Source organism: Roseovarius sp. M141, assembly GCF_024355225.1.
Classification (GTDB): Bacteria; Pseudomonadota; Alphaproteobacteria; order Rhodobacterales; family Rhodobacteraceae; genus Roseovarius.
This window is the reverse complement of record NZ_VCNH01000008.1, coordinates 511,292-625,910: the sequence shown is the minus strand read 5'-3', so window position 1 is coordinate 625,910 and position 114,619 is coordinate 511,292. Positions and strand designations below refer to the sequence as shown.

At 61.2% G+C, this 114,619-nt stretch carries 104 protein-coding genes, 4 tRNA genes, 2 rRNA genes and 4 pseudogenes (2 of these 114 cut by a window edge); 63 read left to right on the top strand and 51 right to left on the bottom strand.

All coding sequences use genetic code 11. The features are described 5' to 3' along the window. The 4 genes in view from mnmG to FGD77_RS07155 are tightly spaced (at most 15 nt apart) and all read left to right on the top strand, a layout consistent with a single transcriptional unit that may run on beyond the window. Window positions 1-1,700 carry the 3' portion of a tRNA uridine-5-carboxymethylaminomethyl(34) synthesis enzyme MnmG gene (gene mnmG / locus FGD77_RS07170; RefSeq protein ID WP_255007915.1) on the top strand. It extends 169 nt beyond the left edge of the window, so the window shows 1,700 of its 1,869 coding nt (coding positions 170-1,869); its start codon lies off the left edge, out of view; its stop codon occupies window positions 1,698-1,700. Then, window positions 1,697-2,305, top strand: coding sequence for a 16S rRNA (guanine(527)-N(7))-methyltransferase RsmG (gene rsmG / locus FGD77_RS07165; protein ID WP_255007912.1), 609 nt, complete (start codon window positions 1,697-1,699; stop codon window positions 2,303-2,305). The genes mnmG and rsmG overlap by 4 nt, the downstream gene beginning before the upstream one ends. Then, window positions 2,298-3,107: an AAA family ATPase gene (locus FGD77_RS07160; RefSeq protein ID WP_255007901.1), complete on the top strand. Its 810-nt coding sequence runs from the start codon at window positions 2,298-2,300 to the stop codon at window positions 3,105-3,107. Before rsmG ends, FGD77_RS07160 begins: the two co-directional genes overlap by 8 nt. Window positions 3,108-3,122: 15 nt before the next feature. Beyond that, the gene (locus tag FGD77_RS07155; protein ID WP_255007899.1) at window positions 3,123-4,025 is read left to right on the top strand and encodes a ParB/RepB/Spo0J family partition protein; all 903 of its coding nucleotides are present in this window, start codon (window positions 3,123-3,125) and stop codon (window positions 4,023-4,025) included. A 3-nt stretch (window positions 4,026-4,028) separates the two neighbouring features. Here the strand turns inward: FGD77_RS07155 and hemW are convergent, their stop codons facing one another. From hemW to rph, 3 genes are read right to left on the bottom strand one after another with little or no spacing between them, the layout of a single operon-like run. Further along, entirely contained in the window at window positions 4,029-5,183 is a 1,155-nt protein-coding gene (hemW, locus tag FGD77_RS07150; protein ID WP_255014130.1) for a radical SAM family heme chaperone HemW, read from the bottom strand. Continuing rightward, complete coding sequence (locus FGD77_RS07145; protein WP_255007897.1) at window positions 5,179-5,787, bottom strand: non-canonical purine NTP pyrophosphatase; 609 nt, start codon at window positions 5,785-5,787, stop codon at window positions 5,179-5,181. Before FGD77_RS07145 ends, hemW begins: the two co-directional genes overlap by 5 nt. Further along, entirely contained in the window at window positions 5,780-6,496 is a 717-nt protein-coding gene (gene rph / locus FGD77_RS07140; protein WP_255007894.1) for a ribonuclease PH, read from the bottom strand. The genes FGD77_RS07145 and rph overlap by 8 nt, the downstream gene beginning before the upstream one ends. 116 nt (window positions 6,497-6,612) lie before the next feature. On the opposite strand from rph, the gene hrcA reads away from it, so the two are divergent. Together hrcA and FGD77_RS07130 are read left to right on the top strand one after the other, a co-directional pair. After that, window positions 6,613-7,677, top strand: coding sequence for a heat-inducible transcriptional repressor HrcA (gene hrcA / locus FGD77_RS07135; protein ID WP_255007892.1), 1,065 nt, complete (start codon window positions 6,613-6,615; stop codon window positions 7,675-7,677). An 11-nt stretch (window positions 7,678-7,688) separates the two neighbouring features. Continuing rightward, window positions 7,689-8,249 carry a nucleotide exchange factor GrpE gene (locus FGD77_RS07130; protein ID WP_255007890.1) on the top strand — a complete coding sequence of 187 codons (561 nt, stop codon included), beginning with the start codon at window positions 7,689-7,691 and terminating at the stop codon, window positions 8,247-8,249. 60 nt (window positions 8,250-8,309) lie between these two features. Here the strand turns inward: FGD77_RS07130 and mutS are convergent, their stop codons facing one another. Continuing rightward, window positions 8,310-10,934, bottom strand: a complete 2,625-nt coding sequence (gene mutS, locus FGD77_RS07125) for a DNA mismatch repair protein MutS (RefSeq protein WP_255014128.1) — start codon at window positions 10,932-10,934, stop codon at window positions 8,310-8,312. 158 nt (window positions 10,935-11,092) lie between these two features. Here mutS and FGD77_RS07120 point away from each other — a divergent pair, with 158 nt between their 5' ends. Beyond that, window positions 11,093-13,348: an NADP-dependent malic enzyme gene (locus tag FGD77_RS07120; protein WP_255007888.1), complete on the top strand. Its 2,256-nt coding sequence runs from the start codon at window positions 11,093-11,095 to the stop codon at window positions 13,346-13,348. Between the two features lie 62 nt (window positions 13,349-13,410). On the opposite strand, the gene FGD77_RS07115 is transcribed toward FGD77_RS07120, so the two are convergent. The 3 genes from FGD77_RS07115 to FGD77_RS07105 all read right to left on the bottom strand — a co-directional run bounded on the left by FGD77_RS07115 (window position 13,411) and on the right by FGD77_RS07105 (window position 16,274). Then, window positions 13,411-14,283 (bottom strand): DMT family transporter, encoded by an 873-nt coding sequence (locus FGD77_RS07115; RefSeq protein WP_255007885.1) that lies wholly within the window; start codon window positions 14,281-14,283, stop codon window positions 13,411-13,413. Window positions 14,284-14,386: 103 nt separating this feature from the next. Then, entirely contained in the window at window positions 14,387-14,674 is a 288-nt protein-coding gene (locus tag FGD77_RS07110; RefSeq protein WP_255007882.1) for an HU family DNA-binding protein, read from the bottom strand. A gap of 121 nt (window positions 14,675-14,795) precedes the next feature. Then, complete coding sequence (locus tag FGD77_RS07105; protein ID WP_255007879.1) at window positions 14,796-16,274, bottom strand: AMP nucleosidase; 1,479 nt, start codon at window positions 16,272-16,274, stop codon at window positions 14,796-14,798. Window positions 16,275-16,385: 111 nt separating this feature from the next. Between FGD77_RS07105 and FGD77_RS07100 the strand changes: the two genes are divergently transcribed. From FGD77_RS07100 to FGD77_RS07035, 14 genes are all read left to right on the top strand, one after another. After that, window positions 16,386-17,240, top strand: coding sequence for an SDR family oxidoreductase (locus tag FGD77_RS07100; RefSeq protein WP_255007877.1), 855 nt, complete (start codon window positions 16,386-16,388; stop codon window positions 17,238-17,240). Between the two features lie 77 nt (window positions 17,241-17,317). Beyond that, on the top strand, window positions 17,318-18,610 hold the full coding sequence (pncB, locus tag FGD77_RS07095) for a nicotinate phosphoribosyltransferase (protein WP_255007875.1): 1,293 nt from the start codon (window positions 17,318-17,320) through the stop codon (window positions 18,608-18,610). A gap of 141 nt (window positions 18,611-18,751) precedes the next feature. Further along, window positions 18,752-19,402 (top strand): histidine phosphatase family protein, encoded by a 651-nt coding sequence (locus FGD77_RS07090; protein ID WP_255007873.1) that lies wholly within the window; start codon window positions 18,752-18,754, stop codon window positions 19,400-19,402. Between the two features lie 16 nt (window positions 19,403-19,418). Then, the gene (locus FGD77_RS07085) at window positions 19,419-20,036 is read left to right on the top strand and encodes a glutathione S-transferase family protein (RefSeq protein WP_255007871.1); all 618 of its coding nucleotides are present in this window, start codon (window positions 19,419-19,421) and stop codon (window positions 20,034-20,036) included. Between the two features lie 11 nt (window positions 20,037-20,047). Then, window positions 20,048-21,097, top strand: coding sequence for a saccharopine dehydrogenase (locus FGD77_RS07080; protein ID WP_255007868.1), 1,050 nt, complete (start codon window positions 20,048-20,050; stop codon window positions 21,095-21,097). Between the two features lie 57 nt (window positions 21,098-21,154). Next, window positions 21,155-21,874, top strand: coding sequence for a monofunctional biosynthetic peptidoglycan transglycosylase (gene mtgA / locus FGD77_RS07075; RefSeq protein WP_255007866.1), 720 nt, complete (start codon window positions 21,155-21,157; stop codon window positions 21,872-21,874). 57 nt (window positions 21,875-21,931) lie between these two features. Further along, a complete protein-coding gene (locus FGD77_RS07070; protein WP_255007863.1) occupies window positions 21,932-22,597 on the top strand; it encodes a glutathione S-transferase family protein in 666 nt (221 codons plus the stop codon). A gap of 37 nt (window positions 22,598-22,634) precedes the next feature. After that, entirely contained in the window at window positions 22,635-23,708 is a 1,074-nt protein-coding gene (gene queG / locus FGD77_RS07065; protein WP_255007861.1) for a tRNA epoxyqueuosine(34) reductase QueG, read from the top strand. 29 nt (window positions 23,709-23,737) lie between these two features. After that, window positions 23,738-25,741 carry a hydantoinase/oxoprolinase family protein gene (locus FGD77_RS07060; protein WP_255007859.1) on the top strand — a complete coding sequence of 668 codons (2,004 nt, stop codon included), beginning with the start codon at window positions 23,738-23,740 and terminating at the stop codon, window positions 25,739-25,741. Window positions 25,742-25,821: 80 nt separating this feature from the next. Then, on the top strand, window positions 25,822-27,015 hold the full coding sequence (locus FGD77_RS07055) for a glycine C-acetyltransferase (protein ID WP_255007856.1): 1,194 nt from the start codon (window positions 25,822-25,824) through the stop codon (window positions 27,013-27,015). A gap of 11 nt (window positions 27,016-27,026) precedes the next feature. Continuing rightward, window positions 27,027-28,052: an L-threonine 3-dehydrogenase gene (gene tdh / locus FGD77_RS07050; RefSeq protein WP_255014126.1), complete on the top strand. Its 1,026-nt coding sequence runs from the start codon at window positions 27,027-27,029 to the stop codon at window positions 28,050-28,052. A 160-nt stretch (window positions 28,053-28,212) separates the two neighbouring features. Continuing rightward, entirely contained in the window at window positions 28,213-28,662 is a 450-nt protein-coding gene (gene msrB, locus FGD77_RS07045) for a peptide-methionine (R)-S-oxide reductase MsrB (RefSeq protein ID WP_255007847.1), read from the top strand. Continuing rightward, a complete protein-coding gene (msrA, locus tag FGD77_RS07040) occupies window positions 28,659-29,156 on the top strand; it encodes a peptide-methionine (S)-S-oxide reductase MsrA (protein WP_255007843.1) in 498 nt (165 codons plus the stop codon). The genes msrB and msrA overlap by 4 nt, the downstream gene beginning before the upstream one ends. Before the next feature lie 68 nt (window positions 29,157-29,224). After that, window positions 29,225-30,148, top strand: coding sequence for a DMT family transporter (locus tag FGD77_RS07035; RefSeq protein WP_255007839.1), 924 nt, complete (start codon window positions 29,225-29,227; stop codon window positions 30,146-30,148). A gap of 9 nt (window positions 30,149-30,157) precedes the next feature. Here the strand turns inward: FGD77_RS07035 and FGD77_RS07030 are convergent, their stop codons facing one another. The 5 genes from FGD77_RS07030 to FGD77_RS07010 all read right to left on the bottom strand — a co-directional run bounded on the left by FGD77_RS07030 (window position 30,158) and on the right by FGD77_RS07010 (window position 35,455). Further along, window positions 30,158-31,483 (bottom strand): FAD-dependent oxidoreductase, encoded by a 1,326-nt coding sequence (locus tag FGD77_RS07030; protein ID WP_255007836.1) that lies wholly within the window; start codon window positions 31,481-31,483, stop codon window positions 30,158-30,160. Further along, window positions 31,480-32,292 (bottom strand): ABC transporter permease, encoded by an 813-nt coding sequence (locus FGD77_RS07025; protein WP_255007834.1) that lies wholly within the window; start codon window positions 32,290-32,292, stop codon window positions 31,480-31,482. Before FGD77_RS07025 ends, FGD77_RS07030 begins: the two co-directional genes overlap by 4 nt. Next, entirely contained in the window at window positions 32,289-33,179 is an 891-nt protein-coding gene (locus tag FGD77_RS07020) for an ABC transporter permease subunit (protein WP_255007832.1), read from the bottom strand. Before FGD77_RS07020 ends, FGD77_RS07025 begins: the two co-directional genes overlap by 4 nt. Before the next feature lie 4 nt (window positions 33,180-33,183). Next, the gene (locus FGD77_RS07015) at window positions 33,184-34,305 is read right to left on the bottom strand and encodes an ABC transporter ATP-binding protein (RefSeq protein WP_255007829.1); all 1,122 of its coding nucleotides are present in this window, start codon (window positions 34,303-34,305) and stop codon (window positions 33,184-33,186) included. A gap of 64 nt (window positions 34,306-34,369) precedes the next feature. After that, a complete protein-coding gene (locus FGD77_RS07010; protein WP_255007827.1) occupies window positions 34,370-35,455 on the bottom strand; it encodes a polyamine ABC transporter substrate-binding protein in 1,086 nt (361 codons plus the stop codon). A 145-nt stretch (window positions 35,456-35,600) separates the two neighbouring features. On the opposite strand from FGD77_RS07010, the gene FGD77_RS07005 reads away from it, so the two are divergent. From FGD77_RS07005 to FGD77_RS06990, 4 genes are all read left to right on the top strand, one after another. Continuing rightward, window positions 35,601-36,287, top strand: a complete 687-nt coding sequence (locus FGD77_RS07005) for a GntR family transcriptional regulator (RefSeq protein WP_255007824.1) — start codon at window positions 35,601-35,603, stop codon at window positions 36,285-36,287. Window positions 36,288-36,396: 109 nt separating this feature from the next. After that, a complete protein-coding gene (locus tag FGD77_RS07000) occupies window positions 36,397-37,791 on the top strand; it encodes an aspartate aminotransferase family protein (RefSeq protein WP_255007821.1) in 1,395 nt (464 codons plus the stop codon). Window positions 37,792-37,905: 114 nt separating this feature from the next. After that, window positions 37,906-38,583: a TrkA family potassium uptake protein gene (locus FGD77_RS06995; protein ID WP_255007819.1), complete on the top strand. Its 678-nt coding sequence runs from the start codon at window positions 37,906-37,908 to the stop codon at window positions 38,581-38,583. Then, the gene (locus tag FGD77_RS06990; protein ID WP_255007817.1) at window positions 38,583-39,929 is read left to right on the top strand and encodes a TrkH family potassium uptake protein; all 1,347 of its coding nucleotides are present in this window, start codon (window positions 38,583-38,585) and stop codon (window positions 39,927-39,929) included. Before FGD77_RS06995 ends, FGD77_RS06990 begins: the two co-directional genes overlap by 1 nt. A gap of 3 nt (window positions 39,930-39,932) precedes the next feature. On the opposite strand, the gene FGD77_RS06985 is transcribed toward FGD77_RS06990, so the two are convergent. After that, a complete protein-coding gene (locus tag FGD77_RS06985; RefSeq protein ID WP_255007807.1) occupies window positions 39,933-41,117 on the bottom strand; it encodes a M24 family metallopeptidase in 1,185 nt (394 codons plus the stop codon). A gap of 136 nt (window positions 41,118-41,253) precedes the next feature. On the opposite strand from FGD77_RS06985, the gene FGD77_RS06980 reads away from it, so the two are divergent. The 7 genes and pseudogenes from FGD77_RS06980 to FGD77_RS06950 form a co-directional block, all read left to right on the top strand. Then, entirely contained in the window at window positions 41,254-41,730 is a 477-nt protein-coding gene (locus FGD77_RS06980; protein WP_255014124.1) for an Lrp/AsnC family transcriptional regulator, read from the top strand. Window positions 41,731-41,849: 119 nt separating this feature from the next. Then, window positions 41,850-43,220 carry an aspartate aminotransferase family protein gene (locus FGD77_RS06975; protein WP_255007796.1) on the top strand — a complete coding sequence of 457 codons (1,371 nt, stop codon included), beginning with the start codon at window positions 41,850-41,852 and terminating at the stop codon, window positions 43,218-43,220. Between the two features lie 333 nt (window positions 43,221-43,553). Further along, a complete protein-coding gene (locus tag FGD77_RS06970) occupies window positions 43,554-44,654 on the top strand; it encodes an ABC transporter ATP-binding protein (protein ID WP_255007793.1) in 1,101 nt (366 codons plus the stop codon). A 107-nt stretch (window positions 44,655-44,761) separates the two neighbouring features. Beyond that, entirely contained in the window at window positions 44,762-45,874 is a 1,113-nt protein-coding gene (locus FGD77_RS06965) for an extracellular solute-binding protein (RefSeq protein WP_255007790.1), read from the top strand. Between the two features lie 96 nt (window positions 45,875-45,970). Beyond that, window positions 45,971-46,258: a DUF1330 domain-containing protein gene (locus tag FGD77_RS06960; RefSeq protein WP_255007787.1), complete on the top strand. Its 288-nt coding sequence runs from the start codon at window positions 45,971-45,973 to the stop codon at window positions 46,256-46,258. A 4-nt stretch (window positions 46,259-46,262) separates the two neighbouring features. Continuing rightward, window positions 46,263-47,933: an ABC transporter permease gene (locus tag FGD77_RS06955; protein ID WP_255007785.1), complete on the top strand. Its 1,671-nt coding sequence runs from the start codon at window positions 46,263-46,265 to the stop codon at window positions 47,931-47,933. A 12-nt stretch (window positions 47,934-47,945) separates the two neighbouring features. After that, window positions 47,946-48,824, top strand: a pseudogene (locus FGD77_RS06950) (ABC transporter permease); the annotation flags it as partial. Between the two features lie 76 nt (window positions 48,825-48,900). Here FGD77_RS06950 and FGD77_RS06945 read toward each other — a convergent pair. Further along, the gene (locus tag FGD77_RS06945) at window positions 48,901-49,767 is read right to left on the bottom strand and encodes a branched-chain amino acid aminotransferase (protein ID WP_255007781.1); all 867 of its coding nucleotides are present in this window, start codon (window positions 49,765-49,767) and stop codon (window positions 48,901-48,903) included. 155 nt (window positions 49,768-49,922) lie between these two features. Here FGD77_RS06945 and FGD77_RS06940 point away from each other — a divergent pair, with 155 nt between their 5' ends. From FGD77_RS06940 to FGD77_RS06915, 6 genes are all read left to right on the top strand, one after another. Further along, window positions 49,923-50,417 (top strand): MarR family winged helix-turn-helix transcriptional regulator, encoded by a 495-nt coding sequence (locus FGD77_RS06940; RefSeq protein ID WP_255007780.1) that lies wholly within the window; start codon window positions 49,923-49,925, stop codon window positions 50,415-50,417. After that, complete coding sequence (locus FGD77_RS06935; RefSeq protein ID WP_255007779.1) at window positions 50,417-51,118, top strand: response regulator; 702 nt, start codon at window positions 50,417-50,419, stop codon at window positions 51,116-51,118. The genes FGD77_RS06940 and FGD77_RS06935 overlap by 1 nt, the downstream gene beginning before the upstream one ends. A gap of 321 nt (window positions 51,119-51,439) precedes the next feature. Then, on the top strand, window positions 51,440-52,843 hold the full coding sequence (leuC, locus tag FGD77_RS06930; protein WP_255007778.1) for a 3-isopropylmalate dehydratase large subunit: 1,404 nt from the start codon (window positions 51,440-51,442) through the stop codon (window positions 52,841-52,843). After that, entirely contained in the window at window positions 52,843-53,448 is a 606-nt protein-coding gene (leuD, locus tag FGD77_RS06925) for a 3-isopropylmalate dehydratase small subunit (RefSeq protein WP_255007777.1), read from the top strand. Before leuC ends, leuD begins: the two co-directional genes overlap by 1 nt. 305 nt (window positions 53,449-53,753) lie before the next feature. Then, a complete protein-coding gene (locus FGD77_RS06920; RefSeq protein WP_255007776.1) occupies window positions 53,754-54,590 on the top strand; it encodes a hypothetical protein in 837 nt (278 codons plus the stop codon). Between the two features lie 29 nt (window positions 54,591-54,619). After that, on the top strand, window positions 54,620-55,639 hold the full coding sequence (locus tag FGD77_RS06915; RefSeq protein WP_255007773.1) for an endonuclease/exonuclease/phosphatase family protein: 1,020 nt from the start codon (window positions 54,620-54,622) through the stop codon (window positions 55,637-55,639). A gap of 4 nt (window positions 55,640-55,643) precedes the next feature. Here the strand turns inward: FGD77_RS06915 and hemF are convergent, their stop codons facing one another. The 5 genes from hemF to zapE all read right to left on the bottom strand — a co-directional run bounded on the left by hemF (window position 55,644) and on the right by zapE (window position 59,898). Beyond that, entirely contained in the window at window positions 55,644-56,534 is an 891-nt protein-coding gene (hemF, locus tag FGD77_RS06910; protein ID WP_255007772.1) for an oxygen-dependent coproporphyrinogen oxidase, read from the bottom strand. Between the two features lie 28 nt (window positions 56,535-56,562). Next, entirely contained in the window at window positions 56,563-57,363 is an 801-nt protein-coding gene (locus FGD77_RS06905) for an SDR family NAD(P)-dependent oxidoreductase (protein ID WP_255007771.1), read from the bottom strand. Between the two features lie 33 nt (window positions 57,364-57,396). Further along, window positions 57,397-58,386 carry a methyltransferase gene (locus tag FGD77_RS06900; protein WP_255007770.1) on the bottom strand — a complete coding sequence of 330 codons (990 nt, stop codon included), beginning with the start codon at window positions 58,384-58,386 and terminating at the stop codon, window positions 57,397-57,399. Between the two features lie 7 nt (window positions 58,387-58,393). After that, complete coding sequence (gene clpS / locus FGD77_RS06895; protein WP_255007769.1) at window positions 58,394-58,732, bottom strand: ATP-dependent Clp protease adapter ClpS; 339 nt, start codon at window positions 58,730-58,732, stop codon at window positions 58,394-58,396. Between the two features lie 107 nt (window positions 58,733-58,839). Continuing rightward, on the bottom strand, window positions 58,840-59,898 hold the full coding sequence (gene zapE / locus FGD77_RS06890) for a cell division protein ZapE (protein WP_255007768.1): 1,059 nt from the start codon (window positions 59,896-59,898) through the stop codon (window positions 58,840-58,842). Window positions 59,899-60,000: 102 nt separating this feature from the next. On the opposite strand from zapE, the gene FGD77_RS06885 reads away from it, so the two are divergent. From FGD77_RS06885 to FGD77_RS06875, 3 genes are read left to right on the top strand one after another with little or no spacing between them, the layout of a single operon-like run. Continuing rightward, the gene (locus FGD77_RS06885) at window positions 60,001-60,603 is read left to right on the top strand and encodes a LysE family translocator (RefSeq protein ID WP_255007759.1); all 603 of its coding nucleotides are present in this window, start codon (window positions 60,001-60,003) and stop codon (window positions 60,601-60,603) included. 12 nt (window positions 60,604-60,615) lie between these two features. Continuing rightward, window positions 60,616-61,245, top strand: a complete 630-nt coding sequence (locus FGD77_RS06880) for a hypothetical protein (RefSeq protein ID WP_255007757.1) — start codon at window positions 60,616-60,618, stop codon at window positions 61,243-61,245. Between the two features lie 56 nt (window positions 61,246-61,301). Next, on the top strand, window positions 61,302-62,264 hold the full coding sequence (locus tag FGD77_RS06875) for an acetyl-CoA carboxylase carboxyltransferase subunit alpha (protein WP_255007755.1): 963 nt from the start codon (window positions 61,302-61,304) through the stop codon (window positions 62,262-62,264). Window positions 62,265-62,295: 31 nt separating this feature from the next. Here FGD77_RS06875 and FGD77_RS06870 read toward each other — a convergent pair whose 3' ends face one another. Both FGD77_RS06870 and FGD77_RS06865 read right to left on the bottom strand, forming a co-directional pair. Continuing rightward, window positions 62,296-62,943, bottom strand: coding sequence for a GntR family transcriptional regulator (locus tag FGD77_RS06870; RefSeq protein WP_303626356.1), 648 nt, complete (start codon window positions 62,941-62,943; stop codon window positions 62,296-62,298). A 31-nt stretch (window positions 62,944-62,974) separates the two neighbouring features. Beyond that, entirely contained in the window at window positions 62,975-63,655 is a 681-nt protein-coding gene (locus FGD77_RS06865) for a M48 family metallopeptidase (protein WP_255007753.1), read from the bottom strand. A gap of 104 nt (window positions 63,656-63,759) precedes the next feature. On the opposite strand from FGD77_RS06865, the gene FGD77_RS06860 reads away from it, so the two are divergent. Next, window positions 63,760-64,086, top strand: a complete 327-nt coding sequence (locus FGD77_RS06860) for a TIGR02300 family protein (protein WP_255007751.1) — start codon at window positions 63,760-63,762, stop codon at window positions 64,084-64,086. 84 nt (window positions 64,087-64,170) lie between these two features. Then, window positions 64,171-64,246 (top strand) — tRNA-Ala (locus tag FGD77_RS06855). Window positions 64,247-64,805: 559 nt separating this feature from the next. Here FGD77_RS06855 and FGD77_RS06850 read toward each other — a convergent pair. From FGD77_RS06850 to FGD77_RS06840, 3 genes and pseudogenes are all read right to left on the bottom strand, one after another. Next, window positions 64,806-65,783, bottom strand: a pseudogene (locus FGD77_RS06850) (recombinase family protein); the annotation flags it as partial. Between the two features lie 28 nt (window positions 65,784-65,811). Continuing rightward, window positions 65,812-66,462: a hypothetical protein gene (locus FGD77_RS06845; RefSeq protein WP_255007748.1), complete on the bottom strand. Its 651-nt coding sequence runs from the start codon at window positions 66,460-66,462 to the stop codon at window positions 65,812-65,814. A gap of 47 nt (window positions 66,463-66,509) precedes the next feature. Continuing rightward, window positions 66,510-67,184 carry a hypothetical protein gene (locus FGD77_RS06840; RefSeq protein ID WP_255007746.1) on the bottom strand — a complete coding sequence of 225 codons (675 nt, stop codon included), beginning with the start codon at window positions 67,182-67,184 and terminating at the stop codon, window positions 66,510-66,512. Between the two features lie 216 nt (window positions 67,185-67,400). On the opposite strand from FGD77_RS06840, the gene FGD77_RS06835 reads away from it, so the two are divergent. Further along, window positions 67,401-67,790, top strand: coding sequence for a hypothetical protein (locus FGD77_RS06835; RefSeq protein ID WP_255007744.1), 390 nt, complete (start codon window positions 67,401-67,403; stop codon window positions 67,788-67,790). A 74-nt stretch (window positions 67,791-67,864) separates the two neighbouring features. Here the strand turns inward: FGD77_RS06835 and FGD77_RS06830 are convergent, their stop codons facing one another. From FGD77_RS06830 to FGD77_RS06820, 3 genes are all read right to left on the bottom strand, one after another. Further along, entirely contained in the window at window positions 67,865-68,230 is a 366-nt protein-coding gene (locus FGD77_RS06830) for a hypothetical protein (RefSeq protein WP_255007742.1), read from the bottom strand. After that, window positions 68,227-68,577, bottom strand: coding sequence for a hypothetical protein (locus tag FGD77_RS06825; RefSeq protein ID WP_255007741.1), 351 nt, complete (start codon window positions 68,575-68,577; stop codon window positions 68,227-68,229). The genes FGD77_RS06830 and FGD77_RS06825 overlap by 4 nt, the downstream gene beginning before the upstream one ends. 1,025 nt (window positions 68,578-69,602) lie before the next feature. After that, window positions 69,603-73,223, bottom strand: a complete 3,621-nt coding sequence (locus FGD77_RS06820) for a hypothetical protein (RefSeq protein ID WP_255007738.1) — start codon at window positions 73,221-73,223, stop codon at window positions 69,603-69,605. Between the two features lie 35 nt (window positions 73,224-73,258). On the opposite strand from FGD77_RS06820, the gene FGD77_RS06815 reads away from it, so the two are divergent. Next, window positions 73,259-73,603, top strand: coding sequence for a hypothetical protein (locus tag FGD77_RS06815; protein ID WP_255007735.1), 345 nt, complete (start codon window positions 73,259-73,261; stop codon window positions 73,601-73,603). A 45-nt stretch (window positions 73,604-73,648) separates the two neighbouring features. Here the strand turns inward: FGD77_RS06815 and FGD77_RS06810 are convergent, their stop codons facing one another. From FGD77_RS06810 to FGD77_RS22185, 13 genes and pseudogenes are all read right to left on the bottom strand, one after another. Beyond that, window positions 73,649-74,455 (bottom strand): M15 family metallopeptidase, encoded by an 807-nt coding sequence (locus tag FGD77_RS06810; RefSeq protein ID WP_255007732.1) that lies wholly within the window; start codon window positions 74,453-74,455, stop codon window positions 73,649-73,651. Window positions 74,456-74,918: 463 nt separating this feature from the next. Further along, window positions 74,919-76,016 carry an IS630 family transposase gene (locus FGD77_RS06805; RefSeq protein WP_255007730.1) on the bottom strand — a complete coding sequence of 366 codons (1,098 nt, stop codon included), beginning with the start codon at window positions 76,014-76,016 and terminating at the stop codon, window positions 74,919-74,921. Between the two features lie 56 nt (window positions 76,017-76,072). Continuing rightward, window positions 76,073-76,426, bottom strand: a complete 354-nt coding sequence (locus tag FGD77_RS22420; protein WP_369682709.1) for a LysE family translocator — start codon at window positions 76,424-76,426, stop codon at window positions 76,073-76,075. 1 nt (window position 76,427) lies between these two features. After that, window positions 76,428-76,700, bottom strand: a pseudogene (locus FGD77_RS22415) (LysE family translocator); the annotation flags it as partial. After that, window positions 76,693-76,839: a hypothetical protein gene (locus FGD77_RS22410; RefSeq protein ID WP_369682708.1), complete on the bottom strand. Its 147-nt coding sequence runs from the start codon at window positions 76,837-76,839 to the stop codon at window positions 76,693-76,695. The gene FGD77_RS22410 and the pseudogene FGD77_RS22415, both read right to left, overlap by 8 nt. Window positions 76,840-76,926: 87 nt before the next feature. Then, window positions 76,927-77,097 (bottom strand): annotated as a pseudogene (locus tag FGD77_RS22405) (NADPH-dependent FMN reductase); the annotation flags it as partial. 22 nt (window positions 77,098-77,119) lie between these two features. Beyond that, window positions 77,120-77,659, bottom strand: coding sequence for a hypothetical protein (locus FGD77_RS06795; protein WP_255007728.1), 540 nt, complete (start codon window positions 77,657-77,659; stop codon window positions 77,120-77,122). A 271-nt stretch (window positions 77,660-77,930) separates the two neighbouring features. Then, a protein-coding gene (locus tag FGD77_RS06790; RefSeq protein ID WP_255007718.1) for an IS3 family transposase occupies window positions 77,931-79,018 on the bottom strand; the annotation gives its coding sequence in 2 pieces (ribosomal slippage) (window positions 77,931-78,787 and window positions 78,787-79,018; 1,089 coding nt in all). 236 nt (window positions 79,019-79,254) lie between these two features. Beyond that, a complete protein-coding gene (locus FGD77_RS06785) occupies window positions 79,255-79,584 on the bottom strand; it encodes a carboxymuconolactone decarboxylase family protein (RefSeq protein ID WP_255007712.1) in 330 nt (109 codons plus the stop codon). Further along, window positions 79,584-79,964, bottom strand: a complete 381-nt coding sequence (locus FGD77_RS06780) for a pseudoazurin (protein ID WP_369682707.1) — start codon at window positions 79,962-79,964, stop codon at window positions 79,584-79,586. Before FGD77_RS06780 ends, FGD77_RS06785 begins: the two co-directional genes overlap by 1 nt. A 261-nt stretch (window positions 79,965-80,225) precedes the next feature. Continuing rightward, window positions 80,226-80,756: a DUF2478 domain-containing protein gene (locus FGD77_RS06775; RefSeq protein ID WP_255007702.1), complete on the bottom strand. Its 531-nt coding sequence runs from the start codon at window positions 80,754-80,756 to the stop codon at window positions 80,226-80,228. Further along, a complete protein-coding gene (gene glp / locus FGD77_RS06770) occupies window positions 80,753-82,024 on the bottom strand; it encodes a gephyrin-like molybdotransferase Glp (RefSeq protein WP_255007699.1) in 1,272 nt (423 codons plus the stop codon). The genes FGD77_RS06775 and glp overlap by 4 nt, the downstream gene beginning before the upstream one ends. A gap of 78 nt (window positions 82,025-82,102) precedes the next feature. Next, the gene (locus FGD77_RS22185) at window positions 82,103-84,781 is read right to left on the bottom strand and encodes a molybdopterin-dependent oxidoreductase (protein WP_303626355.1); all 2,679 of its coding nucleotides are present in this window, start codon (window positions 84,779-84,781) and stop codon (window positions 82,103-82,105) included. A gap of 112 nt (window positions 84,782-84,893) precedes the next feature. Here FGD77_RS22185 and FGD77_RS06750 point away from each other — a divergent pair, with 112 nt between their 5' ends. Then, window positions 84,894-85,598, top strand: coding sequence for a response regulator (locus FGD77_RS06750; protein WP_255007697.1), 705 nt, complete (start codon window positions 84,894-84,896; stop codon window positions 85,596-85,598). Here the strand turns inward: FGD77_RS06750 and FGD77_RS06745 are convergent. Further along, window positions 85,568-88,351: an ATP-binding protein gene (locus tag FGD77_RS06745; RefSeq protein WP_255007695.1), complete on the bottom strand. Its 2,784-nt coding sequence runs from the start codon at window positions 88,349-88,351 to the stop codon at window positions 85,568-85,570. The genes FGD77_RS06750 and FGD77_RS06745 overlap by 31 nt on opposite strands. Window positions 88,352-88,388: 37 nt before the next feature. Between FGD77_RS06745 and torT the strand changes: the two genes are divergently transcribed. Then, window positions 88,389-89,333: a TMAO reductase system periplasmic protein TorT gene (gene torT / locus FGD77_RS06740; RefSeq protein WP_255007692.1), complete on the top strand. Its 945-nt coding sequence runs from the start codon at window positions 88,389-88,391 to the stop codon at window positions 89,331-89,333. A 365-nt stretch (window positions 89,334-89,698) separates the two neighbouring features. Here torT and FGD77_RS06735 read toward each other — a convergent pair whose 3' ends face one another. After that, window positions 89,699-89,878 carry a DUF1428 family protein gene (locus FGD77_RS06735; RefSeq protein ID WP_303626418.1) on the bottom strand — a complete coding sequence of 60 codons (180 nt, stop codon included), beginning with the start codon at window positions 89,876-89,878 and terminating at the stop codon, window positions 89,699-89,701. Between the two features lie 175 nt (window positions 89,879-90,053). Here FGD77_RS06735 and FGD77_RS06730 point away from each other — a divergent pair, with 175 nt between their 5' ends. Genes FGD77_RS06730 through FGD77_RS06715 form a run of 4 tightly spaced genes read left to right on the top strand, consistent with a single transcriptional unit; the run spans window position 90,054 to window position 92,030 of the window. Then, on the top strand, window positions 90,054-90,737 hold the full coding sequence (locus FGD77_RS06730; RefSeq protein ID WP_255007689.1) for a TetR/AcrR family transcriptional regulator: 684 nt from the start codon (window positions 90,054-90,056) through the stop codon (window positions 90,735-90,737). Next, complete coding sequence (locus FGD77_RS06725) at window positions 90,721-91,203, top strand: VOC family protein (protein ID WP_255007686.1); 483 nt, start codon at window positions 90,721-90,723, stop codon at window positions 91,201-91,203. Before FGD77_RS06730 ends, FGD77_RS06725 begins: the two co-directional genes overlap by 17 nt. Continuing rightward, window positions 91,196-91,732, top strand: coding sequence for a GFA family protein (locus FGD77_RS06720; protein WP_255007683.1), 537 nt, complete (start codon window positions 91,196-91,198; stop codon window positions 91,730-91,732). Before FGD77_RS06725 ends, FGD77_RS06720 begins: the two co-directional genes overlap by 8 nt. After that, entirely contained in the window at window positions 91,725-92,030 is a 306-nt protein-coding gene (locus FGD77_RS06715) for a hypothetical protein (RefSeq protein WP_255007680.1), read from the top strand. The genes FGD77_RS06720 and FGD77_RS06715 overlap by 8 nt, the downstream gene beginning before the upstream one ends. A 290-nt stretch (window positions 92,031-92,320) precedes the next feature. On the opposite strand, the gene FGD77_RS06710 is transcribed toward FGD77_RS06715, so the two are convergent. Next, complete coding sequence (locus FGD77_RS06710) at window positions 92,321-93,172, bottom strand: EamA family transporter (protein ID WP_255007678.1); 852 nt, start codon at window positions 93,170-93,172, stop codon at window positions 92,321-92,323. A 159-nt stretch (window positions 93,173-93,331) separates the two neighbouring features. Beyond that, window positions 93,332-94,870, bottom strand: a complete 1,539-nt coding sequence (locus tag FGD77_RS06705; protein ID WP_255007676.1) for a trimethylamine methyltransferase family protein — start codon at window positions 94,868-94,870, stop codon at window positions 93,332-93,334. Window positions 94,871-95,291: 421 nt separating this feature from the next. Here FGD77_RS06705 and cysS point away from each other — a divergent pair, with 421 nt between their 5' ends. The 5 genes from cysS (at window position 95,292) to FGD77_RS06680 (ending at window position 101,778) form a co-directional block, all read left to right on the top strand. Next, window positions 95,292-96,806 (top strand): cysteine--tRNA ligase, encoded by a 1,515-nt coding sequence (gene cysS, locus FGD77_RS06700; RefSeq protein ID WP_255007674.1) that lies wholly within the window; start codon window positions 95,292-95,294, stop codon window positions 96,804-96,806. A 250-nt stretch (window positions 96,807-97,056) separates the two neighbouring features. Next, entirely contained in the window at window positions 97,057-98,667 is a 1,611-nt protein-coding gene (gene cimA, locus FGD77_RS06695; protein WP_255007672.1) for a citramalate synthase, read from the top strand. Continuing rightward, window positions 98,660-99,439 carry a squalene/phytoene synthase family protein gene (locus FGD77_RS06690; protein WP_255007670.1) on the top strand — a complete coding sequence of 260 codons (780 nt, stop codon included), beginning with the start codon at window positions 98,660-98,662 and terminating at the stop codon, window positions 99,437-99,439. Before cimA ends, FGD77_RS06690 begins: the two co-directional genes overlap by 8 nt. Window positions 99,440-99,653: 214 nt before the next feature. Further along, window positions 99,654-100,505, top strand: a complete 852-nt coding sequence (cobA, locus tag FGD77_RS06685; RefSeq protein WP_255007668.1) for a uroporphyrinogen-III C-methyltransferase — start codon at window positions 99,654-99,656, stop codon at window positions 100,503-100,505. Window positions 100,506-100,554: 49 nt separating this feature from the next. Further along, window positions 100,555-101,778: an MFS transporter gene (locus tag FGD77_RS06680; RefSeq protein ID WP_255007666.1), complete on the top strand. Its 1,224-nt coding sequence runs from the start codon at window positions 100,555-100,557 to the stop codon at window positions 101,776-101,778. Between the two features lie 34 nt (window positions 101,779-101,812). Here FGD77_RS06680 and FGD77_RS06675 read toward each other — a convergent pair whose 3' ends face one another. The 3 genes from FGD77_RS06675 to FGD77_RS06665 are packed head-to-tail and all read right to left on the bottom strand — an operon-like array spanning window position 101,813 to window position 103,811. Next, window positions 101,813-102,481 (bottom strand): alpha/beta hydrolase, encoded by a 669-nt coding sequence (locus FGD77_RS06675; RefSeq protein ID WP_255007664.1) that lies wholly within the window; start codon window positions 102,479-102,481, stop codon window positions 101,813-101,815. Then, window positions 102,478-103,104 carry a DNA-3-methyladenine glycosylase gene (locus tag FGD77_RS06670; protein ID WP_255007661.1) on the bottom strand — a complete coding sequence of 209 codons (627 nt, stop codon included), beginning with the start codon at window positions 103,102-103,104 and terminating at the stop codon, window positions 102,478-102,480. Before FGD77_RS06670 ends, FGD77_RS06675 begins: the two co-directional genes overlap by 4 nt. After that, the gene (locus tag FGD77_RS06665) at window positions 103,101-103,811 is read right to left on the bottom strand and encodes a precorrin-6A/cobalt-precorrin-6A reductase (protein WP_255007659.1); all 711 of its coding nucleotides are present in this window, start codon (window positions 103,809-103,811) and stop codon (window positions 103,101-103,103) included. The genes FGD77_RS06670 and FGD77_RS06665 overlap by 4 nt, the downstream gene beginning before the upstream one ends. Window positions 103,812-103,982: 171 nt before the next feature. Between FGD77_RS06665 and FGD77_RS06660 the strand changes: the two genes are divergently transcribed. Beyond that, the gene (locus tag FGD77_RS06660) at window positions 103,983-104,249 is read left to right on the top strand and encodes a zf-TFIIB domain-containing protein (RefSeq protein WP_255007648.1); all 267 of its coding nucleotides are present in this window, start codon (window positions 103,983-103,985) and stop codon (window positions 104,247-104,249) included. Window positions 104,250-104,324: 75 nt separating this feature from the next. Here the strand turns inward: FGD77_RS06660 and FGD77_RS06655 are convergent, their stop codons facing one another. Together FGD77_RS06655 and uvrB are read right to left on the bottom strand one after the other, a co-directional pair. Beyond that, the gene (locus FGD77_RS06655) at window positions 104,325-104,510 is read right to left on the bottom strand and encodes a PLD nuclease N-terminal domain-containing protein (RefSeq protein WP_255007646.1); all 186 of its coding nucleotides are present in this window, start codon (window positions 104,508-104,510) and stop codon (window positions 104,325-104,327) included. 81 nt (window positions 104,511-104,591) lie between these two features. Beyond that, on the bottom strand, window positions 104,592-106,790 hold the full coding sequence (gene uvrB, locus FGD77_RS06650; protein WP_255007643.1) for an excinuclease ABC subunit UvrB: 2,199 nt from the start codon (window positions 106,788-106,790) through the stop codon (window positions 104,592-104,594). A gap of 155 nt (window positions 106,791-106,945) precedes the next feature. Between uvrB and FGD77_RS06645 the strand changes: the two genes are divergently transcribed. Beyond that, on the top strand, window positions 106,946-107,821 hold the full coding sequence (locus tag FGD77_RS06645) for a hypothetical protein (protein ID WP_255007641.1): 876 nt from the start codon (window positions 106,946-106,948) through the stop codon (window positions 107,819-107,821). 45 nt (window positions 107,822-107,866) lie between these two features. After that, window positions 107,867-107,942 (top strand) — tRNA-Thr (locus FGD77_RS06640). 105 nt (window positions 107,943-108,047) lie between these two features. On the opposite strand, the gene FGD77_RS06635 is transcribed toward FGD77_RS06640, so the two are convergent. Then, complete coding sequence (locus FGD77_RS06635) at window positions 108,048-108,293, bottom strand: hypothetical protein (protein ID WP_255007639.1); 246 nt, start codon at window positions 108,291-108,293, stop codon at window positions 108,048-108,050. A 209-nt stretch (window positions 108,294-108,502) separates the two neighbouring features. Next, window positions 108,503-108,778 (bottom strand): hypothetical protein, encoded by a 276-nt coding sequence (locus tag FGD77_RS06630; protein ID WP_255007637.1) that lies wholly within the window; start codon window positions 108,776-108,778, stop codon window positions 108,503-108,505. A gap of 923 nt (window positions 108,779-109,701) precedes the next feature. Between FGD77_RS06630 and FGD77_RS06625 the strand changes: the two genes are divergently transcribed. The 4 genes from FGD77_RS06625 to FGD77_RS06610 form a co-directional block, all read left to right on the top strand. After that, window positions 109,702-111,166 (top strand): 16S ribosomal RNA (locus FGD77_RS06625). A 163-nt stretch (window positions 111,167-111,329) separates the two neighbouring features. Next, window positions 111,330-111,406 (top strand) — tRNA-Ile (locus FGD77_RS06620). Between the two features lie 151 nt (window positions 111,407-111,557). Next, window positions 111,558-111,633: transfer RNA gene (locus tag FGD77_RS06615), tRNA-Ala, on the top strand. A gap of 524 nt (window positions 111,634-112,157) precedes the next feature. Then, a 23S ribosomal RNA gene (locus FGD77_RS06610) occupies window positions 112,158-114,619 on the top strand; it runs 986 nt beyond the window's last position. The 16S and 23S rRNA genes sit together here with 2 tRNA genes alongside, the layout of an rRNA operon.

Below are 114,619 nucleotides of genomic sequence, written 5' to 3'. Positions count from 1 at the left end.
ATCTTGTCCGCGAGATTGATGCGCTGGACGGTGTTATGGGACGTGTCGCTGATGCGGCCGGGATTCAGTTCCGGCTCCTCAACCGGCGAAAGGGCCCGGCGGTTCAAGGGCCGCGAGCGCAAGCCGACCGGAATATCTACCGGCGCAAAATGCGTGCTGAGATGACAGATCAGAAAAATCTGTCGATCATCGAGGCGGAAGCCACTGATTTCTTGATGGAAAATAGCAAGGTTTCGGGCGTTATTCTAAAAGATGGATCGCAAGTTTCATCAGGATCTGTTGTCCTGACGACAGGAACCTTCCTGCGAGGCGTTATCCATATCGGGGATGTCTCGCGACCGGGCGGGCGCATGGGAGAAGAGCCGTCGGTCAAGCTCGCAGAGCGTATTGATAGCTTCGGCCTTGCCATGGGTCGTCTGAAAACCGGCACGCCACCGCGGCTGGATGGGCGTACGATCGACTGGGGCGTTCTAGAGAAGCAGCCGGGGGATGATAGTCCTACGCTTTTTTCCTTTATGTCCAGCGCTGTACAGGCAGAGCAAATTTCATGCGGCATTACCCGAACCAACGAGGGCACCCACGAAATCATACGCGATAACCTTGGTAAATCGGCAATGTATGGTGGTCACATTGACGGCGTGGGACCGCGGTATTGCCCATCAATTGAGGATAAAGTTGTCCGTTTTGCGGATAAAACATCCCACCAGATTTTTCTGGAACCGGAAAGCCTGACAGATCACGCGATTTACCCGAATGGCATTTCCACATCACTGCCTGCGGATGTGCAACTGTCATATGTCAGGTCGATTACAGGGTTGGAAAAGGCCGAGATTCTTCAGCCTGGCTACGCGATTGAGTATGACTATATCGATCCGCGGGCCTTGGATGCGACGCTTGCGGTACGGAGCGTGCGTGGACTTTACCTTGCGGGCCAAATCAACGGGACTACTGGCTATGAAGAGGCTGCGGCTCAGGGTCTGGTCGCGGGACTAAATGCCGCTTTGAGCGCGCGCGGGGAGGATCCAGAGATATTTGGCCGGTCGCAAAGCTATATTGGCGTGATGATCGACGATTTGATTACGCGCGGAGTATCAGAGCCATATCGCATGTTTACGTCACGCGCTGAATTTCGTCTATCGCTTCGCGCTGACAATGCTGACCAGCGGCTCACGGGCCGTGGGGTTGAGATCGGCTGTGTTTCTAACGGCCGTCGCTCTTTGTTCGATAAAAAGATGGAACAGTTGTCGACTGCACGGCGGCGCATAGAAAGCCTGTCTTTTACGCCACGCGATCTGGAATCTCTTGGCCTTACGGTGAACCAGGATGGCTCTCGTCGTACCGGGTTTCAGGTTCTGGCGTTTCCGGAGGCGAACTTTGGGCATCTTCGAAGGCTGGAGTCCTCGCTGTCCGACATAGATCAAGATACTGCGGATCAGTTGGAGAGAGACGCGCTCTATTCGAATTATATCGCGCGTCAGGAGCGAGATGTTGCCGTGTTGGAGCGGGACGCAGCCCATGTGATTCCGAAGGACTTCGATTACAATTGCTTAGGCGGCCTGTCGAACGAGCTCAAATCTAAGCTGGAGCAAGTGCGACCGGCAAATCTGGCGCATGCTTCGCGTATTGATGGGATGACACCGGCCGCGCTTACGCTTCTGCTGACGCGTATTCGGCGGGCTTCTGGAGCGCGTAAGGGATGATCGATCTCCTGCAAGATGTTTCACGTGAAACAATTGATCGCCTTCGGTCCTTTGAGGATATAGTTGTGAAGTGGACGCCGAAGATCAATCTGGTCTCACGACAGGATCGGAGCGTCGTCTGGGATCGGCACATACTGGACTCAATGCAGATGTATAGCCTGGCCCCCAAGGGATTTTCCAGATGGGTGGACTTTGGATCTGGCGGTGGATTCCCTGGTGTGGTCGTGGCGATCCTGTCTGAAGCTTCAAAAACACCCAGTACTGTGACGATGATCGAAAGTGACTCAAGAAAAGCAGCGTTTTTAAGGGCCGCTTTAAGGGAGACGGGCGCGCGTGCGACGGTCATCAATGACCGAATAGAACAGGTTAGACCTCAGAACGCAGATGTGGTTTCGGCTCGCGCGCTGGCCGATCTGGCCAGCCTACTCCAGCTTGCAAAGCCGCATATGAATGCCGATGCGACGTGTATATTCGCCAAAGGCGCCAAATGGCGCACTGAATTGTCCGAAGCAGAAACAAAGTGGAAGTTCAATCATGCAGTTGCTACAAGCAATCTTGACCCGGACGCCGCAATTTTAAGTATAAGGGAACTGTCCCGTGCCTGATCCAACACGTCCAAATGGGCCACGCATTATCGCAGTGGCAAACCAAAAAGGGGGGGTGGGTAAAACGACCACCACGATCAATCTCGGGGCGGCCCTTGCCGAAAAGGGGCTGCGCGTCATGATCGTTGATCTTGACCCCCAGGGGAACGCTTCGACGGGGCTGGGGATCGAAGTCGAAGACCGTGAATTCACGACATATGATCTGCTGCTCGATGACATAGATCTGGGTCAGGTTATTCAGCCGACCCGGTCGGAAAACTTGTTGGTTATTCCAGCGACAGTTGATCTGAGTTCTGCCGATATCGAGTTGATATCGAACGAAAAACGCAGCTTTCTTCTGCATGACGCGCTGCGCCAGACGGCGATGGACCGATATGATCTGGACTATGTGCTGATTGACTGCCCGCCATCGCTGAATTTGCTGACCGTCAATGCGATGGTGGCTGCGCATTCCGTTCTGGTCCCGCTTCAAAGCGAGTTTTTTGCTTTGGAGGGGCTGTCGCAACTCATGCTGACCATCCGCGAGGTTCGGCAATCGGCCAACCCGACGCTGGGTATCGAAGGCGTGGTGCTTACCATGTTCGATTCGCGCAATAACCTGTCGGGGCAGGTTGAAAAGGACGCGCGCGACAATCTGGGTGATTTGGTTTTCAGGACGCTCATTCCACGGAACGTCCGTCTAAGCGAAGCGCCGTCCTATGCGATGTCGGTGCTGGATTATGACCCTCATTCCAGGGGGGCCGAAGCGTACAGAGCGCTGGCGAAGGAATTGATGAAAAACCGCGCGCCGGTGGCTGCGTAATCGAAGGAGCGTAACATGGTGGACAAGGTTCAACGGCAGCGCGGACTGGGGCGTGGTCTGTCCGCGTTGATGGCGGATGTGAATGATCGCACCACTGGGGGCGAATCTGCGCCGCGCCAACCGGATATGATGGTTCCGATCGAACGTGTCGTGGCGAATCCCGATCAGCCACGTCGACGTTTTGATCCTGATCTGCTGAATGATCTTGCCGCATCAATCAAGGAAAAGGGAATAATTCAACCCCTGATTGTGCGTCGCAAAGGCGAGGGCTACGAGATTGTTGCCGGTGAACGTCGCTGGCGCGCTGCGCAAAAGGCGAATCTGCACCAGATCCCGGTTGTGATCCGGGACTTTGACGACACCGAAGTCCTTGAAATCGCGATCATCGAGAATATTCAGCGCGCAGACCTCAATCCTGTCGAGGAGGCCGCCGGATATGTTCAGTTGATGAATAAGTTCGGCCATACGCAGGAAAAACTGGCCGAAGCCCTGGGTAAAAGCCGGAGCCACATTGCCAACACAATGCGCTTGATGCAGTTGCCGGAGGCGGTGCAAGTCTATGTGACGGAGGGCAAGCTGTCGGCGGGCCACGCCCGGACGCTGATCACATCCGCTGATCCGCTTGCGTTGGCCAAGAAGGTCATCGCGGGCGACCTTTCGGTGCGGGATACCGAAAAGCTGGTCCGCAAGGCCGCAGACGCTGCGAGGCCAAATGATGGCTTGACCAGCAAGCCCGCGTATCGCCCGTCAACCAAGTCCGCTGACACCAAAGCATTGGAAGATGATCTGGCAGCTAACCTAGGGATGAAAGTGTCCATTGATCATAAAGATGGGGCCGAAAGCGGTGTCATTACGATCAGTTACAAGACGCTGGACGAGCTCGACGAGCTTTGCCGCATCATGTCGACCGGCAGGTAATGCTCAGTCCGGCAACAGCTCGGTAATGACGGAATTCAATAGCATCCGCCCTTGCGCGGTCGCGGCAAGCGTCGTGCCGTCGAATTGGACCATGCCAAGATCTGTCAGCCGGGCTATCACAGACGGGTCAAGCGGGGCCTTGGCCAGATTTTCGTAACGCAGGACGTCTATCCCGGTGGACAGGCGCAGGCCCATCATCAGGTATTCGCCAGCCCGGTCCCGATGGGGGACAGCGGCCCAGGGTTTTTCCGATTTCGCATCATGGCTGCTACCCAGCCATCTGGCAGGATTGGAGAAGGCCTCGGTCGCCCAACGTGTGCCATCCAATGTAAGCCTGCCATGCGCGCCTGGCCCGATCCCGATGTAGTCGCCCTGCCGCCAGTAGATCAGATTGTGCCGCGATTCAGCGCCTGGTGCGGCATGATTTGACACCTCATAGGCGGGCATGCCCGCCGCGCCGCACAGGTCCCGGGTGACTTCATACATATCGACGGCCAGATCGTCGGTTGGCAATCCGCGCAACCCACCCGCGTCCTGGCGCGCGCCAAAGGCTGTGCCCGGCTCGATCGTCAACTGGTAAAGGGATAGGTGGTCGACCGCCATCGACAGCGCCTCGGACAGTTCGGCGCGCCAATCGGCCAGCGTCTGATCCTGCCGGGCATAGATCAAGTCAAAGCTGACCCGATCAAAATGGGACCGGGCAATGTCGAAGGCCGCGCGCGCTTCGGCAACGGAATGGATGCGCCCCAAACGCCTGAGATCCGTGTCATTCAGCGCCTGAATGCCCATGGAAATGCGGTTTACGCCCGCAGCGGCATAACCGGCGAAACGCGTTGCCTCGACCGAGCCGGGGTTCGCCTCTAGCGTTATTTCCAGATCGTTCGCCAGCGTCCAATGATGGCGTATGCGATCCAGGATCGCCTGAACCGTCTCGGCGGGCATTAGGCTGGGCGTGCCGCCGCCGAAGAACACCGAATTCAGGACCCGGCCCGTAGTCAATGCGGCATAGCGGTCAATCTGGCGCAGGTAGGCGGTGCGCCAGGCGTCGTGGTCAATGACGTTCGATACGTGGCTGTTGAAGTCGCAATAGGGGCATTTGGCCGCACAGAATGGCCAGTGCAGATAGAGGCCAAAACCCCCATATCGCCAATCTTCAATCAAAGCAGCCCTTCACCAGTCTGGCAAAGGCATCGGCGCGATGGCTGATGCGGTTTTTCAGATCCGGGTCCATTTCCGCAAACGTGATGTCGTAGCCGGTGGGCTGGAATATCGGGTCATAACCGTGGCCATTTTCTCCGCGCATTGGCCAGATGAACCGCCCTTCGACGGTGCCGGGAAACACCTCGTTATGACCGTCGGGCCAGGCCAGCACCAAGGTGCAGCAGAACCGCGCGGACCATGGCTGGGCCGCGCCGTTGGCGCGCAGCTTGTCATGTGCCTTGGTCATTGCCATGGCAAAGTCACGACCCTCGGGCGTTTCGGCCCAATCTGCTGTATAGACACCGGGGGCGCCGCCAAGCGCGTCGATTTCGATCCCAGAGTCATCCGATAGGGAGGGCAGGCCGCTCGCCGCGGCGGCGGCATGCGCCTTGATCCGCGCGTTCCCGGCAAAGCTGGTTTCAGTCTCGTCCGGTTCGGCCAGATCGCGCTCGGCGGCGCCGATCACCTTGATGCCGTAGGGCTGTAGCAAACTGGCGATCTCCGCCAGCTTGCCTGCGTTATGCGTTGCCACCAGCAGCGTATCGCCGGTGAATTTACGCATTGACCGCTGCCAGTTGGGCTGCGGCCAGTTGCGCCACGCCTATTTCAGCAAGGTCCATCAACTGGTTCATCTGATCGCGGTTGAATGTGGCGCCTTCGGCGGACATCTGCACTTCGATCAATTTGCCTGACTGGGTCATGATGAAATTTCCGTCGACGCCTGCCTCGCTATCTTCGGGGTAATCCAGATCCAGCACGGCCTGCCCGGCATAGAGCCCGCAGGACACCGCCGCGACCGGATCAACCAGCGGGTCGGACACGACGGCGCCGGTCTTGATCAGCTTCTGCACGGCCAGCTTCAGCGCGACCCAGCCGCCGGTGATGGCAGCGCAGCGGGTGCCGCCGTCGGCCTGAATGACATCGCAATCGACGGTGATCTGGCGTTCGCCCAGTGCCACGCGGTCAACGCCCGCGCGCAGGCTGCGCCCGATCAGGCGCTGGATTTCGACGGTGCGGCCGCCTTGCTTGCCGGCGGTTGCCTCGCGGCGCATGCGCGATGTTGTCGACCGGGGCAACATGCCGTATTCTGCGGTGACCCAGCCCAGCCCAGACCCCTTGATGAAGGGCGGTACGCGGTCCTCAATCGTGGCGGTGCACAATACATGGGTGTCGCCGATGCGGATCATGCAGGATCCTTCGGCATGTTTTGTCACGCCGGTTTCGATTGAAACGGCACGCATTTCGCTTAGTTCTCGTCCGGACGGGCGCATGGTGATACCTCTTGGCTGTTTACCGCGCCAATACAGGGGCGCGGGCTGGTATGGCAACCCCGATTGACGTGGGGCGAAAGGCGGCCTTAACTGCCGTGCAACGCAAGGAACCCGAGATGAGCGACGGCAGAAAACTGCTGGAAGAGATGAACGACCGCTCCCGCGAGGTGTTTCGCCGGGTGGTAGAGGGGTATCTGTCGACCGGATCGCCCGTCGGATCGCGCAACCTGACCCGCGACATGAGCGAGAAGATCAGCGCCGCGACCGTGCGCAATGTCATGCAGGACCTCGAATACATGGGCCTGCTGGACAGCCCGCATGTCAGTGCCGGCCGTATCCCCACGCAAAGCGGGCTGCGTATGTTTGTCGACGGTCTGTTGGAGGTTGGCGATCTGCAAACCGCCGACCGCGAGCTGATGGACAGCTCCATGTCGTCCAATGCACAGGACGTCGCGGGCGTGCTGGACCGGATCGGCCAGACGCTGTCGGGTGTCACGCAGGGCGCGTCGCTGGTTCTGGCGCCGAAACACGAGGCGCCGATCAAGCATATCGAATTTGTCGGGCTGGGCCATGACCGCGCGCTGGTGGTTCTGGTCTTTGCCGATGGGCATGTGGAAAACCGGATTTTCGCGCCCCCGCCCGGACAAACCCCCAGTTCCATGCGCGAGGCTGCGAATTTCCTGAATGCGCTGGTCGAGGGCAAGACGCTGAGCGAGGTGCAGACCGTCATCGCCCGCCACATTCAGGACCGCCGTCAGGAAATCGATCAACTGGCCCATGCGATGGTCGAAAGCGGCCTTGCCGTCTGGGCCGGAGAGGGTGAGGGGCCGGAGCGCCTGATCGTGCGGGGCCGGTCCCATCTGTTGAACGCAGGTGGAGATGAGGGCGAGCTGGAGCGGATACGAACGCTGTTCGATGATCTGGAGCGCAAGCGCGACATTGCCAATTTTCTGGAACTGGCGGACGAGGGCGAGGGTGTGCGCATCTTTATCGGGTCTGAGAACAAACTTTTCTCACTTTCGGGTTCCTCTTTGGTTGTCTCTCCATATATGAACGCTGACCGGAAGATCGTCGGTGCCGTGGGGGTCATTGGACCCACACGGCTGAATTATGGGCGGATCGTTCCGATCGTGAATTATACGGCGCAGCTGGTGGGCAAGCTGATCGCCGACAGAAGTTGAAGGACTATGACATGGCAGAGCGCAACGAGAACGATTTTCTGGATGACATCGCAGAGGCCGAGGCCGAAGCGTATGACGACGCCGGAGCCGAAATCTCCGACGAGGCGATCGAGCTGGATTCGCTCCGGGCCGAGCGGGACAAGTTTCACGACAAGTTCCTGCGCGCGTTGGCGGACGCTGAAAACGTGCGCAAGCGTGCGGACAGGGATCGCCGCGAGGCTGAAAATTACGGTGGGTCCAAACTGGCCCGCGATCTGCTGCCGGTCTATGACAACATGAAACGCGCCGTCGATTCGATTGGCGAGGATCAGCGCGAAGCGTCCGCGGCCCTGATCGAAGGGATCGAGCTAACGATGCGCGAGCTGATCGCGATCTTCGCCCGGCACGGCGTGCGCATCGTGTCGCCGCAGGTCGGGGACCGGTTTGATCCGCAGCATCACGAGGCGATGTTCGAGGCGCCGTTGCCGGGGACCAAGGCCGGCGACATCATCCAGGTCTCGGCCGAGGGATTCATGCTGCACGACCGCATACTGCGCCCGGCGCAGGTGGGCGTGTCGTCGATGCAGGGCTGAACGCTGCACTGAAACCGTGAAACAAAGACGCCCCGAATGGCCGTTCGGGGCGTCTTTGCGTTAGTTCGATCCAGCCTGATCCAGCATCGCTTTTAGATCGTAAATGATCTGAAGCGCGTCGCGCGGACTCAGATCATCGGGCAAGATGCCTCTTACGGCGGCTTCGACCTTTGACGGCGCGGTTTTGACAGGCGGCGGCACCGGGCGGCTGGAGAACAGTGGCAAATCGTCGATCAGGGCCTGCCGCGCGCTGCCGCCTTCGCGTTCGCCCCGCTCCAGGGCGTCCAGGACGACGCGTGCGCGCTCGATCACCGTGTGCGGCAACCCGGCCAGTTTCGCCACCTGCACACCATAGGACCGGTCGGCGGCGCCGCGCCGGACCTCGTGCAGGAAAATGACGTCGCCCTCGTGTTCCTTGACGGTGACGGTGGCGTTATCGACGCGGGCGAGTTTCTCCGTCAGGTTGGTCAGTTCATGGTAGTGGGTGGCAAACAGGGCGCGGCAGCTATTGACCTCGTGCAGATGTTCCAGCGTGGCCCAGGCGATGGACAGCCCGTCATAGGTTGCCGTGCCGCGCCCGATCTCATCCAGGATCACCAGCGCCTTGTCGTCAGCCTGATTGAGGATCGCGGCGGTTTCGACCATCTCGACCATAAAGGTCGACCGGCCCCGCGCCAGATCATCCGAGGCCCCGACGCGGCTGAACAACTGGCTGATCATGCCGACATGGGCTGATTTGGCAGGCACGAAGCTGCCGGTTTGCGCCAAAAGGACGATCAGCGCATTCTGCCGCAGGAACGTGGATTTACCCGCCATGTTCGGGCCGGTCAGCAGCCAGATGTCGCTGGCCGCGCCCAGTGTGCAATCATTGGCCACGAACGGCCCGCTGCCTTGCGTGCGCAGGGCGTGTTCCACGACCGGGTGGCGGCCCTGCACGATTTTCAGCGCCCGGCTGTCATCGACGTCGGGGCGGCACCAGCCACATTCGACGGCCAGATCGGCCAGCGCGGCGCTCAGATCGAGCTCGGCCAGCGCGCGGGCCGCCTGAGTCAGCTTTGCAGCATCGGCCAGAATGGCAGTTCTCAGCGTATCAAACAGCCGTTTTTCGATCTCAAGTGCGCGACCGCCGGCGTTCAGGATACGCGTTTCCATTTCGGATAGCGCAACGGTGGTAAACCGCACCTGATTTGCCGTGGTCTGCCGATGTTTAAACGTCTCGCTCAGCGGCGCAGACAGCATTTTTTCCGCATGGGTCGCCGTGACATCGACAAAATATCCTAAGACATTGTTATGTTTTATCTTTAGCGACGAAATTCCGGTCTGCTGCGCGTATTCCGCCTGCATTTTCGCGATGACGCCGCGCCCTTCGTCGCGCAGCTGGCGGGCCTCATCCAGGTCGGAATCATATCCCGCAGCAATAAACCCGCCGTCGCGCGCCAGATGCGGCGGCTCGGCGATCAGCGCCTGATCCAGCAGATCGGCCAGCGTATCATGGCCGGTCAGATCATCGGCCAGCTGCGCAAGTTCAGGCTGTATATCGTCACGGCGCATCAAGATGGCGATGGCTTCTGCGCCCTCCAGCGCGTTGCGCACGGCGGCCAGATCACGCGGCCCGCCGCGATCCAGCCCCAGACGCGACAGCGCGCGGTCAAGGTCGGGCACCTTGCGCAGATGATCGCGCAGAGATTGTCTAAAGCCAGACCGCTCCACGGCAAAGGATACCCTATCCAGCCGGACCTGAATGACGTCCAGCCGCCGTGACGGCGCGGACAAGCGGCGTTCAAGCAGACGCGCGCCGCCCGCGGTAACCGTGCGGTCCATGACTGACAGCAAGGTGCCCGCCCGGCCGCCCGACAGCGCGTGCGTCAGTTCCAGATTGCGCCTTGTGGCGGAATCGATCTGCATGACACCGGCCAGGTTTTCGCGCTGCGGCGGCTGGAGCAGGGGCAGCTTGCCCTTCTGCGTGATCTCCAGATATTCAACCACGGCGCCCAAGGCGGCGATTTCGGCCCGTTCGAACGGGCCGAACGCATCCAGAGAAGTGACGCCAAACAGCGCACATAGCCGCGCTGCCGCGCCGGTGCTGTCGAACGCCGAGCGGCCCAAGGGTGTGACTGCAGCGCCCGATTCAGTCACTAAACCGGCCAAATCAGTCTCTGATCCGTCAGCAATCAACACTTCGCTCGGGCTGAGGCGGGCCAGTTCCGGGCCGATGCGCGCCGCCTCCAGCGACATCACATGCAGGGCGCCGGTCGAAATATCGCTCCAGGCCAGCGCATGCGCGCCGCGCACCTCCGCGATGGCGGCCAGGTAATTGTGACGGCGCGCCTCCAGCAGCGATTCCTCGGTCAGGGTGCCGGGTGTGACCAGCCGAACGACGCCGCGTTTGACCACGGATTTTCCGCCGCGTTTCTTTGCCTCGGCCGGGTTTTCCAGCTGCTCGCAGACCGCGACGCGAAACCCCTTGCGGATCAGCGTCAGCAGATACCCCTCGGCCGCGTGGAAGGGCACACCGCACATGGCGATATCCTTGCCCGCATGTTTGCCGCGTTTTGTCAGCGCGATATCCAGCGCCTCGGCGGCGAGGGCGGCATCGTCAAAGAAAAGCTCGTAGAAATCGCCCATGCGATAGAACAGCAGGGCGTCCTGATGCTCGGCCTTGATGTCCAGATACTGCGCCATCATCGGCGTGACTGTGTCGGTGGTCACTGCATGCTCCCTATTATCGGCGCGAACCTACAAACCAACGCCGCGCTGCGAAAGCCCCGAATGTCTGACCTGTTGAGGCGGACGCATTAGACGGTTATGCAAGGATCAAACCCATTTTCAGGACGCACGCGCACATGGCAAACCCAAAGTTCACCCCAGAAGAGGCGCTGGCCTTTCACCTAGAGCCGACACCGGGGAAGTTCGAGATTACCGCGACCGTCCCGATGACGACGCAGCGCGATCTGAGCCTGGCCTATTCGCCGGGGGTGGCCGTTCCATGCCTTGCCATTCAGGATACCCCGGAAGCGGCTTATGACTATACGAACAAGGGCAATCTGGTCGCCGTGATTTCCAACGGCACTGCCGTTTTGGGGCTGGGCAATCTGGGCGCGCTGGCGTCCAAGCCGGTGATGGAAGGCAAGGCGGTGCTGTTCAAACGCTTTGCCGACGTGAATTCCATCGATATCGAGCTGGATACAGAAGACGCGGACGAATTCTGCAACGCGGTGCGCCTGATGGGGCCGACATTCGGCGGCATCAACCTCGAGGATATCAAGGCGCCGGAATGCTTTATCATCGAGCAGCGCCTGAAGGAAGAGATGGACATCCCCGTCTTTCACGACGACCAGCACGGCACGGCGGTGATCTGCGCGGCAGGTCTGATCAACGCGCTGCATCTATCTGGCAAGAAGATCGAGGATGTCCGCATCGTGCTGAACGGGGCCGGGGCGGCGGGGATTGCCTGCCTTGAGCTGTTGAAAACAATGGGCGCGCGGCACGAGAATACCATGATGTGCGACACCAAGGGGGTGATCTATCAGGGCCGCTCGGACGGGATGAACCAGTGGAAATCCGCGCATGCGGTCGAAACGGACCGACGCTCGCTGGCGGACGCGATGGAGGGCGCCGACGTGTTTCTGGGCGTGTCGGCCAAGGGAGCGGTGACACAGGACATGGTCGCCAGCATGGCGCCCGATCCGGTGATCTTTGCCATGGCCAACCCCGACCCGGAAATCACCCCGGAGGAGGCGCATGCCGTGCGCGAGGATGCCATCGTTGCCACCGGGCGCAGCGATTACCCCAATCAGGTGAACAACGTGCTTGGCTTTCCCTACCTGTTTCGCGGCGCGCTGGACGTCCATGCCCGCGCCATCAACGACGAGATGAAGATCGCCTGCGCGCAGGCATTGGCCGCGCTGGCCCGCCAGGACGTGCCGGACGAGGTGAACATGGCCTATGGCCGCAAGCTGGCCTTTGGGCGCGACTACATCATCCCCGCGCCGTTCGATCCGCGCCTGATTTACATGATTCCGCCCGCGGTGGCCAAGGCGTGCATGGACACTGGCGCCGCGCGGCGGCCTATCGTCGATATGGACTCCTACGAGGCCTCGCTCAAGGCGCGAATGGACCCGACGGCCAGCATCATGCGCTCGATCAACGCGCGGGCGCGCCAGGCGCAGGCACGGATGATCTTTGCCGAGGGCGACGATCTGCGCGTGTTGCGCGCTGCCGTGCAGTATCAGCGCGCAGGCATGGGCAAGGCGCTGGTCGTGGGCCGCGCGGATGAGGTCAAGTCCAATCTGGCGGGGGCGGGCATGGCCGATGCGGTGGACGAATTGGAAATCGTGAACGCCGCCAACACCGAACATCTGGAGACATACCGCAACTTTCTGTATGATCGCCTGAAGCGCAAAGGGTTTGATCGCCACGATATCAACCGGCTGGCCAGCCGCGACCGGCATGTGTTCGCATCGCTGATGCTGGCGCATGGGCATGGTGACGGCCTGATCACCGGGGCGACGCGCAAATCGACCTACATCCTGGATCTGATTAACCACGTCTTCGATGCGGATGCCGAACACGGCGTCGCGGGTGTCACCGCCCTGATGTACAAGGGACGCATCGTGCTGATCGCTGACACATTGGTGCAGGAATGGCCGGACGAGAATGATCTGGCCGATATCGCCGAACGCGCCGCGACGGTTGCCCGCAATCTGGGGCTGGAGCCGCGTGTGGCTTTTGTCAGCTTTTCCACCTTTGGCTACCCAAAATCCGAGCGCGCCGAAAAAATGCACCGCGCGCCGACTGTTCTGGAGGCACGCGGCGTCGATTTCGAGTTCGAAGGCGAGATGACCGTAGATGTTGCGCTGAATCCGGTCGCGCAGGAGGCCTATCCGTTCCAGCGCCTGACCGGTCCGGCGAACATTCTGATCGTACCGGCGCGGCACTCGGCCTCGATCTCGGTCAAGTTGATGCAGGAAATGGCGGGCGCCACCGTGATCGGCCCGATCCTGTCGGGGCTGGATAAGTCGGTGCAGATCTGTTCGTCGTCATCGACAGCGACCGACATCGTCAACATGGCTGTGCTGGCGGCGTGCAAGGTCGGATAACCGGGCGCCCGGTGCCGGTAGTACGATTGGGTATTATCACCAAGAAAAGCCCCGGGGGGGCGCTACGCCGCCTTCGGGCGACGTGACAGTTGCACTGTCAGGATGCCCGCCATTATGACCGCGACGCCGATCAGGTCGGTCGGGTGCAGTTTCTCGCCCAGGATGATGGCGGCGGTGGCGACGCCGAGAAAGGGATTCAGAAAGTGGAACGTGGCCGCGCGTGTCGCGCTGATCCTCTGGACCAGTCGGAACCAAAGGAGCGTGGCGGCAAGGCCGGGGATGAAGGTGGTCCATACGAAAGCGGCGACGAGCGTCCAGCTCCAGTCGATCACCAGTGTTTCGGTGCCGACCGCCACGACGCTGAGCACGCCGCCGCCGATCAGCATCTGAAGGCCGACGATCATCATGAAGTTACCGCCCGACGTTGCGCCCCGCACGCTGAGGGTGGCGATGGTCAGCGCGATGACGCCAATGATGCACAAGGTCAGGCCGAACGGATCGATACCGCCCGAAAAGCGGCTGCCCATGATCAGTGCCACCCCGGCGATTCCTGCCAGCAGTCCTGCTGCGGCCAGTGGCGACAGCCGTTCGCCAAAGAAGACCCACGAGGCCAGTGCAACCAGAAGTGGCATTGTCGAGGCGATAATGACGGCAAGCGATGCCTCGATCGTCTGCATCGCGACGAAATAGAGCCCGAGATATAGCGCGTTCTGGCAGATCCCCAGAATGATGCAGGCCCGCCATTGCGGCGCTGTCAGCCGCCATGTCTGGCCCAATGCCCGCGCAATCAGAACCCCCAGCAGACCCGAGATGAGAAAACGTATCGCCAGCGCGCTGACCGGCGGCGCCGAGGCCACGATGATGCGTGCGGATGTAAATGCGCTGGACCACATGAGCGAGAAGGTGACGCCCATTATTATGCTGCGTATGTCCATGACCGTCCCGTTTCTGTGGGCCCCGTTCCTGTGGGCCATGTGCAAAATGCGAAAGGGCCGCCTGTTAGGGCGACCCTTTCGGAAACTCGTTCCAGATGCAAGATCAGCCGTTAACGCTGTCCTTGAGCGCCTTGGCGATGGTCATCTTGACCACCTTGTCGGCGTCCTTCTTGATCTGCTCGCCTGTGGCGGGATTGCGTACCATACGCTCGGGACGCTCGCGGCAGTAGATCTTGCCGACGCCGGGAAGGGTGACGGCGCCGCCGCCGGACACTTCGCGCGTGATGACGTCGATGATCGCATCGAGCGCCGTTCCGGCTGATTTCTTATCGCTGCCCATTTCTTCTGCCAGAGCGGCGACGAGCTGGGTCTTGGTCATCGGTTTTGCCATCAGAGTGGTCTCCTTCTACTGCCCGCGTATGGGCCTCGGCCCAAGGTGTAACGCTATTTTGAAAGGCAATACAACGCAAACCGCGAACTTACCGGGTGTTTTTTGCGCAAAAATACGCCTGTCACAGGAAAGCGGTTTCATCGAAGGCGCGCAGCTTTCTGCTGTGGATCCGGTCCAGCGGCATTTGCGACAGTGTTTCCATGGCGCGAATGCCGATCATCAGATGGCGCGCGACCTGATCGTTGTAGAACGCCGAGGCCATGCCGGGCAGCTTCAGCTCGCCGTGCAGGGGTTTGTCGGACACGCAGAGCAAGGTGCCGTAAGGCACGCGGAACCGAAACCCGTTGGCGGCAATTGTTGCGCTTTCCATATCCAGCGCGATCGCGCGGCTTTGACTGAGGCGGTGCACCGGGCCGGATTGATCGCGCAACTCCCAGTTGCGGTTGTCGACGCTGGCGACGGTGCCGGTGCGCATGATGCGCTTCATCTCGAACCCGTCCATCTGTGCGATTTCCTCGACCGATTGCTCCAGCGCGATCTGGATTTCGGCCAGCGCCGGGATTGGCACCCATGTGGGCAGGTCTGCGTCCAGCACGCCATCCTCGCGCAGATAGGCATGGGCCAGCACGTAATCGCCCAGCCGTTGCGAATTGCGCAGCCCGGCGCAGTGCCCGACCATGATCCACGCGTGCGAGCGCAGCACGGCGATATGATCGGTCGCCGTCTTGGCGTTGGAGGGGCCGACGCCGATATTGACCAGGGTGATGCCGGACCCATCGGGCTTCTTCAGGTGATAGGTGGGCATCTGCGGTAGTCTCAGCGGTGTGTCCATCGGCTGATCCGCTGCCGTGATTTCGGCGTCGAAGGTCCCGACAAAGCTGGTGTAGCCGCTGCCGGGATCGGCCAGCGCGCGGCGGGCATATACCTCGAACTCGGTCACGTAGAACTGGTAATTGGTAAACAGAACATGGTTCTGGAAATGCTCAGGAGAGGTGGCCGTGTAATGCGCCAGCCGGGACAGCGAATAGTCGACCCGCTGCGCCGTGAACGGCGCCAATGGCGCCACAGTGCCCGGCGTGCGTTTGTACAGACCGTTGATGATATCATCGTTCGTGGTGTCCAGATCGGGTACGTCAAAAACATCGCGCAGGATAAAGCCAACCGCACCTTCGTGCGGGACGGTCATGTGTGCATCCTCGGCCACGGCAAAATGGATGGGTATCGGCGTGTCCGAGGCACTGATCTGGACCGGCACGCCATGGTTCTCGACCAGCAGGCCGATCTGATCGATCAGATAATTGCGAAACAGGCTGGGCCGCGTCACGGTGGTGGCGTGGGTGCCCGGCCCGGCCACATGCCCGAAGGCAAGTCGGCTGTCGATCTGCACGAAGCTGGACGTGGTCAGCCGGATTTCGGGATAAAACGCCCGTATGCGCTGCGTAGGGACTGGCCCTGCAATGGCTGCGGCGAATTTCTGGCGCAGGAAATCAACCGACATATCGTAAAGCGTGCACAGGTGATCGACGGCCGCCGCCGCGTCGGTAAATTCGCGCGTGCGCGGTATTTCTGGCGTCAGGGCCGTATCGTCATTGCCGGTCATCATCTGTCCTATTCAGGTTCAAGCATCACGGTTGCACGGGGGCCACCGGGGTTCAAGCGGTGCGGGCAACGCCCCCTTGCCAAGGCGATAGACCTGCCACATATCAGGAGTATGACACGGACGCTTCTTTCATTTGGCCACGGTTACTCGGCCCGCGCGCTGTCGGCGTTGCTGCACGCCGAAGGCGGCTGGCGTGTGATCGGCACGACGCGCAACGCAGGCAAGGCGCAGACGCTGAGGGAAGAGGGCGCAGAGCCGCTGATCTGGCCCGGCGCCGACATGCGCCCGGCTCTGGAGGCGGCGACGCATCTGCTGATTTCTGCCGGTCCGAGTGAGGGCGGTGATCCGGTGCTGGCCGCGCTGGGCGCGGACATCGCACGCATTGCGCCGCGCCTGAAATGGTGCGGCTACCTGTCGACCACCGGTGTTTACGGTGATCATCAGGGCGGCTGGGTGGACGAGACAACGCCGCTGCGCCCCAGCACCCGCCGCGGCCATCTGCGCAAGCAGGCCGAGGCGGCATGGCAGGCGATCCCCGGTTTGCCCCTGCATATCTTTCGCCTTGCCGGTATCTATGGCCCCGGTCGCGGCCCCTTTGCCAAGGTGCGCGCAGGCACCGCGCGGCGCATCATCAAGCCGGGTCAGGTGTTCAGCCGCACGCATGTTCAGGATATCGCGCAGGTGCTGGTCGCATCGATCCGGCAGCCCGATCCGGGCGCTGTTTACAATGTCTGTGATGATGATCCGGCGCCGCCGCAGGATGTGATCGGATTTGCCGCCGAACTGCTGGGTCTGCCGCTGCCCGAGGCGATCCCGTTCGACGAGGCCCAGATGACACCGATGGCGCGCAGCTTCTACGCGGAATCCAAGCGTGTGGCCAATGACAGGATCAAGCGCGACCTAGGCGTGACCTTGCGCTATCCCAGTTATCGCGATGGGCTGCGCGCCATGGCTGAAACCAGCTAGGCGGTTGTGCGCTCGTCAAGGCTTTCAATCTTCGTCCGGCCCTGATTTAACATTTCGGAACAAATCCGGAGCCTGACATGGTCGACATTGCCGCCCGCGTGCATAATCACAAGTGGAAGATCGACCCGATCGTGCGCTCTTTGATCGACACGGATTTTTACAAGTTGTTGATGTGTCAGTCTGTCTTTCGCAACCGCCCAGATACGCAGGTGACGTTCAGCCTGATCAACCGGGCCAAGCATATTCCGCTGGCCGATCTGGTGGACGAGGGCGAACTGCGCGAGCAATTGGATCACATCCGGTCCCTGTCGCTGTCGCGCGGCGAAAGCACGTGGATGCGCGGCAATATGTTTTACGGCAAGCGGCAGATGTTCAACCCGGCCTTCATGGACTGGTTCGACAAGCTGCGCCTGCCGCCCTACCACCTTGAGCGCGTCGGCGATCAGTACGAGCTGACGTTTCAAGGCAGCTGGCCCGAGGTGATGCTGTGGGAAATTCCCGCATTGGCCGTGCTGATGGAACTGCGCAGCCGCGCGGTCCTGAACAGGATGGAGAAGTTCGAGCTTCAGGTTCTCTATGCCCGCGCCATGACCAAGCTGTGGGAAAAGGTGGAAACGCTGCGCCAGGTGCCGGATCTGCGTATCGCCGATTTCGGGACTCGGCGGCGGCACAGCTTCCTGTGGCAGGATTGGTGCGTGCGCGCCATGCACGAGGGGCTGGGCGAAAAATTCGTCGGCACGTCGAACTGCCTGATCGCCAAGAACCGCGACCTCGAGGCGATCGGCACCAACGCGCATGAACTGCCGATGGTGTACGCCGCCCTTGCGCAGACGGACGCGGAGCTGGCCCGCGCGCCCTATGATGTGCTGAGCGACTGGCATGAAGAGCACGAAGGCAATCTGCGCATCATCCTGCCCGATACCTATGGCACCGAGGGGTTCCTGAAAAACGCTCCAGAATGGCTGACGCGCTGGACCGGCATCCGGGTCGATTCAGGCGACCCGGCGGCGGGGGCCGAAATGGCCATCGCATGGTGGAAGGCGCGTGGTGAAGACCCGTCGAAAAAACTGATCATCTTTTCCGACGGTCTGGACGAGGCAAAGATCATCGAGCTTCAGACGCAGTTTTCCGGTCGCGTCCGGGTGTCCTTTGGCTGGGGAACGCATCTGACGAACGATTTTCGCGGCCTCGTGCCGGGGGACGCACTGGCGCCGTTTTCGATGGTTTGCAAACCGGTCAGTGCCAATGACAGGCCCACCGTCAAATTGTCGGACAACCCGAAAAAGGCGATGGGCCCAGCCGATGAAATCGCCCGGTATAAACGGGTGTTCGAGGTGGGCGCGCAACAGGAATTTGACGTTCTGGTGTGATCCTTCGCCAATGGTGTCCGGTTTTCCAGCGGCGCCCGCGTCAGTGGCATCGTGCGCCGGTCTCTTTGTGCGCCTTCGCGCCTTTCACCTGTGGCCCCGCGCCGCTACTGTGCCCCTCTGGCGACATGAGGGGGCACGCGCGTGACCGAAATCATTCTGGTGCGACACGGACAGGCGAACAGCGGCGCCACGGACGAGGCCAGCTATGACCGGCTGTCCGATCTGGGCCACCGGCAAGCGGCATGGCTGGGCACGTGGCTGACCGATACAGAGCCGCATTTCGACCGCGTCATCACCGGCACCCTGACCCGCCAGCGCCAGACCGCCAGCGCAATGGGATACCCGAGCACGCAGCAGGATGTGCGCCTGAACGAGCTGACATATTTCAACCTCGCCCACGCGATGCAGGCGCAGCACGGCATCCCGGCCCCCGATACCGCGCAGGAATTCGCGCGCTATCTGCCTGATGTCATCACCCACTGGGCCGAGGACCGGCTGGTGGACGTGCCCGAAACCTTCGGCAGTTTTCGCGCGCGGATCGTCGCGCTGATGGGCGAGGCATGCGATGCCCATGGCCGGACCCTGATGGTGACGTCGGGCGGCGTGATCGGCATGGTCATGCAGCATGTTCTGGGGCTGGAAACGCGCGCGATGGCCAACATGATGCTGCGCATCCAGAACAGCTCGGTCCATCGGCTGCGCTATGTTCACGGCGCATTGATGCTGGACACATTCAACGCCACGCCGCACCTTGACGCGGCGGACCGGGCACATGCCCGGACATTCATCTGATCGGCAGGAGGTCCCAATGAAACTGCACTACGCGCCCGGCACCATATCCATCGCAGTCGCCATCGCCCTGCACGAGGGGGGGCTGAAGTTTGACGCCATCCCCGTCGATTTCAAGTTCAAGGCCCAGACGCAGCCCGCCTATCGCCAGATAAACCCCAAAGGGCGCGTGCCCGCACTGGAAACAGATGACGGCATCCTGACCGAAACAGGCGCGATCCTGGACTACATTGCCGCCATTGCCCCGGATGCGCGCCTGATGCCCGAGGGGCCGTTTCAGGCCGCACAGCTGCGCGGCGTGATGTATTATCTCGCCAGTACAATGCACGTGAACCACGCCCACCGGCTGCGCGGATCGCGCTGGGCCGATACTGCCACCGCCCAAGAGGACATGCGCGCCAAGGTGCCCGAAACGATGGCCGAATCCTGTATCTACATAGAACAGCACTGCCTTGCCGGGCCGTTCGTGACGGGCGATCGGATCACCGTGGCGGACGCTTATCTGTTCGTGGTCTGCTCATGGCTTGAGGGGGACGGGATTGACGTCGTGGCCTATCCGCGCATCGCCGCCTTCCGCGACGCGATGGAGGCCCGGCCGTCGGTTCAGGCCGTGCGCGCCGCCGGTATGCTGCGCTGATGGGGGGTGTCATGACACATATTTGGGTTCGCGCTGAACAGCGCCTGAACGAGGAACGGACGCCCCTGACACCGTCCGGCGCCGCCGCTCTGATGGCCGCTGGCATGCAGGTCACGGTCGAGCAAAGCGATCAGCGCGCCATTCCCATCCAGGATTATCGCGACGCCGGTTGCACCATCGCGCCGATGCATACCTGGCCCCATGCCCCGACGGATGCTATCATTCTCGGGCTCAAGGAACTGCTAGACGATGGCACGCCGCTACCGCACCGGCACATCATGTTCGGCCACGCGTTCAAGGGCCAGCACTCAGGCAAGGCGCTGCTGCGCCGGTTTGCTGCCGGTGGCGGCGCTCTATACGATCTGGAATATCTGCTGGACGAGGATGGGCGCCGCGTCGCCGCCTTTGGCTATTGGGCGGGATATGCCGGGGCGGCCGTCACGCTCAAGGCGTGGACAGCGCAGCAGGGCGGCGCTCTCTGCCCGGCCGTGGGTACATATGGCGGCAAGGATGCGCTGCTGTCCGATCTGGCCCGCGATCTGGAAGGCCTGCGCGCGCCCACGGCCATCATCATCGGCGCGCTTGGCCGTGTCGGAGCGGGCGCCGCGGATCTGTGCACCGACATGGGCCTGACCCCGACACTGTGGGATATCGAGCAGACGGCAAGTGGCGGACCTTTCCCCGAAATCCTCGCGCATGACATGTTCCTGAACTGTATCTTCGCGCGCCCCGGAACGCCGGTATTCGTGCCGCGCGCGGCGCTTGCCGCCGACCGCGCCCTGACGGTGATCGGCGACGTCGCCTGCGATCCCGACAGCGATTACAACCCGGTGCCGCTCTACGATGCCGCCACCACTTGGGCCGCGCCGGTGACCCGTGTGCATGACGCGCCAGCGATGGACGTCATGGCGATCGACAATCTGCCATCGCTGCTGCCGGTCGAATCCTCCCATGACTTTGCCGCGCAGCTGCTGCCATCCCTTTTGCAACTGGACCAGCTGAACACCGGCGTTTGGGGACGGGCGCGCAAGACCTTCGACGCCGCGATGTCCGAAATCTGAGCAGGCCGCCTCTGACGCTTTCATCGTTCTATAAATATTCATTTTCACTGGTTCGCCATGCCCCGCAAGACCGCCAAACAGTCCCGCCGTTCCAATCCAGTCAGCCGCCTCATTCCAATTGCGCGGCGCTGGGCGCTGTGGGCCGTCGTAACCGCGGCGACGTGTATCGCGCTGGCATCGCTGGCGCATCGGTTCGTGCCGCCCGGTCCGACCTACTACATGAAGCAGGAGGTCCGCCGACTGGGTGCCATTCGCTATCAGTGGACCCCGATGGACCAGATTGCCCCCGTCATGGCCCGCTCGGCCGTGGCTGCCGAGGATGCCAATTTCTGCGAGCACTGGGGCTTTGACATGAAGGCGATCCGGCAGGTTCTGGAAAAGGGCGCAGGGCGCGGCGCGTCCACGATCAGCCAGCAGACGGTCAAGAACGTCTACCTGTGGCAAGGTCGGTCATGGCTGCGCAAGGCGCTGGAGGCGGTGATGACCCCGGTTTCCGAGATGATATGGACCAAGCGCCGCATCGTCGAGATCTACCTGAATGTCGCTGAATTCGACGAGGGTGTGTTTGGCGTCGATGCGGCTGCGCGTCACTATTTCGGCGTCGCGCCGGCGGGTCTGTCGCCGCTTCAGGCGGCCCGGCTCGCCGCTGTCCTGCCCGACCCCAAGGACCGCTCGGCCAGCAAACCGTCGGCCTGGCTGCGTAAGCGGACCGCGTCGATCATGGACGGTGCGGCCACGATCCGCCGCGACGGGCGCGCCGCGTGTTTCGAGGATTGAAAACCACAGGCCGAACGGGCATTGAAGGACATCACCCCAACAAAGGTCTGCCGCGCCATGGCCAAGCTCTATCACGTTCCCCTGTCACCCTTCTGCCGCAAGGTGCGACTCAGCCTGGCTGAGAAGAAGATAGAATGCGAGCTGATCGAAGAACGCTATTGGGAGGCCCATCCCGATTTTCAACGCCGCAATCCGGCCCACAAGGTGCCGATTCTGCGCATTGACGGCCGGACCATGCCGGAAAGCGCTGCGATCTGCGAATATATCGAGGAAAAGCACCCCGAGCCGCCGCTGATGCCGCGCAGCGCCGAGGGCCGGTATGAGGTGCGTCGTCTGGTTGCGTGGTTCGACGACAAGTTTCATCACGAGGTGACGTCCAAGCTGCTCTATGAACGCGTCAACAAGAAGATAATGGGCGCTGGATTCCCCGATAGCGGCAATGTCAAATCGGGTGCGAAGGCGATCAAGTATCACCTCGATTATATGGCATGGTTGCTGGAACACCGTCGCTGGCTGGCTGGCGACGTCATGACGCTCGCTGATTTTGCCGCCGCCGCGCATCTCAGTTCGCTTGATTATATCTCGGATGTCGACTGGAACCGCAGCGATGTGGTCAAGGATTGGTACGCCAAGATCAAATCGCGCCCGGCGTTCCGCAGTATTCTGGCCGATCAGGTTTCCGGCTTCCCGCCACCCAAGCATTATTCAGACCTCGATTTTTGATGCTCATGTCGATTGGGTATTTTCACCAAGAAAAAACATGGACGCGCTAAAGCAGAAACTGGTCGCCCAGGCGCAGGCCGAAGGGTTTGATCTGGCGCGGATCTGCCGCCCGTGGGACGTGCCGCAGGTGCCGGACCGGTTGGAGACGTTCCTGCGAGAGGGTCGGCATGGCCAGATGGGGTGGCTGGCCGAGCGCAGCCATTGGCGCAGCGATCCCTCGGCGCTGTGGCCCGAGGCGCGATCCGTCATCATGCTGGGCGAAAGTTATACGCCGGAACATGATCCGCTGGCCGTGCTGAAGCGCCCGCGCGAGGGCGCCATCAGTGTCTATGCGCAGAACAAGGACTATCACGATCTGGTCAAGAAGCGTCTGAAGCGGTTGGCCCGGTGGCTGATCGCCGAGACGTCGGGCGCGACCGAAGTGAAGGTGTTCGTTGACACCGCGCCCGTCCCGGAAAAGCCTCTGGGCGCGGCTGCGGGTCTGGGATGGCAAGGCAAGCATACCAATCTGGTCAGCCGCGATCTGGGCAGCTGGTTCTTCATCGGGTCGATCTTTACCACCTTGGAGATCGACGTTGATGCAGGTGAAGTTGACCATTGCGGCAGCTGTCGTGCCTGTCTGGACATTTGCCCGACCGGCGCGTTTCCGGCGCCCTATCAGCTGGACGCGCGCCGCTGCATTTCCTACCTGACGATCGAGCATCACGGACCCGTTGCGCCGGAATTGCGCGCTCTTTTGGGCAACCGGATCTATGGCTGTGACGATTGTCTGGCCGTCTGTCCGTGGAACAAGTTCGCGCAGGAGGCGCGCGAGGTCCGGTATCACGCGCGCGCCGATCTGCTGGGCCCGCCTCTGGCAGAGTTGGCTGAGCTGGACGATACCAGCTTTCGCGCGAAATTCTCGGGCAGCCCGATCAAGCGGATCGGTATCGCGCGATTTTTGCGGAACGTTCTTTATGCCATCGGCAACTCGGGCGATGCCGGGTTGATCCCGGCGGCAGAGCGGCATTGCGATGCGGGTGATCCCACCGTTGCCGACGCAGCGCGCTGGGCCGTGCAGCGCCTGAAGAACGTCGAAAACAGGATGGATCGTTTTCAGGATCCGGCATAGTCGGAATAGGCGTCGAGTAGGGGAATGGCATGGCGATCTTGTTGGGTGTGGATACGGGCGGGACGTATACGGATGCTGTCCTGATAAGGGACGAGACCGAGGTCATTGCGAGCGCCAAGGCGCTGACCACACGCCATGATCTGGCCATCGGAATCGGTGAGGCGGTCGAAAATGTACTGGCGTCCAGCGGCGTCACGCCGGACCGGATTGCACTGGCATCTTTGTCGACCACCCTTGCCACCAACGCGCTGGTCGAGGGGCAGGGTGGCCGGGTCGGGCTGATCTATGTCGGTTTTCGCGAACAGGATCTGGAGGGGCACGGGCTTCGGGCTGCGCTGGGCGGTGATCCGGCCCTGATCCTGTCTGGCGGGCACAATCATGCCGGGCAGGCCGCCCGTCCGCTGGATAGCGAGGCGCTGAAGGCATGGCTGGCAGAGGATCGCGGTATTTCGGCCTATGCGGTGGCGGCGCAATTCGCCACGCGCAACCCCGAGCATGAGCTGGAGGTTGCCCGCATGGTCGCCGAGGTGACGGGGCGGCCGGTGTCCTGCTCTCACCACCTGTCGGCAAAGTTGAATGGGCCGAAGCGGGCGCTGACGGCGCTGTTGAACGCCCGTCTCATCGGAATGATTGCGCGTCTGATCCAGAAGGCCGAAGGCAAGTTGCAGGATCTGGGAATTGCCGCGCCTCTCATGGTGGTGCGCGGGGACGGTGCGCTGATTAGCGCCAAGCAGGCGCAGGAGCGACCGATCGAGACGATTCTCAGCGGACCTGCCGCGTCGATTGTGGGGGCGCGGTGGTTGACCGGCGCGGATACGGCTCTGGTGTCGGACATTGGCGGTACGACGACGGATGTTGCCGTGCTGCGCGGTGGCAAACCGATGATAGATCCGGCCGGCGCGCAGGTCGGTCCGTGGCGCACCATGGTCGAGGCGGTGGGCATGCGCACCACCGGTCTGGGCGGTGACAGTGAGGTGCATGTTCAGGGCGACGGTCTGGCAGGTCGTATCGCCTTGGGTCCGCGCCGGGTGCTGCCGGTCAGCCTGATCGCGCATGAGGCACCGGAAATCGTGCATCGCGCGTTGGATGCGCAACTGCGAAATACCGTGCCGGGCGAGTATGACGCCGTCTTTGTCAGGGCCGTGCCCGGCATCGAGGCAGGCGGTCTGGCCGGTCGGGAAGCAGCCCTGTTGCAGCGGATCGCCCAGAGCGACGTGCAGCCGGTCGGAAAGGTTCTGGAAACGCGCATGGAAGGTCAGGCCTTGCGTCGGCTGGTCGGGCGCGGACTGGTTCAGGTTTCTGGCGTGACGCCGTCGGATGCCAGTCATGTGCTGGGGGCTGTGACGACATGGGACGCCAGCGCCGCCGAGAAGGCGCTGTGCCTGCTGGCGCGGCGACGGACAGGATCGGGTAACACGCTGGCAGATGGTGCTGCGCACATGGCGCAAATGATCGTGGACCAACTGACGGATCAGACTGTTCTGGCCATATTGGAGACCGGTTTTGCCGAGGAGACCGCCCAGTTCGGTCTGCCCGCGGATCATCTGGCGCGGCATGTGCTGACACAGCGGGGGCTGGATGGGCACAAGGGGTTGATGCGGCTTGATATCGGGCTGAACGTGCCTGTCGTCGGTCTGGGCGCGTCGGCGGGCTGCTATTATCCGGCTGTCGGCGCCAGGCTGGGCTGCGAGATGATTCTGCCCGAACATGCCGGTGTGGCAAATGCCATCGGCGCGGTGGTGGGTCGGGTGACGATCCGGCGCAGTGGCACGGTGACGTCGCCCTCTGAAGGCCTGTACCGCGTCCATCTGGAGACCGGGCCGGTGGATTACCCCGAGGCCGTCAGTGCGCTGGAGGCTCTGCAATTCGCGCTGGAACAGGCGGCGCGTGCCGATGCCGTCGCCGCCGGGGCCGAGGATATCCATATCACGGCGACGCGCGATCTGCGCACGGCGCAGGCCGAGGCGCGTCAGGTATTTCTGGAAGGCGAGATTACAGTAGAGGCGTCTGGTAGGCCGCGCATTGCGATGTAACGCCCCCATGTAATCCGGCAGAAAGTACGCTATCCTACAGTATGAGACCCGCAGGTCGGGCAGGACAGAAAGGATTCGACATGAGTGCCTCACAGAATTTCGACACGGATATGGCCGACCGGCTGGATGGCTTGAAGGAGGATGGTCTGTACAAGGTCGAGCGCGTGATAACATCACCGCAGGCCGGGCGCGTATCGCTGAAGGGTGGCGCCGAGGTGATCAACCTGTGCGCCAACAACTATCTGGGGCTGGCGGACAATGCCGAGATTATCGGCGCCGCGCATGATGCGCTGGATCGCTACGGGTTCGGCATGGCATCTGTCCGTTTCATCTGCGGTACGCAGGAACAGCACAAGACGCTGGAAGCGCGCATTGCCAGTTTTCTTGGGACAGAGGACAGCATTCTCTATCCCAGCTGTTTCGATGCCAATACCGGTTTGTTCGAGACGATTTTAGGCCCCGAAGACGCGATTATCAGCGATGCGCTGAACCATGCCAGCATCATTGACGGGGTGCGCCTGTGCAAGGCGCAGCGCTATCGCTATGCCAACAGCGACATGGCGGATCTGGAGCGATGCCTTAAGGAATCGCAGGGCGCGCGTCACCGGCTGATTGCCACGGACGGCGTGTTTTCGATGGATGGCTATTACGCCAAACTGGATGAGATCTGCGATCTGGCGGACAAATATGACGCGCTGGTGATGGTCGATGATTGCCATGCCACCGGGTTTGTCGGCGCCACCGGGCGCGGCAGTATCGAGCATTGCGGCGTGATGGGCCGGGTCGACATCCTGACCGGCACGCTGGGCAAGGCGCTGGGCGGCGCATCGGGTGGCTATACCGCTGCATCGGCCAAGGTGGTGGATTGGCTGCGTCAACGCTCGCGGCCCTATCTGTTTTCCAACACGCTTGCGCCGGTGATCGCCGCGGCATCGCTGAAAATGTTCGATCTGATCGAGGATGGCGATGATCTGCGCGCGCAGCTTTGGGAAAACGCCACGTATTTCCGCACCCGGATGACCGATCTGGGGTTCGAGCTGCTGCCGGGCGAGCATGCGATCGTCCCGGTGATGCTGCGCGATCCGAAGCTGGCGCAGCAGATGGCGGCCAAGCTGGGCGAAAATGGGGTTTATGTGACGGCCTTCAGTTTTCCTGTCGTGCCGAAGGATCAGGACCGCATCCGCACACAGATGAGTGCGGGACTTACCCGCGAAATGCTGGATGAGGCGATCAGTGCTTTTGAAAAGGTCGGTCGCGAATTGGGAGTGATCTGATGGAAAACCGCATGAAGGCGCTGGTCAAGGCGCGCCCCGAGCCGGGCCTGTGGATGGAATACGTTCCGGTCCCCGAGCCGGGGCCGAATGATGTGCTGATCAAGGTTCGCAAATCCGCGATTTGCGGCACGGATGTGCATATCTGGAAATGGGATGAATTCAGCGCCAAGACGGTGCCGGTGCCGATGGTTGTCGGCCATGAATTCGTCGGCGAGATTGCCGATACCGGCGCGGCGGCGAGTAAATACAAGATCGGTCAGCGCGTGTCGGGCGAGGGGCATATCGTCTGCGGCACCTGCCGCAACTGCCGCGCCGGGCGCGGGCAGCTGTGTCGCAATACCAAGGGTGTCGGCGTGCACCGGCCCGGCAGCTTTGCCGAATATGTCTGCATCCCGGAAATGAACGTCGTGCCGATCCCCGAGAACGTTCCGGATGAAATCGCGGCGATTTTCGACCCGTTCGGCAATGCGGTGCATACCGCGCTGAGCTTTGACATGGTGGGCGAGGATGTGCTGGTCACGGGTGCCGGCCCCATCGGCATCATGGGTGCGCTGGTCGCGCAAAAGGTCGGCGCGCGCAAGGTGGCGATTACCGACATCAACCCCTACCGCCTGAATCTGGCGCGCGAGATGGGTGTTCAGCATGTCGTCGATGTTTCAAAGGAGCAGCTGAGTGACGTGATGGACCGGATCGGTATGACCGAGGGGTTCGATGTCGGGCTGGAAATGTCGGGTGCGCCGGCGGCGATGCAGCAGATGATTTCGCGGATGAACAATGGCGGCAAGATCGCGCTGCTGGGCATCGCGCCGACCGAATTTGCCGTCGACTGGAACGCCATCATCTTCAAGATGCTGCACGTCAAAGGCATCTACGGGCGCGAGATGTTCGAAACCTGGTACAAGATGATCGCGCTGGTGCAGAGCGGGCTGGACGTGTCGGGCCTGATCACGCACCGCATCGGGATCGACGATTTCGAGGCGGGCTTTGCCGCGATGATATCGGGTGATTCGGGCAAGGTGGTGATGGATTGGGTCTAAAGCGGCGTATGCGCCCGGCCCGGCGGCAGGGGTTTGGGTATTTAGCCCAGGAAAAAGCCGGGCCGGATCAAGCTGGGGTGAGCGGTGTGAAATAACGGTTGGATTTTGGCGCCGGGCGCCCATTTAACTCTGCAAGACGCTTTGACACAAGGAGCCTGCCATGACCCGCTACACCAAAGACCCCGACGCCATCGCGCGACTGACCCCCGAAGAATACCGCGTGACGCAGCAAAGCGGGACCGAGCGGCCCGGCACCGGTAAATACCTGGAAAACAAGGCGCCGGGGATCTATGTCGACATCGTTTCGGGGGAGCCGCTGTTCGCGTCGTCGGACAAATTCGAGAGTGGCTGTGGCTGGCCCAGCTTTACCAAGCCGATCGAGACGGCGCATGTGGCCGAGCTGCACGACGAGACGCTGGGCATGAGCCGGGTCGAAGTGCGCAGCGCGCATGGTGACAGTCACTTGGGCCACGTGTTTCCCGACGGGCCGCGCGACAGGGGTGGCCTGCGCTATTGCATCAACTCGGCATCGCTGCGCTTTGTGCCAAAGGCCGAGATGGAGGCCGAGGGCTATGGCGATTATCTGGATCAGGTGGAGGATTTAGGATGAGCGAAGAGCGCGGCGTTCTGGCGGGTGGCTGTTTCTGGGGAATGCAGGATCTGATTCGCAAGCGTGACGGGGTGCTGTCGACGCGCGTCGGGTACACCGGCGGGGATATACCCGACGCGACCTACCGCAACCACGGCACCCATGCCGAAGGGATCGAGATCACGTTTGATCCGGCCCGGATCACCTATCGCGAAATTCTGGAGCTGTTTTTCCAGATCCACGACCCCACCACGCTGAACCGGCAGGGCAATGACATGGGGGTAAGCTATCGGTCGGCCATCTATTACGTCGACGAGGCGCAGCGCGACGAGGCCTTGCGCACCATTCAGGATGTCGAAGCCAGCGGCAAATGGCCCGGCAAGGTGGTGACCGAGGTCGAGCCGGTAGGCGATTTCTGGGAGGCCGAGCCGGAGCATCAGGATTATCTGGAGCGCGTGCCCAACGGGTATACCTGCCATTTTCCACGCCCTGATTGGGTTTTGCCGCGAAGCTAGCCGGGTATCTGACCGGCCTTGACCTCGGTCAGGGCCGGGCGCAAGCATGGCGCAAAGGAGCCACGCCCATGCAGCCGGTCAAGGCGATTTCGCTGAAATTATGCGCGGTCGTTCTGTTCATTTTCATGTCTGCGCTGATCAAGGCGGCCTCGGATGAGGTGCCGCCGGGCGAGGCTGTATTTTTCCGGTCCTTCTTTGCGATCCCGATCACGGTTCTGTGGCTGATGATGCTGGGTCAACTGTCTACGGGTCTGCGCGTCAAATCCGTCTGGGGACATGTGCGGCGCGGCGTGGCCGGATCGCTCGCCGTGGGCCTGACTTTTGCCGGGCTCGGTCTGTTGCCGCTGCCCGAGGTTACGGCGCTCAGCTATACGTCATCGCTGCTTATCGTCATTTTTGCCGCATTTTTTCTGGGCGAGAGTGTCGGCCTTTTTCGCATCAGTGCGGTTTGCATCGGGCTGGCCGGCGTTCTGGTGATCCTCGCGCCCAAGCTGAGCGTGTTCAGCGGGGCGCCGGTCCACGGGACCGAAGTGATCGGCGCCGTCGTCGTGCTGACCGGTGCAACCTGCGCCGCCTTTGCGCAGATCACCATCCGCAAGCTGGTGCAGACCGAACATCCTGCTGCCATCGCCTTTTACTTCTCGGTGACCGCAACGGTTCTGTCATTGTTTACGGCGCCGTTTGGTTGGGTCTGGCCGGATGGATGGCTGGCGTTTCAGCTGGTGATGGCGGGTGTTCTGGGTGGCACGGCGCAGATATTTCTGACGGTGTCCTACCGTTACGGCGATGCCAGCGTCGTGGCGCCGTTTGACTATGCATCGATGCTGTTTGCACTGGGCATCGGGTATTTCGTCTTTGCCGAAGTGCCGACGGTTCCGATGCTGATCGGAGCGGCGATGATTTCCGCGGCCGGCATCGCGATTGTTCTGCGCGAGCATCATCTGGGGTTGAAGCGGGGCCGCGCGCGGGCAGTGCGTACGCCGGAAGGGTGACGAGCCGCTTCAGGCCCCCGTCGCCCACATGGCGGCATAAATCGGCGCAAACCATGCCCGCCGGAACCGGCCCAAAGGCCAGCGTTTCGGCGGGGTTTGCATGATCTTGGGGTAGGGATTGCGCGGCGCGCGGTCCTGTACCAGATCGGCCAGAAGGGCGCCCGCATAGGTGCCCATCGCCACGCCGTTGCCGTGGTATGACATCGCGGTGAACGCGCCTTGCATGGTATCGATCGGCCCGGCAAAGGGTGTCAGATCGCGCGCGATGCTGAGCAGGCCGTGCCAGCTGTGTGGCGTTTCGACATGGCGCCACGCGGGAAACATCGCCTCGAAATGCTGGCGGATATTGCGATGCATGCGGGTGTCGGCCCATGGCGCGCTGAACAGCCCGCCGCGCATGCCGAACAGCATCCGGTTGTTTGGCATCAACCGGAAATAATGCAGAAAAAACCGGTCATCATAGCAAGCCTGCATTGTGGTCCAGCCTTGCGCCGACAGCTCGGCCTCGGTCATCTCGCGCGTCACCAGCACGTTGGATTGCGTGGGCAGATAGCGCGCCTTCATCCAGTTCGGCACATCGTCCGAGCTATAGCCGTTCGTCGCCACGATCAGGCGCCGGGCCTGTATCCGCGCCTCTGGCGTGGTCAGGGTAAAGCTGCCACTCTGTTCGATCCGTCCCACCGGGCTGTGTGCCCGGATGCGGACCCCGGCAGCAATGGCAGCGGTGGCAAGGCCCTGAATATATTTCATTGGATTCAGGCCAAAGCCGATGGGCGTGGTCAGCGCGCCGTGAAAGGGACCGTTCATGCCGTTTTGCGCCAGCGCGGCCTTTGGGATCAGGGTAGGGGTGACGCCATAGTCGCGCTCCACCTCGGCGGCGTGTGTCTTCAGACCCTGATACGCGGCCTCGGTGTGGGCCATCACCGTTTCGCCGTTTGAATGACGGTCAACCTGCATGGCGTGACGGCTGATCAGCCCCTCGGTCAGATCGACGGCGTGGCGTTCAGCCCTGCGGAATTCGCGGCGCGCATTCTCGCCAAACTGGCGCGCCAGCGCTTTGTCAGACGCGGCCGATCCGCCAAGGCAGCAAAATCCGCCATTGCGCCCCGATGCGCCCCAGCCGACGTCCCTAGCCTCCAGCACGATCACATCGGCGCCACTTTCGGCCAGATGCAGCGCCGCCGACAGCCCGGTAAAGCCTGCGCCGATGATCGCCACGTCCGCCGACAGCGTGCCGTGCGCGGGCGAGTTTACCGCAGACTCCACCGTCGTCGGCCAGTAGCATTTTACGCGCGGCGCCTCGCCATAGGCGTGGGCCGGGTAGATCCGCCTCACGTATCCGCCGCGCGCTCGTCTGCCTGCCGCCTCAGGCTGCTGCGCTTGCTGATCAGGGAGGCGGTGATGACGCCGATCGTGACCACCGCGATCATCAGCGTCGAAAGCGCGTTGATCTCGGGGCTGAGGCCAAGGCGGATCGACGACCAGATCTTGATCGGGAGCGTGGTCGAGGACGGGCCGGCGGTAAAGCTCGCGATCACCAGATCATCAAGGCTGAGCGTGAAGGCCAGAAGCCAGCCCGAAATGACAGCGGGCGCGATGATCGGCAGGGTGACAAGGAAAAACGCCTGCATTTGCGAGCAGCCGAGGTCCAGCGCCGCCTCCTCCAGTGACTGATCGAAACTGACCAGCCGCGACGACACCACGACCGATACGAAGCACATCGAAAACGTGGTATGCGCCAGCACGATGGTCAGAACGCCCCGGTCGATGTTCAGGCCGATGAACAGCAGCAGCAGCGACAGGCCGGTGATGACTTCGGGCATGACGAGCGGGGCATAGATCATGCCGGAAAACAGCGTGCGCCCCGAAAACCGGCCCGACCGGACCAGCACCAGCGCCGCCATCGTGCCCAGTACCGTGGCGATGGACGAGGACATGACCGCGACCTTGATCGTGACCCATGCTGCGTCCAGGAACGACTGGTTGCCCAGCAATTCACCATACCATTTGGTGGAGAATCCGGCCCAGACCGTAACCAGCTTGCTTTCGTTGAAGCTGTAGATGATCAGGATCACCATCGGCAGGTAGAGGAACGCGAACCCCAGCGTGAGGGATGTGGCGTTGAACCATGTGACGCGTCTCATCCTTCGGCCTCCCTTTGTTTCTGTTCGTTTCGCTGGAACAGGATGATGGGAATGATCAGCAGCAGCAGCAGGATCACCGCCACGGCGCTGGCCACCGGCCAATCACGGTTGTTAAAGAATTCCTCCCAGAGAACCTTGCCGATCATCAGGGTTTGCGATCCGCCCAGAAGCGACGGAATGACAAATTCGCCGATGGTGGGGATGAACACCAGAAAGCAACCCGCGATGATGCCGTTCTTCGACAGCGGGAATGTTACCAGCCAGAAGGCGGTGATGCGGCTGCATCCCAGATCCTCGGCGGCCTCCAGCAGCGATCCGTCCATCCGCTCCAGCGCGGAATAGATCGGCAGGATCATGAAGGGCAGGTAGGTGTAGACGATGCCGATATAGACCGCGACGTTGGTGTTCAGGATCGTCAGCGGCGACGAGATGACGCCAAGGCTGAGCAATAGCTGGTTCAGGTAACCCTCGTTTGACAGGATACCGATCCACGAATAGACCCGGATCAGAAAGCTGGTCCAGAACGGCAGGATCACCAGCATCATCAGCGTCGGGCGCCAGTGATCGGGTGCGGCGGCCATGCCGTAGGCGATGGGATAGGCGACCAGCAGGGTCAGGAATGTCGCGACAATCGCGATCTGGAGCGACGAAAGATAGGCCTTCCAATACAGATCATCCGTCGCGAGAAACTGGAAATTCTCGAAGTCGAGATTGGCAAAGAAGTCCCTGATTCCCGCCCATCCCCCGGACAGGTCCAGCGTGGGCGTGTAGGGCGGAATGGCCATCGCAATATCACTGAGGCTGATTTTCAGCACGATCAGGAAGGGCACCAGAAACAGGGCCAGCAGCCACAGATAGGGAACAGCGATCAGGATAACGCGGCGCATCGGATCAGCCCTCCAACAGCACGGCGGCAGTGTCGGTCCAGCTCAGCCAGACGGTATCCTCCCAGGTGAAGCTGCGGCGCGACAGGCGGCGGGTGTTGGCGGTCTGCGCCTTGACGATCTGCCCTGTCGCCAGCTTGACGTGGTAGGTCGACAGGTTCCCAAGATAGGCGATGTCCAGGATGGTGCCCTGTAGCGCGTTGCGCGTGTCGGGTTTTTCCGCCGTGATCGCCACCTTTTCGGGGCGGATCGCCAGGTGGCACGATTGCCCGGTCTGAAATGCCTTGCTCGACTCGGCATGCAATGTCGGCTGCCCTTCGGCAAAGGCGATGTCATAGCCATTGCCGCTGGCGGTGGCGCGCCCTTGGATGATGGTGACGTCGCCGATGAAATCGGCCACGTAGACCGAGCTTGGCCGCTCGTAGATGTTGGCGGGCGTGTCGGCCTGCATGATCTTGCCGTCATCCATCACGGCGACGCGGGTGGCGACGGTCATCGCCTCTTCCTGATCGTGGGTGACGATGACGAATGTCGTGCCGGTCTTTTCCTGAATATCCACCAGCTCGAACTGGGTGTCCTGCCGCAGCTTGGCGTCCAGCGCGCCCAAGGGCTCGTCCAGCAGCAGCAGCTTGGGCGCCTTGGCGAGGGACCGGGCAAGCGCGACGCGCTGGCGCTGTCCGCCGGATATCTGATGCGGCTTGCGCTTGGCGAATTTTTCCAGTCGGGTCAGTTTCAGCATTTGCGCGACGCGGTCGGCAATCTCGTCCTTGGGCTTCTTGTCGCGCTTGAGGCCAAAGGCGATGTTGTCCCAGATCGTCAGATGCGGAAACAGCGCGTAGGACTGGAACATCATGTTAACCGCCCGCTTGTTCGGTGGGATCGGCGCCATGTCCTGACCCGCCAGAAGGATCGTGCCCTCTGTCGGTTTTTCAAACCCGGCAAGCATGCGCATCATCGTCGTCTTGCCGCAGCCCGAGGGGCCGAGCAGGGCAAAGAATTCGCGCTCGTAAATGTCGAATGTCTGATTGTCGATGGCGGTAAAATCGCCGAAACGTTTTGTGACGTTCTTGAACTGAATCAGCGGTTTGGCCTGTGGGTCGTTCCACGGCTCGAAAGCGGTCTGGCTCATCTTGACTCCGGTCTGGAGGGGCAAAATGGCCCGCACAATATATAGCGCGGGCCGTTGATCGCGATCAGGTGCCTGACTTGATCTTGGTCCACAGGCGCGTGACGACGCGCTGAACCTTTGGTTCGAACGGGGTGACGGTAAACAGGTTATTCAGCGTTTCTTCGCTTGGATAGACAGCGGGATCACCGATCACGTCCTCGACCAGAAACTCCTGAGACGCCTTGTTACCGTTGGCGTAGTAGACATAATTCGACGCGGCGGCGGCGTTCTGCGGGTCCATGATGAAGTTCAGGAACTTGTGCGCGCCGTCGGGATTAGGCGCATCCACAGGGATGACCATCTGATCGAACCACATCTGCGCGCCCTCTTTGGGGGCGTTATACACGATTTCGACGCCATTATCGGCCTCGGCCGCGCGGTCACGCGCCTGCAGGATATCGCCGGACCATCCGACGGCAACGCAGATGTCGCCGTTCGCCAGGGCGTTGATGAACTCGCTGGAGTGGAATTTGCGGATATAAGGCCGGATGGGCATAAAGACGTCCTCGACCTTGGCGATCACGTCGGGGTCGTGGCTGTCAGGATCTTCGCCCAGAAATTTCAGCGCCATCGGGATCATTTCGGCCGGGGCATCCAGAAAATGCACACCGCATTCGGCCAGCTTTTCCATATTCTCGGGCTTGAGCACCAGATCCAGCGAATCAATGGGCGCATCCTCGCCCAGCACTTCGCGAACCTTGCCGACGTTTACGCCGATGCCGGTGGTGCCCCACATGTAGTTGATCGAATATTCGTTGCCGGCATCATATTGCTCGGTCCGCTCTTCGATCAGGGGCCACATGTTTTCGATGTTGGGCAGCTTGGATTTGTCCAGTTTCTGGAACGCGCCCGCGCTGATCTGCCGCTGCATGAACGTGCCTGTGGGCACAACCACATCATACCCCGATCCGCTGGACAGCATTTTCGTCTCAAGCACTTCGTTGCTGTCGAACACGTCATAGATCAGATCGATACCGGTTTCCTCCTGGAATTTATCCAGCAACGATTCGTCGATATAGTCAGACCAGTTGTAGACGCGCACCTCCTCGGACATGGCGGCCGTTGCTGTCATCGCCAGGGCGGTTGTCGCAGTCAAAATGGTTTTTTTCATTTTCTTCTCCCGTTGGTCGATGGTTATACCACCGCTGGTGCGGATTTGATCAAGTTTTTTCGCGTATGGCAATATGGTAATGTTTTCACGGGACCGCTAAACTCGCAATCTTGGATATCGCCAACCTCAGGGAGCGTCGCGCGCCATGCCTCATATTGCCCGGAACGTCGGCACGATCGATGCGGTGATGCCTGCCCATGCGCAGGTGTATCTGCGCCTGCGCGATATGGTGCTGTATGGTGATCTGATGCCGGGGCAGCCGGTGACCATTCAGGGCCTGACCGAACGCCTGAGCGCCGGCATGACACCGGTTCGCGAGGCGATCCGCCGCCTGATCTCGCAGGGGGCGCTGGAGCTTCAGGGGAATCGCCGGGTCAGCGTGCCGCTGTTGACGGCGGCGGATATAGACGAAATTATCGTTGCCCGTGAGTGGCTTGACCCTTATTTGACGCAACAGGCGATGGGCAATGTGACCCCGGCAGACATTGCGGCGCTGACCCGGTTGGACCGGTCGCTGGACGGGGCGATTCGGCAGGGCGATCTGCGGGCCTATCTGCATCTGAACCACCAGTTCCACGTTTCGATCTACAAACTGGCGCAGTCGCCCATCCTGACCGACCTGGCCGAAGGGCTGTGGCTGCGGTTCGGACCGTCGATGCGGGTTCTGTGCGGGCGGCTGGGCACCCAGAACCTGCCCGACAATCACAAGCAGACGCTGACTGCCATGCAGGCGGGCGATGCCGCCGCCGCCGCCGCCGCGATTGCCGCAGATGTGCGGCAGGGAATGGACCAGCTGCGCGCGTCGCTGGCCGATCAGGTGGCTCGCGGCTGATTCGATTGACATTGGTCAATTTGATCATATTCTGCTGCGCAGGCGGGATGCCGTGCCGCTGCCACCCGGACATTCACCCGATGACATTCAGCTTAGGAAAGGCCCGTCCATGAATATGATCGCCAACCATCCGCCCACCTCCGAGCTTCAGGCGCTGGATGCTGCCCATCACATGCACCCCTTCACGCATAACAACGAGCTGGAGCAGAAGGGCGCGCGCATCATCACCCGCGCCAAGGGCGTCACGCTGACCGATAGCGACGGCAATGATTACCTCGACGCGATGGCGGGCCTTTGGTGCGTCAATGTCGGCTATGGCCGCGAGGAAATGGCCGAGGCCGCAGCGCGCCAGATGCGCGAGCTGCCCTATTACAACACCTTCTTTCAGACGACGCACGTCCCGGCCATCGCCCTGTCGGCCAAGCTGGCCGAGCTGGCGCCGGGCGATCTGAACCACGTCTTTTTCGCCGGGTCGGGGTCCGAGGCGAACGACACCAACATCCGCATGGTGCGCACCTATTGGGCGCAGAAGGGCAAGCCGGAAAAGACCGTCATCATCAGCCGCAAGAACGCCTACCACGGATCGTCCATGGGCAGCGGCAGCCTGGGCGGCATGTCCTATATGCACGAGCAGGGCGGCCTGCCGATCGCTGACATCTGCCATATCGACCAGCCGCATTGGTGGGCCGAGGGCGGCGATATGTCCCCCGAGGAATTCGGGCTGGAGCGCGCCCGTCAGCTGGAGAAAAAGATCGAGGAGCTGGGCGAACACCGCGTCGCCGCCTTCATCGCCGAGCCGATTCAGGGCGCCGGCGGCGTTGTCATCCCGCCCAGCACCTACTGGCCGGAAATTCAGCGTATCTGCGATGCGCATGACATTCTGCTGATCGCGGATGAGGTGATTTGTGGGTTTGGCCGCACCGGCACGTGGTTCGGCTGCAACAGGATGGGCATCCGCCCGCATATCATGACCGTCGCCAAGGGCCTGAGCAGTGGCTACGCGCCTATCGGCGGGTCCATCGTGTGCGACGAGGTGGCGAATGTTATCAACAATTGCGAATTCGCACATGGCTATACCTATTCGGGCCACCCGATGACCTGCGCCGTCGCGCTGGAGAACCTGCGGATCCTGGAGGAGGAAGGCATCGTCGACCGTGTCGCCGACCACTCCGCTGCGTATCTGGCAGAGAAGTGGGGCGGTCTGGCCGATCATCCGCTGGTGGGCGAGGCGACGACGATTGGCATGATGGGGTCCATCGTGCTGACGCCGGATGCCTCCAGCCGCGCGGTCTTTGCCGGGACCGAGGGCGACGCCGGGCTGATCACCCGCGAGCATTGCTTCAGGAACGGGCTGGTGATGCGCCATGTCGGGGACCGCATGATCATCTCGCCGCCGCTGGTCATCACCGACAGCGAGATGGACACGCTGGTCGAGCGCGCTTGGAAGGCGCTGGATCTGGCGCACAGACAGCTGGAGGACGAAGGCAAGATGAAAGCCGCCTGACGGATTTTGATACCGCGCCGGTGGCTGCCTGAAACGGGGCGCGTGCAATTTGGACGCTTCGGTTTCTGCGCAAAGTGGGCTACCACAGGCCAACTTTGGTATCACGAGGATCGCATGAACCACCGCAAGAAGAACGGCAGGAAGGATACCTTTGCCGTCATCGGGCTGGGCAATTTCGGCAGCACGGTCGCGACCGAGCTGATCCGGTTCGGCAATCATGTCATCGGAATGGACATAGATGACAGATCGGTCAACGCGCAGGCCGAAACGCTGAGTCAGGCCCTGATCGTGGACGCGCGCGACGAAGGGGCGCTGCGCGAGGCGGGCGTTGCCGATTGCCGTGTCGCGCTGATTGCCATCGGGGATGATCTGGAATCCAGCATCCTGGCCGCGATCAACGTCAAGACGCTGGGCGTGCCCATCGTCTGGGCCAAGGCAATGTCCAAGACCCACCACCGCATCCTGAGCAAGCTGAAGGTCGACCGCATCATCCACCCGGAGGTGGAGGTGGGCCACCACATCGCACAGGTGCTGCACAACCCGCTGGTGCGCGATTATGTCAGCCTCGGCAACGGATTCAACGTGGTTAATTTCCGCATCCCCGAATCGCTGGAAGGCAAGAAACTGTCCGAAATTCCTTATGGCAAGGAATACGGCCTGCGCTGCATCGGTGCGATGCGCGGCACCGAATGGCTGGGCTGCGACGGGGATGATTGCATGTTGCAAAAGGACGATCTGCTGCTGCTTCTGGGGCAACGCCCGAACTTGCGCAGCTTCGCGGCCAGCCTCTGATGGCACGGCCTCATGCGCGCGCCGTCTCAAAGGGTGGATTGCGGGTGGCGCCCCCGGCGATACTGGGGATGGTCTATCTGATCTTCATCGCTCTGGGGGCGCTGGTCCTGTGGTTGCCGATCTCCAACACGGTGGACCTCACACTGTTTGATGCGCTGTTCACGTCGACATCGGCGGTGACGGTGACGGGGCTGATCGTGGTCGATACCGGCAGCGCCTTTACCCCGTTCGGGCAACTCGTGATCGCGCTGTTGATCCAGTTGGGCGGTCTGGGACTGATGGCATTTGCTGTGATGCTGCTGACGGTTCTGGGGATTCCGGTGGGCCTGCCATACCGCACCGTTCTGCGCGAGGAGATCAATCAGAAGACCCTGCACAACCTGACCGATATCGCGCGCATCATCCTGATTGTTTCGGTCCTGTGCGAGCTGATCGGCGCCGGAATCCTCGGCTTTGTCTTCGTGCCGGAATTCGGCTGGGCCAAGGGGGCGGGCCACGCGCTGTTCCATTCGGTATCGGCGTTCAACAATGCGGGGTTTGCGCTGTACCCTGACAGCCTGATGGGCTGGGTGGGCAACCCTGTCATCAACATGGTGATTCCGGCACTGTTCATTCTGGGTGGTTTGGGGTTCATCGTGCTGGCCGATATTTTTCAGGTGCGCAAATGGCGCAAGCTGACACTGCACAGCAAGATCATGATCACCGGCACGCTGGGCCTGATCGGGTTTTCATGGGCGATGTTCGCGGCGCTGGAATGGACCAACCCCGGCACGCTGGGCGGTTTGCCCGATGCCGCCTCGCGGATCTGGGCCAGCTGGTTTCAGGCAGTGACGGTGCGCACGGCAGGGTTCAACACGCTGGACTTTGCCGAAGTTCACGACAGCACCGCGCTGATGACCATGTCCCTGATGCTGGTCGGGGGCGGCAGCACGTCGACCGCCGGCGGGATCAAGGTGACGACGCTGATCGTGCTGCTGATCGCCACTGCCGCGTTCTTTCGCCGTCAGACGCAACTGCACGCGTTTGGGCGCAGTCTGGGCGCGGAGGAGGTGCAGAAGGTGCTGGCGCTGACCATGGTCAGCATGCTGCTGGTGCTGACGGGCATTTTCGTCACGTCAATCTCGCATGATGGCGATTTTCTGGATCTGGCGTTCGAGGTCACATCGGCCTTTGGCACGGTCGGGGTGTCGCGCGGCGCCACTGCCGAATTGGATGGCGTGGGCCGTGCGGTGATCATGTGCATCATGTTTCTGGGCCGTGTCGGCCCCCTGACCCTCGGGTTTTTCCTGGCGACGCGCAGCGTGCCGCGCGTGCGCTATCCCAAGGGTCAGGTCTATCTGGGCTAGACCCTAGTCCTTGATGAACAGCTTGCGGGGTTGGGTGCACAACGGCTCGGCTGCGCCGTCCTCTTTGATCAGGATGGTTTCGGTGATCTCCATGCCCCACGTGTCCATCCAAAGACCCGGCATGAAGTGGAAGGTCATGCCCGGCTCCAGCACGGTGTCGTCGCTGGCGCGCAGGCTGATCGTACGCTCGCCCCAGTCGGGCGGATAGCTGAGCCCGACGGGATAGCCGCAGCGCGCCCCGCGTTTGATTCCGGCCTTTTCCAGCGCGCCGTTCAGGGCGTTCGCGATGTCGGCGGCGCGGGCACCGGGCTGGGCGGCCTCGATCCCTGCATTCAGGCCTTCGACGATGGCGCCCTCGGCGCGCTTCATCTCGTCGGATGGCTTGCCCAGCATCAGGGTGCGGCAGCAGGGCGCGTGATAGCGGCGGTAGACGCCTGATATCTCGAAGAATGTTGCCTCGCCCTTGGTGAAGGGCCGCCCGTTCCATGTCAGATGTGGCGCGCCGGCCTCGGAGCCAGACGGCAGCAACGGCAGGATCGCTGGGTAGTCGCCCCATGTACCGGGAACCCCGCGCACGGCGTCGCGGAAAATCTCGGCGACGATCTCGTTCTTCGGCACGCCCGGCTCCACCCGTTCCAGCAGGCCATCGATGATCTTGTCGGTGATGCTGGCCGCCTTGCGCATAAAGGCGATTTCCTCGCCCGATTTTACCGCGCGCTGCCAGTTTACCAGCGCGGTGGCATCAATCAGCGTCGCATCGGGCAGGTTGGCCTTCAGCACCTCATAGGCCTTGGCCGAGAAATAGTAATTGTCCATCTCGACGCCGATCCGGGCGGACCCCAGCCCCAGATCCTTCAGCCGCTGGGCCAGATCCTCCATCGGGTGGCGCTCGGTGGACTGGACGTATTTGTCCTCATAGCCCCAGACGCGCGCGTCTTCCATCCAGACGGTGCGTACGCCGCCATTTGCATCCATGGCACGGCCCCACCACGCGGGATCGGCGTCGGGGAACACCAGCACGCCCTGATGGACGTAGAATGACCAGCCATCATAGGCGGTCAGCCAGTTCTGGTTCGACGGATCGGTGCAGAACATCACGTCGATATTCGCGGCCTCCATCGCATGGCGTGTCTTGACCAGCCGTCGTTGATATTCGGCGGCGCTGAAGGGGATATCCTTTTCGATCATGCCGGGGCCTTTCTGTTGATCGTCTCGGGCGGCATCTCATGCCGAATTCACATTTTGCGCAAGGGGTGCGTTGACGGCAGAGGCCGGCACGCTCAAAGGTGGCCGACATGACCACCTGTCTGCGAGCCAACACATGATCCGCCTCGACGCCCGTGATCTGGATATCCTGCGCGCGCTGGCCGCCAATGGCCGGATGACCAATGCCGATTTGGCCGCAGCCGTCGGCTTGTCCGCCAGCCCCTGCTGGGAGCGGGTGCGCAAGCTACAGGATGCCGGCGTGATCGAAGGCATCCACGCGCGCATCGCGCTGAAAAAGATCGGCCCGCATGTGACGGTCTTTGTCACGGTCGAGCTGACCGACCACACCGCCGCCGCCTTTCGCCGCTTCGAGGCGGCGATGGGGCGCTATGATCAGGTGACGGGATGCTGGGCGCTGGGCGGCGGGTATGATTATCTGCTGCATATCGTGGCGCGCGATATCGAAAGCTATCAGGCGCTGCTGGACGACATGCTGGACGCCGGAATCGGGCTGGCGCGGTATTTCACTTATGTCGTGACCAAGACGGTCAAGGACAGCCCCGTGCCGCCCTTCGCCGCGCTGTTGGGCAAGTAGGCAGAAGATTCTTCTGCAAGGCCCCGTCATTTCGGTTACACACCCTGCATTATTTGCGGCATTTTCCGTGCCAAGACGTGCGCCGATTCCGCGCGCCCTCAATTCAAGGAGACACCCAAATGCTCAGAAACGATCAGCTGGCCGAATGGGACCGCGATAATTTCTTCCACCCCTCCACGCATCTGGCGCAGTTCGCGCGCGGCGAAGTGCAAAGCCGGATCATTTCCGGCGCCAAGGATTGCCATATCGAGGATCGCGAGGGGAACCGCCATCTGGATGCCTTTGCCGGTCTCTATTGCGTGAACGTCGGCTATGGCCGGACCGAAATTGCCGAGGCGATCGCCAAGCAGGCGCATGAACTGGCCTATTACCACGCCTATGTCGGCCACGGCACCGAGGTGGCGATCACGCTGGCCAAGATGGTGCTGGACCGGGCGCCCGATCACATGTCCAAGGTCTATTTTGGGCTGTCAGGCTCGGACGCCAACGAGACCAACATCAAGCTGGTCTGGTATTACAACAACATTCTCGGCCGCCCCGAGAAGAAGAAGATCATCAGCCGCTGGCGTGGCTATCACGGCTCGGGCCTGATGACAGGCTCGCTGACCGGGCTGGAACTGTTTCACAAGAAGTTCGATCTGCCGTTGGAACAGGTCATTCATACCGAGGCGCCGTATTATTACCGCCGTGATGATCTGGACATGACCGAAGAGCAGTTCGTCGCCCATTGCGTGCAAAAGCTGGAAGAGCTGATCGAGGCAGAGGGCGCCGATAAAATTGCCGGTTTCATCGGCGAGCCTGTGCTGGGCACCGGCGGTCTGGTGCCGCCGCCCGCAGGCTACTGGCCCGCGATTCAGAAGGTGCTGGACAAGCATGACATCCTGCTGATTGCCGATGAGGTCGTCACCGGCTTTGGCCGTCTGGGCAGCATGTTCGGGTCTGATCACTACGGCATGAAACCGGACCTGATCACCATCGCGAAGGGCCTGACCAGCGCCTATGCGCCCCTGTCGGGCAGCATCGTTTCGGACAGGATGTGGAAGGTGCTGGAGCAGGGCACCGACGAAAACGGCCCGATCGGCCATGGCTGGACCTATTCGGCGCACCCCATCGGGGCCGCGGCGGGCGTTGCCAACCTCAAGCTGCTGGACGATCTGGACCTGATCCAGAACAACCGCGAGGTCGGCAGCTATCTGAACACCGCGATGCGCGATGCGCTGGGCGATCACCCGAATGTCGGCGATATTCGCGGCGAGGGGATGATGTGCGCGGTCGAGTTCGTGAAGCATCGCGACGACCGTGTATTCTTTGATGCCGCCGACAAGATCGGCCCGCAGGTCACCGCAGCGCTGGGCGCGCGCGGTGTGATCGGGCGGGCGATGCCGCAGGGCGACATCCTGGGCTTTGCCCCGCCCTTCTGCCTGACCCGCGCCGAGGCCGACGAGGTGGTCAGCAAGACGGTCCAGGCGGTCAACGCCGTGCTGGGCTGAGGATTTGCCCGTAAGTGTGATGAGGGGCCTGCCGCCTGTGCAGACCCCTCATCAACTGGCGCGTAAGCCGGCCCTCTAATGGAGATTGCTCGGCATTGGCGGTACGTTCTCGACCCGGTCACATGGCTCAGCATGGAGCTGCCGTTTTCCCGATGCTTTGCTGGTGGCGCGATCGGCTTGGTTTACTTTGGGTAAGGCTGCAAACTCGACTGCCGGGTGCCGCAATATGCCGAAAAAGTGACGCATAATGGTTGCATTACGGTGTATAAGGCGGTTTAGTCTGCCTTCAACGCGGCTTGATCGCGAATAACAATAAACAACGGGGAGACTCATTTGGCCGAGTCGCACAGTCGCGATGCGTTCGTCGAATTCGAGCGTGTGCAAAAAAGCTATGATGGGGAAACGCTGGTCGTCAAGGATTTGAACCTGTCAGTTCCCAAGGGTGAATTCCTGACGATGTTGGGCCCCTCGGGGTCGGGCAAGACGACCTGCCTGATGATGCTGGCCGGGTTTGAGACGGCAACACATGGCGATATTCGCCTTGGCGGCACGTCCATCAACAACATTCCCCCACACAAGCGTGGCATCGGTATGGTTTTCCAGAACTATGCCCTGTTCCCGCACATGACCATTGCCGAAAACCTGTCCTTTCCGTTGGAAGTGCGCAAGATCGGCAAGGACGAGCGTGAAAAGAAGGTCAAACGCGCGCTCGACATGGTCGAGATGGGCAAATTTGGCGGTCGCCGTCCCGCGCAGCTATCGGGCGGCCAGCAACAGCGCGTCGCACTGGCCCGCGCGCTGGTGTTCGAACCCGAGCTGGTCCTGATGGACGAACCGCTGGGCGCGCTGGACAAACAGCTGCGCGAAAAAATGCAGTTCGAAATCACGCATCTGGCCCACCAGTTGGGCATCACCACGGTCTACGTCACCCACGACCAGACCGAGGCGCTGACGATGTCGGACCGCGTCGCGGTGTTCGACGATGGCCGGATTCAGCAGATTGCGGCGCCTGATGCCCTGTACGAGAAGCCCGAAAACAGCTTCGTCGCGCAGTTCATTGGCGAAAACAATACGCTTCAGGGCGTCGTGAAGGAGATCAAGGGCGATCTGGCCCTGGTCGAGTTGGACAATGGCGATCTGATCGATTGCAAGCCGGTCAACGTCAGCGAGGTCGGCCAGCGCACGCAAGTTTCAATCCGTCCCGAACGGGTGGAATTCGACAAGAAGCGCCTGCAGCCGGGCGTTCACACGCTCAAGGCCGAGGTGCTGGAATTCGTCTATATGGGCGACATCTTCCGCACACGCCTGCGCGTTGCCGGGAATGACGATTTTATCGTCAAGACCCGCAATGCGCCCGATCAAAAACGTCTGCAACCGGGCGAGCAGTTGGAAATCGGCTGGCTGCCGCAGGACTGTCGCGCGCTGGATGCATGACGATGGGAATATCGTGGCCCTCACCGGCCCGATGCAAAGCGGGACCAGCTGCCTGACCCGTGGCGGCCCCCCTAAAAACAAATGACGGGATACCAAGGGAGAAGATGATGAAATTTACTACAACATTGATGGCATCGACAGCGCTGACCGCTGCGGCCAGCATGGCGTCGGCGCAGGAAATGGCCGATTCTATGACAATCGTGTCCTGGGGCGGTGCCTATCAGGACAGCCAGAAAAAAGCCTATGCAGAGCCTTATAAAGAGGCCAATCCCGGGGTCAGCATTTCCTGGGACGAAAGCTCGAACGAGGCGGTCGCCAAGCTGCGCGCCCAGAACGAGGCCGACAACATCACATGGGATCTGGTTGACGTTGTCGGTGCCGATGCGATGCGCCTGTGCGACGAAGGTCTGGCGATGGAAATCGACCACGATGAGATGCTGGCCGACGGCGACGACGGCTCGACAGCGACCGAGGATTTCGGCGAAGTCATCGTGTCCGACTGCTTTATCCCGCAGATCGTCTATTCGATCACCTTCGGCTATCGCACCGACATGGTCCCCGAAGGCACCGAGCCGCCCAGCAAGCTGTGCGACGTGTTCGACCTTGAGACATATCCCGGCAAGCGTTCGCTGGAAAAGCGCCCGATCAACAACATGGAATGGGCGCTGATGTGTGACGGCGTGGCCAATGAGGATGTCTATGACGTTCTGGCCACCCCCGAAGGTCAGCAGCAGGCGCTGGACAAGCTGGCAACGATCAAGGACAGCGTTGTCTGGTGGTCCGCAGGCGCCGACACACCCCAGCTTCTGGCGGATGGCGAAGTCTTTATCGGATCCACTTATAACGGTCGCCTGTTCAGCGTGATCGAAGAGCAAAAGCAGCCCGTTGCGATGCTTTGGGATGGTCAGGTTTATGACTTTGACGGCTGGATCATTCCCACGGGCCTGTCCGAAGAGCGTCTGGCGCGTGTGATGGACTTTGTTAAGACCACCACCGACACCCAGCATCTGGCCGATCAGGCAAAGTACATCTCGTACGGTCCTGCACGCGCCTCCTCTGCACCGCTGGTCGGGCAGCATGCCGATCTGGGCATCGACATGGCGCCGCACATGCCAACCGACCCTTCCAACGCTGGCAACGTGCTTCAGCCGAACTTCGTGTTCTGGGCTGATTACCGCGACGACATCGACACCAAATTCCAGGCGTGGTTGGCACAATAAGACAGGTCTGAGGCGGGCGTAGTCGCCTGCCTTGGGCAAATAAAAGTGCGGCCCGCAATGTACGGGCCGCACGCACCAAACGGGGACGAAGCGCTTATGCCCAAAGGGTATCTGATCGGACATATCACGGTAAACGATCCCGATGCGTATGCAGAATACGTGGAGCGGGACACGCCGATTTTGGCCAAGCACGGGGGGCGGTTCATCGTGCGCGGTGGCCAGTCCCAGACCTGCGAGGGCGAGACGCTGAAGCGGCATGTTGTGATCGAGTTTCCCAGCTACGCGGCGGCGCAAGACGCCTATAACGACCCCGAATATCAAGCCGTTGCCGACATCCGCCGGCGCACGGCCGACAGCGTGATCATCCTGGTCGAAGGGACCTGAACACATGAGCGATACCGCCACAAACGCGCCGGTCCTGGCCGCCGACGGAACCCCGCTAAAGCGGAGCCTTTCCCGCGCCTTGCGCGTACAGAAAATGCGAGCGCTGGCGCTCATCGCGCCGCTGCTGATCTTTGTCCTGATTTCCTTTATCCTGCCCATCGGTGACATGCTGTTCCGATCGGTCGAAAACCAGATCGTCGAAAATACGCTGCCCTACACGGTGGAAGAGCTGGGAAAATGGGATGGCGCAAGCGATGAGTTGCCGCCTGAACCAGTGTTCCGCGACATGTATTTCGACCTCTTCCTTGCCGCTGAGATGAAGAGGCACACCCGACTTGGCTCGCGTTTGAATTACGAGGCCAGCGGCATGTCGTCCCTGTTCCGTCAGGCGGGCCGCAAGCTGGACGATCCGGGCAAGGACGCGCAGGACACGCTGGAAGAGATCGACCCGCGCTGGGGCGAGCGCGAGACCTATTACGAGATTTTCAACGCCGCCGAAGGTGTCGCGGTTGATGATGCCCTACTGTCGGCGCAGGAAAAGCGGATCCGCTGGCTGGCCGATGAGCCGCCGACCGGCGAGATGAATTTTGCGCCCTCGGCCGAAGCGTCGGCATTGCTGCCGCTTGCCGCAAGGGTCTATACTTCGTTCGGCGTGATCACCGGGCTGGTCGACAATAGGGTCGTCGAAAAAACAAAGCCGATGGAGTCCCTCTATCTGGCGCTTGTGCAGGACGTGACGCGTCCCGGTTTCGTGGATGATCTGGCAGCCTATAACGGCCCGCAAAAGGACGCTTTGGCGGCGCTCGCGACTGCCGGGCTGACTGCACCGAATTACACCCAGATCTTCGAAGACGTCGATCGAAACTGGGCCAAGGTTGAGACGTGGCGCATCATTCAAACGCATAGCGGGCCGTACACGTCAGGCTATTTCCTGAACGCCATCGACATGCAGAAAACGCCCGAGGGCGCTGCCGTTCAGCCCGAAAACAAGCGCGTCCTGATCCAGCTGTTCATTCGCACAATCATCATGTCGCTGACCATCATGGGCGCGTGCATCCTGCTGGGCTATCCGGTCGCATGGTTGCTGGCCAATCTGCCGATGCGCAAGGCAAACATCCTGATGATGCTGGTGCTGCTGCCGTTCTGGACATCGCTTCTGGTGCGCACGTCGGCGTGGAAGGTGATGCTGCAACAAAACGGCGTGGTTAATGATGTGCTGGTCTGGATCGGTCTGGTCGCCGACAATGACCGGCTGGTGCTGATCAACAACCAGATCGGCACGATCACGGCGATGACGCATATCCTGCTGCCCTTCATGATCCTGCCGATGTATTCGGTCATGCAGACGATCAACCCCAGCTATCTGCGCGCCGCGAAATCACTGGGAGCGACCAACTGGACCGCCTTCTGGCGGGTCTATTTCCCGCAGTCCATTCCGGGCATTGGCGCGGGGTCGATCCTGGTCTTTATCCTGTCGATCGGCTACTACATCACGCCCGAGATCGTCGGCGGCACCAAGGGTGTCTTTATCTCGAACCGGATCGCTTATCACATCTCGTCCAGCCTGAACTGGGGCCTTGCCGCGGCATTGGGCACTATCCTGCTGGTCGTCGTGCTGGCGCTCTACTGGTGCTATGACAAGATCGTCGGCATCGACAACGTGAAACTGGGGTAACGCGATATGAGCCTTCCAATCTACGCCACGTTCGGCCAACGCGTCTGGTATTATGCCTTCCGGGTGATTTGTGCGCTGATCTTCATCTTTCTGATCACGCCGATCCTTGTGGTCATTCCGCTGTCGTTCAACGCGGAGAACTTCTTTACCTTCACGCCCGAGATGCTCAGCTTTGATCCCGAAGGGTATTCGCTAAAGCATTACCGCGATTTCTTTAGCAACAACGAATGGCAGCGAAGCTTCAAGAACTCACTGATCATCGCGCCGATCGCCACGCTGATTTCGGTCACTCTGGGTACGCTGGCCGCCATCGGTCTGTCGCAATCCCATGTGCCGTTCCGTCGGGCAATCATGGCCATTCTGATTTCGCCGATGATCGTGCCGCTGATCATTTCCGCCACGGGCATGTTCTTCTTCTACTCGAAGATCGGCAACTTCATGGAAAACTCTGTCGGTCTGGACAAGAATCTGGTCGGCTATATCAAGGTTGTGCTGGCCCACGCGGTGCTGGGTATCCCGTTCGTCATCATCACGGTCACTGCGACGCTGGTCGGCTTTGACCGTTCGCTGACACGCGCAGCGGCGAATATGGGCGCGAACCCGGTGACGACGTTTTTCAGGGTGCAGATGCCGCTGATCCTGCCGGGCGTGATTTCGGGTGGCTTGTTTGCTTTCATCACATCGTTTGACGAGGTGGTCGTCGTGCTGTTCGTCGGATCGGCCAGCCAGAAAACATTGCCATGGCAGATGTTCACCGGCCTGCGCGAGCAGATTTCGCCAACCATCCTTGCCGTCGCGACAATCCTCGTCGGGATTTCGGTACTGCTGCTGACCACGCTCGAACTGCTCCGCCGCCGGTCCGAGCGGTTGCGCGGCATGTCACCGGGTTAACGCGGTAGACCATTCATGAAAAAAGGGGCGCTTCAATCGAAGCGCCCCTTTGGTGGTGTTTGACCGGCGGCGCAGCTTAGCTGCGCACTAGCTCCTCATAGGCGGCGCCGATGTCGCGCGTCAGCGCGCCCACCTCAAACGTATAGTCGCCGATCATGCCAACCGGCGTCACCTCGGCGGCGGTACCGGTCAGGAAACACTGCTCGAACCCTTCCATCTCATCCGGCATGATATGACGCTCGTGCACGACGACATCACGCTCTTTCAGCATTGCGATGACGGTCTGCCGCGTCAGCCCGTTGAGGAAACAGTCGGCCAGTGGCGTATGCACCTCGCCGCCCCTCACAAAGAAGATGTTGGCGCCCGTCGCTTCGGCGACATAGCCGCGATAATCCATGAACAACGCGTCCGAGCATCCCTTGGCCTCGGCCGCGTGTTTGGACGTGGTGCAGATCATGTAGAGGCCGGCCGCCTTGGCATGAACCGGGATCGTCTCGGGGCTGGGGCGTTTCCATTTCGAGATGTCCAGCTTGGCGCCCTTGGCCTTGGCGTCGCCGTAATAGGCGCCCCATTCCCACGCCGCGATGGCCAGATGCACGGGATTGCGCGAACTGGCGACGCCCATGTCAGGGCCGGCTCCGCGCCATGCGATGCAGCGCAGATAGGCGTCAGTCAGTCCGGCGATTTTCAGGACCTCGGCCTTGGCCGCCTCGATTTCGTCCACGGTATAGGGGATCACGAAATCCAGCTCGCCCGCCGAATAATGCAGCCGTTCCGAGTGCTGGCGGCTCTTGAAGATCTTGCCGCTGTAGGCGCGCTCGCCCTCGAATACCGAGCTGGCGTAGTGCATTGCGTGTGACAGGATGTGGACGTTGGCATCACGCCAATCGACCATCTTGCCGTCCATCCATATCTTGCCGTCGCGGTCGTCATAGCTAGCCATTGCCAGTCTCCAAGTAGAAATTCGCATTTGTTGCGTAAAATACGACCGAAACGGACGTTAATTTCACCAAAAACTGCGATTCGCTACCAGTTGAAACTTGGAAAGTCAATAAAGCTGACGTAAGTTGTGGTCAAATGCTGTAGGGGTGGCGACACATGGCAGAGGTGCAAGGCGGCGGGACGCTGCTGTTTCTGACGGACGAGCAATTGCAGCAGGGGATCGAGGCGATGTTTTTCGCCCATCAGAGCTTTACCACCGATCCCGACCGTATACTGGCAACAATGGCCTACGGGCGCGCGCATCACCGCGCGGTTCACTTCATAGCGCGCAAGCCGGGAACGACCGTGAGCAACCTTCTGAACATTCTGGACGTGACCAAGCAGTCGCTGAACCGCGTCTTGCGCACGCTGGTAGAAGACGGTCTGGTCGAAAGTCGCGTTGGCGCGTCTGACAAGCGCGAGCGCAATCTTCACCTGACCGAGGCGGGCCAGTCAGTGGAACGCCAATTGAGCGACGCGCAGCGGGTGCGTCTGCGGGCGGCCTACCGCGCCGCCGGCCCGGATGCCGTATCGGGGTTTCGTCAGGTGCTGGAGGCGATGATGGACCCGGAGGTGCGCCGCCGCTACCAAACGCTGCGAGGAACCCATTGATGAGCGATCCAGCCCCCCATCTTCTGATCGTCGACGACGATGAACGCATTCGCGGCCTTTTGCGCAAATTTCTTGCCCGGCACGGGTTCCTTGTGTCGGTGGCACGGGATGCGGCCCACGCGAGGCGGGTTTTGGCGGGGTTGGAATTCGATCTGATCGTACTGGACGTGATGATGCCCGGCGAGGATGGCGTCGCGTTGACGCGCGCGCTGCGCACCACGCTGAACACCCCGATCCTTCTGTTGACCGCACGGGGCGAGACCAGCGACCGCATCACCGGTCTGGAGGCGGGGGCGGACGATTATCTTGTCAAACCGTTTGAACCAAAGGAGCTGCTGCTGCGGATCAATGCCATCCTGCGCCGCATGCCCGAAGCCGAGCCAGAGGGCGCCGCTCCCAAGATCCTTAACCTCGGACCGGTCCGGTACGATATGGAGCGGTCTGAACTGACACAACATGGCGCGCCCATTCGCCTTACGGCAACCGAAGTGCAGCTGATGCGCCTCTTTTCGCAAAACCTGCGCCAGCCCGTCAGCCGCGCCAGGCTGGTCGAGGATCTGGGTCGCGACCGGGGTCAGGCGCAGGAGCGCGCCATCGACGTCCAGATCACCCGCTTGCGCCGCAAGATCGAGGCCGACCCCAAACAGCCGCGCTATCTTCAGACGGTGCGCGGCGAAGGATACATGTTGGCGCCTGACTGATCCGGCGCGCCATGGGTATTTTCATCAAGAAAAAGCCACGGTATATCTCATGCTCTGACCCGGCCCGTTCTTCTTGCTCCAAATATCCTCGCCGAAGGCATTAAATCTCTTCTGGCGCCACGTCACAGCCGCCGGGGCCATGGCCCTTGCGAGACGCGGTTGCAGGTAGTATCTCAACCGCATGAAAAAGATATTCGACATCGACGACCGCTCTCGCCTTCCTTGGCGGTTCTTCGGTGCGTCCCTGTCGGTGCTCGCGCACCTATGACAGGCTCTGGCCTGCCGATAGTCAATCCATTCTGACAATATGGGAGAGGACCTATGTCCCCCAAGACGCTCTATGACAAGATCTGGGATGCCCACCTCGTTCACGAGGCCGATGATGGCACCTGCCTTCTTTATATTGACCGCCACCTCGTGCATGAGGTGACCAGCCCGCAGGCCTTCGAGGGGCTGCGCATGACGGGCCGCACCGTGCGCGCGCCTGAACGCACGATTGCGGTGCCGGACCACAATGTGCCGACCACACTGGACCGTGCCAAGGGGATCGAAAACCCCGAGAGCAAGATTCAGGTCGAGGCGCTGGACAAGAACGCCGCCGATTTTGGCATCCACTACTATCCCGTCTCCGACATCCGCCAGGGCATTGTGCATATCGTCGGCCCCGAGCAGGGCTGGACCTTGCCCGGCATGACGGTCGTGTGCGGCGATAGCCACACCGCGACGCATGGCGCCTTTGGTGCGCTGGCGCATGGAATCGGTACGTCGGAGGTCGAACATGTGCTGGCCACCCAGACGCTGATCCAGCGCAAGGGCAAGAACATGAAGGTCGAGATCACCGGCAAGCTGGCGCCGGGCGTCACCGCCAAGGATATCACCCTCAGTGTTATCGGGCATACCGGGACCGCCGGCGGCACCGGCTATGTCATCGAGTATTGCGGCGAGGCCATTCGCGAACTATCGATGGAAGGGCGTATGACCGTCTGCAACATGGCGATCGAGGGCGGCGCACGCGCCGGTCTGATCGCGCCGGACGAGAAGACGTTTGAATACTGCATGGGTCGCCCCCACGCCCCCAAAGGCGCGCAGTGGGAGGCCGCACTGGCCTGGTGGAAAACGCTCTATTCGGACGACGATGCGCATTGGGACAAGGTCGTGACGCTGAAGGGCGAGGATATCGCGCCCGTCGTAACTTGGGGCACCAGCCCCGAGGACGTGCTGCCGATCACCGCGAATGTCCCCGCGCCCGGTGATTTTACCGGCGGCAAAGTCGACGCGGCCAAGCGGTCGCTGGACTACATGGGCCTGACCGCAGGTATGCCGCTGAGCGAGGTCGAGATCGACACCGTCTTTATCGGCTCCTGCACGAATGGCCGGATCGAGGATCTGCGCGCCGTCGCGGCGATCCTGAAGGGCAAGAAGATCAAGGAGGGCCTGCGCGCCATGATCGTTCCAGGCTCGGGCCTTGTCCGGGCGCAGGCCGAGGAAGAGGGGCTGGCCGATATTTTCATCGAGGCGGGCTTCGAGTGGCGCCTTGCCGGTTGCTCCATGTGCCTGGCGATGAACCCCGATCAACTAAGCCCGGGCGAGCGCTGCGCCGCGACATCGAACCGCAATTTCGAGGGCCGTCAGGGCCGGGGCGGGCGCACACACCTGATGAGTCCCGCCATGGCAGCGGCGGCGGCAGTGACCGGCCGACTGACAGACGTAAGGGAGATGATGTGATGGAAAAGTTCACCAAGATCAGCGGAATTGCCGCTCCCATGCCGATGATCAACATCGATACCGACATGATCATCCCCAAGCAGTTCCTCAAGACGATCAAGCGGTCGGGCCTTGGCGTCAACCTGTTCGACGAAATGCGCTATGATGATGACGGGGGCGAGATCCCTGATTTCGTGCTGAACAAACCCGCCTATCGCGACGCCGAGATCCTTGTCGCGGGCGACAATTTCGGCTGTGGGTCCAGCCGCGAACATGCGCCTTGGGCGATCAAGGATTTTGGTATCCGCTGCGTGATCGCGCCCAGCTTTGCCGATATTTTCCACAACAACTGTTTCAAGAACGGCATCCTGCCTATCGCCCTGCCGCAGGAGCAGATCGATATCCTGATGGCCGAGGCCGAGAAAGGCGCGAATGCCCGGATCGAAGTGGATCTGGAGGCGCAGACCGTCACGACATCCGAAGGGGAGGTGATTTCGTTCGACGTTGACGCCTTCAAGAAGCACTGCCTGCTGGAGGGCCTTGACGATATCGGTCTGACCATGGAAAAGGCCACGGCCATCGACACATTCGAATCCAGCGTTGGCGCCACGCGCCCTTGGGTCTGAGTCAATCTGCCCGGGCCATCCGCCCGGGCAGATTTTGCCAATTAGAGGCATATGGCGGCCGGGCAACCATATGTCGTAGTCGGTACATTCACTGCCAAATCAGCCGCCGAAGTTGATGCAATCGCGCACCAGTCACTGTCCCTTGTCGTGCTGGATTGATGGTGAGACGCCACAAATTCTTGAGACATTTTCCAAAACAAGGCAAGATTAAGGCCTAATTGAGGCATACCGCCATAAGTGCGGGATCAGTTTGGAACAACGGCGCGGCATCGTATCGCGGCAGGCCAAGTTGAAGGGAGCGGGCAGTGATAGCTCAGCTATTCAGCGCGTCAGTGCGCGCAATTCTTGTGGCCATTTTGGTGGTTCTGCCGTCGCTCCTGCTGACGTCGGGCGCGCAGGATACCAGCCCGATCATGATCCTGATCGCGTTCATCGCTGGGCTACTGGTGTTTGTCGAATATACGGCCCAATCGCCCAGTATTCTGGAGTTTCGGTTCGCCGCGCCCTACAATCGCATCAAGTTTACGGGCATCGCGGTATCGGTCCTCAGCCTGTCGATCATCGCACGGGGCGGGGACGATCCGGGATCGCTCGCCGTTCTTTTGGGGGAGTTGGGCGGGGCGGCGCGCGCTGCATTGGATTTTCCATATTCGCCGGTACGGTTGGTCATGATGCTGGTGCCGGTGCATGCGCCGCCGGGGTTTTCCGATTTCGCCGAGATGGCGGCTGGACTCTGCTATGGGGTCTCCTTGGTCATGCTGGTGGTTTTCGTGCTGATCGTGCGGCTGTTGGGCTGGCCTGCGCGGCACGGGGCGTTCAATGTCTGGATGAACCTGCCGCATTTTGATCCGACCGGCGGTGCTGATGTCGTGCAAAAGCTCAATCGCGAGGCTTTGGTTAATGTTTCCTTAGGATTTGCGATGCCATTCTTGCTTCCGGTCCTTGTCGCGGTTTTGGCGGGGGTGCTGGAGTCCGGCAAGGTGCTGGATTCCAAAATGCTGATCTGGATCATTTGCGCATGGGCCTTCATTCCTGCCGGTCTGGTCATGCGGGGCGTTGCGATGCACCGCGTGGCCGAATTGATTGCCGCAAAGCGGCGGCGCGCCTATGCAAAGGCAGAGGACGCGTTGCAAATCGTCTAGGCGCGCTGTGCCTTGTCTGGCTGTGCCTGGTGTATCCGGCATGGGCTGACACGCTGCGAATTGCGACATGGAACGCCGAGCTGTCACGCGACGGGCCGGGCCTGCTGTTGCGCGATATCCTGCGCGGCGACGATCCGCAGGCCGAGGCCGTGGCGCAGATCATCGCCCGCGTCGCGCCCGATATCCTGCTGCTTCAGAACGTCGACTACGATATGGAATTGCGCGCCCTGACCGCGCTGCGCGATCTGATTGCGGCGCAGGGCTTGCGCTATGGCACCGTCTTTGCGCGGTTGCCGAACACGGGCATGGCGACGGGCCACGATATGGACGGTGACGGGCGGTTGGGCGAACCGGAGGATGCGCAGGGGTATGGTGCGTTTTCAGGGCAGGGCGGCATGGCGATCCTGTCGCGCTATCCGGTCGATACGGATCGCGTGCAGGATATGAGCGGCATTTTGTGGCGCGACCTGCCGCAGGCAATGCTGCCGGTTGTCGATGGCGCGCCGTTTCCTTCGGAACAGGCGCAGAATGTGCTGCGCTTGGCGGATGTGGCGCAGTGGGCTGTGCCGGTGCTGCATGACAGCGGGCGAATCACGCTGCTGGCCTTTCACGCCAATGCGCCGGTGTTTGACGGGCCGGAGGATCGCAACGGGCGCCGCAATCACGATCAGCTGCGGTTCTGGCAGTACTATCTTGATGGCGCGTTTGGCCCGGCGCCGGACGGGCGGTTCGTCCTGCTGGGGCATGCCAATCAGGACCCGCACAAGAGCGAGGGGATAAAGGCCGGCATCAGGGGGCTTCTGGGCGATCTGCGCCTGTCGGACCCGGTGCCCTTGCGCGATAGCGTCCCGCCCGGCACGCCGCCGGAGGCGACGGTGGAATGGCCGCGCGTCGCGCCGCCGCAGATGCGCGTCAGTTATGTTCTGCCGTCGCGGGACTGGAGGATCTCGGCGTCGGGGGTGCATTGGCCGATGGCAGGCGAAGCCGCGCGGATTTCGCAGGCCGCCAGTCGGCACCGGATGGTCTGGGTGGATCTACAGATCGACTGACCTGCTATATCCATTTTGCCATCGGGGGCAGGGACATCAGCACGGCATCGGGGTCATGCCCGGAGGCCAGGCCAAACTTCGTGCCGCGATCATAGACCAGATTATATTCTGCATAGAGTCCCCGATGGATCAGCTGCGTGTCCTTGTCGGACACTGTCCATGGCTGGATGCGGCGCGCCTCGATCAGCGGGACAAACGCGGGCAGGAACGCGCGGCCGATGTCCTGCGTGAGGGCAAAATCCGCCTCCCAATCGCCGGAGTTCTGATCGTCCATGAAGATGCCGCCGACACCCCGCGCGCGCTGGCGGTGGGGGATATAGAAATACTCGTCTGCCCACGCCTTGAGGCGGGGGTAATGGTCGGCGCCGTGCGGGTCCAGATGCAGCCTTTGCTGATCGTGGAAATGCGCCGTATCATCGGTGTATTCAATGCAGGGGTTCAGATCGGAGCCGCCACCAAACCACCACGCATGGGGCGTCCAGAACATGCGGGTGTTCATGTGAACGGCGGGGCAATGCGGGTTTTGCATATGCGCGACCAGACTGATCCCGCTGGCCCAGAAGCTGGGGTCGTCGTCCATTCCCGGCACGCCGCGCGCGGCCATCGCCTTTTGCGCGGCGGGGCCGAGCTGGCCATAGACTTCGGACACGTTGACGCCGACCTTTTCAAAGACGCGGCCGTCGCGCATCACGCTCATCAGGCCGCCGCCGGCGTCGCTGCCATCCTCGGCGGTGCGCTTGGTGTCGCTTAGCTCGAACCGACCGGGGGCGGCATCGACGAGCGGGCCGGTGTCGTGACTGTCCTCCAGCGCTTCGAACGCGGTGACAATCTGATCGCGCAACGTGCGGAACCAACTGGCGGCGCGGTCCTTTCGGGGTGTGAAATCGTCGCTCATCAGGTGCCTCGCTGGGTGCCTTGGGGGGTCAATGCGCCGATGACTCGACCGGATCGACCAGGGACCGCCCGCCGTCCAGCGTCAGGATCTGCCCTGTCATGAACCCGGCCCCGTCACTGGCGAGGAACTGAACAGCCTCGACCAGTTCGCTGGGCGACGCGATGCGGCCCAGCGGCGTGTGCTGTTCGATATCGGTGCGGTAGTCGCCGTGATCCTTGAGCGTTTCCTGCAAGGACCGGCTCATTACCGAGCCGAAGGCCAGCGCGTTGACCCGAATCCGGTAGGGGGCCAGCGCGACCGCCAGCGAGCGGGTCATCTGATCGACCGCAGCCGAGGATATGGCGTAGCCCAGCAGTTCGGAATGCGCCCGCCCTGCCGCGATGGACGACAGATTGATGATGGCGCCGCCTGCGGGCTCCTCAAGGCCTTCGGATTGCTTGATCATGCGCTTGGCGACCAGCTGGCTCAGGCGTAGGGACGTCATCAGGTTCTGTTCGATCAGCATGTCGACGGCGTCGTCGTCGGGGTTCAGGGGGTCCGATACGCTGACCTGCCGCGCCGCGTTGATCAGGATGTCGATCGAATCAAATGCGTCTATCGTGGCCGAAAGCAGGTTGGCCAGCGTCAGTTTTTCCCGCAAATCGCCCGCAAAATAGCGGATCGGGCCGTCTTCGGGTTGTTCGCCCAGCTGTTCGGTCAGCCCCTCTTCGTCGATGTCTGCGAACATGACGTTCGCGCCCTTGTCGGCCAGATGTCGCCCGATGGCCAGCCCGATGCCGTTGGCGCCGCCGGTGACGATGGCCGTCTTGCCGGAGATTGAATATGACATGTGCGTATCCTCGGAGTGATGCCGCGCCGCGCCCTAGCGCGGCTTGCGCAGGGGCCGCCGCGCGTGCAGCAGTTTGAAACGGGTATTGCCGCCGGGCGCCTCGGCCACGTCGGCAAAGTGGATCGCCAGCGTCCGTTCGTAAGGCAGGTGGCGGTTGGCGACCATCCAGAGCTGGCCGGAGGGTTTCAGCATTTCGGCAGCGGCGGCAATGAAGGCGCGCCCCAGTGCCGGATCGGCGCTGCGCCCGGTGTGGAACGGTGGGTTCATCAGCACGGTATCGGCGCCGGTGTCGGGGCGCCAGCGCAGCGCGTCCTCCCAATGGAGGTGCGCGCGGGTGTCGGTCACGTTCAGGCGGGCGCAGGCCAGCGCGGCATGGTCCGCCTCGATCAGGTCGATGTGCTTGATCGTGTCGCGCTCCAGCGCGCGGCGCGCCAGGTAGCCCCAGCCGGCGCCCAGATCAATCACATGCGCGCCCAGTTTTTCGGGTAGATTATCGGCCAGCGCGCGCGAGGCCGGGTCGATTCCGTCCGCGGAAAACACGCCGGGCGCGGTGACGAACCCCTCGCCGATGTCCTGCGGCGGGCCTTGGTGCCAATCGTCCATCTGGGGCGCGGGGTCCATCCAGAACAGCTTGCCGTGGGCCTTGTTGATCGGGCCGTGGCAGGTGGTGCGCGCGCGGCAGGCCTTGAGCGCCGATTCGATGCCGTCGGTTTTCAGCCCGTCCACGATGATAGGCCCGTCCGTGACGCTTGCCGCGTCGGCGAGCAGGGCGCGGGCCTGGTCCTTGGCGCGGGGCAGGCAGATCAGCGCGACACCATAGCGCCCCTCCGGCGCGGTATTGCAGGCATAGCCGAGTGCGGCAAAGTGATCGCGCGCCGGTTTATTGCCGGTGATGACGTGGCACATATCGGCAGGCAGCGGCGACAGATCGCTGTCCGGCGTCGGGGCGAATACGGCGATTCGTGCAGAGGCCGGAAGGGTCAGACCACCCTCCAGCGCCAGAGATAAGCGGATACCTGTCACGTGTATTCTATTCCCGTTCCATCGTGCATTGCAGCGGATGTTGATGCCGGCGGGCAAAGTCCATGACCTGTGCCACCTTGGTTTCTGCGATCTCGTGGCTGAACACGCCGACGACGGCAACGCCCTTTTTGTGGACGGTCAGCATGATCTCGAAAGATTGCGCACTGGTCATGTTGAAAAACCGTTCCAGCACGGCGATGACAAACTCCATCGGGGTGTAATCGTCGTTCAGCAGCAGCACCTTGTACAGCGGCGGCCGCTTGGTCTTGGGCCGTGTGGCAAGCGCGACCGACGCGTCGGAATCGTCGTCGTCGTTATCGGTCAATGTCCACGGGTGAAGGGTCATGTCGTCCACGTCGTTTAAAGCGAGTTTGTATCTGGCGCTGTATATAGCCTTTACGGTGTTATTTGAAAGGGGGGTGGCGCGGAGCCTGCATGGGCCGCGTTCGCCAATCAGGCCTGGCCCCATCCGTCCGACTGCATTTCGCGCAGGCGGCTGGCCGTGCGTTCGAATTCAAAGGTGCCTTCGCCCTCGACATACAGGAATTCGGGCTTTGCGGCGGCGCTGCAAATCAGTTGCACGCGTGCCTCGTATAGCGCGTCGATCAGGGTGACGAACCGTTTCGCCTCGTTAAAGTTCTGACGGCTGAGCAGCGGAATCTCCTCCAGCACCAGCACGCGCGCGGCCTCTGCCAGTGCCAGATAGTCGGCAGGGCCCAGCATCCGCCCGCACAGGTGATAAAACGTCGCGCGCGCCACGCCATTGTGAAAGGCGGGGATTTCCAGCTGGCGCTTTTGCACGGTCAGGGTATGGGGCTGCGCCTGTCCGTGGGTCAGGCCCTGCCAGATATCTTCGATTTTCTCGCGGGCCGTGAAGTCAACCGGGGTGAAATAGGTCGGGTTGCCGGCGATGCGATCCTGCCGGTAGTCGGTGGGCGAGGTCAGGTGATGCACGACCATGTTCTGCTTCAGCAAATCGATGAACGGCAGGAACAGCTGCCGGTTCAGCCCGTCCTTGTACAGATCGTCCGGCACCCTGTTGGACGTCGTGATGACCACCACTCCGGCATCGAACAGCGCCTGAAACAGGCGCCCGACGATCATCGCATCGGTGATGTCGGTAATCTGCATCTCATCAAAGGCCAGCAGGCGCACATCCTCGGCCACCTTCGTGGCCACCGGCGCGACGGCATCCTGCGCGCCCTTTTGCCGTGCGGCGTGGATGCCCGAGTGGATTTCCTGCATGAAGGCATGAAAATGCACGCGACGATTGGGCACGTCCAGCGAGGCGGCGAACATGTCCATCAGCATGGATTTGCCGCGCCCGACGCCGCCCCACATGTACAGCCCCTTGGGCGAGTCCGGTGACTTGCGAAACCATCCCTTGGGCTGCGCGGCCTCCAGCGCGACGCGAATCCGCTCGAGCTCGGGCAGGACGGCCTCCTGCGCGGGATCGGCGGTCAACGTACCGGCGGCAACCATATCAGCGTAGATGTCTGGCATTGTTTTCATGGCCCAAGGCATAGCCTGCGGGGGATGCGCTGAAAAGCGGTGCGTGCCCTGTCGCTGCAAAAAGCGATTCCAATACCTGAATTGCCCGCTATTACTGCGACCATGACACCTGAGATATTCTTTGCGCTGGTCGCCTTTTGCTTTGTCGGGGTTATCACCCCCGGTCCGAACAACCTGATGCTGATGGCATCGGGCGCCAATTTCGGCTTTCGCCGGACGGTGCCCCATATGTTTGGTGTCGGGCTGGGTATGCCCGTGCTGGTCACACTGGTCGGCGTCGGCGTGATCCGCGTGTTCGAGGCGTTTCCCATCGTGCAGACCGTTCTGACGGTGCTGAGCGTCGTCTATCTGCTGTATCTGGCGTGGAAGATCGCCCACGCCGCGCCGCCCGCGCGCGCCGCCGCCGACCAGACCGGCAAGCCGCTGACATTTCTTCAGGCCGCGGCGTTCCAGTGGGTTAACCCCAAGGCGTGGTTCATGGCGCTGTCAGCGATCACGCTTTATGCCGGCGGGCGCGAACCGTCGGCGATCCTGTGGGTGGCGGGCGCCTATTGCGCGGTGTCGACCATCAGCACCACCAGCTGGACCGCGCTGGGCCAGCAGATGCGCAGACTGCTCAGCACGCCGGTGCGGTTGCGCATTTTCAACTGGACGATGGCGGTGCTTCTGGTCGCGACCATGATCCCTGTGCTATGGCCCGCCTGAAAAGGGCCCGCCATGACACTGACACTTTTGCACACCGCCGAGGCGCATCGCGCCGCGTTCGATGATCTGGCCGTGCGGATCGCACCGGGCGCAGAATTGCGCCACGTCGTGCGACCCGATTGGCTAAGCCGGGCGCAAGACGCGGATGCCAGTGTGCAGGGTGAGATCGCGCAGGCGGTTCGCGCCGCCCCCGGCGCGGTCTTGTGCACCTGCACGACGCTGGGGCCGCTGGCCGAGGGGCTGGGCATCCTGCGGATCGATGCGCCGATGATGGCCAAGGCGGCGCAGGTTGCCGCAGGGGCGCAGGGCGATATCATCATGGCCTATTGCGTGGACAGCACGCTGGTGCCCTCCGCCGCGCTGCTGGATGCGGCGCTGGGGCGCGCGGGTCACAAGGCGCGCGTGCATGCCCTGTCGCTGGCGCAGTTCTGGCCATTGTTCGAGGCCGGGCAGGTGCAGCCGTTCCATGCCGTCATCGCCAGCGCCATCCGCGAAAATCTGAGCGCCGCGCCCGGTGCGGCCTGTATCGTGCTGGCGCAGGCGTCGATGACGGGCGCCGCGCCGCTGCTGTCGGGCATTGGCATCCCGGTGCTGGCCCCGTCCGAACTGGCCCTGCGCGCGGCGCTGGATCTGCCGAACTGATTGCATTTCCGCCTCTGCCCCGCCATATATCGCGGGCACCAACCGGAGCTTTGCGGATGACCCATTACCTCGACTTTGAAAAACCCCTCGCCGAGATCGAGGGCAAGGCCGAAGAGCTGCGCGCGATGGCCCGCGCCGGCGAAGGCGTGGATGTCGAAGAAGAGGCTGCCGCCCTGGACAAGAAGGCCGCGACCATGCTGCGTGATCTCTACAGGGATCTGACGCCGTGGCGCAAATGCCAGGTGGCCCGCCACCCCGAGCGGCCTCATTGCCGCGACTATATCAGGGCGCTGTTTACCGAATATACGCCGCTGGCCGGCGACCGGAACTTTGCCGACGATCACGCCGTCATGGGCGGGCTTGCGCGGCTGAACGACCGCCCGGTCATGGTCATCGGCCATGAGAAGGGCAGCGACACCAAATCCCGCATCGAGCGCAATTTCGGCATGGCCCGCCCCGAAGGCTACCGCAAGGCGATCCGCCTGATGGAAATGGCCGATAAATTCGGCCTGCCCGTCATCACGCTGGTCGACACCCCCGGCGCCTATCCCGGCAAGGGCGCCGAAGAGCGCGGTCAGTCCGAGGCGATCGCACGTTCGACCGAAACCTGCCTGCAAATCGGCGTGCCACTGATCAGCGCCGTGATCGGCGAGGGCGGATCAGGCGGCGCGGTTGCCTTTGCCAGCGCCAACCGCGTGGCGATGCTGGAACATTCGGTATATTCGGTGATCTCGCCCGAGGGCTGCGCGTCGATCCTGTGGAAGGATGCTGAGAAAATGCGCGAGGCCGCCGAGGCGCTACGCCTGACCGCGCAGGATCTGATCAAGCTGGGCGTCGCCGACCGCATTATTGACGAACCGATGGGCGGTGCGCATCGCTCTGCGGGCAGGGCGATGGAAAATGTCGGCAAGGCGCTGGGCGAAATGCTCAAGGAACTGGACGGCAAAAGCCCCAAGGCGCTGATCGCAGACCGCCGCCAGAAATTCCTGGACATGGGCAGCAAGGGTCTGGCCGCCTAAAGCGTTTCGCCTGAAACTTGAGGTGAAACGCCTAGGTTGTCAGCATCCGCAGCCCTTGGGTGACGTCCGACCGCACGGCAAGGCGCAGCGTCGGTTCGTCCCCGGCCTTGAGCGCGCTGATGATGATGCGGTGATAGGGGGGCGGTTCTTTCTGGCGCAGTTTGCCGTACAGCTTGCGCATGGTCGGGCCCAGTTGCAGCCATACCGTTTCGGCCATGGCCAGCATCGCGGGCGCCTGCGCGCGCAGGTATAGCGTGCGGTGAAACTCCAGATTGCGGCGGATATAGGCCACGGCGTCCTGACGCGCGATATCCTCGGCAATCGCGGCGTTGATCGTGGTCAGCCGGTCGATCAGCGCGATATGCGCGCGGGGCAGGGCGCGGCTGGCCAGTTCGACCTCCAGCAGGGACCGCAGGGCGGCCAATTCCTCGATCCGGTCATTGCTCAGCTCCGGGGTGGAAACGCGGCCCGAACTGCTCAGCGTCAGCGCGCCTTCGGCCACCAGCCTGCGCAATGCCTCGCGCGCGGGGGTCATAGACACGTCGTAGTTCTTGCCCACGCCGCGCAGCGTCAGTGATTCGCCCGGGGCCATCTGGCCGTACATGATTCGGCTGCGTAGCCCGCGATAAACGCGGTCATGCGCGGCAGGTGTCGGATCGGGCCGGGGGTTCATCAACATGAAGCTGTTGTGATCACAAACCGCATCCGCGTCAATCAAAGCGGTAGCGGTGCAGCGCCGTTCCGCTGCGGCGCAGCCAGTCGCGATGTGTCTGATAGTCGGGCATCAGGCGCGCGACGATGGCCCAGAAGGCGGATGAGTGATTCATCTGCTCCAGATGCGCGACCTCATGCGCGGCGACATATTCCAGCACCTCGGGCGGCGCCATGATCAGCCGCCACGAATAGCTAAGCCCGGCAGTCGACGAACACGACCCCCAGCGCGAGCGTGTATCGCGCAGCGTGATGCGCGCATAGGGACGCCCCAGCGCAGCCGCATAGCGATCCGACGCTGACGCCAGCCGATCGCGCGCCAGCGTTTTCAGCCACGCCTGCAAGCGCGCGGGATTGCCGCCCGGCACCAGCAGGGTATCGCCCGATGACGTCACCCGCCGCCCAATGCCCGCCTCCAGCCGCAGCATGCGCCCTTCGACCGGCAGGGAGGCGCCCGGCGCCAGGGTCACTTCGGGCGCGCGATCCGCCAGATGCCCGGCCAGCCAATCCTGTTTCGAGCGGGCGAAATCCAGCGCCTCACGCTCGGGCAGACCCTTGGGCAGGGTCAGCGTGACACGCCCATCCAGCGCCGACACGCGCAAGGAAATCCGCCGCGCCTGCGCCGAACGGCGCAGCGTAACTGCGATAGGGGGGTTGCCGGGAAGAATATGCTGGCCCATATGCCTGATCTGTGCTGCAATTGCTCAAAGGCTTTGACACCCTTGCCCTGTTATGGCAGGTGGCGCAGATCGCATGCAAGGCACCATATTTGAAAGGGACGCACATGCCCAAGGAAGAATGGGGCGTCAAGCGCCTGTGCCCGACGACCGGCCAGCGCTTCTACGACCTGAACAAGGACCCGATCGTCAGCCCGTATACCGGCGAAGTGGTCGAGCTGAACATCGGCAAGAGCCGCTCGATCAAGGCCGATGCCGAGGATGCCGAGACCAAGAAGATGAAAGAGGCCAACACCGACGATGACGCGGTGCTGGACGATGATGATGACGTCGACGTGGATCTGGGCGACGACGTGCTGGAGGACGAGGACGACGACGAGGATGTCTCGCTCGACGAGATCGCCGACGTTGCTTCGGACGACGACGACAATTGATATTGCGTGCCGGGCTGGATTTTTTCGCTTGATCCTGCCCGGCGCTTTGCCTAATCAGCACTCAGTGGCCTCATGGGCCGCATCGGGGCCTTAGCTCAGCTGGGAGAGCGCCTGCATGGCATGCAGGAGGTCAGGGGTTCGATCCCCCTAGGCTCCACCATCCCACAATTTAGTGTTGAAAAATCCGCTAACACCTTGAATGGAAAGGTGATTTCGGCGGTTCGATAACCGTTTTCGCGGCTGTACCTGAGCGGCTCTGCAAAGGCCAGTTTAAGCACTGTCCGCTTAAGAGCGAAACTACCCTTTTGATAAATATTCCAAGGGTTTGCAAGAAACGCAAAGGCCGGTTCGATAAATTCCTCTAGGCGTCCGTGCGAAGGCACGCATGCGTCAGCCTGTTCGCTTAATCTCAGCTTCTGCCGCTCCAGCTCATCGATGCGCTTTTCGTAAGCGCTGATTACGGTCGCGCTGCCGGAATCCATGATACGGCCTATCAGCGCTTCAATCTGCTTTTCCGTATCGGCAAGCTGCGCCTCTATGGTGCCGCGCGCGGCCTTGGCCTCAGTGCGCCGCATCTCCCAGATATCAGTGAAGATGGCTTTGGCGAGTTTATAGAGCTGCGTTGCCGGTTGCAGGCTGCTTAGCAGGCTTTCTGCGCCATCCTCGATATCAGCGCGCCGGATCGACTTGCGCTTCGAGTCGCAGTTCGGTGTGTCGCAGAGATAGTAAGCGTAGTGTTGGCTGCGGCCTCTGGACCAGCACGAGGTCATGGGCTGATCGCAATCATCACAGACCACGAAGCCGCGCAGCGGAAAGTCTTCGTTGATGTCCTTGCGGGCTGGCGCATTCGCTGTGCCTTTCAGCTTCGCCTGAATGCGCTCATGGGTGGTAAAGCTGATCAGGGACTCATGATGCCCTTTACGAAGGGTCACGCCCCAACATGGGGCTCCTACCAGCCCAGCATAGGTCGGGCGCTCAAGGATTTCTCTGACCTTGGTGATACGCACGGCTCCAGAGTTGTTGCTTTTCGGGAAATCGGGCTTGGATTCAAAGAACCGCAGAACCTCGCTCTGTGAGCGGAAGTGGCCCGAAGCATAGCCTTCGAGGGCTTCGGCGATAATCGAGGCGACGGGCTCATCACGCACCAGAAGCTTGCCGTGCACGCTGTCGCGCTCATAGCGGTAGCCAACGGGCGCGTTGAAAACGTAATAGCCCTTCTCGACGCGGGCGGTCATCTTCTGGATAACTTGACGGCGGTTTTGCTCGCGCTCTAGCTGGCCTTGTGCGGCGATGATGGTTTCTATGAAGAGGCCTTCGGGCGTATCTTCAAATTTAAAATTGGGACATTCAATGATCGCGCCGCGCGTGGCAAACTCGCGCCGCAGCTTTAGATGGAACTCGGTGTGACGGGCAAAGCGCTTAGGATCATCGAAGATGACTACGTACGGCTTGCCCTTTTGGGCATCCAGATAGGCCAGCATAGCGCGCATGCCGGGGCGCTCCATAAAATCGATCCCTCCCGTAATGTCGTCAGGGAAGACCATCTCGACTTCATAGCCGCGCGCTTCCGCAAACTGGCGGCAGCGGTGCTCTTGGCTTTCGAGGCCGTGGCCTTGCGTCTTTTGCTTCTTGTCCGAGACCCGGCAATAGATCAGAGCGCTGGTGCCTGCTATTGGCTGTTTTGCTGAGTCATGCATGACTTCTCCTTCTCCAGCGGCACCGTAGTCAAGCCGCGTATAAGTTGAATGTTTTTGTCAGGGTATTCAGCCGAGAGCTTACCATATCTCTGCGGTTTGTGGCACTCCCATCCTCTTTTGGGCTGAGTTTTCCACAAGGCTGACCGAACGTTTGTAAGCTAAACCCCAGGTCATAGAAGGCCAAGCCGATGTTCCAGAGCTCCCGAATTATCTGCTCCTTTTGATGTTTACTCAGATTGAGACCATCAACCAGAGCCATGTACTTCTCGACATCGAGATAAACATTCAGTTTCTTGCCATCTTCAATGGCGAAGCCAAGAGCTTTGCCGAGATCAGGCGCATTATCAAAATTATCTTTACTCATAATATCAACTGCCCGTCTGCGCATATTGGCGCGAGGGTGCGCAAAAACGCCGGTTAAACCGTGCCCTTGTTGCTCTTGGTCGTTTGCCCTGAAAGTCAGGTGCTGGTCAGAAGCTTCAAGCGCCTCAGATGCCAGTTCGGAAAAATCGTTTCCTTCACCTACTTTCAGTTTAGCATAATTTATGCGGCCCGCGCAATTTTTGGCGCTGGAAGCCGTCTTAGCAGTTTTCCATTTTCGTGGCATGGTGGCGTTCCCATCATCTTGATTTCGATGATAGAAAGCTGGCCATGCAGCCCTTCGATGTTTGACGCCCATCGCGAAGGCTCCCGGCAGGCAATCGGAAACGAGGCAGAAACCGTCCCTCACATCATGTCGTGATCAGGCAAGAAATATTCCTCGCCACGACTGGAGACATACCAGAGCGGCCTAACGCCTTTTAAATTTACATAACGGTCCGCAATCTGCTCCTTCGTTCCTGTGGAGCCGAGCGGATTGATCTTCAGTTCACGGATAAATTTTCCGGCCTGACTGCGACGGCTTTCCTTCGGCCCATAAAGAAAGCGCTTCTGCCCGAAGATATAGGCAGCGCGATTGACGAAGCTAAACGATGTCAGAGGCGCAAGGCCACGGCGCTCGAAATACATGGTGAGCACTGCGTGGTCGTTTTGCATCTCCTCCCGAAACTCGGCGGCGAACGGGCACTCAGCGCAGGTATCCCTGTAGATGACTTCGCCATAACCTTTGTCGCCGGGGCACTGCCATAAGCAGCGCTTGAGGGTTTCGACGCGCCGCCCGCCCGTCTCAAAGCAGTCGGTCAACAACTCGCGGTGATACTTGAAGAGCTCGAAATCATCCACGAGGCGGTAGGTGATGCGCCGGTAGAGGTTTTTGACGGTTGCCTGCGAAACCTTAGCCGCGCGCGCTGCCTCGTCCGTCGTCGCGCCCACGAAATATGCCCGCACGAGCGCGCGGAATGTGGCCTCGGGGAGCTTTGAGCCTATGCAGTAGCGGTTCTTCATCGCGCGAATATAGCGCATAAAATATGCAGGTAAACAACGGATACTGATGTACTTAATGGATGCATGCTCGCCCCGTAAAGCTCACCTGTATCTGAAAAAATCTGATCTGTGCTCATATCACTCCCAGACGCAATCAAGCGTTCCTGGAAGAAAGAGGACACATGTAGGACGATGCCAAAAACGAAGCCCCAAGAAAGCAACCCCATGATTTCATAGACACGAGAAAGCTAACCCATGTTCCCAACCATCACCGCAAAGGACGACAAGATCACTGTTCTGGCCGATCACCATATTGCCAACCGCCGCCTATACCGCGAGCACATCTGGAAACCCGCCCGCGCCATGCACGAGGAAGTCGGCTCCTTTGCTGCATGGCGGAGGGTTCTGGTCGAGATCGAGGACTTCGATGGTCGGCTTTACTTCCCCGATCAGCGCCCCTTCCGCCATCAGGAAATCTACGAGATGTTCCCCGATGTCGGCAACCGCTGGATGGGGCTCTTCATGGAAACCGCGCCCTGCGGCACTGCGCCCAAACGCTACGCCAGCCCGATTACTTACAACCGCGTGCGGGTGATCGAGCTCTATTGCCGCCTCTACAGCGCCGTTGAGGGCATCGCCGCCTGAGACAACACTGCCGCCCGAAATGAGATAAGCCCCGAAGCGTCTGCCGCGCTTCGGGGCTTTCTTTTTTGGCAATGTCACAGCATCCACCGGAGAAGCGCCCAGAGACTGTAGAGCAAGGCAGGCCAAAGGAATGGGAGCGGCCAGCCGAGCCAGAGCGGAAGAGCTACGATGGCCAGCCAGATCATCCCCCGCGTCAGACGTTCCGGCGCGGCGGGACCGTTTGTGGCGATGCGTGCCGGATCATGGTGACCCCGCGCCAATGAATCTGAAACGTCAGGCAGATCGACTGTCCGCAAGTTAGAGACCTGGCGCACCTGCCAGAGCTTGATGGTGCTCCAGAGCGCGCTGATCAGCAGCGGCACTGGCCCTGCCAGCCCGATGAATTGCGCGAAATACGGATGAAACAGCGGAAGAGCGGCGGTTCCGCTCAGTAAGATCACGAGCGCAGCATAATCTCGGCTTCCGTCTCCGGCGTGACCGGAAGCGAGCCGGTATTGGAGGCGCGTGCTAGTTGATTGAGGTTTGAGGACAGGCGCGAAGACCCGAGCGCGCCGAGGACGCGCCCGAGGGCTTCATGATCCTTGACCGGATACCGCCCACGTTTTTTGCGCGGCGCAGCATCATTCCCGAGCAGTTGCTCACGGATGTACCGCCCAAGCGGCTGGCCTCCGGCCAATTCGTCCAGCTTCGTGCGCTCTTCGAACGTCAGGCGCAACGAGAACGGCGGCGGATACTTGGGCCGTTGATCTTTTGCTAACTTATTGAATTGTTTATCTAAGGTGTTCATCGCCGCACCTCAGATCATCTAGATCATAGGGTGCGAGATGGGTTTCCCATTCCTGTAGAACTTCAAAGAGGTGGTTCGATTCCACTCCCCTTGGGTCCACCATTCCACCTCTGAAAATGGACACATAGATGTTCCATTTTTGACAATGGTTTTTCCATTTTGTTGATGTTGGAGGGCCTGCGTCCCATCCCGGAAATGGCAGCCGGATAGGCGGACTATACTGACGGGTACGTCTTAGATAGTCTGCTGAGAAGCGTCAGATAGTTCTGACTTTTCGCCAGAAGGTTTGTCTCTGACGCGACTAAAACCTGTGAAACGAGCTATCAGCTTCGGCTGACCTTCAACCGGTCGCGAGCGCTTTTACAGATGCCGTACGCCGCGCAGAGGGACAGCAAAGCGCAGAAATCGCCATATGAAAAGTCAAGTTCGCCGGAGGTGGTGTCGGAGTGCGAACGGCCCTCAACAGTCGTTCGTGCCAAACCCATGCTGAAGACGCTAATGACCGACGAACAATGGCCCGTTCGTCGCTAGCTCGATCTTGGTGTCGTTTTTCACAAATAAGTGCAGCAGGCTGTCGCAAGGGGTTCAGTGAGCACCCGCAGCACGGAAGCGGTCGTTCAGACAGATCGCAATGAAAGCCGGGAAAGAGAGCAAATTACCAAAATTCTGCAACGCCCCGAAAGACTGCCATCTCGGAATAGCCAAAAACCTTCAACAATTTCTTGGGCTTTGAATGGGGTTTGTGGCGGCGTCAATCGGGGTGTTTTATGCATGTGCCAAAAACGAGCGTCATTGGCGAACGAGTTATGGCAAGGGGTTTGTGTCCAAAGTGCGGACAAATCGCACTTGGCTGCGCGATCCTCGAAAGTCGCTCGACTGGCCATGCTCCGCGGGATCAGGCTGGCAACATCTCGCAGCGCTTCGGCGGCATCAAGACGGCCCCAAGCAGCAGTCTAAGAAACGGCCTCGACGCGCAGTTCGCCCCGTGGCACGCCTCCAAGGCCGTTCCGAGGGGCGCTGACCCCTCACTCCTGCACCGCCTCCACCGTCCAGAGGGCGTCGCCCTCGCGCACGGTGGTCGGCACCATCACCGGCCGCGACGACGACGCGGCGGGCTCAAGGATCGACACGGCCCCGATCCGGGCGCTGGGGCTGCGCCGGCCCTGCTCCGGCGGGCCAAGCAGGAGGCGCGCGCGGGCGGGGTAGGTCGTCGTCGCGTTGACCGTGTCGCGCCGCGCCCGAGCTTCGGCCAATGGCAAAAGAAACCACGTGCCGCGCTGCGCGACGCGCGGCATCCCCTCCCGCAGGAGGGCCCTTTCCACGCCGTCCACTGGCGGCGCGGACACGCTGAAGGAGCGGATCGGATAGGCCTCCCTCTCCAGATCGTAGGGGCCGAGGGCGAGCGTGCCCGTCACCCACGGCTCCTCGTTCTCATGCGCCGCGGCGAGCGCGCGGGCGGCGGCCAAGGAAGCCTCCGCCGCGTCGAGCCGCGCGAAGACGTCGAGCTGGAACTGCCCCGTCGCCGCCAGCGCGGCATCGATGTGCTCGCCCGGATCGACACCCGCGAGCTCGGCCGCGCGCATCAGATACCAGGATGGTCCCGGCACGAAGAGGCGCGTCGCCGGCGCCGTGGCCGATGCGGCAGGCGCTGGCGCGACCTCGACGGTGCCCGCGACGCGTGGATCACCGGCCACGTCCCGGCCCATCACTTCGAACCGCTCCGGCAGGACGAAGCCCACGAGAGCGGGGCCGGCCTCTCCTTCGGTCTGCCGCAGGTGGCCGATGCGCCCAACCAGCACCGCCGCACCGCCTCCTTCGGCGAGCAGCCCCTCGGGGACCGGACCGCTTTCGACCGAGGCAAGGGGGCGAGGCAGAATTATCATCGCCTCCGGTGCCGGCCCATTGCCCAGCACCTGCGTCCACGCCACCGCCTCCGGGGGGAGACCCATGCGCTGCGCGAGTCGGGCGGCCGCCTCAGCTTCGACGATATAATCCACCAGCCTGAAGCGCTGCGCGCCGTCCCGCTTCTCAACATAGGCGGGGAGGCGCACGGGGTGCCCTTCAAGGCGTTCGGGCGCGAGGCGAAAGGCGGCGGCCGCCTCCTCCGTTTGGGCCGCGTCGAGCAGCGGCGCCGTCTCGATCGCCGCTGCCACGGAGCGGTTGTCGGAAAGGTCGAGGGGTGCGCCGTCCTGCGCCTCGGACGCCTCGGGCACCGCCGCAGCGGCGGCCTCAGCCTCGAAGCTCATCACTCGCTCGCCCGGGCGGCCGGTCCAGCGCAGATCAACCGCGCCCGTCCGAGCCACCCGGACCCGCACAGCAGCGCCGTCATCCCCGCCCGCGCGGGCGACCGTCAGCGTCGCGGGAAAGGTCAGCATCATCGGGCGGATCCGGCCGTCCATCTCGGTGGGCCGAAAGGGCATCTGCGTGATCCAGTTCTCCGCCTCCGCTTGCGTCATGGGCGTCTCGACGGGCACAGCGGCGCCCAGACGATGCTCCACCACGACCTCGACCCCGCGATCGACCGCGCTCAGCGCGCCGATCCCCTCGCATTGGCCGGCATCGATCATGCGGTCCCAGCGCAGCGCGACGCGCTCGAAATCGTAGGCCTGATCGACCGGACGATTGAGTCCACAGAGCATGCGCAGCTCCAGCGGGCCATCGAAGGCTGCGGCCTTGGCCGCGGCCGCGACCTCGGCGGCGATCACCTGGGTTATCCGTCGGCGATCGAAGGTGGTCTCGAGGCTCCCTACCGCGCAGCCCCAGGCCGCGGTTCCTACGGTGGCGGAGCACACGCTGCGCCGCGTTGTATCGGGCGCGGCGAGCGCGAGGCCCGCGTCCCTGATGCGGTCCTGCGCGTCCTGCGGCAGGGCGTCGAAGTGGCGCCGCAGCCGGTCGGGGTCCTCCTCGGCGGCGAGCGTCGCCTCCAGATCATCTGCGGATGCGAAAAGCGTGGTCGCCCGCACGGCCTCCGCGAGCGTCGCCTCGTGGGCGCGGACCGCGGCATCGTCGAGGCCAAGCGCGCGGCCGTCGACCGACCCGGCCCAGACAACCGGTTGTCCCGCCATGCGGACAAGTCCGCCCTCGCCCATCGCGAGGCCTTCGTCGGCGTTGGACGCAACGGCGGCGGCGAGCGAGGTCGGCGCGTCGAAGCGCATCACCGCCTCGGTGGGCCGGCCGCTCCAGCGGATCTCGGCGGGGCCCGTCCGCAGAAGGTTGAGGTCGAGGCGCCAGCGCCCCTGCGCATCGGGCTGGAGGTTGATCCGCGTCAGGTCGATCCGGGCGGGGAACTGAAGCATCATCGGCCGCCGCGGGCCGCCGGCCTCGGCCGGATCCGCCGGCATCGAGCGGATCAGCGTCTCGGCCTCCTCGACCGCCATCGGCGTCGTCACGGAGCGCAGGCCGTCGAGCTCCAGCGTGGCGGTCTGCTGCGCGAGCCGATCGAAGCCATCCACCTTGTCCGTCGGCTCGACCGCGCCGCAGGCCCCGGCATTGACAAGCCGACCCCAGTGGATCGACCCGGTCGGGAAGTCGTAGGCGGCCTCGAAGCGGTTGCCGAGCCCGCAGAGCACCGTGACGTCGAGCGGCCCCTCGAAAGCCTCCGCGCGGGTGGCCGCCACCACCTCGGTGGAGATCGCCTGCGCGACCCGCCGCCGGTCGAAGGTGCTCTCGACGAGTTGCGTGCCGCAGTTCCAGAGCTGCTGCTCGCCCTCTGCAGCAGTACACCGTTCGCGCTGCGCGCCGTTGAACGAGGCGAGCGTGAGCGCGAGGTCCCGCACCCGCCGCTGCGCTTGCGCGTCGAGGATCCGGAACATGGGCCAGAGACGGGCGGGCTCGGTCTCGGTGGCGAGCGCGGCCTCGAGGTCGTCCACGCCCCTCACGAGCGCGGTGAGGTAGAGACGCCGGCCGAGCGCCCGCTCGTGCGCGTCCACCACTGCGGCGTCGAACCCGAGCGCCGTGCCGTCCATCGTGCCCGACCAGAGCGCCACGCGCCCGTCAATCATCACGAGGCCCTTCGTATTCGGCGCCGCCGTTGCCGCCGCGCCCGCAGGCGACGCGGTGCCCGATGCCACGGATGCGGGGGCGGGCGGAAGCGGTCGCGCGCAGAATGCAGCGAGCCGGTCGAGCGCGTCGCGCGAGCCCGTCAGCGCGACGGCGATCGTCGCACCCGTGGTCGCCTCTTCGAGCGCGAGGCGACCGCCTACCTTCATCGCATCGACGATGGGATGGTCCAGGGGGAGGTTCGTCGCCACGCGGCCCTCGGGCGCGATCAAGATGGCGGGTGCCTGACCCAGCGAGCGCCCGTCGACTGAAACGGCGACCGTGAACGTCCGTTCGCCCGGCGCGCCGACGTCGCCCGACGCGACAAGCGCGGCAGGCGCGATGAGTAGGTTGAGGACGCCTGGCTCGTGAGCGCGGATGGATTCGCCCGGATAGGCGGCCGGTATTGCGCCCGGCCGGGTGCAGGCGAGTGTCAGGGGCGGGGTGCCGGCACCCGGTGCCGCCGCGACACCGCGCCAGCCGTGCGGGTCGGTGTGGAAGGACCAAGCCGCGATCGACGGCGCCGGCTCCACCGCGTCGGCGGCATTGGGCGGCGCGGGCGGGGCGGCGCCAAAGCCGGGCATGGTCGGCGCTGTGGTGGCGGGCATGGCGGGCGCGGCGCGGGGGGTGGGGCGAGCGTTACGTGGACATTGCTAGGCTTACCGCCGACGCCCAGCACCTCGACGACGACGGCGGCCTCGCTCCCCGACAGGATCGCCGCGGCCGCGTCGGGCGCGATGCGCCCCCGCGCCACGAGCGCCGGCATCTCGGCCCTGGTCCCCCGGTCGGTGAAGACCCGGTCGAGCACGTCACCGGGCTGGCGGATGCCGAAGCGGTGCACGTTGGCGCGGTCCTGCGCGAGGATAGCTCCGAGGTCACTCAGCGGCCGGCCCGAGGAGTTTATCCGGTCTCGGGCGCCGATCACCGCCTCGTATCGCTCGATCACTTCCTGCGCGCCAGCAGGCCATCCGAAGCAAAGTGCGAGTAGGAGAATTAGGCGATGCGTCATCTAAATGGTCTCGTTAGAAAAGCGTCAATTGGCGTTCATGCGGGCGTGAAGAATAATCTCGGGGCGGTACTCGAAGTGCATCCCGTCGAAGTGGTGCCACTTGCCGCCCCAGATGAAGCCACGACGCTCCATCTCGCGGACCAGGGCTTCGGGGATGCGGTTGTGGTAGGCACCGACGCGCCCCTCGGCCGCGCCCGTCCAGCGCCAGTAGCCGCCGAGGTCGGCATTGAGGTCAATGGCGATGCCGTAGGCGTGTGCGCTTAACCGTTCGGTTCCGGCGACGCGGCGCCAGAGGAAACCGCCGGCCGCGTCCTGGAAGAAGGGCGCCACCGTGGCGGCGTCAGCCGCGATCGCGTCGAGGGCGGCGGCGAGCTGGCAGTCGACTCCCTGCGCGGCGGTGACGGTGAAGGCCACACCGGCGAGGCGCGGCTCGACCACGCGGACCACGCGGGCGCGGACCTGCGCCTCCGTGCTCCCGTAGAGGGCACCCAGAAGGTCGGAGCTGCGTGCGCGTCCCGGGTCGGCCTCGGGCGCGCGCCGGGCCTCGAAGTCGAAGCGGAGCGGGTAGGCCACCGCGAAGCTGTCGCGGATCGTTGCCGCCACAAGCCGCCGCGCGGGGTCGGCCTGGCGCTCGCCCAGCGGCAGCCAAGCCTCACTGTCGATCGACACCGCGTCCCCATCCGGCGCGACCCTCAGCCCCGGATAGGAGAGGGCAAGGGCGTCGACCTCCGTGCCCGCGGCGGGCACGGGCAGGGCAAGGAAATCGCGCGGCTCGCAGGCCCGGGCCTCCGTCGCGCCGAGCACGAACACGGCGGAAAGCGTTGTCGCCAAAGCTGAACCCCCGATTGCCCCCATTGCGCGCTCCGTTTACGTTAGGCCAAGAGCTTAACGCAAAATCGGCAGTCCGCCAAGCGCCATGGCCGCAGCGAGATCTGCAGAAAACGCCATTTGTGCGCTGCGCATGATTGGTGAATACTGGCTCTTTTCCGACCTTCTCGGCAGCGCAGGATGTGCCAAAACCCGATCGTTTTTGTCACCGGCAATAAGGACCGTTTTTGAACGACAGGTTTTCTGGAAGCAGTCGTAAGCGCAAATGCAGCAAACGGCAACTAAGTCCCGCACTAGCTGACCTTGCGGCGTTGCGCAGCGAACAACTGGTCCCAACATTCATGCCGCGAGAACCACCGTTTCTGTTATGAATTTTAACCGCCGTTCGCGGTAGTGTAGAGAAGGGGCAGCGGTTTTGCAAGTCTTGTGCAGATGCGCATACCGAAAAGAATTGTGGAAAGATACTCTAGTCACCTGAATCTGAAGTTCCTGCCAGTGTTTTCTGACAGAACCTTTTGACGGAGGCTAGGATTTCGTCGGCGGACTTGACCCATTTGTAGGGCTTGGGGTTCTCGTTGTGGGCATCGATAAATGCGGCGATATCGGCTTCGAGTTCCGCGACAGAGCGGTGAACGCCGCGCTGGATTTGTTTGCGGGTTAACTCGGCAAACCAGCGTTCGACCTGGTTCAGCCAGCTTGCCGATGTCGGTGTGAAATGCACATGCCAGTGCGGGCGGCGCGCCAGCCATGCCTTGACCCCCGGCGTCTTGTGGGTGGCGTAGTTATCCATGACGATATGCACGTCCCGCCCCTTGGGTATCCTGCGGTCGAGTTCCTTGAGGAAGTCGAGGAACTCCGTCGCGCGGTGGCGTTTGTAGCACTTCCCGATCACCGCTCCGGTGGCAATGTCGAGGGCGGCAAACAACGATGTCGTGCCGTTTCGGGTGTAGGTATGGGTTCTCCGCTCGGCCACGCCGGGGGCCATGGGCAACACCGGCTGTTCGCGATCCAGCGCCTGAATCTGGGATTTTTCATCTACACACAATACGATAGCCCGGTTCGGCGGCGACATGTAGAGGCCGACCACGTCCTGCACCTTGTCCACGAACAGCGGGTCGGTGGACAGCTTGAAGGTTTCAGCGCGGTGCGGCTGCAGCCCAAAGGCGTTCCAGATGCGGCGAATCGTGGTGTGTGACAGGCCGATTTCTTCGGCCATCGACCGGATCGACCAATGGGTTGCATCCTTTGGCGTGGTTTCCAGCGTTCGTTTGATCACATCGGCAACCTGTTCGTCCGAGATCGTTCGTGGGCGGCCCGCGCGATACTCGTCAGAAAGGCCTTCGATGCGCTGCTCGGCAAACCGCCGCCGCCACTTGCCGACCGTATGCTCGGAATGGCCGAGTTCGGCGGCGATCTCCTTGCTGGTCAGGCCGTCAGCGCACCTCAACACGATCCGGCACCTGTCGGACAGCGACCGCGCCGCCTTGTGCCTGCGCAACTGCGCTTCCAGAAAACCGCGCTCCTCATCGCTGAGTGAAATCGCAACAGATGCCCGACCCCGCATGCCGTACCCCCCAAAATTTGCCTCATATCAATGATGGCAAATTTGGTTCCGGGTGACTAGCTTGATGTTGCGACCTTCATGCCTAAACCAACTAAAGTGAGCCCCATCAAGCGCTCTAGTATGGTTTCTGAGATCGAGCTTACTTTCCCACGTTTTCCGATGTGATCTGTCAATACAATCACAGGAACATAGATCAACACTGCAAGTGCTATAACCAGACATCCATGAAATGCGATCTGAAGTTCCTCCGCGCCAGCCCCGGCCACGACGAATTGGGGCAGGAAAGCGAGATAGAACAAAACTGCTTTGGGATTTAACAGATTGACGAATAGCCCTTGGCGGAAACTGCTTGTTCGTCCCGCTATTCTCAATAGTGGTCTTGTCGGAGATCTTGGAAGGGAGCCACGCATGTACACCCAAATAAACAAGATAGGCGGCACCGATCCATTTTAGAGCTGTCAACATGAAAGGGGAGGAAGATATGAGCGCGCCCAGTCCTAGCGTAACAAATACCACGTAGAAGGTGGCACCGGCACACATTCCTGCCAGTGCAGACGAGCCCGCCCGTCGGCCGTGACGCACAGTTTGACCCAAGATACATGCAAGGTCAGGGCCAGGGGTTGCAACAATAACGCCTGCTGTAGTCACGAAGGAAATCCAATGGACGAGGCTGTAGTCAAGCATCGGGGTCCTCCAACGGTGTGGAGCGCTGGATGGAGACTTCAGCACGCAGCTTTTGCATCAAGGTACTAAGTGTTTCGATATAGAACGCACCCGTCAGTTGACCCTGCTCGTTGAACTCCGCCTGCGGATTGGCGATCACGATTTCAGGTCCAGTCAAGAGCCGAGGCTGAAACGGGTTAAGGGCAAGCCTTAGCGCATATTGAGCCCGCGCGCCTCCGGCTCGGCCTGCCGCAGCTGACATAATAGCAACCGGTTTCTCGGCCCAAGGATTGCCATCAACACGGCTTACCCAGTCGAGCGCATTTTTGAGGACGCCTGAAAGCGACTGATTGTATTCCGGCGTTGCAATGACGACGACGTCCGCGTCTCGGATTTGGTCGGCCAGTTCTTGAGCGATTTCAGGGATACCTTGGGCGTCTTCAACGTCGCCATTGTAGAGTGGCAGATCGATGTTCGCCCAAGCGAATGGCCGATTGCAGCGATGCGGGCGCTGTCAATCTCGCCAGCAATTGTTTCATCTGCGACGAGACTGTCAATGACACGACTAAGATCGCGCGGGCGTTCCCAAAGCTTGGCTGCGTCCTCTGGGTGCGTTCAAATGCGGTGGTGCCAGGATGATTGGGGGCAGCGACCACGTACCCTTGTGAAACAAGAGCTTGTGCGACCCAGCTCAGATTCCGCCAGGTACCGCCATAGCCATGTGAAAGAACGACAAGAGGATGCGCTGCAACACTTGGTTGGGCATTGGTTTGCGCAGCGGCGCCGTAAAAGACGGAATTTTCACCAACGGTCGTCACTGGCCCGTAGGACGTTGTCGGATACCAGACACCGACAGTGAGTGGACGGTTGGTTTGTGCATCTGGAATGGTGAACTCTTTAAAAGCAATAGCGTCTTGAGCTTGGGCCGTAATGGCCCATGTGGAAAGAGCAATTGCAGCGAAGATTGATTGTTTTGACATTTTACCCTCGGGGCTTTGGTTGCGATACCGATGGCGTATCGGCAGCAACACTAACGCGAGACCTGAAACACGATTCAGGCCTTTTTTGTCAGATAAATTTTGGCGATTGTATATTTGACAAACCCGCCGCTATCAGGGCAGGCTCGGACTCCATTTTAAGGAGATTCGGTAAATGTCAGACAGACGATCTGTGCATTAACATCAACGGCGTGAAGTGGTCCCACTTGTTCGGACAGATTTGCGGTTCAACTAAGATGTAATCTGTTTGGTTTCATGCCGCCTTTTGGTTTCGTTCCTGATCGAAGTATGCGTCGTCGGGCGCTCGCTTATCAAGGGCGGTGTGGGGCGGCTCAGTGTTGTAGGATCCGATCCGGTTGTCGATGATGCATTTGGCTTGGAAACCATCCTGCAATTCGTGCAGATAGACGGCCTCCTGTTTCAGTGACCGCCACAAGCGTTCGATAAAGATAGTGTCGAGATGGCGTTCCCGACCGTCCATGGATATCTTGACCTTTGCGTCGGTCAGGGCGGTGATCCAGGACGTCCCGGTGAACTGCGATCCTTGATCGGTGTTCATGATCTCGGGCTTGCCATATTTGGCGATGGCCTCTTTCAAAGCTTCGACGCAAAAGCTGGCATCCAGCGTGTTCGACAGCCGCCACGCCAACACTTTCCGTGTCGCCCAATCCATAATCGCCACAAGATAGAGGACCCCGCGCCGCACCGGGGTGTCTGTAATATCGCTACACCAGACGCGGTTCGGGCGTGTGATCGGCAGCTTCCTCAGCAGGTAAGGATAGATCGGGTGCTGGGGGCGTTTCCTGCTGGTGTCGGGGCCCTTGTAGATCGCCTGCAGGCTCATGATGCCGATCAGGCGGCGGACGCGATGGCGGCCAGCGCGGAACCCGTTTCTCGGCAAGCAGGCCGCGATCTGGCGACTGCCAAAGAACGGATATCTGGTGAATACTCGATCAATCTCATGCATCAACTCCAGCGTCCCGGCACCTATCCCGACCGGCGTGTAATATAGCGATGATCGGCTGATCCTCAGCAGCTTGCACTGCTTGGTCAGGCTCAGATCCGTGTGATCCCGGTTGATCAGTCCCTTGCGTTCGGTCGGGCTCATCGCTTCAGCCCTTGTGACAAAAAATCGGTCTCTACCGCCAACTTCCCGATCTTCGCATGCAGCTCTTTCACTTCGGCCTCGCTGTCTTCCGCTTTCCTGGCCTTGTCGGAAAATACGCCGGTCAGGCCATCAACCGCCTGTCGTTTCCACGTCGTCACCTGCGTCGGGTGAACCTTGTGCTTGGCTGCAATCTCCTGCGCGGTCTTGTCACCACGCAGCGCCTCAAGCGCCACCGTGGCTTTGAATTTATCCGAGAAACTGCGTCTCTTCGTCGTTTGTGTATCCTGTCATCAGTGTTGGATACATCTTAACACGCTGACCAGTTTTGCCGGACCACTTCAATTAACCCACACCTTAGGATAAGGGTGATCAGAAGATCACGCCGGTCACCGTTGACGGCTACATAGAGCGTACAGCCCCTAGTCAAGTCGACCTGGTGCCGAAAACTATGTCACGGCACCAGTATTTACTATTTGTCAGAGGTCACATCGGAAATCCAGGTTCCGGCAGCGACTGCGCGAGGCAGTCCGAGTGGGCCGATTGCCAACAGCGCGACCTGATGCAGGTCCGCCGCCGCGATGCTTTCGGCCACACCCCTACGGGTGTGCGAATGCACCGCTCCTTCAGAAGATGCGCCGATGGCGAGCGCCAGTTTGACAAGGCGGCGTTCGCGTGGCGTCAGGCTGCCGGCATCGGCAGTCGCTTTCCCCAGGTCCGCATAGGCGGCCCAGATCGCAGGATGCTGCTTTGCCAGATCACCCGCCGCACTTGGAAGATCCCTATCCTTTTCACGGCTCATCAGCTTTGCGGCCCATCGGCCAGGATTTCCTCAAAGGCTTCTTTCGCCTTCTTCGGCATCTTCGCGTCAAGGAAACCTTCAGGCACCTCGGCGCCCCCGACCTGAATGACCATCACCATACCCATCGCCAAGTGCGGTTTGCATTCCACACCGATCATGCCATCCGTGGTCAATTCAACTGACACTTCCTTGTTCATTTTGCCTTTGAACGCATCCTGGCCTTCGGGGACCATGTCTTTCATCGATTCGGCATTGTGGCCCTTGTCGACCGGTATGAAGACGACGGTGTCGCCAACTTCAGCCGAAACAAAGCGCGGCTCGAACACCATGGTTCCGGCCTCGCCCTTGTTGAGCATCTTGACCTCAATGGTTTCAGCCAATGCCGAGATCGGGGCAAGGGTGATCAGCGTCGCAGCCGCAACTGTAAAGAGTTTCATCTTTTCTACCTTTCAGATTGAGAACTTGATCCGCAGAGCGCGGACGTATGACGGTGCATGGGTGTCGTTCCACGCGCGACATTTCGAAAACATGCTGTTCGGCGCTTTGCCGACTGCGCACGTCGTATTTTGCGGAACACTGCTGAATCCGGCTTGGTCAGCAGTGTGCGAAGGTCTGGAAGGGGTGACGGTATGGCGAAATTATCAAGCGGCATGGCGGAACTCCTGCGCTTGTGCGGCCCAGGTCAAGACGGCAGCGCGCTGCATCGGCAAGTCGCAGGCAATATCTGCACCGAAGGCCGTCCATGCGTCCGCATAGGTAGGGCGGACCGCGGTCAAAACCGGAACGCCCAGATTGATCGCCGTGCCAATCAGGTCTCGAAACCCGCGCCCTTCGCTTTCTCCGCGGCCAAAACGGTTGAGGATCAGCAGATCGGCCCCCGCATGCAGTTCGGCCCCGATGAAGGATGCACATTCCGCCAGCGCGCCGGGGTGCAGCCGACAGCCGCGCGATCCGTTGCCCAGGGGTTGCGAAATGCGGAACGTCCTGCCCGACTGAAGCGTGGTGAGGTCCATATCTGCGCAATGGCATTCATCACCGGCGGCACCACGGCTTTGCAGTGCGCCGCGTATCCGCAGGCCAGACACGTTCAAGGTTTCTGAAATTTCGGTCAGAAACGCATCTATATCGCCGTGATCAAACCGAACGGCGGCGAGCGGAGCAACTTGAATCATGTGTTGTCCCCATCTAGGCAGAATGGATGCCACTGCAATGCGTCGCCAGACACGATGGCGTCGAGATGTGCGGGCACCATGGCCAGTCCATCAGCGCCGCTCAGTGGTAGAAGGGTGGCCGAGACGCTATTCCCCAGACGCTCCAGCACGGGCAAGCCGGATGCATCATTGCCCGTCCGGCGCACTGGAAATACCTCAGCGCGACCCGCCTTACGATGCCAGTCAAAGCCCGCAATGGCAGCATCTTGTGCATAGGGCCTGATCTGCCCACCCGTCAGGCGTGCGATCTGCGGTGCCACAAAGAGGTAAAAGCCGACATGCACAGCAAAGGGATTGCCGGGCAGTCCCGTAAAGGCAGTCTGCCGCAACGTGCCAAACATCACCGGCTTTCCGGGTTTCAGCGCAACACGCCATGCATGAATGTCGCCCCCGGCATCGGTCAGCGCCGCCCGGATATGATCCTTGCCGCCCAAGGAGACGGCACCGGTGGTTACGATCAGATCATAGGCGTCGCCGAGCGCGTGAAATGCAGCTGTCGTGGCAACCGGATCGTCGGGTAGAATGCCAAGGTCATCCGCTGCCGCTCCGGCCTGCGTCAGAAGCGCGAGCAGCATGGGCCGGTTGGCGTCAGGAATCCGGCCAGGGGCACAAGTGCCCTCTGTCAGTTCGTCACCCGTGGAAAAAACGGCCACGCGCGGGCGCCGGACAGCAGTGATCTGTGTCAGCCCATTTGCCGCCAGAAGCCCGATGTGGTGCGGTGCAAGACGGGTGTGCGCGGCGACAAGAAGTTGACCCTTGGCCTGATCGCTCCCGGCGCGGCGGATGTTTTCGCTCTCGCCCGGCATGCGGTCGATATGAACCCTGTCCCCTTTATCTATACAGGCCTCGATCATCACGACAGTGTCCGCGCCGTCCGGAAGAGGCGCGCCGGTATAAATACGCAACGCAGCGCCATCGGGCAAGGTTCTGGGAGCATCGCCTGCCGCGACTGTGCCTGCGACCGGCAGGCAGCATCGCCCTGCGAGATCTGAAAGACGCAACGCGAAACCGTCCATCGCGGCATTGTCGAAAAAAGGCATTGCCTGCGGTGCGTAAACGTCCTGTGCGGTGTAGCGGCCGCAAGCCGACGTCAGGGGGATGATCTCGGTATCTTCAATCGGATTGACGAGATTCAAGGCCAGATCCCGTGCGTCCATGTGGCTGAGTAAGGACTGTGTTTCAGCATGCGCGTCGCAGCCGCAGCCTCTCACCATATGCGAACCATCCATGAAAACGCTCCTGCCTTTACTACATTCGCCGTTTGGAAATACGTGAGGCGACCGGGCCGACCGGTCGCCTCACGGGCTTTACTTCACCGGCGCGTCAGAGGCGTTCTCCATGAGGTATTCCATGACCAACGCCGCTTCATTTTCATCAAGCCCGGCGCGGGGGAACATCGACGGGGTGATGCCCTTCCACTGGTTCTGGGTGAAGTGCGTGACTTCGCGCGGTCCGTGACAAACGGTGCAACGCTCGTAGAAGATCTTTTCGCCCGGGGTCGCATCAGCCAGCAGATTCTCGGTGATGGTGTAGACCCGGTCGAGATCGAGCGCCTCGTCGTCGATCGCTGCCAGTTCGTAGTCTTCAAGGATCTCGGGTTTTTCGTAGGCCATGTTCGGCCCTTCCGGATCCTCGCATTTGCGCATGCTGCACAGCACCGTGTTGGCTGTCGTCGCTTGGGACAACCCTGAAGATCGCTGTGTCGAGGTCAGGAAGTTGACCAGACCCGAGTTGCAGCGCCCTTTGCTGTCCAGCGACGGCCAGCCGCCTTCGTAAACCGAAACGACGCCCGGCATGATGTCATCCGACAGGATGGCACCGACGATAATGGTGCCGCGATCGTTGTAAAGCTCGACGAGATCACCGTCCTCGATGCCACGTTCCGCCGCGTCCTGCGTGTTGACGCGAACGGGTTCGCGGCCTTGGATCTTGTAAAGATCGCGCAGTGTTTCGGACTGGTCCATCTGGCTGTGCAGACGATACCACGGGTGAGGACTGACGACGTGCAATTGCCCGTCCTCGGCGTTGCCAAGATATTCGTGTTTTTCGATCCACATCGGCATGCCGGGGCAGTCATCAATCTCGAACCCAGCGATTTCCTCGCAGAACATTTCGATCTTGCCGGACGAAGTGTGCAGCGGGTTCACGACGGGATCGGTATAGAAGTCGCCGTGGCGGACCCATCTGCGCGCCTCTTCCGGCACCTCCTGACGGGCATATCCTTTTTCCCAGAATTCTTCGAAGGATGTATGCTTGGCTGCTCCGGACCGATTATAGGCCGCCTCGATGTGGTCGATCAGCTCAAGGCTGTCGGTGAACTGTGCCCAGATGCCCAGCTTATCTGCCAGACCTTCGCAGATATGATAGTCCGACATGCTTTCGCCGACCGGTTCGATCACCTGCTTCATCGCATAGACCTTGTCGTTGGAATAGGTGCCACCGATGCTGATATCGTCGCGCTCCAGCGTTGAGCAGGCGGGCAGCACGATGTCGGCCCAGCGGGTTGCAGCAGTCCACCAGACATCCACGCTGACGATGGTTTCCACCTTTTCCAGCGCGCGGATCAGGCGGTTGGTGTCCTGCTGGTGCGACATGAAGTTGTTGCCGGCGTTGTAGATCATCTTCACGTCCGGGTAGGTGCCGGTCATGCCGTTATAGATGAAGTCGTCGCCGGGGTTTTCCAGCATCTCGGTGATGCGGCTGGCGGGGCAGATACCCTTGACCCAGTTACGCCCCTGGCTGAGGCCGGTCGGCGTGGACTGGCCTGATTGCGGCATGCCGCCGCAACCATAGTGCCACGAGAACCCGACGCCGCCGCCCGGCGTGCCGATATGACCGCACAGCGCGGAGAAGTTGACGATGGCCCAGTGAGTCATTTCGCCGTGCTGGGCACGCTGGAGCGACCAAGCTCCGGCAATTTCTGTCTTCTTGGTGGCCATCAGTTCGGCCAGTTCGCGGATCTTGTCCGCAGGAATGCCAGTAATTTTCTCTGCCCATTCCGGGGTTTTCGGCGTTTCGTCGGTCTTGCCCTGAACGTAATCGATCCACTGCTCGGAACCGACGGTATATTTCGCCAGATATTCGCGGTCCTCCAGCCCTTTATCAAGAACGTGGAAGGCCATGGCGTTGAAAAGCGCCACATCGGTATTCGGCACGATGCTGACCCAGTCGGCATTCAGGTATTCGTCAGATGGTGTGCGCTGCGGGTTGATCGAGATGAACTTGGTGCCATTGTCGCGGATCTGCGCCCAAGGGCCATACATCTGGTGGTCGGCCACAGTATATTCGATGCGGTTGTTTTTGATCGGGTCGCACCCGACCAGCACGAACACCTCGGTATGGTCGCGGATCACCTCCCACGCGGTCTGGGCGGAATAGACCTCCATATCGCCGATGACCCGCGGCAGGCAGATCTGCGACGCACCCGCCGACCAGTCGCCCTGCGTGTTGGTGCAACCACCGATGAGGTTCATGAGACGCCCCTGCATCACGTTAGGGCGGAAGTTGCCCGCATTGGCCCAGCCGCCATATGACGAACTGAAGATCGCCTCGTTGCCGTGATCCGTGGCCGTATCCAGCAGTGCCTTAGCGGTCAGGCTGAAGGCCGTATCCCAGTCCACCCGGACATACGGCTCCTTGCCACGAAGTTCCGGCTTGGTATCTCCGCTTTCCCAGTTTTCCAGATAGGACTTGCGCACCATCGGATAGTCAATGCGCGACTTGTCGTATGTGCGATCCTTGACACCATACATCAGCATCTCGGTCGGCTGTGCGTCAAGTTCCTGGACTGCGCTGATATTGATCAGCTTGCCATCCCGAACCACAGCCTCGAACGGGCCGAAGTGGCTGGCGTGGAACACACGCCCTGCCGCGAACGAGTTTGGATCGAGAGCAGCCATCGCAGTGCTGCCCATCAGGCTGGTTGCGCCAAATACGGCAGCACCGCCCTGCAAAAATCCTCGGCGGGTCGGGTTCTCAAAGGGCATCGCTATCTCCTGACAAAAAAAGTTACTTTCACTCTAGCCGTCCCCGCGTTCGACTGGTTGATCTGAAACAAAGACTATTGTTCGAAGATGTAAAGGAATGTAACAAATACAGATGTCCCAGCACATCGTCATTGTCGAAGATGATCGCACCAGCCGTATGCGGCTGGCTGCATATCTACGCGAACAGGGCTATCGCGTGACAGAGGCGGAAAACGCTCTGGAGATGCAGGGAGTCATCGACATTGATCCTCCGGAACTGCTGCTCGTCGACATCAATCTTGAAGGCAAGGACGGGCTGACAATCACCCGTGAACAGCGCGCGGCTTCGCGTGTCGGGATTATCCTGTTGACGGCGCGCGACGATCAGGTGGATCGTATCGTTGGATTGGAGATGGGTGCAGACGATTACGTGACCAAACCGTTCGACAAGCGCGAACTGGCCGTGAGGGTCAAGAACCTGCTGGCCCGTATCGACGATATCGGTCAGGCTCCGAAGGGGCCACCAGCGGTAGAGAATTTCGGACCGTGGTGCTTTGACAGGATCAGGCACCGGTTGATATCAGCTGCGCGGGTGGAAACTCTCACCCGACAGGAGTTCGATGTAATGGCGGCGCTGACGGATCACCCCGGCCAGATCCTCAGCCGGACGCGCCTGTCCGAGATGATCGGCCGTGGCGCGTTGCAACCGAACAACAGGATGATCGACGTGGTCGTGGGACGGTTGCGCAAAAAGCTGGAATTAGATCCGGCGAATCCCGATTGGATCCTGACAGAACACGGTCTGGGTTATCGCTTTGTCGATCCGACGTCGATCTGAAGCCCGGCCTCGATCGCCGCCGATTTGACGATTTTCGCCGCATCCTGCGCGCATTGCTCGACTCGAAGGAGCAATGCTGCATCCGCCCCATCCGGCGCTGCCTCGACCTCGGCCAATACCGCGCAAAACCGGTCCAGCCGAAAATTTGACGCGGCTCCCTTGAGCTTGTGCGCTGCCTTTCGCTGATGTTCGGCCGTCGAGGTGCAAACTGCGCTTACCCCGCCTGAAAGACCGGCCAGAAATTCCGTCACGATCAATTCCGTCGTCTCCACCCCAAGATCGGCGACGTCTTCGCGCAGGCTTTGCAAGACTGTCATTTGCTCTTGCGGCTCCTCGACCTCGACCGGCAGCTCCAGCACTTCAGCCAGGGCACGCGGAGAAATCGGTTTTGCCAGGATCCGCGCCACGCCCAGGCGCTTGCGGCTCTCTTCCGTATCATCAATCAGATGCGCGGTCAGTGCGACCAGCACCGGCGCGTCCATCCTCGCACCAATCCGCGCAGCCACTTCCTCGCCCCGAATATCGGGCAAATCCAGATCAATCAGGACCAGATCGAAGTGTTGCGCGCTCTCAAGTTCCAGGCCAGCGGTGCCTGTTGCGGCCTCGCTCACGCGGCATCCCATCCGTTCCAGATACCCCCGCGTCACCATGCGGTTCACAGGGTGATCGTCGATGACCAACGCGATTTGTCCGGACTTCGCATCCGGCCAAGGCGCGCGGTCGTCCCGGACAAGCGCCGGATCGCCAACCATCAGCGGCACCGTCAAGGTAAAGCGGCTCCCGACCCCCAGTTCGCTCTCGATCGTGAGCGCCCCACCCATGGCCCGCGTGAGGCTGCGTGAAATTGCCAGCCCCAGCCCCAGCCCCTCGATTCCCGAACGTCTGGCTGCATTGGTCCGCGTATAGGCGTCAAAGGCCCGCATCACCTCATCATGCGTCATTCCGATGCCGGTGTCGGACACGATAAAGCTGACGACGGGCTGGCCCGTGTCCTCTGACACCGCATGATCGACCGCAAGCGTCACCATTCCCCGTTTTGTGTATTTCACCGCATTGGATATCAGGTTTCCCACAACCTGCCGAATTTTTACGATGTCACCAAACAGAACCGGCGGCACCGGTTCCGCCATATCCACAATGGCATCCAATCGCTTTTGCGCTACCAGCGATTGCAGTTGGTGACCTAGCTGTCCGACGAACTCGCGCAGCAGAAAATGCACAGGATTCCCACCATTGGCTCTATCCATTCCGCTGGCGTAGTTCAGAATGTCGTTGGTGATATCCAGTAATTCGCTGGCGGAACTGTATGCGGTCCTGACCCGCGATTGCCGAACATTGTCGTCTGTCTCGCCCTGTAAAAGCCCCAGCATTCCGATGATGCCGTTGAGGGGTGTGCGGATCTCGTGACTCATGCGTGCCAGAAACTCGGTCTTGCTCCGGTCCGCCGCTTCGGCCTCGGCGCGCGCCGCGTCTGATGCTTTCATCTCGGCTACGACGTCACCGGTGCGGGCGATCACCGCATCCTCGAGATTCGCACGCAAACGGTCCGCATCCAGCGCCCGGCGGCGTAGGATGTTGAGGGCCTTTTCCATCCGGCCGATTTCATCATGACTGCTGATCGGAACGGGCTCGCCATATTCGCCACCCGCCACGGCGACGATGCGGTCGGACACGTTCGCCAATCGCGCAACAAGGTGGCGCCGTGCGTAAAGCCACATGATCGATCCCGCGAGCACTGCTACAGCGACCGCAGCCAAAAGCGTCATGGTCAGCAGCGAGGCAAACCTTTCTGCCGCGGCGATCTGTGCAAGGCCGTCGCGCTGAACCGTATCGCGCGCCTGCCGCGCCCGTTCCAAGATCTCCAGTATCGTCTTTTGCAGCAGAGTGCTGTCTGCCGCGATCACCGACTGCAGAGCAACGATGTCCTTCTGTAATCCGACCAGACCGCCCGATGCCATCGCGCCTCGATATAACTGCAGGATCGTCCCGGTGTCACTTCTTGCCCTGACCGAAGGCAGAAACTCCAGGCGGCGTCCGGCCAATTCCAGGTTATCCGTCATATCCTTTCTTGCGGCCTCGATCTCAGCCTGGACTGTCATGTCCGGCACCTGCTGTAATTGCAGTCGCACCGCATCGACCATTCGCGCCAGTTCCGTCACCCGTTCGAAGGCAAAAAAGTCCCTGTCTGCCAGAGTATCAAGGGCGGTCCGCAGGTCGGTCTGCGAGCCGCGATAGATGTCTACGATCCCGGCCGTAATTTTGAGTCGGGCCAGATCTGTCTGCGCCTCTATCAGGGCGTCCAGCCGTGCGCCGCGCCGCGCGAAATCGTTTGCCTCCTGTGCAATACGGCCCGAAAGTTCCAGTCGGGCATGACCGTTTGCGCTCATTCTGGTCAGGATTTTTTCTGTCTGTGATCGGGATGCCGCCGGCAGACCTGACGGATGCATGTCCTCAAGCGCGCGCGATCCAGTCTCCATGCCATCAATCGCTTCACGAAGTCCGGCAGCAATCCTGTCAAGATCATCGCCGGTGTCTGCCTGCGCAAAGGCGATGGCCAATGTTCCCGCCACTTCCGCCGAGGCACCGATCCGGCCGGCCAACTGTATTGCCGGCAGGCTCAACTGAATCAGCTCTGCGTGGCTGCGCACCAGATAGCGGTTGACCACAATTGCGACCACGCCCACCATCAGGGCCAGCCCCGCCATGGCAGAGAGTATCTGGATCAGCCGCGTGTCAAATCTTGGTCGTAACATATCGAGACTCTATGGGGCCAAATGGTCCTGTTCAATCGTGACCTTGATCCTATGCTTTTTCCTATGGTCAGCAGGCGCTTTTGCAGGCTCCAAAACGCTCGTTTGCGTCCTCGTGCCACATTTCAAGGATGAATACTGGCTCAGTGTCGGTTACGGGCTTGAACAGGAAGCCGCACGGCAAGACGTGGAGATTTTGTTCTTCGAAGCCGGTGGCTACCGCGCCCGGATACGGCAGATTGAGCAGCTTGGCTTGTGCGTTGATCGGGGAGTGGACGTCATCCTGATCGGCGCGGTCACATCGGACCATCCGGATTTGATACAGGCCATCGCGGACGTCGCGCAGACAACGCCGGTCTTCTCTCTTGTCAATGAGCTCCGATCCGATGCCCTCGGCGCACGTATCGGTCTCGACTGGAGAGACATGGGGAATGCCGTTGGTCGTTATCTGGCAGAACTGCACCCATCAGGATCGCCATCCAGAACCGCGCTTCTCATTTCCGGTCCTTCCGAAGCGGGCTGGCCGTCGCCGCTTGAATCCGGTCTGCGCGACGGTATTGCCGCGAGCAGTGTCGCAATTGTTGAAGTGTCGGGGGCCGATACCGGCCTGCGCCAGCAACTTGCCCTGGTAGAAACCGCGTTGGATCGCTATCCCGATGTTGATTATCTGATTGGCAGCGCACCCGCCATTGAGGCGGCAATGGGATTGCTCTCAGCAAAATCTGATAAAAAATACCCCCGGCTGATATCGACATATATCAGCCATACCGTGCTCCGCGGTTTGATGAACGGCAGCGTCGAAGCGGCGCCATTCGACGACCCGGTGCTTCAGGGCATACAGGCGATCCAGCAGGTGATGCAGAGCCGAGCGCCGAACCATTCCGCGCCAACAGGTGGACCCAAAGTAAGCCTTCTGACCCACGCAGATCGAACCGTCGACCAAGTCCGGATCTCACCTGCCGATTATTTTCCGAATATCCAATGATGCGTGTCTGTTGATTTGGACTTCAGTTTTTTGAACTTGAAACGATTACTCTCTACAATTACCGGATCCGACTTTAGCTTCACACTTCCTTTCCCGCCAATAACGGCCGGTTGTTATCTCAGGTGGGAGTGTGCTGACTATGGGATAAACTTGCAAACACCCTCAAACACGGTCCATTCGCAGACCAAAGCTTCAGATAGGGTATTCCCGATTGCGATCCTTGTGACCCCGTTCGGGTCCGCCCCGCGCCTGCATCATGCCGTCGAGACTCGCAAAGGGCTGGATTTTGATTTTTCTCACAGGAAATATACCGGCTGGGTTAAATCACGCGGTCAGCGTGACGACGGGAGAGAACCCACCGAAGATCAGACGCACGCCGCCGAACGACATCGGATCTTTTCGGGATTGATCCGGCCATCGGATTTCGACATCTCTTCCATCCGGCCCATGACGGCATCGCGCGTCGCCTTGTCGGGCCATTCGATCCAGCCGAAGATCATCGTTTCGTCTTCCTTGGCCTGAACGGCCTTGCGGAAATCGGTCAGCTTGCCGTCCCGTAGATCGTCGCCTCAGCATTCAACGACGCGGCGCGCACCTTGGTCGGTGATCGCTTGCTTGTTCGCAGTCGGCACTGCGATCAGAAAACCGTCGATATAGCCAATTTTTGCTACCTCCACTACCGCACTTCACAGGATACCAACCGTATGGTATGTATTAGATATGCCGAGACCGACCAAACAATCACCCGAGCGCGGCGATGCAGGGGCCCGCCTTCTGGAGGCCGCCCGGGATATCATCCGACAGAAGGGCTTTGCCGCCACATCCGTGGACGATCTTTGTCAGGTCGCGGGGGTCACGAAGGGGGCGTTTTTTTATCACTTCAAGACGAAGGATGCACTTGGCGTAGCGGCTGCGAACCACTGGGCCAAGACGACCGGTGCGCTGTTTGCCTGTGCGCCCTACCACGAACCGGACGACCCTCTGGACCGCGTTCTGGGCTATCTCGACTTCCGCAAGTCCATCATCGGTGGCGAGATCTATGAATACACTTGCCTCGTGGGAACCATGACGCAGGAGGTTCACGATTCTGCCCCCGCCATCCGGGACGCCTGCGCCGACAGCATCTTTGGCCATGCCGCCACGCTGGAAGCGGATATATCTTCTGCAATGAACCGGCGTGGCGTGGTCGCTGACTGGACGGCCGCGAGCCTTGCACGTCACACGCAGGCGGTTCTTCAGGGCGCATTCATTCTGGCCAAAGCCTCGGGCGACTCGGGCATGGCCCGTGAGAGCGTCGATCATCTGGTCCGCTATGTCCGCCAACTCTTTGGTGTTGCCGACGCCGCGATTGAACAAAAAACACCACCAACCAAAGGAGATTTGACCCGTGGAACACGCATCTAAAGTACGGACCTGCCTCTGGTTTTCAGAGCGCGGCATCGACGCAGCCAGGGAATACGTTTCGATCGTCCCGGACAGCCGGATCGATGCGGTACGCGACAGCGGTCAACCGGACGATCCGATGATCGTCGAGTTCACGCTTGCCGGTGCGCCGATGGTCATTCTGACTGCTGGGCCGCATTTCGAACTGACCCCCGCCGCGTCGATTAGCGTGCTGGCCGATGATCAGGAAGAGACCGACCGGCTGTGGAACGCGCTGACCGACAGGGGCGGTGCAGCCGGGCGCTGCGGCTGGCTGACCGATCGCTTCGGCGTATCTTGGCAGATCATTCCCAAGCGCTTGCCGGACCTGCTCGCGCATTCCGATGCAGGCGTCGTGCAGCGTGTCAGGGAGTCCATGATGCAAATGGGCAAGATCGAAATCGCCGCCCTGAACGCCGCCGCCGAACAAGGGGTCGTGCATGGGTGACACGACACGGATCGGTTGCACCTGCGGCCAGACTCGCCTTGAGGTGCGGGGTGCGCCGATCGCCAGCGTCGAGTGCTGCTGTGCATCGTGCCGAGAGGCGGGCGAGAGGTTTCGCCACCTTGAAGGCGCACCTGATATCCTGACGGAATACGGCGCAACGCCTTTCGTCATGTACCGCAAGGACCGCGTGCGCTTTCTCGGGGGCTCTGAGGGCCTGAAAGCGGTCCGCCTGTCGCAGGATGCATCGACCCGCCGCATCGTCGCCACCTGCTGGAACACGCCGGTCTTTCTGGAACTCAAGGGCGGCCACTGGCTGAGCCTCTACGGTGAGCTGTGGTCGGACGGGACGCGTCCACCGCCGCAGATGCGGACGATGGCCTCGAACCTGCCAAGCGGCGCAGTTCTGCCCGACGATATCCCCAATGCCAAGAAACAGAATCTCGGGTTTTTCGCCAGGCTATTCGGGGCGTGGGTCGCTATGGGATTCCGGAACCCGAAGATGTCTGTGACGGGAGAGATCGATGTCTGATGAGGACGAGAAGATCGAGATCGAGAGCGTGACATCCCCGAATTGGTCCGGACGGGTGAGCCGGGCCAAATACACTGCCATGCGTGACGCGTTGCTGCCGATCCTGCCCACCGAGGCCCCCGGCATGACCGTTGCCGACGCAAAAGCGGCGTTGCTGGCGAGCCTGCCGGAAGATCTCTTTCCGGGCGGTGACAAAGCGGGCTGGTGGCTGAAGGCCGTGCAGCTCGACCTGGAAGCCAAGGGTGTGATTGGGCGTGGCGCAAAAGAACCGGTCAGATTGTTCAGGACGGGGAAGTAGCTGATCACCCCGTTAGGGGAGTTAACGCAGATCAGAACGTTTGCAGGGCACCGCCTATGCCGAGCGGTGACTTATGACATCGCCGATCAATTGCGCCTATGCAACGTGCTGTCATTGCTCCAACCGCCGCCGAGCAACAGGGTCCGCGTTCACGACAATGACGGGTCAACACCCCTGCGCTTGCGCCGCCCGTGGTGTCGCAGAACACCGTTAAACCTGATTGCTTACACCCCCGCAGGCCTCTGTCTGGTAGGGCCGTGCGAATCCGCAAAACCTCAAGCCTGTGATGGTCACGGTGAGCGTCCGAATCGCAGCAGCACGGCGCCGGTCAGCGTTGCGGCGGTCGACAGCACCTTGGCCAAGTCCAGCCGTTCCTTCAGGAACACGACACCGATCAGCAGCGCAAAGACGATGCTGGTCTCGCGCAGGGCCGTGACCAGCGCGATGGGCGCTTGCGTAAAGGCCCACGTTACCACCGCGTAGGCCACATAGGACGCCGCCCCGCCCACCAGGAAAGGGACGCGCCCATGGCGTGCGATCCGGCCCAGCGTCGCAGGGCTGCGCAGCGCGAAATATAGCGTCATCAAAGCCGCGTTGATCAGCGCCATCCACGAAAAATAGGCCAGCGCTGATCCCGACAGCCGCGCGCCCAGACCATCGACCAGCGAATAGGACGCGATGAACAGGCCGGTGGTCAGCGCCAGCGCCGCTGCGCCCCCGTTGCGGTACCCGTCGGCGCGCCGCACCACGGCGAGGCTGAGAATACCGATGCCGATGATCGCCACCGCCAGAACCTCAAGCCGCTCCAGCTGCACGCCCAGGACCAGCACCGAGAACAGCGCGACCATCAGCGGCGCCGATCCGCGGGCGATGGGATAGACCTGCGTCAGATCCCCCTTTTCATACGAGCGCATGAGAAATATCTGGTATCCGACATGCAGCACGATGCCCCCCGTCAGATACGGCAGGCTGGCTGGCGCGGGCAGAGGCACGAAGAACAGCGCAAGCAGTGCCCACGGCGTATGGCCGATGACAACGGCTCCCATCGCCGCACGCTTATCCGTGCCGCTTTTGACCAGCGCATTCCAGCCGGCATGCAGGAGGGCGGCGCCCAAAACGGCGACAAAGACTGTGGTGCTCATCGCGCGCCCTTGGTTTGTTCGCGCTGAGCCTAACGTGTTTTGATTTCATTCTGTATCGGGAAGTGTGGCAAAACGCGCGAAATCTTCGAATGTCGTGGGCGTTTTGCATTCAGACAGCTGTCGCAATCTGAATGCAAAACGCGGTGCGCCGGGCGCTGGTCAGGTTGGCAGATGAATTTTGAAGGCCTGCCTGATCGCTGCATCGACCTCGGGGTCAAAGCGCGCGGCAGAGCGTTCGGACAGGATCGCCTCCTTGCGGGTCGTCGCATCGCGGTTGAGATCGGGCTTTTCGGCTTCGTCCCACAATTTCGGACTCATCCGGTTGCCGATTTTTGGGTACTGGTAGTCCGACTGCATCCGCGCCAGCGTTTCGGATGTGCCCAGATAGTGACCCGGCCCGCCGATGCAGACTTCGCGGATTTGCTCCAGTGCCAGCGTCTGGTCATCCACCTCGATGCCGCGCACGCAGCGCTGGGCGTGGCCGATCAGATCATCGCCCAAGATCAGCGATTCAAGGCAGAAGCCCAGCAGGGATGCGTGCATGCCCGCCGACTCGTACACCATGTTAAGCCCCGACAGCCCGGCCATGACGTTTGAGCACATCGATTCCCATCCTGCCTGCATGTCGGGCAGTTTGGCATCGGTGATACCTGCCGCCGCGCCGCCGGGCAGATCGTAGAAACGGTGCATTTGCGCGCAGCCCGAGCTCAGCAATGCCTGCTCGCCCGAGCCGCCGGTCATCGCACCGGTGCGCAGGTCCAGGCCGAATGGCCAGGTGCCGAAGATCGCCGGATGCCCCGGCTTGACCGCGTTGACATAGACAAGACCGGCAAGGCATTCCGCAGTTGCCTGCACGATAGCCCCCGCAATGGTCGAGGGTGCCGTCGCGCCCGCCATGCCGGCGCTCAGCAGCAGCACGGGCATGCCGCCCAGAATGCATTCCTCCATCACGTCGCAGGATTCGGTGGCGAATTTCATCGGCGGCACGACGAAGCAGTTCGAGTTCGACACAAACGGACGCGCGCGCCACGCCTCTTCGCCGCCGGCGATCATGTGCAGCATTTTCATACCCTCGCGGGCAAAGGCGCGCTCGGTGAACGAGACGCCGACATGCTTGGTCGTGCCGGCGCAGCAGGCGTAGATGGTGTTCAGGTCCATTTCCATATTGTCAGCGATATCGCGGCACACCATCGGTCGCTGGACGAAGTGGATATTATCCAGAACGTCCGCAATCCGCGCTGCATCATGCAGGTCCTGCACGGTACATTCGCGATAGTTGCGACCATCGACATCGACCATGTGAACGGCGGCGCCGGCGGTGCCGTAATGCACCCGCGTACCGGACAGTTGCATGTCGTGCTGCGTGTCGCGGCCCATCAGGGTGATGCTGCGATTAGCCTTGGTGATCGTGTCCTCGATCAGCGCGCGGGGGAAACGGATGCGCCCGTCATCGCCCTCGATTGCGCCTGCGGCGGTCAGGTAGGCGACACCGCTGGGCGGCGCGTCGGCAAGGCCGATCTGCTCCAGCGCATCCAGCGCGGTGTGGTGGATGCGCAGCACATCGGCGTCGCTCAGCGGGCTATAACGTCCGCCTTCCATTCCGGGGCGGATGGAGCGCAGCGCCCCGGTGATCGGGGCAGACCGTTCGGCGCGCCGTGCGGCGCGTCCACCGGTGCGGCGGGAGGGGATTGCATTCATGTCGGGACTCATATGTGCAGGGCAGGGGAAAGCGGCGGCGTCAGATGCCGCGCCCCGGCCCGCCGCGTGCGGCGCGGCCTCTGGCGGCGCCGATAGTACGTACGATAAGGACGATCTTGCTGAATGGCGTCATGGCCATCTCTCCCTGTTCTGGGATGATGACGCCATGAAGAAACGGGGACTGTCTGTCCTGATTGCGACATATGTCGCTTTCGGTCTATCAGTCGGCCCGCTTGGCTGCCTCGGATGCCGCACGATCCGGCATTACATACATCGGCCCTGCGCCGGAATGGGGCGACCAAGGCCAGCGGCGCGGCGCCCTGCCAACGATCAAAGGCGTGGCGATCTGGGCTATTCCAATAACAGGCCGAAATTGCTAAGCCCGCCGCAAACCGACGCATCCAGCCCTGCGAGGCCCGCCATGACCAAGATCCAGCTGCACAACACCAAGACCCGCAAGAAAGAGGCGTTCACCCCCCTCGATCCTGAAAACGTGCGGATGTATGTCTGCGGCCCGACCGTCTATGACCGCGCCCATCTGGGCAATGCGCGCCCGGTGGTGGTGTTTGACGTGCTCTATCGCCTGTTGCGCCATGTCTATGGCGAGGGCGCCGTGACCTACGCGCGCAACTTCACCGACGTCGACGACAAGATCAACGCCCGCGCGCTCGCGAATGTCGGGCCGGATGGAGGCGTGACCGCCGAGATTGCCAAGATCACGGAAAAGACGATCCAGTGGTTCCTTGAGGACATGGGCGCACTGGGCGCGCTGGAACCCGGCATGATGCCCCGCGCGACCGAATTCATCCCCCAGATGGTGGCGATGATCGAGGATCTGATCGCCAAGGGCCACGCCTACGCCGCCGAGGGCCATGTGTTGTTCGCGGTCGAGAGCTATTCCAAATACGGCGCCCTGTCGGGCCGATCCATCGACGACATGATCGCCGGCGCGCGGGTCGAGGTCGCGCCCTACAAGCGCAACCCGATGGATTTCGTGCTGTGGAAGCCGTCGACAGATGACTTGCCGGGATGGGATTCCCCTTGGGGGCGCGGGCGCCCCGGCTGGCATATCGAATGCTCGGCCATGGCCTATGAATTACTGGGCGCCAGCTTCGACATCCACGGCGGCGGCAACGACCTGATGTTCCCGCACCACGAGAACGAGATCGCCCAAAGCTGCTGTGCACATCCGGAGAGTGGCTTCGCGCAGGTCTGGATGCATAACGAGATGCTACAGGTCGAGGGCAAGAAGATGTCTAAGTCCTTGGGCAATTTCTTCACCGTGCGCGATCTGCTGGATGGCAATTGGAGCGGTGGCTGGAAAGTTCCGGGCGAGGTGATCCGGTTCGTGTTTTTGAGCACGCATTATCGGAAACCGATGGATTGGACGGCCCGGAAGGCCGATGAGGCCAAAGAAACGTTAAAAAAATGGGCATCAATGGCGGATTCCGAAACTACTGGTGTAGTTGATCCCGATGTACTTTGGGCTCTTTCAGAAGATTTGAATACATGGGAAGCCATCGACCGATTGAATGAGCTTTGTGATCAAGACAAGCGTGCCGACTTAACCGCATCGGCGAATCTACTCGGCTTCGATTTAGACGCTATTGCACAAAGTAGCTGGGCGAAACCTTATCATTACGAGATGCAGGACGGGTCATTTCTAGCCGAGGGCGAAGATTATAAACCTACGGTGAGTGTTATAGGATGGGGCGGTATCTCTGATGAGGTCCGCGATGCATCGCTTGATGTTGTTCATCGGTGGTTAGCTTATAGGCGTCTGAAGGATTGGGAGAATGCGGATCGGCTCAAGTGTGAGGCCTCGGCGCTTGGTGTGGAATTGAGAGCATCAAGATCGGCAAACGGCGTCAACAACGGAACAGCCCAACTCAACAATGCTGTGATAGATCCCGCTAAACTGGACGCCCTGAAATGACCTCGCCACTGAGCGTTAAGGGCAGCCCCCGACCGAGGGTGGGGGTGAAGCCCCCGCCCGTGGGGGCGGTCGGGGGCTGCCCGTGGTTCCCACGGGCGGGGCGCTCGAAACCAAGCGCGCGACTAACAACCACAGATGTAGCCAACGACCGGCAATTGGCCGTGCAGCGCCCGGGGGGCGGTCGGGCGCTGCGCGGCGGCGCGCCAGGGTGCGCCTTGACTCAGCGCGGGCAGATCGCCGGTGTTGCGCCATGACCCGCACCCGCCTCTCCCTCTACGACACCACCTTGCGCGATGGGCAGCAAACTCAGGGCGTGCAATTCTCGACCGCCGAGAAACAGCGCATTGCGGAGATGCTGGACACCCTCGGGGTCGATTATATCGAGGGCGGTTGGCCCGGCGCGAACCCCACCGACAGCGCTTTTTTTGACGCGGCGCCGAAAACCCGCGCGACGATGACCGCCTTTGGCATGACCAAACGCGCCGGTCGCAGCGCCGCGAATGACGACGTGCTGGCCGCCGTGATGAACGCCGGGACCAGCGCCGTCTGCCTTGTCGGCAAGGCGCATGACTTCCATGTCGAGCGGGCCTTGGGCATCACGCTGGCGGAAAACATCGAAAACGTCGCCGCCTCGGTCGCGCATCTCGTCGCAGAGGGCCGTGAGGCGCTGCTGGACGCCGAGCATTTCTTTGACGGCTACAAGGCGAACCCCGATTATGCGCTGGAGGTTTGCCATGCCGCGCTGAGTGCCGGCGCGCGCTGGATCGTGCTGTGCGACACCAACGGCGGCACATTGCCCGCCGAGATCGGGCGCATCACGGCCGAGGTGATCGCGGCGGGCATCCCCGGCGACCGGCTGGGCATCCACACCCACAATGATACCGAAAACGCCGTTGCCGGGGCGCTGGCCGCGGTGGATGCCGGTGCGCGGCAGATCCAGGGCACGCTGAACGGGCTGGGCGAGCGGTGCGGGAACACGAACCTGACGTCGCTGATCCCGACTCTGCTGCTAAAGGAAACCTACGCCAGCACATATGAAACCGGCGTCACGCTGGACGCGCTGGAAAATCTCAGCCGGATCAGCCGCAAGCTGGACGATATCCTGAACCGCGTGCCGATGCGGCAGGCCGCCTATGTCGGCGCGTCGGCGTTTGCGCACAAGGCCGGGCTGCATGCCAGCGCGATCCTGAAAGATCCCTCAACGTATGAGCATATCGACCCCGCGCTGGTCGGCAATGCGCGCATCATCCCGATGTCCAATCAGGCCGGCCAGTCCAACCTGCGCCGCCGCCTGTCCGATGCGGGGATTGAGGTCGCGCCCGGTGATCCGGCGCTGGCCCTCATCCTCGACCAGATCAAGGAGCGCGAGGCAGAGGGCTATACCTACGACAGCGCGCAGGCCAGTTTCGAGCTGCTGGCGCGGCGCGCGCTGGGCATTCTGCCCGAGTTTTTCGAGGTCAAGCGCTACAAGGTCACGGTCGAGCGGCGCAAGAACAAGCGGGACCGGATGGTCAGCCTGTCCGAGGCGGTCGTCGTGGTGAAGGTCGACGGCGAGAAGAAGCTGTCGGTCAGCGAATCCATGGATGATCTGGGCTGCGATCGCGGCCCGGTCAACGCCCTGTCCAAGGCGCTGGCCAAGGATCTGGGCCGCTACCAGAGCGGTATCGACGACATGCGCCTTGTCGATTTCAAGGTGCGCATTACCCAGGGCGGAACCGAGGCCGTGACCCGCGTCATCATCGACAGCGAGGACGGGCAGGGCAACCGCTGGTCCACCGTCGGCGTCAGCGCGAATATCGTCGATGCGTCGTTCGACGCGCTGCTGGATGCGATCAACTGGAAGCTGCTCCAAGGTGCCTGAGCTGAGCCAGGATCTGATCGGTTGTGCAGGCATCGTGCAGCGCGGCGATCCCGACCGCTTTCGTGCCGCCATGGCCGCCTCCGTTACGGCGCGCCCGGTGCTGTTCGCGATCTATGCCTTCAACGTCGAGGTGTCGCGTGCGCCATGGATGACGCAGGAGCCCATGATTGCGGAAATGCGCCTGCAATGGTGGCGCGATGCGCTGGAGGAAATCGTGCAGGGCGCGGTTGTCCGGCGGCACGAGGTGGTCACGCCGCTCGCGGAGATGCTGGACGCCGAAGGCGCGGTCCTGCTGGACACCCTGATCGTTGCGCGCCAATGGGACATCTACCGCGACCCGTTCGAGGACGACGCGCATCTGACGGCGTATCTGGAAAAAACCAGCGGCAATCTGATGCTGGCCGCCGCGCGTGCGCTGGGCCGGGTGGAGGCGTCCGTCGTCATGGACGCGGGCTATGCCACCGGTGTCGCCAACTGGCTGCGCGCCATTCCCGCGCTGGAGGAGGCCGGGCGCGTGCCGCTGTTGGACGGGCGGCCCGAAGGGATCAGGGCGCTGGCAGAGAACGGGCTGAGACGCCTGCGGGCAGCGCGGTCCAACAGGGCGGGTGTCAGTCGCGCAGCGCAACCTGCGCTGCTGGCTGCGTGGCAGGCCGAGGGCATCCTGCGCCGTGCCGTGGCGCATCCTGAACTGGCCGCGCGCGGCGGGTTGGAGCCGTCTCCGATTCGGTCCAGTCTGACACTATTGGCGCGATCTGTCGGTGGGCGGTGGTAGGAATGGTGTTCCGAATGCCATGCGGTATCTTGCGGTAAAATAAAAATCTGTTCCGCTAAATCGCCCCGGGCGGAAACATCTGACGTCTTCCCGCTTGCTGCGCGAACAATCGCAGGGTTGCCTGCGCAGGGCAGTGAACCGCGTTTCGGCCTTCAATCCGCCGCTGCCCGCCCGCCCCCTATGCAAAACCCGATTGTCGCGCAATATGGCGCTCATGTTAGATTCGCTCCCCCTTCCGCCGCATCAGTGGCCTTCGTTCCAGCCTGGTTGGGTCTGGCTGTGCGGTGCCGGCCCCGGCGATCCGGGGCTGCTGACGATCCACGCGCTTAACGCGCTGCGGCAGGCCGATGTTGTGGTCTATGATGCGCTGGTGCAGGAGTGCATCCTGGAGTGGGCACCGCATGCCGAGAAGATCTATGCCGGCAAACGCGGCGGCAAGCCGTCGACGGCGCAGCGCGATATCTCGCTTCGGCTGGTCGATCTGGCCCGCGCGGGCAAGCGGGTGCTGAGGCTGAAGGGCGGCGATCCGTTCGTATTCGGGCGCGGCGGCGAAGAGGCGCAGACGCTGGTGCAACATGGCGTGCCGGTGCGGATCATTCCGGGCATCACGGCGGGGATCGGCGGGCTGGCCTATGCGGGCATTCCGGTGACGCATCGCGAGCTGAACCAGTCCGTGACCTTCGTGACCGGGCACGATCACACCGGCGGCGCCACGGCATCGCTGAACTGGAAGGCGCTGGCCGAGGGCAGTCAGCTGCTGGTGATCTACATGGGGATGAAACACGCGGCGCAGATTTCAGCCTCGCTGATCGAAAACGGCCGCGATCCGGACGAGCCGTGCGCGGTGGTCTGCAACGCCACCACGCCCCAGCAGCAGGTGATCGAAACGACACTGAGCCGCATGGCCGCCGATATCGAGGCCAGCGGGCTGGAGCCGCCTGCACTGCTGTGCATCGGGCAGTCGGTGCTGATGCGCCAGGTGCTGGACTGGCAGGGTCATATGGCCGGGCAGCCGGTGCGCGACATGGACCCGCTGGGCCGGGGGATGTTCGCCGAGGTCGCCTGACCACCATCGCGCTTGCCAAGGCGCGCCAACCTATCTAGCACTCGGCGTCATGACATATGCCGCCCCCCTTCCCGACGACGCCCGCGCCCGCCGCAATGTGACCGTTCTGGTCATGGCGCAGGCCCTATTGGGGGCGCAGATGCCGATGATCTTTGTCGTCGGCGGTCTGGCGGGGACGGGTCTGGCCAGTAATCCGTGTTTTGCGACCTTGCCGATCTCGATGATCGTCATCGGCTCCATGCTGTCGGCGACGCCCGTTTCGGCGATCATGCAGCGGTATGGACGGCGCGTCGGGTTCTTCGTCGGGACATTCGGTGGCGCGCTGGGCGGCGCCGTGGGCGCCTATGGGTTGTATGTCGCGTCCTTTCCGCTGTTCCTGCTGGGCAGTCTTCTGACCGGCATGTACATGAGCGCGCAGGGTTTTTACCGCTTTGCCGCCGCCGATACGGCCAGCGATGCGTTCCGCCCCAAGGCGATTTCCTATGTTCTGGCCGGGGGCCTTGTCAGCGCCATCATCGGGCCTCAGCTGGTCAAGGTGACGGCCGAGGCGATGGTCGTGCCGTTTCTGGGCACCTATATCGCCGTCATCGTTCTGAATGTCGTCGGTTCGGTCCTGTTTCTGTTTTTGAACATCCCCAAGCCGCCCGTGCCGGATGAGGACGCGCCGCGCGGGCGTTCGCGGCTGGAGCTGCTGAAGACACCGCGCATCGCCGTCGCGGTGATCTGCGGGATGGTGTCCTATGCGCTGATGAACCTCGTGATGACATCGACGCCGCTGGCGGTGGTCGGCTGCGGGTTTGATGCCGGGCGCGCGGCGGATGTCGTCACCGCGCATGTTCTGGCGATGTATATTCCGTCCTTCTTTACCGGCCATCTGATCGCCCGGTTCGGGGTGGAAAAGATCCTGGGCGCCGGGATCGCGATCCTTGCCGCGGCCGGGGTGGTTGCCCTTCAGGGCGTCGATCTGGAGAATTTTTTCATCGCGCTGGTGCTGTTGGGCGTTGGCTGGAATTTCGGTTTTATCGGGGCCACATCCATGCTGGCCGGCGCGCATGAGCCGCACGAGCGGGGGCGTATGCAGGGGCTGAACGATTTGCTGGTCTTCGGCGGCGTTACCGTCGCCTCGCTGGCGTCGGGCGGGTTGATGAACTGCTCGGGCGGCAATGCGCAATCAGGCTGGATGGCGGTCAATCTGGCGATGGTGCCGTTTTTGGTGCTGGCCGGCGGCGCGCTGATCTGGCTGGTGATGCGGCCAAGGGACGACATGGCCTGAGGTCCGGCGGCCCCCGGCAGATCAGCGTTTAGGTTTACCCCAGCCCCAGCTTATCCGCCATGAAGGCCAGCGCCACCTGCAACCCGTCGGGGGCGATGCCGTGGCCGGTGCCCTTCATCACGTGGGCGTAGACATCCTTCCAGCCCGCCGCTTGCAGCGCCTCGGCGGCCTCGGGCAGGGATTTGACCGGAACCACGTCGTCGGCGTCACCGTGCACCAGCAGGATCGGGGGGCGGCTGACGACCTCATCCGCCAGCAGTTCCGGGCGCAGCAGGCGGCCCGAGAAGGCGACAATGCCGGCGATCTCGTCCTCGCGGCGGGGTGCGACATGCAGCGCCATCATCGTGCCTTGGGAAAAGCCGAACAGAACGACCTGTTCGGGCAGGACGTCCTCGTCCACCATCAGCGCATCGAGAAAGGCGTTCAGATCGTCCGAGGCGGCCAGCAGCCCGCGCTCGGCCTCTTCTTCGCTGCTGCCATCGATCCAGGGGATCGGGAACCACTGAAATCCGTTCGGCATGCCGGGAACGGTTTCCGGCGCGTCGGGCGCGACGAACAGGGTGTCGGGCAGGTGGTCGGCCAGCGGATCAGCAAGGCCCAGAAGGTCTGGACCATTGGCGCCGTAGCCGTGCAGGAACACCACGATGGATCTTGTTTCGCCCGAAATCGGCTCTTTGCGGCCAGCGTTCAATACACGCGTCATCTGATGCCTTCCCTTTGTTTCTGGGTACGGTAGTAGGCCCAAAGCAGCCGCGCGGCAACTGATCTCCAAGGGCTCCAGGCCGCCGCAATCTCGCGCATGGCGCGTTCCTTGGGGCGGTCCGGCAGGTCATAGAGGATGCGCGCCGCCTCCTGCAGGGCCAGATCGCCATGGGCGAAGACATCGGCGTGGCCAAGGCTGAACATGGCGTAGATTTCCGCCGTCCACGTGCCGATGCCGGGCACCTGCGTCAAGGTTTTTATCACGTCGCCGCTGGAGGCCGTGCGCAGCGCGTCGAAGTCTATGCCGGCGCGGGCCAGCTCCTGCGCATAGCGGATCTTCTGGCGGCTGAGGCCGGCAGCACGCAACCCGTCCTCACCGGCGGCAAGGATCGGGGCGGGGGCGGTCAGGTTTGCGGCTTGCATGCGCGCCCAGATCGCATTGGCGGACGCGACGCTGACCTGCTGGCTGACGATGGCCGACAGCAGTTCGGCAAAGCCGTCTGGTCTGCGGCGCAGGGGCAGGGGGCCGGTCAGTGCATAGGCGTGCGCCAGCCGCGGGCAGGTGGCGGCAAGGGCGGCGGCGTCCGTGGCGACGTCGTCCATTGTTTCGATGGTGCGGCTCATCGCGCGGGCGCCCATTCCAGCGCCTCTGCGACAGAGGCCGCGCGCGGGGCGTCGGGTGGGGCGGGGCGGTCGATCATCAGCACGTTCAGCCCCAGTTGGCGCGCCGCCGTCAGCTTGGTCACCGCCCGCGTGCTGCCTGTGTTGCGCGTGACCAGCCAATCAATCTCGAGGCGTTGGAACAGCGCGATCTCTTCCTCCACCGGAAAGGGCGGGTTCTGGATCAGGTATTGGCCGTTCGGGAAGGGAAAGGGGGCGTCCGGGGCGCCGATCTGGCGACAATAGACATGCGCGGCCCTGAGTGCGGCAAAATGCGCCAGCCCTTCGCGCCCGGTGGCGACAAAGACGGTGGCGCCGGGTGGAATGTGTTTGGCGGCCTCCGCCTCGGTCAGGACATGGGTCCAGCGGTCGCCGGATTGGGCGCGCCATTCGGGGCGCCACAGCAGGCAATAGGGCAGCCCACGCTCGGCGCAAATATGGGTGGCCTCCTGTGTTGCATCTGTTGAAAACGGATGCGTTGCATCCAGCACGGCGGTGATGGCCGGGTCGTTCAGGCAATCGGCGAGCGTCCCGCGTGCGGGGGCGATGGGCCAATCGCGCGCGATGCGCCCCTCGCCGGGCAGCCAGACGGTGAAATCCGTGCAACGGTCTGCCAATGCCTCGGCAATCTGGCGCGCCTCGCCGGTCCCGGCCAGTAAGAGTAGGGTCAAGGGGGGCATCCTTGGGACGGGTGGATCGGTGTGCAGCGTTTCATAGGCCGTCAAGATAGCCGCCCCATTGCGCGGCGCCAATCGGCAAACTGGCAAAATACCGCAGCTTTGGCGTTGCGGCGCGGCGTGCGCGTTCCCACATGCTTTGTGTAATATCTAAGGAGAGACGCGATGCAATGTCCCGTGGACGGTACAGAACTGGTGATGACGGATCGAACAGGGGTCGAAATCGACTATTGCCCCCAATGCCGGGGTGTCTGGCTGGACCGGGGTGAGCTGGACAAGATCATCGACCGCTCTGCTCCCGAAGCGCCGCCGCCTGCACCTGCGCAGACGCGTCAGGCGCCCGATCGCGGGTATGATGATCGTGACTACGACGACCGTCCGCGCAAGCGTAAAAAACGCGGTGGTTTTCTGGAAGATATCTTCGATTTCTGACCCTGCACCGCGATGCGAATTGGAAAGAGCAGGCACAAGGCCCGCTCTTGTCCGTCGTCCAGATTTTATGCCGTGTCAGACGCGGGCAGATGCGCCGCGCGGCCCTGCGATGAGCCATGCAATAAAGCCCAGCACCGGCAGGATGAAGATCACAAGCGTCCAGACGACCTTGGCCAATGTGGATGCTGACGAGGTGAGCGTCTGGTAGATCGCGTAGATGTCCAGAACCAGAATGATGAGGCCGAAAATGCCATATTCCATTGCGTCTCTCCCAAATAAGGCGTTCGGGATGAAACGCGCCTGTCTGGCAAATGGTTCCGGCCCTACGCCAACCGCCTGCCGCTATCTTTTGCGCCGTTTCACATTTCCGCCGCGTTGACCGGGCCTGCCCGCTGTCGACCTGCCCCGGGTCGTGGACCCCGCTGAAACCGCCGCCTCGACCGCGGACTGGCGGGCAAGCGGATCGTCGGAGAGCACCAGATCGACGGCCTCGAGCCGCTTCACCTCGTCCCGCAGGCGCGCGGCCTCTTCGAACTCGAGATTCTCGGCGGCCTTGCGCATGTCAGTGCGCAGGGCGTCCAGATGCGCGGCCAGATTGGCACCGTGCAGCGGCTTGTCGATCTTGGCGGTGACGCGGCTCATGTCGACGTCGCCCTTGTAGAGACCGGCCAGAATATCCTCGACGTTCTTCTTGACTGTCGCCGGGGTGATGCCGTGTTTCTCGTTATAGGCGATCTGTTTCTCGCGGCGGCGGTCGGTCTCGCCCATCGCGCGCTCCATCGAGCCGGTGATGCGGTCGGCATACATGATCACGCGCCCTTCGGCGTTGCGCGCCGCGCGCCCGATGGTCTGGATCAGCGATGTTTCAGAGCGCAGGAAGCCTTCCTTGTCCGCGTCCAGAATCGCCACCAGCCCGCATTCGGGGATATCCAGACCCTCGCGCAGCAGGTTGATGCCGATCAGCACGTCAAAGGCCCCCAGACGCAGATCGCGCAGGATTTCGATCCGCTCGATCGTGTCGATTTCCGAGTGCATGTAGCGCACCTTGATGCCCTGCTCGTGCATGTATTCGGTCAGATCCTCGGACATGCGTTTCGTCAGGGTCGTCACCAGCGTGCGGAAACCGGCGGCAGTGACACGGCGCACCTCGTCCAGCAGATCATCGACCTGCGTGCCGACCGGGCGCACCTCGATCATCGGGTCCAGCAGGCCGGTCGGGCGGATCACCTGTTCAGTGAACACCCCGCCGGTCTGCTCGATCTCCCATTTCGCGGGGGTGGCAGAAACGAACACCGACTGAGGGCGCATCGCGTCCCACTCCTCGAATTTCAGGGGGCGGTTGTCCATGCAGCTGGGCAGGCGGAAACCATGCTCGGCCAGCGTGAACTTGCGGCGATAGTCGCCCTTGTACATCGCGCCGATCTGCGGGACGCTGACGTGGGATTCGTCGGCGAAGACGATGGCGTTGTCGGGGATGAATTCGAACAGGGTCGGCGGCGGCTCGCCCGGGGCGCGACCCGTCAGGTAGCGCGAATAGTTTTCGATGCCGTTGCACACGCCCGTCGCTTCCAGCATTTCCAGATCGAAATTCGTGCGCTGCTCCAGCCGCTGTGCCTCCAGCAGCTTGCCCTCGCCGACCAGCTGGTCAAGCCGGATGCGCAGCTCCTTGCGGATGCTGATGATCGCCTGCTGCATCGTCGGTTTGGGCGTGACGTAATGGCTGTTGGCATAGACGCGGATCTTGTCGAAGCTGCCGGTCTTCTCACCGGTCAGCGGATCGAATTCGATGATCGCCTCCAGCTCGTTCCCGAAAAAGCTGAGCCGCCATGCGCGGTCTTCCAGGTGGGCGGGGAAGATTTCGAGGCTATCGCCGCGCACCCGGAAACTGCCGCGCTGGAAGGCGGCATCGTTGCGCTTATACTGCTGGGCGACCAGATCGGCCATCACCTGCCGTTGGTCGTAATCGGCGCCGACGATCAGATCCTGTGTCATGGCGCCGTAGGTTTCCACGCTACCGATACCGTAGATGCACGACACCGACGCGACGATGATCACATCGTCCCGTTCCAGAAGGGCGCGCGTGGCCGAGTGGCGCATGCGGTCGATCTGTTCGTTGATCTGGCTTTCCTTCTCGATGAAGGTATCGCTGCGCGCCACATAGGCTTCGGGCTGATAATAGTCATAGAAACTGACGAAATATTCGACCGAGTTGTTCGGAAAGAACCCCTTGAACTCGCCGTAGAGCTGCGCCGCCAGCGTCTTGTTCGGGGCCAGAATGATGGCGGGGCGCTGGGTCTGCTCGATCACCTTGGCCATGGTATAGGTCTTGCCGGTGCCGGTCGCGCCCAGCAGAACCTGATCGCGGTCACCGTCCAGAATGGCCTGGCTGATTTCGGCGATGGCGGTGGGTTGGTCGCCCGCCGGCGAGAATTCTGTCACCAACTCGAACCGCTTGCCACCCTCCAGCTTGAGGCGCTGGCGCACGTCAGGCGCGGGATTAGCCAGAACCGGCGGCTGGCTGTCGGAATGGGCGTAGGGCATCGGGTACTCCTTCGGGCATGCCACACTTGATGCTTTTTCCGCAGCATTCAACCCGTAGCGCCGGGCGCACCCCTTTGCGAAAGCGGTTTATTCGCGCGGCAAAGGCACTTATACAGGGCAAGCCCGATACCTCATAAGATCCGGACACAGACATCATGCAGCTCGTTCTTCACGCAGGCGCCCATTTCACCGATGAGGACCGGCTGCTGAAATGCCTGACCGCCAACCAAAACATGCTGGCCGAGCGGGGCACACAGGTACCCTATCCCAAGGACTACCGGAAACTGTTGCGCGACATCCTGCATGCCGCCGCGCAGGGGACCATCGCCGATGACACCCGCGAGGTGCTGTTGGACGCGATAGGGTTTGATGACGCGCCCGACCGGCTGGTGCTGTCCAATCCCGGATTTTTCGGCACCCCGAAAATGGCGGCGTCAGGCGGTGCCTTCTACACGTCCGCCATGCGGCGCACGCAGTATTTCCGCGAGATCTTTGCCCGCGACGAGATCGAGCTGTTCTTTGCCGTCTGCAATCCTGCCAGCTTCCTGCCCAAGATTCTGGCACAGACAAAATTCGATAATATGATCGGCTATCTGGACGGAATCGATCCTACCGAAATGCGCTGGTCCGATATGATTGTGCAGATGCGCAGCGCAATTCCCGACATCCCGATCACGGTCTGGTGCAACGAAGACACGCCCCTGATCTGGGGCCAGATCCTGCGCGAGATGGCGGGTGTCGAACATGGCGTGCCGCTGGATGGCGAGCATGCCCTGCTGCGCGAGATCATGACGAAGGTCGGCATGACCCGCTTCGAGACGTATCTGGAGCAGCATCCAGGCATGACCGAAATGCAAAAACGGCGCACCATCTCGGCCTTTCTGGATAAATTCGCCGACGAGGCGGCCATCGAAGAAGAGCTGGACCTGCCCGGCTGGACCGAAGACCTGATCGACGAGCTGAGCGATCTTTATGACGAAGATGTTTACCGTATCGGACGCGTTCCCGGCATCACTCTGATCACACCCTAATCACGCTTGCCAAGCGGCGCGCACCCTGTTAGGTGGCCGATCGGCGCCCCTATAGCTCAGCTGGTAGAGCAACTGATTTGTAATCAGTAGGTCCGCGGTTCGAGTCCGTGTGGGGGCACCACTTAACTTGGATAAGTGACCGATTTTGCTGCATAGACAGCATATGGAGCTTTCTCGCATCCCCCTAGATATCCAGGCCTAGGGGCGTTGATGCAAACCACGCCAGCTACTCCATAGAATCCACGACATTGCGCGATTCTCGGCCCGGCGCGTTCACCAGCTTGCGCAGTTCCACCGTTTCACCGCTGCGCCCGCCATGTTTCCAGTTCGGATGCGCATAGCCCGGCTTTGCGCTGCCGCCTGCGCCGTGCATCCGGCAGACCGCCCAGCCCCGAACGGCAGGGTCGCGGCATGGCTTGCCGCTGCGCTTTGATTTTGCGCTGCATCTGGGCGCAGCATTTGCCCGATGCATGGGGTCTGCGCCACTTTTCGTCCCTGCCCCGCCCCCCATGATTGACGTTTCCAACAACCGCCTGCGCGCCCGGTTCTACAGTGACGCGCTCCACGCGCACCGTCTGTTGCCCTTTTGAGCGATACCGTTTCAACGTATCCATCTGCGCCGCGAAGTTTCGGGCGGTCTTGTTCAGCGCGCGTTCGGCGGAATCCGGTTGCTGGGTATTGTCAACGCGATTGAGCCGCCGCGCCATCATCATCGCCGCTTGATGCGTCGTAGCCATCTGCATCAACGCGGTTGCCTTGCGAGCCTAGCGTTGCGGCCTGCGACAGCAGCCCGGATGAAACCGTTTCATGGACGCTGGCGCGCACGATGCGGCCCCAGCTACCGCTGATTTTAATGCCGAGCACGCCATCGGCGCTCCAGTCCAGCGCGGCGCGGGGCGGTTTGCGTTTTTCCGTAGCTGCGGGATGCTTCTCAGAATTTCTGAGGTCATTTGCCATGTCTGATTTCCTTATGTTTGATCCATTCTTGCGCGATACCGCACCACATCCGCCTGTCTGGCGCGTGCCGTTCCCAGTCTGATAGCTTGCGCCACTCATCCATCGATACAACGCGGCCCGTCCCTGTGAGCGGATGCCCGGCAACCGATACGCCCTGCCGCGTTTGGTGGTTTTCCTGCATTTGCGTCGGTCGCGGTGTGGGGGCGGGCGTTTGCCCACCCTGCACATTGACTGCAAAGCTAGCCCTCCCGCCAAGGCCCTCTGTTCTCTATTCCTGTTATGGAGTGTCGGTTGGCGGATCGCACAGTTTACGATTGCAAGACTCGAACTCAGCACCGCAGCCCCGAGCGCCTGAAGATATCCGTCATCGATTCTTGTCATGCAGTAGGCCATCCGGCAGGTTATGAGGGCTGAATTATAGGAAAATACGTTATATTTCAGATATTTGATGAAAATATGCGTTTTCTATAAAAAGGGGGTTGCGGGTGTAGTGAACTGGGACTAGAACCCCCTTCACCGGCGGTGCTGAGGTGCTGATCGGGACACTGGACGGGATGACGGGGCGGTGCTCTGGAGGCCTTGACGGTGGGGAAATTCGGGGATAGGTGGTGCGGACGGCGCTTGGTAGTTTAAGCGTGGTCTGTTAGATTTGTCTTCTGGGGCTTTTAGTCCCGACGCTCTTTGAAATTGATATTATCTGAAGAGATATGTGGGCGGTTTGGTTCATTCGATGAACTTACAACTGTACATATGTCGCGCTACTAGGGGCAACCCGATGATGTAGTGTCAGCTTCACTGTTTGGCAGGGTTTTCGGTTTCTGATGAAACTGGAAGCACAGACAAACAGTCTGCTTCAACCTTTGCCGGTTGGAGCAAATATGTGCAGAGGTTCGAACGTCAAGGATAAGCTGGTAACAGCTTTTCAACTTGAGAGTTTGATCCTGGCTCAGAACGAACGCTGGCGGCAGGCTTAACACATGCAAGTCGAGCGCACCTTCGGGTGAGCGGCGGACGGGTTAGTAACGCGTGGGAACGTACCCTTTTCTAAGGAATAGTCACTGGAAACGGTGGGTAATACCTTATACGCCCTTCGGGGGAAAGATTTATCGGAGAAGGATCGGCCCGCGTTAGATTAGATAGTTGGTGGGGTAATGGCCTACCAAGTCTACGATCTATAGCTGGTTTTAGAGGATGATCAGCAACACTGGGACTGAGACACGGCCCAGACTCCTACGGGAGGCAGCAGTGGGGAATCTTAGACAATGGGCGCAAGCCTGATCTAGCCATGCCGCGTGAGTGATGAAGGTCTTAGGATCGTAAAGCTCTTTCGCTGGGGAAGATAATGACTGTACCCAGTAAAGAAGTCCCGGCTAACTCCGTGCCAGCAGCCGCGGTAATACGGAGGGGACTAGCGTTGTTCGGAATTACTGGGCGTAAAGCGTGCGTAGGCGGATCAGCAAGTTGGGGGTGAAATCCCGGGGCTCAACCCCGGAACTGCCTCCAAAACTGTTGGTCTAGAGTTCGAGAGAGGTGAGTGGAATTCCGAGTGTAGAGGTGAAATTCGTAGATATTCGGAGGAACATCAGTGGCGAAGGCGGCTCACTGGCTCGATACTGACGCTGAGGTACGAAAGTGTGGGGAGCAAACAGGATTAGATACCCTGGTAGTCCACACCGTAAACGATGAATGCCAGTCGTCGGGCAGTATACTGTTCGGTGACACACCTAACGGATTAAGCATTCCGCCTGGGGAGTACGGTCGCAAGATTAAAACTCAAAGGAATTGACGGGGGCCGCACAAGCGGTGGAGCATGTGGTTTAATTCGAAGCAACGCGCAGAACCTTACCAACCCTTGACATAGATATCGTAGTTACCAGAGATGGTTTCGTCAGTTCGGCTGGATATCATACAGGTGCTGCATGGCTGTCGTCAGCTCGTGTCGTGAGATGTTCGGTTAAGTCCGGCAACGAGCGCAACCCACATCCCTAGTTGCCAGCAGGTTAAGCTGGGCACTCTATGGAAACTGCCCGTGATAAGCGGGAGGAAGGTGTGGATGACGTCAAGTCCTCATGGCCCTTACGGGTTGGGCTACACACGTGCTACAATGGTAGTGACAATGGGTTAATCCCCAAAAGCTATCTCAGTTCGGATTGGGGTCTGCAACTCGACCCCATGAAGTCGGAATCGCTAGTAATCGCGTAACAGCATGACGCGGTGAATACGTTCCCGGGCCTTGTACACACCGCCCGTCACACCATGGGAGTTGGGTCCACCCGAAGGCCGTGCGCCAACCTTTCGAGGAGGCAGCGGACCACGGTGAGCTCAGCGACTGGGGTGAAGTCGTAACAAGGTAGCCCTAGGGGAACCTGGGGCTGGATCACCTCCTTTCTAAGGATTTTCCTAGCATCTTGAGCTTGCTCTTGATCGTGGAAAACTTAGCAGATCAGCAAACAAAGCTGATCACATCAGTCAGGTTCACATGTTGGATCTGATTTGGGCCGAGCCGTCCTCATATCTCTTCAGAACAGTTTTCAGGCCTACCGGCCTGTTTGGGTCGGTAGCTCAGGTGGTTAGAGCGCACGCCTGATAAGCGTGAGGTCGGAGGTTCAAGTCCTCCTCGACCCACCAACGTCATTCTTCGCGAATCGAAAATGACGGGTGCGGCAGTCGATTGCGCAGCAATCGACGAGAGCACAAGACAGCATCCATACGCGCCGCGATTTGCTTCGCAATTCGCTTTCCGCGCTCGTGCGTTTCGCCTGCGGCGAAGCCACACTAGGGGGCCTTAGCTCAGCTGGGAGAGCGCCTGATTTGCATTCAGGAGGTCAGCGGTTCGATCCCGCTAGGCTCCACCATAGCTTAATCGCAAGGCGATTAAGCGGAACAAGCCGAAAGTCGATTGCGCAGCAATCGACGCAGGCGCCCCAGCAATACTTGATTGTACCGTTAAGCACTGTGCGCAGTTCTTAACCGTCCAATCGGACGAATTGACATCGTAAAGAGAGATACAATAACAACACTGTTGGTGTTCGCGCGTTAGCGATCCACCTCGGTTTGGTGCTGGCGGATTTCGATCCAAAAGCGAGCGTATGACGTGGTTGCTTCCTCGACTGCCCATGCGTCTGCCTACTGAAAAGACGGTGTTGTCCAAGTCAAGTACACTAACCCGGATACAGTTCTGCACGGTTCTGTATCCTGTGGGATCCGCGAGGATCGCACATTGTCTGGCCGCATGTCGGCCAGGCGGGAAAAGTATGACTTTTGTTCCAGAAGCAAGGCCCCTTTAGTTACCAGCTGGGGGAGCCGTGTCAGACGAAATTGTCCTCAAGTCGCACTCTGTGCGATAGGACGGCGATGAAGTCTGTCTTTTTCTGGATCAAATCAAGCGCGAAAAGGGCGTTTGGTGAATGCCTTGGCAGTAAGAGGCGATGAAGGACGTGATACTCTGCGATAAGTCATGGGGAGCTGAGAATAAGCTTTGATCCATGAATTTCCGAATGGGGCAACCCACCTGATACTGTGTTATTACTGACCGCAAGGTCAGCTAATAATGCGGTAAACTAGGTACTTATAGACTGAATACATAGGTTTATAAGAGCAAACCCGGAGAACTGAAACATCTAAGTACCCGGAGGAAAGGACATCAATATGATACTCCCCTAGTAGCGGCGAGCGAACGGGGACCAGCCGAGCCATGAATGTGAATAGAACGTGTTGGGAAGCACGGCTATAAAGGGTGATAGCCCCGTATATGAAGCATGATTGGACGTATTAAGTAGGGCGGAACACGTGAAATTCTGTCTGAAGATCGGAGGACCACCTTCGAAGGCTAAGTACTCCTTACTGACCGATAGTGAACCAGTACCGTGAGGGAAAGGTGAAAAGCACCCCGACGAGGGGAGTGAAACAGTACCTGAAACCGAACGCCTACAATCAGTCGGAGCTTGACTGGACTCTAATGACAATCTGCATCACTAAGATGCAAATCATAGCGACAAGGAAGTGAAAATGTCGGATTTGGCCGTTGTTACGGATGGAACCTACGCTGTTGTCGCCCTCGTTCTGGGGTTGATCAACATGGGCGTTAATTATTGCCCGAACGAAGGTTGCTTTGCCAAAAGCGAACGCACCCCATATCTTGGGTTATCCGTCGGTAACGTTGTCTTTCAAAAAGATGAAGTAGGTGAAGAGATCTACATCAGAAAGCAAACGGGCATAGCGCGCGGACCATTTCAGCTCACCTACGGTGCTTCAGTCACCGACGAGGGCGGGCTTTGGGTCGGCATCGGCAACACGACCACATACACGACACCGAACAAACGGTGGTACGCTCAATTCCATTCAATGCCGGGGCTGTATGCCAAGGGCGGCGAAGAAGATCTGGGTGGTCCTATCGAATGGCGTTCGGGGATCGAACTCGGATATCAAAACCGAGAGGGAGTTCGCATAGGGCTCGGCGCCGATCATAGATCGAACGCAGGGCTTTACAGCGATAACCCCGGTCTGGAAACAGTCCACTTCCGCGTGTCCATCCCTATGAAATGATTGTTATCAGTGTCCAGTCTTGTGACGGCGTACCTTTTGTATAATGGGTCATCGACTTGGTCTATCTAGCAAGCTTAAGCCGTTAGGTGTAGGCGCAGCGAAAGCGAGTCTTAATAGGGCGCATGAGTTAGATGGATCAGACCCGAAACCGAGTGATCTAGGCATGACCAGGCTGAAGGTAAGGTAACACTTACTGGAGGGCCGAACCCACACCTGTTGAAAAAGGTCGGGATGAGTTGTGCCTAGGGGTGAAAGGCCAATCAAACTCGGAGATAGCTGGTTCTCTGCGAAATCTATTTAGGTAGAGCGTCATCCGAATACCCTCGGGGGTAGAGCACTGGATGGGTAATGGGGCCCCACAGGCTTACTGATCCTAACCAAACTCCGAATACCGAGGAGTACTAGATGGCAGACAGACTGCGAATGCTAACGTCCGTAGTCGAGAGGGAAACAACCCTGACCTACAGCTAAGGCCCCTAATTCATGGCTAAGTGGGAAAGCAGGTGGGACGACCAAAACAACCAGGAGGTTGGCTTAGAAGCAGCCATCCTTTAAAGATAGCGTAACAGCTCACTGGTCTAAACAAGTTGTCCTGCGGCGAAGATGTAACGGGGCTCAAGCCATGAGCCGAAGCTTAGGATGGTCACTTATGTGACCGTGGTAGCAGAGCGTAGTGTGACATAGTTCCGTGTCTCTTTAGCGACTTCGGTCGTTACGGAGACGTGGAGCTTTCGATGAAGCGGGCGCGTGAGCGATCCCGTGGAGAGATCACTAGTGAGAATGATGACATGAGTAGCGACAAACAGTGTGAGAGACACTGTCGCCGAAAGTCCAAGGGTTCCTGCTTAAAGCTAATCTGAGCAGGGTAAGCCGACCCCTAAGGCGAGGCCGAAAGGCGTAGTCGATGGGAACCAGGTTAATATTCCTGGGCCAGATGGAAGTGACGGATCGTGAAGGTTGTTCACCCTTATCGGATTGGGTGGGCCGCTAATCGGTTCCTGGAAATAGCTCCATCGCTAGATCGTACCCTAAACCAACACAGGTGGACTGGTAGAGAATACCAAGGCGCTTGAGAGAACCACATTTAAGGAACTCGGCAAAATACCTCCGTAAGTTCGCGAGAAGGAGGCCCGGTTTTTACGCAAGTAGAGGCCGGGGGCACAAACCAGGGGGTGGCGACTGTTTACTAAAAACACAGGGCTCTGCGAAGTCGCAAGACGACGTATAGGGTCTGACGCCTGCCCGGTGCCTGAAGGTTAAAAGGAGGGGTGAGAGCTCTGAATTGAAGCCCAGGTA

Bases quoted from the DNA above. Each gene is read 5' to 3' on its own strand.
- FGD77_RS07025 (WP_255007834.1), bottom strand. From the start codon at position 32,292: ATGAGACGCGTCACATGGTTCAACGCCACATCCCTCACGCTGGGGTTC.
- FGD77_RS06935 (WP_255007779.1), top strand. From the start codon at position 50,417: ATGAGCGATCCAGCCCCCCATCTTCTGATCGTCGACGACGATGAACGC.
- FGD77_RS06670 (WP_255007661.1), bottom strand. From the start codon at position 103,104: ATGAGCCGCACCATCGAAACAATGGACGACGTCGCCACGGACGCCGCC.
- FGD77_RS06905 (WP_255007771.1), bottom strand. From the start codon at position 57,363: ATGTCATATTCAATCTCCGGCAAGACGGCCATCGTCACCGGCGGCGCC.
- cobA (WP_255007668.1), top strand. From the start codon at position 99,654: ATGTTAGATTCGCTCCCCCTTCCGCCGCATCAGTGGCCTTCGTTCCAG.
- FGD77_RS07120 (WP_255007888.1), top strand. From the start codon at position 11,093: ATGGCAAACCCAAAGTTCACCCCAGAAGAGGCGCTGGCCTTTCACCTA.
- FGD77_RS06745 (WP_255007695.1), bottom strand. From the start codon at position 88,351: ATGTTACGACCAAGATTTGACACGCGGCTGATCCAGATACTCTCTGCC.
- hrcA (WP_255007892.1), top strand. From the start codon at position 6,613: ATGAGCGACGGCAGAAAACTGCTGGAAGAGATGAACGACCGCTCCCGC.
- rph (WP_255007894.1), bottom strand. From the start codon at position 6,496: ATGCGCCCGTCCGGACGAGAACTAAGCGAAATGCGTGCCGTTTCAATC.
- cimA (WP_255007672.1), top strand. From the start codon at position 97,057: ATGACCCGCACCCGCCTCTCCCTCTACGACACCACCTTGCGCGATGGG.
- FGD77_RS06710 (WP_255007678.1), bottom strand. From the start codon at position 93,172: ATGAGCACCACAGTCTTTGTCGCCGTTTTGGGCGCCGCCCTCCTGCAT.
- FGD77_RS06715 (WP_255007680.1), top strand. From the start codon at position 91,725: ATGTCTGATGAGGACGAGAAGATCGAGATCGAGAGCGTGACATCCCCG.
- FGD77_RS06945 (WP_255007781.1), bottom strand. From the start codon at position 49,767: ATGGCTAGCTATGACGACCGCGACGGCAAGATATGGATGGACGGCAAG.
- FGD77_RS06840 (WP_255007746.1), bottom strand. From the start codon at position 67,184: ATGCGCTATATTCGCGCGATGAAGAACCGCTACTGCATAGGCTCAAAG.
- FGD77_RS06820 (WP_255007738.1), bottom strand. From the start codon at position 73,223: ATGCCCGCCACCACAGCGCCGACCATGCCCGGCTTTGGCGCCGCCCCG.
- leuC (WP_255007778.1), top strand. From the start codon at position 51,440: ATGTCCCCCAAGACGCTCTATGACAAGATCTGGGATGCCCACCTCGTT.
- FGD77_RS06995 (WP_255007819.1), top strand. From the start codon at position 37,906: ATGAACCACCGCAAGAAGAACGGCAGGAAGGATACCTTTGCCGTCATC.
- FGD77_RS06870 (WP_303626356.1), bottom strand. From the start codon at position 62,943: ATGTTGATGAACCCCCGGCCCGATCCGACACCTGCCGCGCATGACCGC.
- FGD77_RS06750 (WP_255007697.1), top strand. From the start codon at position 84,894: ATGTCCCAGCACATCGTCATTGTCGAAGATGATCGCACCAGCCGTATG.
- FGD77_RS07000 (WP_255007821.1), top strand. From the start codon at position 36,397: ATGAATATGATCGCCAACCATCCGCCCACCTCCGAGCTTCAGGCGCTG.
- FGD77_RS06795 (WP_255007728.1), bottom strand. From the start codon at position 77,659: ATGTCAAAACAATCAATCTTCGCTGCAATTGCTCTTTCCACATGGGCC.
- mutS (WP_255014128.1), bottom strand. From the start codon at position 10,934: ATGATGGCGCAGTATCTGGACATCAAGGCCGAGCATCAGGACGCCCTG.
- FGD77_RS06785 (WP_255007712.1), bottom strand. From the start codon at position 79,584: ATGAGCCGTGAAAAGGATAGGGATCTTCCAAGTGCGGCGGGTGATCTG.
- hemF (WP_255007772.1), bottom strand. From the start codon at position 56,534: ATGAGCGACGATTTCACACCCCGAAAGGACCGCGCCGCCAGTTGGTTC.
- FGD77_RS06955 (WP_255007785.1), top strand. From the start codon at position 46,263: ATGAGCGATACCGCCACAAACGCGCCGGTCCTGGCCGCCGACGGAACC.
- FGD77_RS07105 (WP_255007879.1), bottom strand. From the start codon at position 16,274: ATGACCGGCAATGACGATACGGCCCTGACGCCAGAAATACCGCGCACG.
- FGD77_RS06860 (WP_255007751.1), top strand. From the start codon at position 63,760: ATGCCCAAGGAAGAATGGGGCGTCAAGCGCCTGTGCCCGACGACCGGC.
- FGD77_RS06675 (WP_255007664.1), bottom strand. From the start codon at position 102,481: ATGACGCGTGTATTGAACGCTGGCCGCAAAGAGCCGATTTCGGGCGAA.
- FGD77_RS07055 (WP_255007856.1), top strand. From the start codon at position 25,822: ATGAGTGCCTCACAGAATTTCGACACGGATATGGCCGACCGGCTGGAT.
- FGD77_RS07110 (WP_255007882.1), bottom strand. From the start codon at position 14,674: ATGGCAAAACCGATGACCAAGACCCAGCTCGTCGCCGCTCTGGCAGAA.
- FGD77_RS06960 (WP_255007787.1), top strand. From the start codon at position 45,971: ATGCCCAAAGGGTATCTGATCGGACATATCACGGTAAACGATCCCGAT.
- tdh (WP_255014126.1), top strand. From the start codon at position 27,027: ATGAAGGCGCTGGTCAAGGCGCGCCCCGAGCCGGGCCTGTGGATGGAA.
- FGD77_RS07085 (WP_255007871.1), top strand. From the start codon at position 19,419: ATGAAACTGCACTACGCGCCCGGCACCATATCCATCGCAGTCGCCATC.
- FGD77_RS06875 (WP_255007755.1), top strand. From the start codon at position 61,302: ATGACCCATTACCTCGACTTTGAAAAACCCCTCGCCGAGATCGAGGGC.
- FGD77_RS06705 (WP_255007676.1), bottom strand. From the start codon at position 94,870: ATGAATGCAATCCCCTCCCGCCGCACCGGTGGACGCGCCGCACGGCGC.
- pncB (WP_255007875.1), top strand. From the start codon at position 17,318: ATGGTCGACATTGCCGCCCGCGTGCATAATCACAAGTGGAAGATCGAC.
- FGD77_RS06885 (WP_255007759.1), top strand. From the start codon at position 60,001: ATGACACCTGAGATATTCTTTGCGCTGGTCGCCTTTTGCTTTGTCGGG.
- FGD77_RS06865 (WP_255007753.1), bottom strand. From the start codon at position 63,655: ATGGGCCAGCATATTCTTCCCGGCAACCCCCCTATCGCAGTTACGCTG.
- FGD77_RS07080 (WP_255007868.1), top strand. From the start codon at position 20,048: ATGACACATATTTGGGTTCGCGCTGAACAGCGCCTGAACGAGGAACGG.
- FGD77_RS06985 (WP_255007807.1), bottom strand. From the start codon at position 41,117: ATGATCGAAAAGGATATCCCCTTCAGCGCCGCCGAATATCAACGACGG.
- msrB (WP_255007847.1), top strand. From the start codon at position 28,213: ATGACCCGCTACACCAAAGACCCCGACGCCATCGCGCGACTGACCCCC.
- queG (WP_255007861.1), top strand. From the start codon at position 22,635: ATGGACGCGCTAAAGCAGAAACTGGTCGCCCAGGCGCAGGCCGAAGGG.
- FGD77_RS07015 (WP_255007829.1), bottom strand. From the start codon at position 34,305: ATGAGCCAGACCGCTTTCGAGCCGTGGAACGACCCACAGGCCAAACCG.
- FGD77_RS06775 (WP_255007702.1), bottom strand. From the start codon at position 80,756: ATGATTCAAGTTGCTCCGCTCGCCGCCGTTCGGTTTGATCACGGCGAT.
- FGD77_RS06660 (WP_255007648.1), top strand. From the start codon at position 103,983: ATGCAATGTCCCGTGGACGGTACAGAACTGGTGATGACGGATCGAACA.
- FGD77_RS06630 (WP_255007637.1), bottom strand. From the start codon at position 108,778: ATGGCAAATGACCTCAGAAATTCTGAGAAGCATCCCGCAGCTACGGAA.
- FGD77_RS06655 (WP_255007646.1), bottom strand. From the start codon at position 104,510: ATGGAATATGGCATTTTCGGCCTCATCATTCTGGTTCTGGACATCTAC.
- FGD77_RS07145 (WP_255007897.1), bottom strand. From the start codon at position 5,787: ATGCGTAAATTCACCGGCGATACGCTGCTGGTGGCAACGCATAACGCA.
- FGD77_RS07130 (WP_255007890.1), top strand. From the start codon at position 7,689: ATGGCAGAGCGCAACGAGAACGATTTTCTGGATGACATCGCAGAGGCC.
- FGD77_RS07100 (WP_255007877.1), top strand. From the start codon at position 16,386: ATGACACGGACGCTTCTTTCATTTGGCCACGGTTACTCGGCCCGCGCG.
- FGD77_RS07010 (WP_255007827.1), bottom strand. From the start codon at position 35,455: ATGAAAAAAACCATTTTGACTGCGACAACCGCCCTGGCGATGACAGCA.
- leuD (WP_255007777.1), top strand. From the start codon at position 52,843: ATGGAAAAGTTCACCAAGATCAGCGGAATTGCCGCTCCCATGCCGATG.
- FGD77_RS06720 (WP_255007683.1), top strand. From the start codon at position 91,196: ATGGGTGACACGACACGGATCGGTTGCACCTGCGGCCAGACTCGCCTT.
- FGD77_RS06645 (WP_255007641.1), top strand. From the start codon at position 106,946: ATGCAGCTCGTTCTTCACGCAGGCGCCCATTTCACCGATGAGGACCGG.
- zapE (WP_255007768.1), bottom strand. From the start codon at position 59,898: ATGAAAACAATGCCAGACATCTACGCTGATATGGTTGCCGCCGGTACG.
- glp (WP_255007699.1), bottom strand. From the start codon at position 82,024: ATGGATGGTTCGCATATGGTGAGAGGCTGCGGCTGCGACGCGCATGCT.
- FGD77_RS07035 (WP_255007839.1), top strand. From the start codon at position 29,225: ATGCAGCCGGTCAAGGCGATTTCGCTGAAATTATGCGCGGTCGTTCTG.
- FGD77_RS06680 (WP_255007666.1), top strand. From the start codon at position 100,555: ATGACATATGCCGCCCCCCTTCCCGACGACGCCCGCGCCCGCCGCAAT.
- FGD77_RS06965 (WP_255007790.1), top strand. From the start codon at position 44,762: ATGAAATTTACTACAACATTGATGGCATCGACAGCGCTGACCGCTGCG.
- rsmG (WP_255007912.1), top strand. From the start codon at position 1,697: ATGATCGATCTCCTGCAAGATGTTTCACGTGAAACAATTGATCGCCTT.
- FGD77_RS06825 (WP_255007741.1), bottom strand. From the start codon at position 68,577: ATGAACACCTTAGATAAACAATTCAATAAGTTAGCAAAAGATCAACGG.
- clpS (WP_255007769.1), bottom strand. From the start codon at position 58,732: ATGACCCTTCACCCGTGGACATTGACCGATAACGACGACGACGATTCC.
- FGD77_RS06940 (WP_255007780.1), top strand. From the start codon at position 49,923: ATGGCAGAGGTGCAAGGCGGCGGGACGCTGCTGTTTCTGACGGACGAG.
- uvrB (WP_255007643.1), bottom strand. From the start codon at position 106,790: ATGCCCTACGCCCATTCCGACAGCCAGCCGCCGGTTCTGGCTAATCCC.
- FGD77_RS07060 (WP_255007859.1), top strand. From the start codon at position 23,738: ATGGCGATCTTGTTGGGTGTGGATACGGGCGGGACGTATACGGATGCT.
- FGD77_RS07115 (WP_255007885.1), bottom strand. From the start codon at position 14,283: ATGGACATACGCAGCATAATAATGGGCGTCACCTTCTCGCTCATGTGG.
- mtgA (WP_255007866.1), top strand. From the start codon at position 21,155: ATGCCCCGCAAGACCGCCAAACAGTCCCGCCGTTCCAATCCAGTCAGC.
- FGD77_RS06805 (WP_255007730.1), bottom strand. From the start codon at position 76,016: ATGCGGGGTCGGGCATCTGTTGCGATTTCACTCAGCGATGAGGAGCGC.
- FGD77_RS22185 (WP_303626355.1), bottom strand. From the start codon at position 84,781: ATGCCCTTTGAGAACCCGACCCGCCGAGGATTTTTGCAGGGCGGTGCT.
- FGD77_RS07070 (WP_255007863.1), top strand. From the start codon at position 21,932: ATGGCCAAGCTCTATCACGTTCCCCTGTCACCCTTCTGCCGCAAGGTG.
- FGD77_RS07155 (WP_255007899.1), top strand. From the start codon at position 3,123: ATGGTGGACAAGGTTCAACGGCAGCGCGGACTGGGGCGTGGTCTGTCC.
- FGD77_RS06845 (WP_255007748.1), bottom strand. From the start codon at position 66,462: ATGGGCGTCAAACATCGAAGGGCTGCATGGCCAGCTTTCTATCATCGA.
- FGD77_RS06880 (WP_255007757.1), top strand. From the start codon at position 60,616: ATGACACTGACACTTTTGCACACCGCCGAGGCGCATCGCGCCGCGTTC.
- msrA (WP_255007843.1), top strand. From the start codon at position 28,659: ATGAGCGAAGAGCGCGGCGTTCTGGCGGGTGGCTGTTTCTGGGGAATG.
- FGD77_RS06730 (WP_255007689.1), top strand. From the start codon at position 90,054: ATGCCGAGACCGACCAAACAATCACCCGAGCGCGGCGATGCAGGGGCC.
- cysS (WP_255007674.1), top strand. From the start codon at position 95,292: ATGACCAAGATCCAGCTGCACAACACCAAGACCCGCAAGAAAGAGGCG.
- FGD77_RS07020 (WP_255007832.1), bottom strand. From the start codon at position 33,179: ATGCGCCGCGTTATCCTGATCGCTGTTCCCTATCTGTGGCTGCTGGCC.
- FGD77_RS06990 (WP_255007817.1), top strand. From the start codon at position 38,583: ATGGCACGGCCTCATGCGCGCGCCGTCTCAAAGGGTGGATTGCGGGTG.
- FGD77_RS22420 (WP_369682709.1), bottom strand. From the start codon at position 76,426: ATGCGTGGCTCCCTTCCAAGATCTCCGACAAGACCACTATTGAGAATA.
- FGD77_RS06975 (WP_255007796.1), top strand. From the start codon at position 41,850: ATGCTCAGAAACGATCAGCTGGCCGAATGGGACCGCGATAATTTCTTC.
- FGD77_RS06835 (WP_255007744.1), top strand. From the start codon at position 67,401: ATGTTCCCAACCATCACCGCAAAGGACGACAAGATCACTGTTCTGGCC.
- FGD77_RS06635 (WP_255007639.1), bottom strand. From the start codon at position 108,293: ATGCATCGGGCAAATGCTGCGCCCAGATGCAGCGCAAAATCAAAGCGC.
- FGD77_RS07005 (WP_255007824.1), top strand. From the start codon at position 35,601: ATGCCTCATATTGCCCGGAACGTCGGCACGATCGATGCGGTGATGCCT.